96 protein-coding genes, 1 tRNA gene and 1 rRNA gene are annotated in these 112,778 nt (G+C 60.7%); 34 read left to right on the top strand and 64 right to left on the bottom strand.

Going from position 1 to position 112,778, the window contains the following annotated elements:
* Nucleotides 1–115 (bottom strand): 16S ribosomal RNA (locus ACY65G_RS06105); the annotation flags it as partial.
* Between the two features lie 522 nt (nt 116–637).
* Here ACY65G_RS06105 and ACY65G_RS06100 point away from each other — a divergent pair.
* The 3 genes from ACY65G_RS06100 (at nt 638) to ACY65G_RS06090 (ending at nt 3,760) form a co-directional block, all read left to right on the top strand.
* Complete coding sequence (locus ACY65G_RS06100) at nt 638–2,014, top strand: sensor histidine kinase (RefSeq protein WP_464996459.1); 1,377 nt, start codon at nt 638–640, stop codon at nt 2,012–2,014.
* A gap of 77 nt (nt 2,015–2,091) precedes the next feature.
* Nucleotides 2,092–2,853: a LytR/AlgR family response regulator transcription factor gene (locus ACY65G_RS06095; RefSeq protein WP_464996458.1), complete on the top strand. Its 762-nt coding sequence runs from the start codon at nt 2,092–2,094 to the stop codon at nt 2,851–2,853.
* Between the two features lie 100 nt (nt 2,854–2,953).
* Entirely contained in the window at nt 2,954–3,760 is an 807-nt protein-coding gene (locus ACY65G_RS06090; RefSeq protein ID WP_464996457.1) for a sensor histidine kinase, read from the top strand.
* 105 nt (nt 3,761–3,865) lie between these two features.
* Here the strand turns inward: ACY65G_RS06090 and ACY65G_RS06085 are convergent, their stop codons facing one another.
* The 3 genes from ACY65G_RS06085 to ACY65G_RS06075 form a co-directional block, all read right to left on the bottom strand.
* Entirely contained in the window at nt 3,866–4,951 is a 1,086-nt protein-coding gene (locus ACY65G_RS06085) for a porin (RefSeq protein WP_464996456.1), read from the bottom strand.
* Between the two features lie 130 nt (nt 4,952–5,081).
* Nucleotides 5,082–5,729, bottom strand: coding sequence for a class I SAM-dependent methyltransferase (locus tag ACY65G_RS06080; protein WP_464996455.1), 648 nt, complete (start codon nt 5,727–5,729; stop codon nt 5,082–5,084).
* On the bottom strand, nt 5,726–6,667 hold the full coding sequence (locus ACY65G_RS06075) for a CysB family HTH-type transcriptional regulator (protein ID WP_464996454.1): 942 nt from the start codon (nt 6,665–6,667) through the stop codon (nt 5,726–5,728). Before ACY65G_RS06075 ends, ACY65G_RS06080 begins: the two co-directional genes overlap by 4 nt.
* 193 nt (nt 6,668–6,860) lie before the next feature.
* On the opposite strand from ACY65G_RS06075, the gene ACY65G_RS06070 reads away from it, so the two are divergent.
* From ACY65G_RS06070 to ACY65G_RS06035, 8 genes are all read left to right on the top strand, one after another.
* Nucleotides 6,861–8,552: a nitrite/sulfite reductase gene (locus ACY65G_RS06070; RefSeq protein WP_464996453.1), complete on the top strand. Its 1,692-nt coding sequence runs from the start codon at nt 6,861–6,863 to the stop codon at nt 8,550–8,552.
* Nucleotides 8,545–9,099 carry a DUF934 domain-containing protein gene (locus ACY65G_RS06065; RefSeq protein ID WP_464996452.1) on the top strand — a complete coding sequence of 185 codons (555 nt, stop codon included), beginning with the start codon at nt 8,545–8,547 and terminating at the stop codon, nt 9,097–9,099. The genes ACY65G_RS06070 and ACY65G_RS06065 overlap by 8 nt, the downstream gene beginning before the upstream one ends.
* A gap of 19 nt (nt 9,100–9,118) precedes the next feature.
* Nucleotides 9,119–9,835, top strand: a complete 717-nt coding sequence (locus ACY65G_RS06060; protein ID WP_464996451.1) for a phosphoadenylyl-sulfate reductase — start codon at nt 9,119–9,121, stop codon at nt 9,833–9,835.
* Nucleotides 9,836–9,865: 30 nt separating this feature from the next.
* Complete coding sequence (cysD, locus tag ACY65G_RS06055) at nt 9,866–10,807, top strand: sulfate adenylyltransferase subunit CysD (RefSeq protein ID WP_464996450.1); 942 nt, start codon at nt 9,866–9,868, stop codon at nt 10,805–10,807.
* On the top strand, nt 10,807–12,138 hold the full coding sequence (locus ACY65G_RS06050) for a sulfate adenylyltransferase subunit 1 (RefSeq protein ID WP_464996449.1): 1,332 nt from the start codon (nt 10,807–10,809) through the stop codon (nt 12,136–12,138). Before cysD ends, ACY65G_RS06050 begins: the two co-directional genes overlap by 1 nt.
* 70 nt (nt 12,139–12,208) lie before the next feature.
* Nucleotides 12,209–12,928 carry a uroporphyrinogen-III C-methyltransferase gene (gene cobA, locus ACY65G_RS06045; RefSeq protein WP_464996448.1) on the top strand — a complete coding sequence of 240 codons (720 nt, stop codon included), beginning with the start codon at nt 12,209–12,211 and terminating at the stop codon, nt 12,926–12,928.
* 101 nt (nt 12,929–13,029) lie between these two features.
* The gene (locus tag ACY65G_RS06040; RefSeq protein ID WP_464996447.1) at nt 13,030–13,521 is read left to right on the top strand and encodes a DUF6328 family protein; all 492 of its coding nucleotides are present in this window, start codon (nt 13,030–13,032) and stop codon (nt 13,519–13,521) included.
* Between the two features lie 95 nt (nt 13,522–13,616).
* Nucleotides 13,617–14,363 (top strand): hypothetical protein, encoded by a 747-nt coding sequence (locus ACY65G_RS06035; protein ID WP_464996446.1) that lies wholly within the window; start codon nt 13,617–13,619, stop codon nt 14,361–14,363.
* Nucleotides 14,364–14,472: 109 nt separating this feature from the next.
* On the opposite strand, the gene ACY65G_RS06030 is transcribed toward ACY65G_RS06035, so the two are convergent.
* The 4 genes from ACY65G_RS06030 to lptF are packed head-to-tail and all read right to left on the bottom strand — an operon-like array spanning nt 14,473 to nt 17,879.
* Entirely contained in the window at nt 14,473–15,228 is a 756-nt protein-coding gene (locus ACY65G_RS06030) for a carbon-nitrogen hydrolase family protein (protein ID WP_464996445.1), read from the bottom strand.
* On the bottom strand, nt 15,218–15,598 hold the full coding sequence (locus tag ACY65G_RS06025; protein WP_464996444.1) for a sirohydrochlorin chelatase: 381 nt from the start codon (nt 15,596–15,598) through the stop codon (nt 15,218–15,220). The genes ACY65G_RS06030 and ACY65G_RS06025 overlap by 11 nt, the downstream gene beginning before the upstream one ends.
* A 2-nt stretch (nt 15,599–15,600) precedes the next feature.
* Complete coding sequence (gene lptG, locus ACY65G_RS06020; protein WP_464996443.1) at nt 15,601–16,764, bottom strand: LPS export ABC transporter permease LptG; 1,164 nt, start codon at nt 16,762–16,764, stop codon at nt 15,601–15,603.
* Nucleotides 16,761–17,879, bottom strand: coding sequence for an LPS export ABC transporter permease LptF (gene lptF / locus ACY65G_RS06015; RefSeq protein WP_464996442.1), 1,119 nt, complete (start codon nt 17,877–17,879; stop codon nt 16,761–16,763). Before lptF ends, lptG begins: the two co-directional genes overlap by 4 nt.
* 187 nt (nt 17,880–18,066) lie before the next feature.
* Here lptF and ACY65G_RS06010 point away from each other — a divergent pair, with 187 nt between their 5' ends.
* Nucleotides 18,067–19,560, top strand: a complete 1,494-nt coding sequence (locus tag ACY65G_RS06010; RefSeq protein ID WP_464996441.1) for a leucyl aminopeptidase — start codon at nt 18,067–18,069, stop codon at nt 19,558–19,560.
* A gap of 186 nt (nt 19,561–19,746) precedes the next feature.
* Here ACY65G_RS06010 and ACY65G_RS06005 read toward each other — a convergent pair whose 3' ends face one another.
* Together ACY65G_RS06005 and ACY65G_RS06000 are read right to left on the bottom strand one after the other, a co-directional pair.
* A complete protein-coding gene (locus ACY65G_RS06005; protein WP_464996440.1) occupies nt 19,747–20,304 on the bottom strand; it encodes a hypothetical protein in 558 nt (185 codons plus the stop codon).
* A gap of 109 nt (nt 20,305–20,413) precedes the next feature.
* The gene (locus tag ACY65G_RS06000; RefSeq protein ID WP_464996439.1) at nt 20,414–20,797 is read right to left on the bottom strand and encodes a hypothetical protein; all 384 of its coding nucleotides are present in this window, start codon (nt 20,795–20,797) and stop codon (nt 20,414–20,416) included.
* 412 nt (nt 20,798–21,209) lie between these two features.
* On the opposite strand from ACY65G_RS06000, the gene ACY65G_RS05995 reads away from it, so the two are divergent.
* Nucleotides 21,210–21,974, top strand: coding sequence for an exodeoxyribonuclease III (locus ACY65G_RS05995; protein WP_464996438.1), 765 nt, complete (start codon nt 21,210–21,212; stop codon nt 21,972–21,974).
* Nucleotides 21,975–21,977: 3 nt separating this feature from the next.
* Here the strand turns inward: ACY65G_RS05995 and ACY65G_RS05990 are convergent, their stop codons facing one another.
* From ACY65G_RS05990 to prpB, 5 genes are all read right to left on the bottom strand, one after another.
* Nucleotides 21,978–24,890, bottom strand: coding sequence for an EAL domain-containing protein (locus ACY65G_RS05990; RefSeq protein ID WP_464996437.1), 2,913 nt, complete (start codon nt 24,888–24,890; stop codon nt 21,978–21,980).
* Nucleotides 24,891–25,047: 157 nt separating this feature from the next.
* Entirely contained in the window at nt 25,048–26,235 is a 1,188-nt protein-coding gene (gene prpF / locus ACY65G_RS05985; RefSeq protein WP_464996478.1) for a 2-methylaconitate cis-trans isomerase PrpF, read from the bottom strand.
* Nucleotides 26,235–28,859 carry a Fe/S-dependent 2-methylisocitrate dehydratase AcnD gene (acnD, locus tag ACY65G_RS05980; RefSeq protein WP_464996477.1) on the bottom strand — a complete coding sequence of 875 codons (2,625 nt, stop codon included), beginning with the start codon at nt 28,857–28,859 and terminating at the stop codon, nt 26,235–26,237. The genes prpF and acnD overlap by 1 nt, the downstream gene beginning before the upstream one ends.
* A gap of 21 nt (nt 28,860–28,880) precedes the next feature.
* Nucleotides 28,881–30,026: a bifunctional 2-methylcitrate synthase/citrate synthase gene (gene prpC / locus ACY65G_RS05975; RefSeq protein WP_464996436.1), complete on the bottom strand. Its 1,146-nt coding sequence runs from the start codon at nt 30,024–30,026 to the stop codon at nt 28,881–28,883.
* Between the two features lie 12 nt (nt 30,027–30,038).
* The gene (gene prpB / locus ACY65G_RS05970) at nt 30,039–30,938 is read right to left on the bottom strand and encodes a methylisocitrate lyase (RefSeq protein WP_464996435.1); all 900 of its coding nucleotides are present in this window, start codon (nt 30,936–30,938) and stop codon (nt 30,039–30,041) included.
* Nucleotides 30,939–31,105: 167 nt separating this feature from the next.
* Between prpB and prpR the strand changes: the two genes are divergently transcribed.
* The 4 genes from prpR (at nt 31,106) to ACY65G_RS05950 (ending at nt 35,487) form a co-directional block, all read left to right on the top strand.
* Nucleotides 31,106–32,719 carry a propionate catabolism operon regulatory protein PrpR gene (gene prpR, locus ACY65G_RS05965; protein WP_464996434.1) on the top strand — a complete coding sequence of 538 codons (1,614 nt, stop codon included), beginning with the start codon at nt 31,106–31,108 and terminating at the stop codon, nt 32,717–32,719.
* A gap of 115 nt (nt 32,720–32,834) precedes the next feature.
* On the top strand, nt 32,835–33,704 hold the full coding sequence (locus ACY65G_RS05960) for an alpha/beta fold hydrolase (RefSeq protein WP_464996433.1): 870 nt from the start codon (nt 32,835–32,837) through the stop codon (nt 33,702–33,704).
* A complete protein-coding gene (locus ACY65G_RS05955) occupies nt 33,701–34,762 on the top strand; it encodes a sensor histidine kinase (protein ID WP_464996432.1) in 1,062 nt (353 codons plus the stop codon). The genes ACY65G_RS05960 and ACY65G_RS05955 overlap by 4 nt, the downstream gene beginning before the upstream one ends.
* The gene (locus ACY65G_RS05950) at nt 34,759–35,487 is read left to right on the top strand and encodes a LytR/AlgR family response regulator transcription factor (protein ID WP_464996431.1); all 729 of its coding nucleotides are present in this window, start codon (nt 34,759–34,761) and stop codon (nt 35,485–35,487) included. The genes ACY65G_RS05955 and ACY65G_RS05950 overlap by 4 nt, the downstream gene beginning before the upstream one ends.
* A 12-nt stretch (nt 35,488–35,499) precedes the next feature.
* On the opposite strand, the gene ACY65G_RS05945 is transcribed toward ACY65G_RS05950, so the two are convergent.
* Nucleotides 35,500–38,868 carry a S41 family peptidase gene (locus ACY65G_RS05945; RefSeq protein WP_464996430.1) on the bottom strand — a complete coding sequence of 1,123 codons (3,369 nt, stop codon included), beginning with the start codon at nt 38,866–38,868 and terminating at the stop codon, nt 35,500–35,502.
* A gap of 196 nt (nt 38,869–39,064) precedes the next feature.
* Here ACY65G_RS05945 and ACY65G_RS05940 point away from each other — a divergent pair, with 196 nt between their 5' ends.
* Both ACY65G_RS05940 and ACY65G_RS05935 read left to right on the top strand, forming a co-directional pair.
* Nucleotides 39,065–39,868: an NF038132 family protein gene (locus ACY65G_RS05940; protein ID WP_464996429.1), complete on the top strand. Its 804-nt coding sequence runs from the start codon at nt 39,065–39,067 to the stop codon at nt 39,866–39,868.
* 148 nt (nt 39,869–40,016) lie between these two features.
* Nucleotides 40,017–40,706, top strand: a complete 690-nt coding sequence (locus tag ACY65G_RS05935) for a PEP-CTERM sorting domain-containing protein (RefSeq protein ID WP_464996428.1) — start codon at nt 40,017–40,019, stop codon at nt 40,704–40,706.
* A 67-nt stretch (nt 40,707–40,773) separates the two neighbouring features.
* Here ACY65G_RS05935 and clpA read toward each other — a convergent pair whose 3' ends face one another.
* Both clpA and clpS read right to left on the bottom strand, forming a co-directional pair.
* Nucleotides 40,774–43,074 carry an ATP-dependent Clp protease ATP-binding subunit ClpA gene (gene clpA / locus ACY65G_RS05930; protein ID WP_464996427.1) on the bottom strand — a complete coding sequence of 767 codons (2,301 nt, stop codon included), beginning with the start codon at nt 43,072–43,074 and terminating at the stop codon, nt 40,774–40,776.
* Nucleotides 43,071–43,373 carry an ATP-dependent Clp protease adapter ClpS gene (gene clpS, locus ACY65G_RS05925; RefSeq protein WP_130185626.1) on the bottom strand — a complete coding sequence of 101 codons (303 nt, stop codon included), beginning with the start codon at nt 43,371–43,373 and terminating at the stop codon, nt 43,071–43,073. The genes clpA and clpS overlap by 4 nt, the downstream gene beginning before the upstream one ends.
* Before the next feature lie 328 nt (nt 43,374–43,701).
* Here clpS and cspE point away from each other — a divergent pair, with 328 nt between their 5' ends.
* Complete coding sequence (cspE, locus tag ACY65G_RS05920; RefSeq protein WP_107141363.1) at nt 43,702–43,905, top strand: transcription antiterminator/RNA stability regulator CspE; 204 nt, start codon at nt 43,702–43,704, stop codon at nt 43,903–43,905.
* Nucleotides 43,906–44,972: 1,067 nt separating this feature from the next.
* Here cspE and ACY65G_RS05915 read toward each other — a convergent pair.
* A complete protein-coding gene (locus tag ACY65G_RS05915; RefSeq protein WP_464996476.1) occupies nt 44,973–45,308 on the bottom strand; it encodes a helix-turn-helix domain-containing protein in 336 nt (111 codons plus the stop codon).
* A gap of 149 nt (nt 45,309–45,457) precedes the next feature.
* Between ACY65G_RS05915 and ACY65G_RS05910 the strand changes: the two genes are divergently transcribed.
* On the top strand, nt 45,458–45,967 hold the full coding sequence (locus ACY65G_RS05910; protein ID WP_464996426.1) for a hypothetical protein: 510 nt from the start codon (nt 45,458–45,460) through the stop codon (nt 45,965–45,967).
* Nucleotides 45,968–46,015: 48 nt separating this feature from the next.
* Nucleotides 46,016–46,237, top strand: a complete 222-nt coding sequence (locus ACY65G_RS05905) for a hypothetical protein (RefSeq protein WP_464996425.1) — start codon at nt 46,016–46,018, stop codon at nt 46,235–46,237.
* Nucleotides 46,238–46,324: 87 nt separating this feature from the next.
* Here the strand turns inward: ACY65G_RS05905 and ACY65G_RS05900 are convergent, their stop codons facing one another.
* Both ACY65G_RS05900 and ACY65G_RS05895 read right to left on the bottom strand, forming a co-directional pair.
* A complete protein-coding gene (locus ACY65G_RS05900; RefSeq protein WP_464996424.1) occupies nt 46,325–47,404 on the bottom strand; it encodes a phage/plasmid replication protein, II/X family in 1,080 nt (359 codons plus the stop codon).
* Between the two features lie 72 nt (nt 47,405–47,476).
* A complete protein-coding gene (locus tag ACY65G_RS05895; RefSeq protein WP_464996423.1) occupies nt 47,477–47,674 on the bottom strand; it encodes a helix-turn-helix transcriptional regulator in 198 nt (65 codons plus the stop codon).
* Nucleotides 47,675–47,952: 278 nt separating this feature from the next.
* Between ACY65G_RS05895 and ACY65G_RS05890 the strand changes: the two genes are divergently transcribed.
* From ACY65G_RS05890 to ACY65G_RS05870, 5 genes are all read left to right on the top strand, one after another.
* Nucleotides 47,953–48,792 (top strand): hypothetical protein, encoded by an 840-nt coding sequence (locus tag ACY65G_RS05890; RefSeq protein WP_464996422.1) that lies wholly within the window; start codon nt 47,953–47,955, stop codon nt 48,790–48,792.
* A gap of 106 nt (nt 48,793–48,898) precedes the next feature.
* On the top strand, nt 48,899–50,716 hold the full coding sequence (locus ACY65G_RS05885; protein WP_464996421.1) for a hypothetical protein: 1,818 nt from the start codon (nt 48,899–48,901) through the stop codon (nt 50,714–50,716).
* Between the two features lie 136 nt (nt 50,717–50,852).
* The gene (locus tag ACY65G_RS05880) at nt 50,853–51,980 is read left to right on the top strand and encodes a PP2C family protein-serine/threonine phosphatase (RefSeq protein WP_464996420.1); all 1,128 of its coding nucleotides are present in this window, start codon (nt 50,853–50,855) and stop codon (nt 51,978–51,980) included.
* A 59-nt stretch (nt 51,981–52,039) separates the two neighbouring features.
* Nucleotides 52,040–53,044, top strand: coding sequence for a serine/threonine-protein kinase (locus ACY65G_RS05875; protein ID WP_464996419.1), 1,005 nt, complete (start codon nt 52,040–52,042; stop codon nt 53,042–53,044).
* Nucleotides 53,041–54,111 (top strand): protein kinase domain-containing protein, encoded by a 1,071-nt coding sequence (locus tag ACY65G_RS05870; RefSeq protein ID WP_464996418.1) that lies wholly within the window; start codon nt 53,041–53,043, stop codon nt 54,109–54,111. The genes ACY65G_RS05875 and ACY65G_RS05870 overlap by 4 nt, the downstream gene beginning before the upstream one ends.
* A gap of 133 nt (nt 54,112–54,244) precedes the next feature.
* On the opposite strand, the gene ACY65G_RS05865 is transcribed toward ACY65G_RS05870, so the two are convergent.
* Nucleotides 54,245–55,456, bottom strand: coding sequence for a tyrosine-type recombinase/integrase (locus ACY65G_RS05865; RefSeq protein WP_464996417.1), 1,212 nt, complete (start codon nt 55,454–55,456; stop codon nt 54,245–54,247).
* Nucleotides 55,457–55,629: 173 nt separating this feature from the next.
* A complete protein-coding gene (icd, locus tag ACY65G_RS05860; protein WP_464996416.1) occupies nt 55,630–56,883 on the bottom strand; it encodes an NADP-dependent isocitrate dehydrogenase in 1,254 nt (417 codons plus the stop codon).
* A 137-nt stretch (nt 56,884–57,020) separates the two neighbouring features.
* On the opposite strand from icd, the gene ACY65G_RS05855 reads away from it, so the two are divergent.
* The 3 genes from ACY65G_RS05855 (at nt 57,021) to ACY65G_RS05845 (ending at nt 58,381) form a co-directional block, all read left to right on the top strand.
* Complete coding sequence (locus tag ACY65G_RS05855; RefSeq protein WP_464996415.1) at nt 57,021–57,578, top strand: pseudouridine synthase; 558 nt, start codon at nt 57,021–57,023, stop codon at nt 57,576–57,578.
* 97 nt (nt 57,579–57,675) lie between these two features.
* Nucleotides 57,676–57,876, top strand: a complete 201-nt coding sequence (locus ACY65G_RS05850; protein WP_464996414.1) for a hypothetical protein — start codon at nt 57,676–57,678, stop codon at nt 57,874–57,876.
* A gap of 67 nt (nt 57,877–57,943) precedes the next feature.
* Entirely contained in the window at nt 57,944–58,381 is a 438-nt protein-coding gene (locus ACY65G_RS05845) for a DUF192 domain-containing protein (RefSeq protein ID WP_464996413.1), read from the top strand.
* A gap of 140 nt (nt 58,382–58,521) precedes the next feature.
* Here ACY65G_RS05845 and rpsT read toward each other — a convergent pair whose 3' ends face one another.
* Nucleotides 58,522–58,788, bottom strand: coding sequence for a 30S ribosomal protein S20 (rpsT, locus tag ACY65G_RS05840; protein ID WP_130185630.1), 267 nt, complete (start codon nt 58,786–58,788; stop codon nt 58,522–58,524).
* 269 nt (nt 58,789–59,057) lie between these two features.
* Here rpsT and murJ point away from each other — a divergent pair, with 269 nt between their 5' ends.
* Complete coding sequence (gene murJ, locus ACY65G_RS05835) at nt 59,058–60,608, top strand: murein biosynthesis integral membrane protein MurJ (protein WP_464996412.1); 1,551 nt, start codon at nt 59,058–59,060, stop codon at nt 60,606–60,608.
* Between the two features lie 68 nt (nt 60,609–60,676).
* Here murJ and ACY65G_RS05830 read toward each other — a convergent pair whose 3' ends face one another.
* From ACY65G_RS05830 to gspG, 12 genes are all read right to left on the bottom strand, one after another.
* On the bottom strand, nt 60,677–61,150 hold the full coding sequence (locus ACY65G_RS05830; protein ID WP_464996411.1) for an FxDxF family PEP-CTERM protein: 474 nt from the start codon (nt 61,148–61,150) through the stop codon (nt 60,677–60,679).
* 267 nt (nt 61,151–61,417) lie between these two features.
* Nucleotides 61,418–62,260: a type II secretion system protein gene (locus ACY65G_RS05825; RefSeq protein WP_464996410.1), complete on the bottom strand. Its 843-nt coding sequence runs from the start codon at nt 62,258–62,260 to the stop codon at nt 61,418–61,420.
* Complete coding sequence (locus tag ACY65G_RS05820; RefSeq protein WP_464996409.1) at nt 62,226–62,606, bottom strand: type II secretion system protein; 381 nt, start codon at nt 62,604–62,606, stop codon at nt 62,226–62,228. Before ACY65G_RS05820 ends, ACY65G_RS05825 begins: the two co-directional genes overlap by 35 nt.
* A 25-nt stretch (nt 62,607–62,631) precedes the next feature.
* On the bottom strand, nt 62,632–63,117 hold the full coding sequence (locus tag ACY65G_RS05815; RefSeq protein ID WP_464996408.1) for a type II secretion system protein: 486 nt from the start codon (nt 63,115–63,117) through the stop codon (nt 62,632–62,634).
* Nucleotides 63,117–65,171, bottom strand: coding sequence for a secretin N-terminal domain-containing protein (locus ACY65G_RS05810; RefSeq protein ID WP_464996407.1), 2,055 nt, complete (start codon nt 65,169–65,171; stop codon nt 63,117–63,119). The genes ACY65G_RS05815 and ACY65G_RS05810 overlap by 1 nt, the downstream gene beginning before the upstream one ends.
* On the bottom strand, nt 65,168–65,704 hold the full coding sequence (locus ACY65G_RS05805; protein ID WP_464996475.1) for a hypothetical protein: 537 nt from the start codon (nt 65,702–65,704) through the stop codon (nt 65,168–65,170). The genes ACY65G_RS05810 and ACY65G_RS05805 overlap by 4 nt, the downstream gene beginning before the upstream one ends.
* Nucleotides 65,705–65,721: 17 nt before the next feature.
* Nucleotides 65,722–66,285 (bottom strand): hypothetical protein, encoded by a 564-nt coding sequence (locus tag ACY65G_RS05800; protein ID WP_464996406.1) that lies wholly within the window; start codon nt 66,283–66,285, stop codon nt 65,722–65,724.
* On the bottom strand, nt 66,282–66,818 hold the full coding sequence (locus ACY65G_RS05795; protein ID WP_464996474.1) for a hypothetical protein: 537 nt from the start codon (nt 66,816–66,818) through the stop codon (nt 66,282–66,284). Before ACY65G_RS05795 ends, ACY65G_RS05800 begins: the two co-directional genes overlap by 4 nt.
* A gap of 5 nt (nt 66,819–66,823) precedes the next feature.
* A complete protein-coding gene (locus tag ACY65G_RS05790; protein ID WP_464996405.1) occupies nt 66,824–67,633 on the bottom strand; it encodes a hypothetical protein in 810 nt (269 codons plus the stop codon).
* Nucleotides 67,626–69,332, bottom strand: a complete 1,707-nt coding sequence (locus tag ACY65G_RS05785) for a GspE/PulE family protein (protein ID WP_464996404.1) — start codon at nt 69,330–69,332, stop codon at nt 67,626–67,628. The genes ACY65G_RS05790 and ACY65G_RS05785 overlap by 8 nt, the downstream gene beginning before the upstream one ends.
* A complete protein-coding gene (locus ACY65G_RS05780; RefSeq protein WP_464996403.1) occupies nt 69,329–70,513 on the bottom strand; it encodes a type II secretion system F family protein in 1,185 nt (394 codons plus the stop codon). Before ACY65G_RS05780 ends, ACY65G_RS05785 begins: the two co-directional genes overlap by 4 nt.
* A gap of 21 nt (nt 70,514–70,534) precedes the next feature.
* Entirely contained in the window at nt 70,535–70,960 is a 426-nt protein-coding gene (gene gspG / locus ACY65G_RS05775; protein WP_464996402.1) for a type II secretion system major pseudopilin GspG, read from the bottom strand.
* Between the two features lie 1,000 nt (nt 70,961–71,960).
* Between gspG and ACY65G_RS05770 the strand changes: the two genes are divergently transcribed.
* On the top strand, nt 71,961–73,259 hold the full coding sequence (locus tag ACY65G_RS05770) for an acyltransferase family protein (RefSeq protein ID WP_464996401.1): 1,299 nt from the start codon (nt 71,961–71,963) through the stop codon (nt 73,257–73,259).
* A gap of 395 nt (nt 73,260–73,654) precedes the next feature.
* Here ACY65G_RS05770 and wecB read toward each other — a convergent pair whose 3' ends face one another.
* The 13 genes from wecB to ACY65G_RS05705 all read right to left on the bottom strand — a co-directional run bounded on the left by wecB (nt 73,655) and on the right by ACY65G_RS05705 (nt 90,684).
* Nucleotides 73,655–74,749, bottom strand: coding sequence for a non-hydrolyzing UDP-N-acetylglucosamine 2-epimerase (gene wecB, locus ACY65G_RS05765; protein WP_464996400.1), 1,095 nt, complete (start codon nt 74,747–74,749; stop codon nt 73,655–73,657).
* Between the two features lie 178 nt (nt 74,750–74,927).
* Complete coding sequence (locus ACY65G_RS05760) at nt 74,928–75,578, bottom strand: NF038129 family PEP-CTERM protein (protein WP_464996399.1); 651 nt, start codon at nt 75,576–75,578, stop codon at nt 74,928–74,930.
* A gap of 9 nt (nt 75,579–75,587) precedes the next feature.
* The gene (locus ACY65G_RS05755; RefSeq protein WP_464996398.1) at nt 75,588–78,581 is read right to left on the bottom strand and encodes an ExeM/NucH family extracellular endonuclease; all 2,994 of its coding nucleotides are present in this window, start codon (nt 78,579–78,581) and stop codon (nt 75,588–75,590) included.
* Nucleotides 78,582–78,730: 149 nt separating this feature from the next.
* Entirely contained in the window at nt 78,731–79,753 is a 1,023-nt protein-coding gene (locus tag ACY65G_RS05750; RefSeq protein ID WP_464996397.1) for a TIGR03790 family protein, read from the bottom strand.
* A gap of 138 nt (nt 79,754–79,891) precedes the next feature.
* Entirely contained in the window at nt 79,892–81,310 is a 1,419-nt protein-coding gene (locus ACY65G_RS05745; RefSeq protein ID WP_464996396.1) for a mannose-1-phosphate guanylyltransferase/mannose-6-phosphate isomerase, read from the bottom strand.
* Nucleotides 81,307–82,473 carry a sugar phosphate nucleotidyltransferase gene (locus ACY65G_RS05740; protein ID WP_464996395.1) on the bottom strand — a complete coding sequence of 389 codons (1,167 nt, stop codon included), beginning with the start codon at nt 82,471–82,473 and terminating at the stop codon, nt 81,307–81,309. The genes ACY65G_RS05745 and ACY65G_RS05740 overlap by 4 nt, the downstream gene beginning before the upstream one ends.
* An 18-nt stretch (nt 82,474–82,491) precedes the next feature.
* Nucleotides 82,492–83,490: a UDP-glucose 4-epimerase GalE gene (gene galE, locus ACY65G_RS05735; protein ID WP_464996394.1), complete on the bottom strand. Its 999-nt coding sequence runs from the start codon at nt 83,488–83,490 to the stop codon at nt 82,492–82,494.
* Complete coding sequence (locus ACY65G_RS05730) at nt 83,491–84,744, bottom strand: glycosyltransferase family 4 protein (RefSeq protein ID WP_464996393.1); 1,254 nt, start codon at nt 84,742–84,744, stop codon at nt 83,491–83,493.
* A complete protein-coding gene (locus tag ACY65G_RS05725) occupies nt 84,728–86,038 on the bottom strand; it encodes a nucleotide sugar dehydrogenase (protein ID WP_464996392.1) in 1,311 nt (436 codons plus the stop codon). Before ACY65G_RS05725 ends, ACY65G_RS05730 begins: the two co-directional genes overlap by 17 nt.
* 11 nt (nt 86,039–86,049) lie before the next feature.
* Nucleotides 86,050–88,065, bottom strand: a complete 2,016-nt coding sequence (locus tag ACY65G_RS05720) for a heparinase II/III family protein (protein WP_464996391.1) — start codon at nt 88,063–88,065, stop codon at nt 86,050–86,052.
* A complete protein-coding gene (locus ACY65G_RS05715; protein ID WP_464996390.1) occupies nt 88,065–89,165 on the bottom strand; it encodes a glycosyltransferase family 4 protein in 1,101 nt (366 codons plus the stop codon). The genes ACY65G_RS05720 and ACY65G_RS05715 overlap by 1 nt, the downstream gene beginning before the upstream one ends.
* Nucleotides 89,162–90,274 carry an acyltransferase family protein gene (locus ACY65G_RS05710; RefSeq protein ID WP_464996389.1) on the bottom strand — a complete coding sequence of 371 codons (1,113 nt, stop codon included), beginning with the start codon at nt 90,272–90,274 and terminating at the stop codon, nt 89,162–89,164. The genes ACY65G_RS05715 and ACY65G_RS05710 overlap by 4 nt, the downstream gene beginning before the upstream one ends.
* Nucleotides 90,271–90,684: a serine O-acetyltransferase gene (locus ACY65G_RS05705; protein ID WP_464996388.1), complete on the bottom strand. Its 414-nt coding sequence runs from the start codon at nt 90,682–90,684 to the stop codon at nt 90,271–90,273. Before ACY65G_RS05705 ends, ACY65G_RS05710 begins: the two co-directional genes overlap by 4 nt.
* 249 nt (nt 90,685–90,933) lie before the next feature.
* Here ACY65G_RS05705 and ACY65G_RS05700 point away from each other — a divergent pair, with 249 nt between their 5' ends.
* Nucleotides 90,934–92,085: a glycosyltransferase gene (locus ACY65G_RS05700; RefSeq protein ID WP_464996387.1), complete on the top strand. Its 1,152-nt coding sequence runs from the start codon at nt 90,934–90,936 to the stop codon at nt 92,083–92,085.
* Nucleotides 92,086–92,188: 103 nt separating this feature from the next.
* Here ACY65G_RS05700 and ACY65G_RS05695 read toward each other — a convergent pair whose 3' ends face one another.
* From ACY65G_RS05695 to ACY65G_RS05630, 14 genes are all read right to left on the bottom strand, one after another.
* Nucleotides 92,189–94,423, bottom strand: coding sequence for a heparinase II/III domain-containing protein (locus ACY65G_RS05695; RefSeq protein WP_464996386.1), 2,235 nt, complete (start codon nt 94,421–94,423; stop codon nt 92,189–92,191).
* Between the two features lie 292 nt (nt 94,424–94,715).
* Nucleotides 94,716–95,663 carry a beta-1,6-N-acetylglucosaminyltransferase gene (locus ACY65G_RS05690; protein WP_464996385.1) on the bottom strand — a complete coding sequence of 316 codons (948 nt, stop codon included), beginning with the start codon at nt 95,661–95,663 and terminating at the stop codon, nt 94,716–94,718.
* Between the two features lie 24 nt (nt 95,664–95,687).
* Nucleotides 95,688–97,247 carry a polysaccharide biosynthesis protein gene (locus tag ACY65G_RS05685; protein WP_464996384.1) on the bottom strand — a complete coding sequence of 520 codons (1,560 nt, stop codon included), beginning with the start codon at nt 97,245–97,247 and terminating at the stop codon, nt 95,688–95,690.
* Nucleotides 97,244–98,833: a hypothetical protein gene (locus ACY65G_RS05680; protein ID WP_464996383.1), complete on the bottom strand. Its 1,590-nt coding sequence runs from the start codon at nt 98,831–98,833 to the stop codon at nt 97,244–97,246. Before ACY65G_RS05680 ends, ACY65G_RS05685 begins: the two co-directional genes overlap by 4 nt.
* Nucleotides 98,834–98,847: 14 nt before the next feature.
* Nucleotides 98,848–99,528 (bottom strand): exosortase-associated protein EpsI, B-type, encoded by a 681-nt coding sequence (gene epsI / locus ACY65G_RS05675; protein WP_464996382.1) that lies wholly within the window; start codon nt 99,526–99,528, stop codon nt 98,848–98,850.
* Complete coding sequence (gene xrtB, locus ACY65G_RS05670; RefSeq protein WP_464996381.1) at nt 99,525–100,442, bottom strand: exosortase B; 918 nt, start codon at nt 100,440–100,442, stop codon at nt 99,525–99,527. The genes epsI and xrtB overlap by 4 nt, the downstream gene beginning before the upstream one ends.
* Nucleotides 100,442–101,314: a chain length determinant protein tyrosine kinase EpsG gene (gene epsG, locus ACY65G_RS05665; RefSeq protein ID WP_464996380.1), complete on the bottom strand. Its 873-nt coding sequence runs from the start codon at nt 101,312–101,314 to the stop codon at nt 100,442–100,444. The genes xrtB and epsG overlap by 1 nt, the downstream gene beginning before the upstream one ends.
* A 12-nt stretch (nt 101,315–101,326) precedes the next feature.
* Nucleotides 101,327–102,730 carry a chain length determinant protein EpsF gene (epsF, locus tag ACY65G_RS05660; RefSeq protein ID WP_464996379.1) on the bottom strand — a complete coding sequence of 468 codons (1,404 nt, stop codon included), beginning with the start codon at nt 102,728–102,730 and terminating at the stop codon, nt 101,327–101,329.
* Between the two features lie 35 nt (nt 102,731–102,765).
* A complete protein-coding gene (epsE, locus tag ACY65G_RS05655) occupies nt 102,766–103,557 on the bottom strand; it encodes a polysaccharide export protein EpsE (RefSeq protein ID WP_464996378.1) in 792 nt (263 codons plus the stop codon).
* Nucleotides 103,558–103,586: 29 nt separating this feature from the next.
* Nucleotides 103,587–104,582: an EpsD family peptidyl-prolyl cis-trans isomerase gene (locus tag ACY65G_RS05650; protein ID WP_464996377.1), complete on the bottom strand. Its 996-nt coding sequence runs from the start codon at nt 104,580–104,582 to the stop codon at nt 103,587–103,589.
* A 195-nt stretch (nt 104,583–104,777) separates the two neighbouring features.
* Nucleotides 104,778–106,160 (bottom strand): undecaprenyl-phosphate glucose phosphotransferase, encoded by a 1,383-nt coding sequence (locus ACY65G_RS05645; protein WP_464996376.1) that lies wholly within the window; start codon nt 106,158–106,160, stop codon nt 104,778–104,780.
* Nucleotides 106,161–106,177: 17 nt separating this feature from the next.
* Entirely contained in the window at nt 106,178–107,389 is a 1,212-nt protein-coding gene (gene epsL, locus ACY65G_RS05640; RefSeq protein WP_464996473.1) for an XrtB/PEP-CTERM-associated polysaccharide biosynthesis outer membrane protein EpsL, read from the bottom strand.
* Nucleotides 107,390–107,413: 24 nt separating this feature from the next.
* Nucleotides 107,414–108,154 carry a CAAX prenyl protease-related protein gene (locus ACY65G_RS05635; protein ID WP_464996375.1) on the bottom strand — a complete coding sequence of 247 codons (741 nt, stop codon included), beginning with the start codon at nt 108,152–108,154 and terminating at the stop codon, nt 107,414–107,416.
* A gap of 112 nt (nt 108,155–108,266) precedes the next feature.
* On the bottom strand, nt 108,267–110,174 hold the full coding sequence (locus ACY65G_RS05630) for an ATP-binding cassette domain-containing protein (protein WP_464996374.1): 1,908 nt from the start codon (nt 110,172–110,174) through the stop codon (nt 108,267–108,269).
* 99 nt (nt 110,175–110,273) lie between these two features.
* On the opposite strand from ACY65G_RS05630, the gene ACY65G_RS05625 reads away from it, so the two are divergent.
* Nucleotides 110,274–110,348 (top strand) — tRNA-Arg (locus ACY65G_RS05625).
* 99 nt (nt 110,349–110,447) lie between these two features.
* Here ACY65G_RS05625 and ACY65G_RS05620 read toward each other — a convergent pair.
* Entirely contained in the window at nt 110,448–111,740 is a 1,293-nt protein-coding gene (locus tag ACY65G_RS05620) for an acyltransferase family protein (RefSeq protein WP_464996373.1), read from the bottom strand.
* Nucleotides 111,741–112,778 lie beyond the last annotated feature (1,038 nt).

Below are 112,778 nucleotides of genomic sequence, written 5' to 3'. Positions count from 1 at the left end.
ATTACTCACCCGTTCGCCACTCGTCAGCGGAGCAAGCTCCCTGTTACCGTTCGACTTGCATGTGTAAAGCATGCCGCCAGCGTTCAATCTGAGCCAGGATCAAACTCTTCAGTTTAATCTCTGTTTTATGTCGTTTCCGACATGGTCACTCACTCAAATAACTGACGAATCATCCGAAGATGATTACGTTATTACTTGTGTAAGCGTTTGCTGCTATATTTTGAGCATTCCGGACCGAAATCCGGAGGCACATCGCATCAAACGCCCACACTTATCGACTGTTGATTGTTAAAGAATTCTGCCCTTGAAGGCCTTGCCGCTTTGTTGACAAATCGTTGTGTTTGTCAGCAGCAGAGAAGCGAGATTATCGGGTATTTCGTGCGATTCATCAAGCTTCTTTTTTGCCTCGCTTCAACTTGCTTGCTTCACTTTCGTGTCAGCGCGTTGCTGCGAGGGACAGAACTATAGCAATCCCGCTGCTGCCGCGCAAGTACTTTCTTGCACCTCCGACCATCCAGCCCTTTTTCATTCCAGGCCCGCGATTGCGCAGCCTGTCGCACGCCTCTCGCCCTGGTGGACAGTTTTGCGTAACGTTATCTACACTTGCTCCCATATATATAGAGAACGAAGGCCGTCGATGTTCCCCACGCCAAAAACACAAGAAACCGTGAAGACCGTACTGGCCTCGCTGCACAAAGGCTTCGACCAGACCGCGACCTGGGTCACGCAATTATCCTGGTGGAAGTTTTTCCTGTTTGCCGCGCTGGCACTGATCGCCGCCTCGATCCTTCAGGATGAACTGTTTTCGCCGAATATGGATGAAGACGTAGCCATCCGTTCACACAAGCGCCCCAGTGACGGCAGCGCTACCAGCATCGTCATCGATGACAGCGGCATTCACTTCAATCCACGCGGCGGCAAGTTGCGCAATCCGGCGCCTGCCGAGCCAGTGGGGCCTCCCGATGCCAGCGAATTGCCGGATGCGCCCGCACCACCCGATGCGCCGGATGCGCCAGATGTACCGGATGCCCCTCCCGTGGCGCCAGCGGCTCCGGCAGCGCCTGCGGCACCCGCCGCACCGGCTGCGCCCATGGGCAAAACCAGGACCGCGCCCGTCGTCACCAATCTTCCCGGCGAGGAGGTCCACATCGAGTTGCCGCCACAGATCGGCGAGGAACTGTCCAATGCGCTCGAAGAAGCCGTCGACAACGCGGCCGAGGAAAAAGTATCGCGCTATCACGAACAGGCATCGACGTGGTTCCAGAGCTTTGTCTTCCTGCTGGTACTCACCTTGTTCGGCATGAAAGCGCTGATGGGTGGGAAAAGGCGTGCCGAAGCGGAAACCCAGAGCGCCAATGCGGCCGCCGAGCGCGCTGCCATGCAGCGCCAGCTCTCCGAGGCCAAGATGCAGATGATGCAGGCGCAGGTCGAGCCGCACTTCCTGTTCAACACGCTGGCCTCTGTCGAACACCTGATCGAGACCGATCCGCCGCGCGCCTCGGCCATGCAACGCAGCCTGATCAAATATCTGCGTGCGGTACTGCCCCAGATGCGCGACAACACGCTGATTACCAATCTCGGCCGCGAGGCGGACATGGTGCTGGCTTACCTGGCGTTGTTGAAGATGCGCATGGAAGAACGCCTGACGATCGACTTCGACATTCCCGACGGCTTGCGCAGTGCGGCGTTCCCGCCAATGATGCTGCAATCGATGGTGGAAAACGCCATCAAGCATGGTCTCGAAGGCAAGGCGGAGGGCGGCACGCTGAAGGTGCGGGCCGACGTGGCGCACAGCAAGCTGCGCGTGATCGTCGCCGACGACGGGCTCGGTTTCGGCGCCAAGCCCAGCGACGGCACGGGCCTGGGCTTGATGACGATTCGCGAGCGGCTCAAACTGTTGCACGGCGATGCGGGCCAGCTGCGCATCGAGCCGAACCGGCCGAGCGGCGTGATCGCGACAATCGAAGTGCCCTACCAGTTGTCGGATGTGGCCCGCAAAGGTGCGGCTCAATAAAGCTGGATCAATGAAGGCATTGCATGGGGCACCGATTCATTGAATAATTGACACCCCTGCCCTCACTCCTGCGAATCATGCCTACCGCGATTTTAGCCGACGATGAACGTTTGATGCGCGACCAGCTGCGCATGCGCCTTGGCCAGGTGTGGCCGGATCTGGAGATCGTGGGCGAGGCGAAGAACGGCGACGAAGCAATCGAACTCGTCGACGAACTGAAGCCTGACTTCACCTTCCTCGACATCCGGATGCCTGGCAAGACAGGCATGGAAGCAGCCGCCGCCATCGGCAACAAGAGCCATGTCGTATTCGTGACCGCCTACGATGCCTACGCGGTGGAAGCGTTCGAGCGCGGCGCCGTCGATTACGTGCTCAAGCCGCCCGAGCCGGAGCGGCTGAAAATCACGGCCGACCGCCTGAGAGACCGGCTGAACAAGCCGGCTGGGGACGTCAACGCCAGCGTGACAGCGATGCTGTCGCAGCTTGCCGAAAAAATCACCGCGCCAAAACCCAAGTTCCTGCAGTGGATACAAGCCAGTATCGGCCAGGATTTGCGCATGATTCCCGTCGAGGAAATCCTGTTTTTCCGTTCCGACGAAAAATACACCTGCGTGCAGACCGACAAGTTCGAAGCCCTGATCCGCAAACCCGTGCGCGACCTGGCCGATGAACTGGACCCTGCGCTGTTCTGGCAAATCCACCGCGCCACCCTGGTGAATGTGAACGCGATCGAAGGCGTGACGCGCGATATCCGCGGCCGCCACCTGGTAATGATCAAGGGACGGCCCGAGAAGCTGGAAGTAAGCCGCAGCTTCCTGCACCTGTTCAAGCAAATGTAATTTCATCTGCGCAACTGCGCTACATCAATCGTCCCGAACCCGGCTGTATTAGGGTTTTCAAGCGGCTGCCCGCTTTCAGCCGAAGGGAGATCAGATGTCCATGTCACGACCATTGCTGATGGCGGCGCTGCTTATCGCCGTGCGTCTTGCCTGGCGGCTCGATGCGAGGCCTGCCACGTTCGCCGCGCAGCGCGAGGCCGACGCACGCGCCCGGATGGCCGACGCACGCGCCCGGATGGCCGGGCGCCGCGCCACCGACTATGCGCTGGAGAATATCCGGGAAGAGGAACGCACCCATATCGCGCGCGAGCTGCACGACGACCTGGGCCAGTTGCTGGCCACGCTGCGCGTGGACATGAGCTTGCTGATGCAGCGACCGGTCAGCGACCAGGCGACGCGTGACCTGCTCGCCGGCATGGACGGGCGGCTGCTGTCGGCGATCACGTCGCTCCGGCGCATCGCCAGCAACCTGCGCCCGCATGCGCTCGATGAAGGTGGCTTGTATTTCGCGCTGCAATCGCTGCGGCACGAATTCGAGGAACGCCAAGGTGTGGCCTGCGAACTCGTCGCCCGTGAAGACGAACTGATGCTGAACGACCGCTACAGCACCGCGATCTTCCGTATCGTGCAGGAGTCGCTCACGAATATCGCGCGGCATGCGCAGGCCGGCCACGTGCGCATCGCCTTGCGTCGGCAGTGCAACACGCTATTCCTGATCATCGAGGACGACGGCCGTGGCATTGCCCAGACGGACATGGAAAAACCGTCGTCATTCGGCCTGCTCGGCATGCACGAACGCGTGTGGGCGATCCGCGGCGATATCTCGATCACCGGCAGCCATCGCGGCACCAGGATTGCGATCCATCTCCCCATGCCGGAGGAAGCCGGTGCACAAGCCTGCCGATGATTTACCCGCGTGCCGGAACGCCCGCGGCTTTCTCCCGGATCGCTCGCCACAAAAAAAACGCCCGGTTCGTACCGGGCGTCTTGCCGTACTCCAAGGATCAGGACGTCAGAAAGTGTGACGGATACCCAGGTTGAAGCCGGTGTCGCCGCTGCCTGCCTCGTTGTTGTTACCCACGGTATAGCCTGCGCCGTTCTTGTTGTCGATCTTCGCGTAAGCAACGTAGGCGCTGGTGCGCTTCGACAGGTCGTGCGAGTAGCCAACGGCCCACTGGCGCGCATCCTGGTTGTTGGCGGTCTTGTCGTTCTTGTTCATCCACGAAGCCATGATCCGGCCGGAACCGACCGGCACCTGCACGCCCAGCAGCGCATCGTCCGCTTCGAGCGAAGCGCGCGGCGCCACGGCGTAGCCGAAGGCATTGGCGACCGGGATCGGCGAGCTGTTCAGGCCCTTGTCGCGCTCGAAGGCGGCGAATACCTTGACGACCTTGAAGTCATAGTTCACGGCCAGCAGCGTGTTCTTGCCGTTTTCACGGTCGGCGGCCGGCGTGGTACCCGAGGCGGCCACGTCGTTATTGCGGTTGTTGTACACCAGGCTGGCGTTCAGCGGACCTTGCGAGTAGTTGAAGCCGATCGAGAACAGACGGCCTGCTTCGCTGTCGCCGGACTGCTCGCCCAGCGCGTACATGCCTTCGATCGAGAAGCCGGACCATTTCGGCGTCGTGTACACGATTGCGTTCGACACGCGGGTGTTCACGCCACCGGCCGGGAACAGGTTCTTGGCGCTGCCGGCATAGCCTGCGCCGAACGGATCGGCGACTTTCGACAGTGCGTTATACAGCGGGTTGTACTGACGGCCCAGCGTCAGCGTACCCAGCGTCTTGCTGGACAGGCCCACGAAGGCCTGGCGATTGAACAGCGTGCCCGAGCTGTCGACCGTGCCATCGTCCAGCTTGTAGCCCGATTCCAGCGTGAAGATCGCCGACAGACCGTTGCCCAGGTCTTCGGTACCGCGGAAGCCAATGCGCGACTGGCTGCCAATACCGCTCGTCACCTTGGTGACATCGCCATTCGCACCACCGGTCTCGCGAACGATACCTGCATCGACGATACCGTAGATGGTCACGTTGGACTGGGCGGATGCGGTGGCGGCGAAGCTGCCGGCGATAAGTGCGGCCAGGGTAAGTTTTTTCACTTTGATGTTCTCTTGTTGAAGTTGGTCGGCTGTGAGACCGCTGTGGATCTGACGCGGCGTATGATGCCTTCCAAATACTTCAACAATATGACATCGCCAACTTGTTACCAAAACGAAACAGGCATTGCCTTTATTTCAGCCGGGCTGTCAGCAGCCAGTAATGCGCCAGCCGGTGGATACGGATGTCCTTCGTGGCCGTCGCCAGTTTCTTGCGCAGGAAGCTGTCGGTCGGGAAGTTCTTGATGACTTCCAGCCGCTCGCCGGATGCCAGGAGGCGGAACTGGTAAGTGTTTCCTTCCAGATCGGTGCGTGCGATGACCGTGCTGCTACCATCGACATAGACGCTATCGAGCAGCACCAGCAGCACGTCCTTGCCCAGCTTTGCACGCAGCTGCGCGAGGAAACGCTCCTGCTCTTCCCGCTTCACGTGCGACCACCAGAAACCGGCGAACACGGCCGTGTACTGGCCTGGCGACAGCGGCAGGTCCCAGGCATCGGCCTGCGCGAATGTCACGTTGTCCGCCTGCTGGCGCGAGCGCGCCAGGGCCAGCACTTCCTCGTTGACGTCCGTCGCATGCACCGAGGCAGCGGCCGGCGCGATCACGCGTGTCCAGTAGCCGGTGCCGCAAGCCAGTTCGAGTACCTTGTGCCCGCGCAGCAGCTCGGCTACCTTGCCGCGCATCGCAGCCAGGTCGGCCTGCCGCTCCGGCTTGTCGTAGGCATCTTCGATGGCGGCCGCGTTCAGCGCGTAAAACTGTTTCAGTGTGACTTGATTCATAATTCGTAGTTTTCGTGCTCGCCCCGCATCGCCTGCTCGACGAGTTTGCGGTTCAGCGTGGGGGCCAATAATTCGATGAACGTATAAATATAGGAGCGCAAGTAAGCGCCCTGCTTCACCGCCACCCGCGACACGTTCATGCCGAACAGGTGACCGACCGAGATGGCGCGCAGGCTGCGATCCCGCTCGGCGTCGAAGGCCATGCCGGCAATGATGCCGATCCCCATGCCAAGTTCCACGTAGGTCTTGATGACGTCGGCATCGATCGCTTCGAGCAGCACGTCCGGCTTCAGGCCGCGCAGCGAGAATGCATGGTCGATCTTGCTGCGGCCGGCAAATGCGCCATCGTAGGTGATGACCGGATACGAGGCAATGTCTTCCAGCGTGACGGATTTACCCTTGAGCAACGGATGCTCGGGCGGCACCACGAGCACGTGCTCCCATTGATAGCAAGGCAACGTGATCAGGCCATCCACGCCGGCAATCGATTCGGTGGCGATCGCCAGGTCGGCCTGGTCCCGTTGCACCATCTCGGCGATCTGGCGAGGATTTCCCTGCAATAAAGACAGGCGCACCTTGGGGAACTTCAGCATGAATGCCTGCACCACCTTCGGCAGCGTGTAGCGGGCCTGCGTGTGCGTGGTGGCGATCGTGAAGCTGCCACTGTCCTGTGCCGCATATTCCTTGCCGATCCGCTTCAGGCTGTCGATTTCCTGCATGATCAGCTCGACCGACTGCAGCACCAGGCGGCCGGGTTCGGTCAACCCGCGAATCCGTTTGCCGTGGCGGGTGAAGATATCCACGCCCAACTCTTCTTCGAGCTCGATGATGGCCTTGGAAACGCCGGGCTGCGACGTAAACAGCGCCTTGGCGGCATCGGTCAGGTTGTAGTTCTGGCGGACGGCTTCCCGTACGAAGCGAAGTTGATGAAGATTCATGTAGTTCCCGGCGGTAAGTCCGCTATTTTACGCTGAAGCTTATACCCCCTACGCATATAAGCAAATAAAGACTAAGTAGTTTGGAATAAAGCGTGAGTTTATTACGATAACGCCTATCTTGGGGACAACCTGTCGGGAGAGCCCGTCGGCGAGCCCGCCGGTAAGCTCCATGCTTTGCGATTATAGGAACGCTATGTACCAATACGATCAATACGACCATCTCATCGTGCGAGAACGCATCGCGCAGTACCGCGACCAGGTGCAGCGCCGGCTGTCCGGTGAGCTGGCCGAAGAAGAATTCCTGCCGCTGCGCCTGCAGAACGGCCTGTACATGCAGCGTCATGCGTACATGCTGCGGATCGCCGTGCCCTACGGCCTGCTGTCGTCCGCGCAGATGCGCATGTTTGCCCATATCGCCCGCAAGTACGACCGCGGCTATGGCCACTTCACCACGCGCCAGAACATCCAGTTCAACTGGATCGAGCTGGAACAGACCCCGGATATCCTGGCCGACCTCGCCTCCGTCGAGATGCACGCGATCCAGACGTCGGGCAACTGCATCCGCAACGTGACCTCGGACGAATTCGCCGGCGTGGCCGCCGACGAGATCATCGATCCGCGCCCGTATGCAGAAGTGCTGCGCCAGTGGTCCACGTTCCACCCCGAGTTCATCGCCCTGCCCCGCAAGTTCAAGGTGGCGATCAATGGTGCCGTGGAAGACCGCGCCGCGATCGCGATCCACGACATCGGCCTGACCGTGGTGAAGAACGAAGCCGGCGAGATCGGCTTCAAGGTGATGGTCGGCGGCGGCATGGGCCGCACCCCGATCATCGGCACCACGATCCGCGAGTTCCTGCCGCGCGAACACCTGCTGACGTACACGGAAGCGATCATGCGCGTGTATAACCAGTACGGCCGCCGCGACAACAAGTACAAGGCGCGCATCAAGATCCTGCTGAAGGCGATCGGCGCCGAGGAATTCACGCGCCAGGTCGAAGAGGAATGGACTGACCTGAAAGGCACCGAGGAAACGCTGACGCTCGAAGAAATGGAGCGCGTGATCGCCTACTTCCAGCCGCACCCCTACGAGCAGCTGGAAGCGATCGATCCGCGTGCCGGCCACGAAGACAATAAAGCCTTTGCCAACTGGCTGAACCGCAACGTCAAGCCGCACAAGCAGGCTGGCTATGCCGCCGTGATCCTGTCGCTGAAGAAAACCGGCGTGCCGCCGGGCGACGCCACCGCGGAACAGATGGACTTCATGGCCGACCTGGCCGACCGCTACAGCTTCGGCGAACTGCGCGTGACGCACGAGCAGAACATCGTGCTGGCGGACGTGAAGCAATCGCAGCTGTTCGACCTGTGGAAGGAAATCAAGGCGCATGGCCTGGCCACGCCGAACATCGGCCTGCTGACGGACATCATCTGCTGCCCGGGCGGCGACTTCTGCTCGCTGGCCAACGCGAAATCGATCCCGATCTCGGCCGCCATCGCGGAACGCTTCGACCACCTCGATTTCCTGCACGACATCGGCGACATCGAACTGAACATCAGCGGCTGCATCAACGCCTGCGGCCACCACCACGTGGGCAATATCGGCGTGCTGGGCGTCGACAAGGATGGCAGCGAATGGTATCAGGTGTCGATCGGCGGTGCGCAGGGCAACGCGACCGCGATCGGCAAGATCATCGGCCCGTCGTTCTCCGCGCACCAGATGCCGGAAGTGATCGACCGCCTGCTGCAGGTTTACCTGCGCGAACGCACGCCGGACGAGAAATTCGTCGACACCGTGCAGCGCCTGGGCATCGCCCCGTTCAAGGAACATGTTTATGCAACGCCCATCAACGAACCGGGCCGCCTGGTAGGAGAAGACGAATATGCCTGATCAAAAAATCATCAAGGGTCAAGAGATCGTCACGGACGACTGGACCGTACTGCGCCTCGAAGAAGGCCAGGAGCCGGCCACCGTGGAAGTGGCCGCCGGCAAGGTCATCGTGCCTTTGACGGTGTGGCAGGCGCAGAAGGAAACGCTGGCCGCCCGCCCTGACATCGGCGTGTGGCTGCAGTCCGACGAACGCCCCGAGGAACTGAAGGGCGAGCTGGACAAGTTCAGCGTGATCGCCGTGAACTTCCCGAAGTTCACCGATGGCCGCGGCTACTCGATCGCCTACAACCTGCGCATGCGCCTCGGCTATACCGGCGAGCTGCGCGCGATCGGCGACGTGCTGCGCGACCAGCTGTTCCAGATGAAGCGCACCGGCTTCGATGCGTATGCGCCGCGCCCGGACCGCAGCATCGAGGATGCGCTGAAAGGCCTGACCGTGTTTTCCGAAACCTACCAGGCCTCGGTGGACGACAAGTTGCCGCTGTTCCGCCGCCATCCCCGCACGGCCGGCGCACGCGAGCACAACGACGTCGGCGCGGGCATCTGAGCCGGTCAAAGGAAACCACATGAGCAAGCTCGATTCTCTCGTCGCGTCCACCAGGCAGACCCTGGAACTGATCGCACGCGAGTACACGCCAGCCGTGTTCGCATCCAGCCTCGCCGCCGAGGACATGGTGCTGACGGACCTGATTTTGAAAGCGAAGCTGCCGATCGGCATCTTCTCGCTGGAAACGGGCCGCCTGCACAAGGAAACGCTGGCAATGCTGGACCGCGTGAAGGACCACTACGGCTACGACATCGCGCTGTACCGCCCGCAGCCGGAAGCGGTGGAACAGTACGTGGCGCAGAACGGCCTGAATGCTTTCTATGACAGCGTGGACATGCGCAAGGAATGCTGCCGCATCCGCAAGGTCGAGCCGCTCGGCCGGGCGCTGGCCGGCAACAAGGCCTGGATCACGGGCCAGCGCCGCGCGCAGTCGAACACCCGGGGCTCGCTGCAGGTGCACGAGGACGATCCCGGCCACCTGATGGACAAGTTCAATCCGCTGGCCGACTGGTCCGAGGAAGACGTGTGGGAATACCTGCGCGCCAACGACGTGCCGACCAATGCGCTGCACGACCAGGGTTTCCCGTCGATCGGCTGCGAACCGTGCACCCGCGCGGTCCAGCCGGGCGAGGATGTCCGTGCGGGCCGCTGGTGGTGGGAAAACCCCGAATCGAAGGAATGCGGGCTGCACGTCGTCGACGGCAAGCTCATTCGAATCAAATCCGTGGCGGCATAAACATACGCTGGCCACAACAAGAGAAAACAAATGAACGCACTGGCAGAAAATCAGATCACCGGGCTGGAGGACGTGAACTCGCGTCACCTGGACGCCCTCGAATCGGAAGCGATCCACATCCTGCGCGAAGTGGCCGCGGAATGCGCCAATCCCGCGCTGCTGTTCTCCGGCGGCAAAGATTCGGTTGTCCTGCTGCGCCTGGCCGAAAAGGCTTTCCGCCCGGGTAAATTCCCGTTCCCGCTGGTGCACGTGGATACCGGCCACAACTTCCCGGAAGTAATCGAGTTCCGCGACCGCCGCGTGGCCGAACTGGGCGAACGCCTGATCGTGGGCTCCGTCGAAGAATCGATCCGCAAAGGCACCGTGCGCCTGCGTAACCCGGCAACGGATTCGCGCAATGCCGCGCAAGCCGTCACGCTGCTGGAAACGATCGCCGAACACGGCTTCGACGCCTGCATCGGCGGCGCTCGCCGCGACGAGGAAAAGGCCCGTGCCAAGGAACGCATCTTCTCGTTCCGCGACGAATTCGGCCAGTGGGATCCGAAGGCGCAGCGCCCGGAACTGTGGGACCTGTATAACACCCGCGTGCACCCGGGCGAGAACATGCGCGTGTTCCCGATCTCGAACTGGACGGAGCTGGACGTGTGGCAGTACATCGCCCGCGAAAAGCTGACCCTGCCATCGATCTACTTCGCGCACGAACGCCAGGTCATTCCACGCAACGGCCTGCTGGTGCCGCTGACGGACATCACGCCGCCGCGCGAAGGCGAAACGGTGGAAACGCAGGTGGTGCGCTTCCGCACCGTGGGCGACATCTCGTGCACCTGCCCCGTGTCGTCCGATGCGGCCGATGTCGATGCGATCATCGCCGAGACGGCCGTCACGCAGGTCACTGAACGGGGCGCGACGCGGATGGACGACCAGACCTCCGAAGCCTCGATGGAAAAACGCAAGAAAGCCGGATACTTCTGATGAACGCCATGACCAAAGAACAAATTAGCCAATCGCCGGACGCTGCATCGTCCCTGCTGCGCTTCATCACCGCCGGTTCCGTCGACGATGGCAAGAGCACCCTGATCGGCCGCCTGCTGTTCGACAGCAAGGGCATCTTCGCCGACCAGCTGGCCGCCGTTTCGCGCGCCAAGCACAAGCGCACCGTGGGCGACACGATCGACCTGTCGCTGCTGACGGACGGCCTGGAAGCGGAGCGCGAACAGGGCATCACGATCGACGTGGCCTACCGTTATTTCGCCACGCCGAAGCGCAAGTTCATCATCGCCGACACGCCGGGCCACGAGCAGTACACCCGCAACATGGTGACGGGCGCCTCGACCGCCGATGCCGTCATCATCCTGGTCGACGTATCGAAAGTGAAGCTGCGCGAAGATGGCGGCGTGGATTTGCTGATTCAGACCAAGCGCCACTCGACGATCGCGCACCTGCTGCAGATCGAGCACGTGGTGGTGGCCGTCAACAAGATGGACCTGGTGAACTACGACCAGGAAGTGTACGACCGCATCGTCAAGGCCTACGCCGAATTCGCACAGACGCTGGGCCTGAAGGACATCACGGCGATCCCGCTGTCGGCGCTCACCGGCGACAACGTGGTCGAGAAGAGCGCCAGCATGGCCTGGTACGGAGGCCCGACCCTGATCGAGCTGCTCGAATCGCTGTCCGTGTACGACGAATCGCACGCGTCGCCGTTCCGCTTCCCGGTGCAGCTGGTAGCCCGCCACAATGGCCACGAAGCCAACGACTTCCGCGGCTACATGGGCCGCATCGAAGCCGGCAAGGTGTCCGTCGGCGACAAGCTGGTGGTGCAGCCTTCCGGCCATACCGCCACGGTGAGGGAGATCGTGACGTTCGACGGCGCGCTGGAAACGGCCACCGCCGGCCAGTCGGTGACGATCGTGCTGAACGAATACGTGGATGTGTCGCGCGGCGACGTGCTGGCATCCGCCGACCAGCCGGCCACGCTGCTCAAGCAGGTGAACGCCGACGTGTGCTGGCTGTCCGAAGAGCCACTGGACCTGCGCCGCAAGTACTGGCTCAAGCACGGTACCAAGCAGACCGCCGCGAAGATCACAAAGATCGACTCGATCCTTGACATCAACACGCAGCAGCGTCACGATGCCGAGGCGCTGAAGCTGAACGACGTGGCCCGTATCGGCCTGACCGTGCAGCAGCCGCTGGCCGCCGATGCCTATGCCGACATCCGCGCGACGGGCGCCTTCATCCTGATCGATGAAGTCACGCACCAGACCGTGGCGGCGGGCATGATCCGGCTTCAGGATCAGCCTTGATTCGCGCGCCACGGCGAGCAAGCAGCCTATAAAAGATCCTCACCTTCACCAGCCAGCACGGGAGTCCGGTTTGCCAGCAGTCGGAAAAGTTTATTTGGTGGGCGCCGGTCCCGGCGCCGCGGACCTGATCACGGTGCGCGGTGCCCGGCTGCTGGCCGAAGCCGAAGTGGTGCTGTACGACGCGCTGGTTACCCCGGAAATGCTGGCGCTGTGCCCGCAGGCCGACCTGGTGTCGGTCGGCAAGCGCGCCGGCCAGCGTTCGGCGGCACAGGAATTCATCAACCAGCAACTGATCGAGAGCGCACGCAAGTATGCACGCGTGGTGCGCCTGAAGGGTGGCGACCCGATGCTGTTCGGCCGCGCCGACGAGGAATTGACGGCGCTGGAAGCGGAAGGCATCGAGGTCGAAGTGGTGCCCGGCATTACCACGGCCGTCGCCGCAGCGGCGGCGGCCAAGCAACCATTGACGAAACGGGGCGTGGCCCGCAGCGTGGCCTTCTTCACGTCGAGCACGGCGCCGGACCAGGACGACCTGTCCGGCATTCCGTCCACCGACACGCTGGTGCAGTACATGGGCGGCCGCGAAGCCATCGCCACCGCCCAGCGCCTGCTGCAGCAGGGCCGCCGGCCCGATACGCCGGTGCTGGTGCTGGAAAACGTGAGCCGCCCCGACCAGCGCATCGAGCGCATTACGCTGGACAAGCTGGCGCACGGCCTCGGCTCGCCGCACGGCCCCGTGCTGGTCATGGTGGGCGAGGCCATGGAAGCCCGGCCGCTGCAGTCACGCTGATACCGCTACCGCACTGCGCGATCGCGCTGCTTTCACATTACGGCTGGGTAGCGGGCGCCCTGCCCGCGGGGTTCTCCTTATAATGGGAAAAAGCCCATGATATGAAAGTCGACCCCAAACAACCCAACAAGGGCGATGTCCCCGACGACGCCGACCTGCCCGAAGACGGCGACTTTTCCGATATGCTGAGCGAGATGCGCATCGTGTTGCCCGGTGCGCAAACGCTGGCCGCCTTCCTGATCATCCTGCCGTTCAACGGCGGGTTCCGGAATATCGTTCAGTCGGAAAAATACGTGTTCCTCGCCACGCTGTTCTTTGCGCTCTCGAGCCTGATCCTGCTGTCGGGCCCTGCCGTGCAACATCGCGTGATGCGGCCGTTGATGAACCGCGAACGCTTCAAGCGGTATGCGACGCGGCAGATCGTGGCCGGCTCGGTCGCCCTCGGCATCGCCCTCGTTCTGGGCACCAATCTCGTGGTCTCCGAAGTATTCGGCCACCGGATCGGCCTGGGCGTGGCCGCCGCGATCGGCATCATCGTCAGCTCGGTCTGGTGGCTGCTGCCGCTCTGGCTCAAGAGCAAGAAGCGCGTCTAGCGCAAGTTCGGCTTGCAAGCGGCTTGCATGCCGCTTGTACTGGGCTGCGCACCGCACTGCTAGAATACCGCCTTTTGCACAGATCGGGAGGCAGCATGGGACAGGCACACGACGTACTGGAGCGGGCGCGCGCAGCGCGGCTGGAGGGCCGGTACGAGGACGCGCTGCGCGACCACCTGTGGTTCCACGAGAATGCGCTGGCCGTCGAGCCGGGCCTGGCCGGCGTGCGCCTGTCCTTCGCGCTGCGCGACTGGATCTACCTTGCCGAGCAGTTTCCGCTGGCGCGCCGCGCGCTACAGGGCCTGCGCGACCGCGATACGGCCCGCATGCTGACCGGCGGCGAATCGCGCGACCTGTTCCGCGACATCGTCGCCATCAACAGCGCACTGGGCGAAGAGCGGGCCACGCAGGACCTGTTCGTGCGCCTCGATATCCAGTCGCCCGAACTGGCGGCGCAGTGTGCCGATTTCGCGCTGCCGGCCCTCGTGGCCGCCGAGGATTTCATGCTGGCGCGGCGTTACCTGGGCGACCCGGCCGCGCGCGTGCAGGCGCTGGCCGCCAACCTGAACGCATACACGGAAGAACTGGTGAAGACAGGCGGCACGTCGTCCGCCCCCGCCCTGCTGTCGTTCGTGCTGAACTACGCGAAGGAAGTGCGCCTCGTGGTCGAAGTGCTGCGGCGCCAGGATGAAGACATGCTCGCCGAACAGGTGTCGCGGGCGGCGCTGGACGAGTTGAAATCCGATGCGCTGCGCGATGCGGTCGAGCGCGAATTCGAAACGCCGGGTGCGACGATCAAGGCCATGGTGGCGCATGCCCGGGCCAATGTGACCGAGCATTGATGAAGCGGGTGCGGCACGCCCGAAGGAGCTGATCAGCTGATCGAGCCAGTCGCGCTCGGCCACCTCGCTGCCATGCACCGGGCGTCGCCGCCGGCCCACGGCAATCATGTCAACGGGCCAGGTCGATGGCCCTTGCATGCCACTCGCCGCGATGGCGCCGCGCCAGCAGCAGGCATTCGCCGGCGCCGGCCGCGGCGATCACGATATTCCCGTTCTCATCCCACAAGGCGCTGCGCCCGGCGCATTGCCAGCCGCCGGTCGGGCCGCCATGGTTCGCCATCGCCACCGGCATCCGGTGTTCCCTGGCATGACCGCGCAGCAGGCCGGCATCGTGTTCATACCCGTTTTCCGATACCAGCACACTGGCCGCATACAGATGCGCGCCGCCACGCGCCGCCGCGGCCGGGTGTCCCGCATGCGCGATCTCGGCGCAGACGGCCAGCGCCACGTGTGCGCCATCCAGTTGCAAGCCCGTGCCGCCATCGCCTGCCTCAAAGGCCGCGTCCTCGCCCGGATGCAGGTGCTGCTTCGTGTACACCTTCACGGTGCCATCCGGCAGGAAGGACAGCGCGGCAATGCGCGGCAGGCCGGCCGTCGTCAACGGTGCCCCGGTAACGAGCACGATGCCATGCCGCACGGCTGCTTCGCGCAGCGGCGCCAATTGCGCATCGCCGGCAGCCAGTGCAAGCGTTGCGGCCAACGCCGGCTCGTAGCCCGTCAACGACAGTTCGGGGAACAGCACGAGGCGCGCGCCATCGTCCGCCGCGGCTTGCGCGAGCGCGACGTGGCGCGCGACGTTTGCGTCAATGTCGCCCTTGGCGACGACCGTCTGGGCAATCGCAAAAGGGCCGATATCAACGGTCATCGGCCAGCGCGCCGACACAGTAGTCGGCAATCGCCTGCAACACGGCGGGATTCTCGCCAGCTGCCTCGGCGACGCTTACCGCCAGTTGCGGATGCTCGGTGCGCAACTGCTCGATCATCACCGGCAGGTCACGCAGCACGTGGCCTCCCTGCCCCAGGAATACCGGCACCACGGTCAGGTCGGTGATGCCTTGCGCCACCAGTTCAGTGGCCCGTTCGGGCAAGCGCGGCGACATCAGCTCCAGGAAGGCCAGCGACACATCGGCATCGGGCTGGCGCGCGGCCACCAGGTCGCGCAGCCGCTCGAATGGCGCAGCCCAGCTGGCGGCTCGGGCGCCGTGGGCAAACAGGATCAATGCGCGTTTTGTCATATCTAGTGTCGTTCCACCCAGTAAAGTGCCCCCACAGCGAGGGCCAGGAAGATCAGGCTCGGCATCACCGCGACCACGTACGCCGGCAGCGTGGACAACGCGCCCACATGCGAGAACAGCGTGTTCACGAGCAGGAAGCTCACACCGATCATGATGCCCATGAAGATCTTCAGGCTCACGCCACCGCTGCGCGTGTGCAGGTAGCCGAACGGCAGCGCCAGCGCCATCAGCACGAAGATCGCCAGCGGATCGATCAGTTTTTTCCAGAACGCGATCTTGAAGCGCTCCGTCTGCTGGCGGTTTTCCTGCAGGTGCCGGGTGTACACGGCCAGTTCATTGGCAGACATACGCTCCGGATCGGAAGCGGCCACGGAAAGGATCTTCGGCGTGATCTCGGAAACGAGATCCTTGCTCGCATGCTTTCTGGTTTCGATCGCGCTGGTCTCCTGCGCGAAATTGTTTTGCGACGTGGCTTCGCCCTTCAGCAATGCGGGATTCGTGAAGTGGTTTTCCGTCACGTCCTGCAGGCGCCACACGTTGTTGCCCTGGTAGGTGCCGCTTTTCGCCACCGTCAGCGTGCGCAGCCGATAACTGTTGTCGAATTCATAGAGCTTCACGTCCACCAGGCTGCTGTCCGGGCGGACCTGGCGCACGTTGAAGAAGCGCGACCCCTGCACGGTGCCGGTCAGGCCTTCGCTCTTGACGATGTCCTTCGTCCACAGGCCGGAACGAAATTCCGACGACACCGTGGTGCCGCGGCCCGTCAGGTGCAGGCGCTCGGCCATCAGCGCCGTGCGCGGGGCAATCAGCTCGCCGAAGATGAAGGTGATGACGACGAAGAGGATGCCGGTCTTGAACAGCATCCAGCCCGCCATGCGCGTCGACATGCCGGCGGCGCGCATGATCGTGAACTCGGACGACGATGCGAACTGCGCCATCGTGTAGATCGTGCCGATCAGGGCGGCGACCGGCATCACTTCGTACACGTGCTGCGGGATCATCACCATCACATACAGCAGCGCATCCTTCAGTGAGTAGCCATTGCGGCCCACGGACGACAGTTCGTTGGTCAGGTCCATGAAGGCGGTGAGGCCCAGGAATGCCAGCAGCACCATCACGACGGCCTTCGTGATGGAGACGGCGAAGTAGCGTTGCAGGACACTCATGGCGCCCCCTTGCCGCGCTTGCGTGCCGAGAGCAATGCCCGTGGATGCCAGCGGCTGTTCACGTTCAGGCGCCACAGGAACAGCATCACCACCGTCAGCAGCGCCGCCACGTGCAGTGGCCACCAGCCCATCATGAAGGTGAACCTGCCCTGCTCGACGCCCTTCCTGAACAATTCGGTCAGGTTGTAATACGTGAAGAAGATCAGGATCGCGATGATCAGGTTCGTCGAACTGCCGGCACGGGGATTGACGAAGCCGAGCGGAATCGCGAGCAGCATCAGCACCAGGCAGGTGATCGGCGCGGATATGCGCCACAACAGTTCGGCCCGGGCCTGGTTGGTCGGGATCTTGACCAGCGTCGTCGTCGGCACCGCATTCATCTTCTGGATCGTTTCGAGCTTGGTAGCCTGCTGCGCCACGCGCATCTTGTAGCTGTCGAATTCCATCGTCTGGAAGTCGGCCTGGCCAGGCTCGCCCTGGTAGCGGCGGCCATTCTTCAGCACCAGATAGCGCTGGCCGTTATCGCCCGTCTCGATCACGCCTTCCTTGGCCACGATGACCGAGGTGCCGCGCGCATCGATCTGGTTGACGAAGACGTTCTGCACCGACGACGTTTCGCCGGAGGTGCCTTCGACGAAGAAGATGCGGTTGGTGGAGCCCGATTCCTTGAACTGGCCGGGCGAAACCTTCTGCAGGTCTTCGCGCTTGGCGAAGCGCTCCACGTATTCCGCATACTGCTGCTTGGCCCACGGGCCGGCGTAGAACGCCAGCACCGCGGTGACGACGATGATCGGGGCACCGAATGTGAGCACGGGCCGGATCCACGCCGTGAGGCTCTGGCCGGAAGCGAACCACACCACCATTTCGGAATCGCGGTAGGTACGCGTGACCACCAGCAGCACGGCGATGAAGCTCGTCAGCGCCAGGATCAGTGGCAGGTAGTTCAGCGACGTGAACGCGATCAGCGCGATGACGTCGGACGATGCGACCTTGCCGCCGGCGGCCTGGCCGAGGATCCTGATCAGGGTCCACGTGAGGATGATGGTGAACAGCACCGTGAAGGTAGCCCCGGCGGAGCTGAGCAGCTCACGCCTGAGGGCGCGTTGAAAAATCATTCGAAGCTTATAATTCGATAAGTGAGGTTATGTGACCGGCTCATTCGGCGGCTCGTTCGGGCAGCCAATGTGCGGCTGATGCAGCCGGCTCATGCCGCCGGATCACGTAACTGGGTTAAGCTACCGCGCCTTGGCGTTCGTCCACGAGACGAACGGACAAACAAACGCGCACCTACGGAGAACAAAAATGGACTTTAGCATAAAAGCATTCGACACCAAGAACACCATCGCGTCGGCCAAGACCGGCTGTGTCGCAGTGGGCGTATTCGAAAACAGGAAGCTTTCGCAGGCCGCCCAGGCACTCGACACCGCCGGGCACATCACCCAGGCGCTGAAGTCCGGCGACATCACCGGCAAGCCCGGCTCCACGCTGCTGCTGCGCGGCCTGGCCGGCGTGACGGCCGAGCGCGTGCTGCTGGTTGGCCTGGGCAATGCGGACGGCGTGACCGAAAAAGCCTTCACGAGCGGCGTGCAGGCCGCGCTGAAGGTGTTTGCCACGCTGGGCGCGGCGGACGCCATTATCGCACTGCCGCTGGCCGAACTGAAAGAGCGCGACGTGAACTGGGCGATCCGCGCCGTGGTGGTTGCCGCGCGCGACAGCATCTATCGCACCGACACGCAGAAGTCGAAGAAGGACCCGGCTCCCGCCGGCGTGAAGAAGATCGCACTGGCCCTGCCGAACAGCGCAGGTACCAAGCTGGCGCTGGCGCAGGCGATCGCCGTGGCGAACGGCATGCAGCTGACGAAAGACCTGGCCAACCTGTCGGCCAACGTCTGCACGCCGACCTACCTGGCCGAGACGGCGAAGAGCCTGGGCAAGGAATACAAGTTCAACGTGGAGGTCCTGGAGCGCAAGCAGCTCGAGGCACTGAAGATGGGCAGCTTCCTGTCCGTGACGAACGGCAGCGAGCAGCCGCCGAAGTTCATCGTCATGAAGCACATGGGCGGCAAGCCCAAGGATGCGCCGGTGGTGCTGGTCGGCAAGGGCATCACGTTCGACACGGGCGGCATCTCGATCAAGCCGGGCCCCGGCATGGACGAGATGAAATACGACATGGGTGGCGCCGCTTCGGTGCTGGGCACGTTCCGCGCGATCGGCGAGATGAACCTGAAGCTGAACGTGATCGGCATCGTGCCGGCCTGCGAGAACATGCCTTCCGGCCGCGCCACGAAGCCGGGCGACATCGTCACGTCGATGAACGGCCTGACGATCGAAGTGCTGAACACGGACGCCGAAGGCCGCCTGATCCTGTGCGATGCGCTGACCTATGCCGAGCGCTTCAACCCGGCCGCCGTGATCGACGTGGCCACGCTGACCGGTGCCTGCATCGTGGCCCTGGGCCACCACCACAGCGGCCTGTTCACGCGCGACGACGACGAACACAATGCGCTGGCCGAGGAAATCGCCGCGGCCGGCCGTGCCACGGGCGACACCGTGTGGCGCCTGCCGATCGGCGAGCAGTACAACGACCAGCTGAAGTCGAACTTCGCCGACCTGGCCAACATCGGCTCGCCGGGCGGCGCTTCGTGCACCGCCGCCGCCTTCCTGGAGAACTTCACCCGCAAGTATCCGTGGGCCCACGTGGACATCGCAGGCACCGCCTGGAAATCCGGTGCCGCCAAGGGTGCGACGGGCCGGCCGGTGCCGCTGCTGACGAATTTCCTGATCAACAGGGTCTGAAGCCACAGCCGGGCTTGAAGCAACAGCGAGCCCGATAACCTGCACTGCACCATGAACGCCGCCCGGGTCGACCCTGGCGGCGTTCTTGTTTCAACTGGCACATGCGTGCCAGGCCCTCGCCGCACGTCATCGAGCGACGTCGCTGCCGGACATGCCTCGCCACTGTGGACATCGCGTGTCCAGACGTCAGTAAATAGTCGATCCGCCAGGCGGCTGCGGAGGTTGCGGCGGTGGCGCGGGTGGCTTGGGGTCCGGTTTCGGCTCCGGTTTCGGCGGTGGCGCGGGCGGCGGCGGGGGTGGCGGGGCGACACGCTTGAGCAGCACTGTCAAGGTGCCGGGATAGTCGAAGCCGGCGCCGGTCTGGCGGTCGACGAACTGGCCAGTGCCGGCCGTGAGCAGGATATTGCCCCAGCGCGAGCTATTCTGCTTGGGGCTGATCTGGTCGTAGACATACACGTCGTTGAGCCGGCAATCGACGGCCAGCGGCTGCGTGCTTTTCCGGATGCGGACGCGGCCGGGCGACGTGACGAACCACCGACCCGTGTCATTGCTCAACACGCAGCCGATCCCGGCCACCTGTTGGTGGTCGAGCACGGTTTGCACCATCACATACTGTTCGGTCGATTCGGTCAGCGTGGCACAGCCCGCCAGTGCCGCGACAAGCGTGGCACCGGGCAGTAACCTGCCAGCCAATGCTGCTGGCGCCGACGCCAGCACCATGCGCAGGCGCGCGTGCGATGGCAACCATGGAGGTTGCCATGAAAACGGCTGATCTGGCCCGGCCGGGACCGTTCCGGCACAGTGCTTGCGCACCCTGCCGGTCAACGTGGTCTGCCGGGTTGGCATCGCGCAGTCAGTCGCCGCTCTTGCCGGCCTGCTGCTTCTGCTTCAGCCCCTGGATGACATGCATGATGTCGTCCATTGCCGTGTTGTCCTTGCTTTTCAGTGCCGAGAAAGCATCCAGCACTTCGTTCAGCACCTGGTTGCGCACCTCGGCTTCATCCGAAGCAATCACTTGCGGACGGGTTGCAGTGGCGGTTGCGGTGCGGGCGCTGCCCTTGTCGACAGATTCCTTGGCCGCCTTGCGACCGCCGGGAGTCTTGCCGTGTTCCAGCGCTGCTTGCCAGATCAGCCAGCGGCGCTGCGTTTCATACACCAGATATTCTTCTGGCTTGTCTTCGCGGCGACGGACGATGTGCCCGTCCTTCTGAGCCCATGTTTCGAATGCAGATCGCATTTTCTTCCTTTACAAATGCTTTGCACGTTTTAACCAAAGTTTCTCGATAGTACCATTCATTGACGCAAGACAACACTAAAGATGCAGCAATTTGCAGTGTCAAAGCGCCAAAAAAGCTTGTCTGACCAAGCCGGGCAGAAGCCGTTCGTTGATGAACAAACTGCAGTATATTGCCCTTCTACGGCTTCGCTAAGCGAATTTTAGTACTATTTTGATAACTGTGAAGCAAAAACAGCAATAATTTTTAAAATGGTCGCATTTTGCATCGAAGTTGCGTCTGAGAGTAGTCTTATTGTCTTCAATTGCTGACGCAGCGCAATTGAACTTCCGTACATTGTATTAGGTTTTTGCAACTCGTGGAGTACTCATTGCGGTAATATGCCGCCCAAAATGAATCACCGCAAGGAATACTATGCAACTCGCCACGTGGAACGTCAATTCCCTGAATGTCCGTTTGCCTCATCTGTTGCAATGGCTGGCAGAAAATCCGGTCGACATAATCTGTATACAGGAAACAAAGCTTACCGATGAAAAATTCCCGATCGCCGCAATCGAGGCGGCGGGCTATGCAGTGGAGTTTTCCGGACAAAAGACTTATAACGGCGTGGCCATCCTGTCGCGCCTGCCGATGACCGATATCGTCCGCAACAATCCGCTGTATCCGGACGAGCAGCAGCGTATCCTCGCGGCGACCATCGGCGGCATGCGCGTCGTTTGCGCCTACGTGCCGAATGGCCAGGCCGTCGATTCCGACAAATATGCCTACAAGCTGGGCTGGATGGCGGCGTTGCGCGACTGGCTGGCCGAGGAACTGGCGCGTAATCCCGACCTTGCCGTGCTGGGCGACTACAACGTGGCGCCGGAAGACCGCGACGTGCACGATCCCGCCGCATGGGAAGGCGAAGTCCATGTATCGCCGCGGGAACGTGCGGCGTTCCAGGCATTGCTCGATGTGGGCCTGGCCGATGCCTACCGGCTTTTCACGCAACCGGAAAAGGCATACAGCTGGTGGGATTACCGGATGCTGCGCTTCCAGAAGAACCAGGGCCTGAGGATCGACCACATCCTGCTGTCGGCGCCGCTGGCGGCGCGCTGCACCGGCTGCACGATCGACCGCGCGCCGCGCAAATGGAAACAGCCCTCCGATCACACGCCGGTGATCGCCACACTGGACTGAACCTCAGTCCAGGCGTTCCAGCAGGTTGCCCGCATTCGTGCGCGGCACCGGCTGCGAGAACAGGTAGCCCTGGGCAAACTGGCAGCCCTGCTGCTGCAGCAGCGCATAATGCCCTTCCGTTTCGACGCCTTCCGCGACCACCGACAGCTGCAGGCTGTCCGACAAGGCGATGATCGCCGCCACGATCGCCCTGTCCTCGGCGCTCTTTTCGAGATCCTTGATGAATGCGCGGTCGATCTTGATCTTCTTCACCGGGAAGCGCTTCAGGTAGGCCAGGCTGGAGTAGCCGGTACCGAAGTCGTCGATCGACAGGCGGATGCCCATCGCATTGATCTGGCCGAGGATGTCGAGGGTCTGCTCGCCGTGCTGCATCAGCGCCGTTTCCGTGATCTCGAATTCCAGCAACGCCGGGTCGATGCCCGTTTCATCGAGGATGCGGCGGATCGCCGGCACCAGGCCCTTGTGCATGAACTGGCGTGGCGACAGGTTGACGGCGAGCGGCACCGGCTGCAGGCCCTGCCGCTTCCATTCCATGCTCTGCTCGCACGCACGGCGGATGACCCATTCGCCGACCGGCACGATCAGGCCATTTTCCTCCAGGATGGGAATGAACTTGTCGGGCCCCACCAGCCCGCTGCCCGGGCGGCGCCAGCGCAGCAGCACTTCCAGCGAATGCAGGCGGCGCGAGCCGATGTCGATGATCGGCTGGAAATGCAGTTCGAACTGCTCCTGCGCCAGAGCGCTGCGCAGGCTGCTCTCGAGCTCGAAGAACGTCGCGGCCGAATTCATCTTCTGCGTGAAGAACTGGTAATTGTTGCGGCCGGACGCCTTGGCGTGGTACATCGCCGCGTCGGCATGGCGCATCAACGTTTCCACGTCCTGCCCGTCGTCCGGGCAGATGCAGATGCCGATCGACGGCGTGATATGCAGCGTATGGCCGTCGAGGGGGAACGGCAGCGCCAGCGCGTCGATGATCTTTTCGGCCACGTTGGCCGCTTCCTCGCTGTCGCGGATATGCGGCGCGAGCACCACGAATTCGTCGCCTCCCAGCCGCGCCACCGTATCGCTGGCGCGCACCGCCCGGCATAGCCGGCCCGCCACTTCCTTCAGCAGGGCGTCGCCGGTCAGGTGGCCCAGCGAATCGTTGATCGTCTTGAACCGGTCCAGGTCGAGGAACATCACGGCCAGCGAGCGCCCGGTGCGCTGCGCATTGAGCACGGCGCGTTCCACGCGGTCGGCCAGCAGTGCGCGGTTCGGCAAGCCGGTCAGGCTGTCGTGGTACGCCATGTGGTGCACCCTGGCCTCGGCCTGCCGGCGCTCGACGATCTCGCCCTGCAGCATCGTGTTCGCGCCAGCCAGTTCGGCGGTGCGCTCCAGCACGCGGATCTCCAGTTCGTCGCGGGCACGGCGTACCGAATCCGCGGCCTGGCGCAGCGATTCCTCGGCGGCCTTGTGCTCGGTGCGGTCCTCGGCGATCCAGATCGTGCCCTGTTCCGGCGCATTCGGATTCACCACGTAGGCGATCAGCTGGGCCCAGAACGTGCTGCCATCCTTGCGGCGCAGTTCGATCTCGGTCTGGAAGGGCCGGGCGGCGGCCAGCAGCGGACCGGCCTGCGCGCTGAGCGCCTCGTACGCGGCCGGCGCGGGATAGAGCGCCTCGCATGCCATGCCGATCGCCTCGTCGCTGTCATAGCGGAACATCTCGGCGAAGCCGCGATTGTGGCGCGTGATGGTGCGTTCGCGCGTGAACAGAATGCTGATCGACGCATTGTTCATCAATGCCTCGATCTCCATCTGGTTCTGCCGCGATAGCGTCACGTCTTCCAGGATCCAGATCGTGCCGCCGTCGTTGTGTTCCTGGTCCACGGCCTTGGCCCGCACGCGGCACCAGAACAGCGAACCATCCTTGCGCTGGAAGCGAAATTGATTCTTTTCGAACGGCCTGCCATGGGCAAGCACGGGCCCGGCCTCGGCGCCGAACTCGCGGTACACCTGCTCGGACGGGAACACCGCCCCCGCATGCATGCCGATCATCTCGTCCGGCGCGTACCCGAACATCGCGGCAATGCGCGGATTGCAGCGCAACATGCGCTGGTTCTTCGTGAACAGGATGCCAACCGATGCGTTGTCGAGGATCGCGTTCTGTTCCAGCAGGATCTTGCGGGTGGCTTCGCTGGCGGCGCGCTGTTCGCTGATATCCTCGACGATCCACACCATGCCCGCCTGCCTGTCGGAAGGGTCGACCGCGCGGCCATGCGCGCGGCACCAGAACAGCGAGCCGTCGCCCCGCTTCATCGGCGTGTCCAGCGTGACCGACCGCCCCTCCTGCAGGACAGGCATCCATTGTGCGCGCATCGCGTCGAACTGCTGCACGTCCGGGTACAGCATCAGGCTCTGCCTGCCTTCCATCTCGTGGCGGGCATAGCCGAACATTTCGGCGGCTCGCATATTGCATTCCTGGATATGGTCGTGCTTGCTGAAGATGATGCCGACCGCGGCGTTCTCCAGGATCGCGCGCTGCTCCAGCAATGCCTTGCGCAGCGCCTGCTGGTCGCGCTGGACGGCGCCGATGTCGTGGAACACGATGGTGGCGCCGCGTCGCCCCAGCGCGGCGGGAAACGGTTTGGCGGTGACCTGCACGGCCACGTACCGGCCCGCGGCGGCGATCACGCAGCTGTCCCACGTGGCGGTATCGCCACCAGCCAGCGCCGCGTCGAGTGCCGCACTGCTGTCGTCGCGTAAATGCCGTGCGATCAGGTCCGCCATGGCCGCTCCACGCGGATCGCGCGCCAGCAGCGCATCGAATTCCGCATTGGACGCCACCACGATGCCGCTGCCGTCGCAGGCGCAGGCGGGCATGCCGATCAGCTGTAGTGCGTCGGTAACGGGGTCGGCAATGGCGGGGACATCGTTCATGGCATTCACACGCAAGAATAGCTGCCTTACAGCAACTCGGCTTCAAATCATAAACCAGCCGTCCCGCAATAGCCATGCACAATGCAAGAAGCCCGGTGGTGCCGGGCTTCGATACAACAGATGGCGACCGCGATTGCCTTAACGGCAAAAGCCGCCGTTATTGTTGAAGTGGAACGCGCACATGCCCTTCCATCAACACGCGCGCACTGCGGCTCATGACCGCCTTTGTCACGTGCCACTGGCCGTTCGCTTCGGCCGCCTCGGCGCCCACGCGCAGCGTGCCGGATGGATGGCCGAACCGTACCGCCATGCGCACGCCGCCGCCGGCGGCGAGGTTGACGAGCGTGCCAGGGATCGCGGCGGCCGTGCCGATCGCCACGGCAGCGGTGCCCATCATCGCGTGGTGCAGCTTGCCCATCGACAGCGCGCGCACCAGCAGGTCGATCTCTTCGGCATGCACGGTCTTGCCCGACGATGCGACGTAGCTGGCCGGTGGCGCGACGAATGCCACCTTCGGCGTGTGCTGCCGCCTTGCCGCCTCGTCCACATGCGCGACAAGGCCCATGCGCACCGCGCCGTGGGCGCGGATCGCCTCGAACATCGCCAGCGCCTTCGCGTCGCCATTGATGGCTTCCTGCAGCTCGCTGCCCGTGTAGCCGATGCTGGCCGCGTCGACAAAGATCGTGGGGATGCCGGCATTGATCATCGTCGCCCGCAGCAGGCCAACACCGGGCACGTCGAGATCGTCGACCACCCGGCCGGTCGGGAACATCGCGCCGCCGCCGCCCTCCTCGTCGGCCGCCGGGTCCATGAATTCCAGCTGCACTTCGGCAGCCGGGAATGTCACCCCGTCGAGCTCGAAGCCCCCGGTCTCCTGCACCGCGCCATCGGTGACCGGCACATGCGCGATGATCGTCTTGCCGATATTGGCTTGCCAGATGCGCACCACGGCCAGGCCGTTGCGCGGCACGCGGGCAGGGTCGACCATGCCGTTGGCGATGGCGAACGGGCCGACGGCGGCCGACAGGTTGCCGCAATTGCCGCTCCAGTCGACGAACGGCTTGTCGATGGACACCTGGCCGAACAGGTAATCGACGTCGTGCCCGGGTCGCGTGCTTTTCGACAGCAGCACCGTCTTGCTGGTGCTCGACGTGGCGCCGCCCATGCCGTCGATCTGCTTGCCGTACGGGTCGGGGCTGCCGATCACGCGCAGCAGCAGCGCATCGCGCGCCGGCCCCGGCACGCGCGCCGCCTCCGGCAAGTCTTCCACCTTGAAGAATATGCCCTTGCTGGTGCCGCCGCGCATGTAGGTCGCGGCAATCCTCGTTTGCGGTGGATGCGCCATCATGCTGCCTCGCTGTCGACGGACACGCTGGTCGACGCCAGGAAATCCTGCGCGAAGCGCTGCAGCACGCCGCCCGCCTCGTAGATCGCCACCTCCTCGGCCGTGTCGAGCCGGCACAGCACCGGTACCGTGACGCTTTCGCCCGCCTTTTCCCCCTTCGTGCGGTGGATGACCAGCGTCAGCGTGGCGAGCGGCCTGGGCTCGCCCACCACGTCGAACGTTTCGGTGCCGTCGATGCCCAGCGTGAGCCGGGTGATGCCGCCCGTGAATTCGAGCGGCAGCACGCCCATGCCCACCAGGTTGGTGCGATGGATGCGCTCGAAGCCTTCGGCCACGATCGCTTCCACGCCCGCCAGCCGCACGCCTTTCGCGGCCCAGTCGCGCGACGAGCCTTGCCCGTAGTCGGCACCGGCGATCACGATCAGCGGCTGCCGGCGTTCCATGTAGGTCTCGATCGCTTCCCACATGCGCGTGACCGTGCCTTCCGGCTCGATGCGCGCCAGCGAACCCGCTTTCACCTGGCCTTCGACCACGGCCATCTCGTTCCTGAGGGTAGGATTGGCGAACGTGGCGCGCTGCGCGGTCAGGTGGTCGCCGCGGTGCGTCGCATACGAATTGAAGTCCTCTTCCGGCAAGCCCATCTTTGCCAGGTATTCGCCGGCCGCGCTGTCCAGCATGATCGCGTTCGACGGCGACAGGTGGTCCGTCGTGATGTTGTCGCCCAGGACAGCCAGCGGCCGCATGCCGGTCAGCGTGCGTTCGCCGGCCAGCGCCCCTTCCCAGTACGGCGGGCGGCGGATGTACGTGCTTTGCGGCCGCCAGTCGTACAGCGGGCTGACGCTGCCGCCCGCCGCTTCCTGCCGTTCGAACATGGGAATGTAGACCTTGCGGAAGTGCTCCGGCTTCACGCTGGCCGCCACGATCGCGTCGATCTCTTCGTCACTTGGCCACAGGTCCTGCAACGTGATTGCCCTGCCCTGCGCATCATGGCCCAGCACATCCTTTTCGATGTCGAAGCGGATCGTGCCGGCAATCGCGTAGGCCACCACCAGCGGCGGCGAAGCCAGGAAGGCCTGCTTCGCGTAAGGGTGGATGCGGCCGTCGAAGTTGCGGTTGCCGGACAGGACCGCCGTCGCATACAGGTCGCGTTCGACGATCTCCTGCTGGATGACCGGGTCGAGCGCGCCGGACATCCCATTGCACGACGTGCAGGCATAGGCAACGACGCCGAAGCCCAGCTGTTCCAGCTCGGGCAGCAGCCCGGCTTCTTCCAGGTACAGCGTGACGGCCTTCGATCCCGGCGCCAGCGAGCTCTTGACCCAGGGCTTGCGGAGCAGGCCGTATCGGTTGGCGTTCCGGGCCAGCAGGCCGGCGGCGATCATGTTGCGCGGATTGTTCGTGTTGGTGCAGCTGGTGATCGCGGCGATGATCACCGCGCCATCCGGCATGCGGCCCGGCTCGTTCTCGACGACGCCGGCGATGCCGCGGGCGGCCAGTTCGGACGTCGGCACGCGTTTGTGGGGGTTCGACGGGCCGGCGATGTTGCGCACCACCGTGCCCAGGTCGAAGTGCAGCACGCGTTCGTATCGGGCGTTCACGAGGCTGTCGGCCCACAGGCCCGCGTGCCGCGCATACAGTTCGACCAGCGCCACCTGGTCATCCTCGCGGCCGGTGAGGCGCAGGTACTTGATCGTTTGCTCGTCGATCGAGAACATCGCGGCGGTGGCACCGAATTCCGGCGCCATGTTGGCGATGGTGGCGCGGTCGCCCAGCGTCAACGCGGCCGTGCCCTCGCCATGGAACTCGAGCCAGGCCGACACCACTTTTTCCTTGCGCAGGAATTCGGTCAGCGCCAGCACGATGTCGGTGGCGGTAATGCCCGGCCGTGGCCGCCCCGTCAGCTCGACGCCGACGATGTCCGGCAGGCGCATCCACGATGCGCGGCCCAGCATCACCGTTTCCGCTTCCAGCCCGCCGACGCCGACCGCGATGACGCCCAGCGCATCGACCATCGGCGTGTGCGAATCCGTGCCGACCAGCGTGTCCGGATACGCGACGCCATCTTGCACCTGCACCACCGGCGACATGCGCTCCAGGTTGATCTGGTGCAGGATGCCGTTCCCCGGCGGGATCACGTCGACGTTGCGAAATGCCCGCTTGGTCCATTCGATGAAATGAAACCGGTCTTCGTTGCGGCGATCCTCGATGGCGCGGTTCTTGGCAAAGGCATCGGGATCGAAGCCGCCGCATTCGACCGCCAGCGAATGGTCCACCACCAGCTGCGTGGGCACCACGGGATTGACGAGCGCCGGATCGCCGCCCTGCTCCGCGATGGCGTCGCGCAGCCCGGCCAGGTCGACCAGCGCGGTCTGGCCCAGGATGTCGTGGCACACGACGCGTGCGGGAAACCACGGAAAGTCCAGGTCGCGCCTGCGGTACACGAGCTGCTGCAGGGACGCGGTCAGCTGCGTGGCGTCGCAGCGGCGGCACAGGTTCTCGGCCAGCACGCGCGACGTGTAGGGCAGCTTGTCATAAGCCCCCGCTTCGATCGATTCGACGGCGGCACGCGCATCGAAGTAATCCAGGGTCGTACCGGGAAGATTCTTCCGGTACGCGGTGTTCATTGGCGTAGTCACTTTGTTTCCTTACTTGCGATCCGAGATGGGCACGAACGACAGGTCTTCAGGCCCCACGTAGTTCGCGCTCGGGCGGATGATCTTGTTGTCGATGCGCTGCTCGATGATGTGGGCGGCCCAGCCGGAGGTGCGGGAGATCACGAACAGCGGCGTGAACATCGCCGTCGGCACGCCCATCATGTGATACGACACCGCCGAGAACCAGTCCAGGTTCGGGAACATGTTCTTCACTTCCCACATCACCGACTCGAGGCGCTCGGCGATATCGAACATCTTCATCGAACCGGCTTCCCTGGACAGCTCGCGCGCCACTTCCTTGATCACCTTGTTGCGCGGGTCCGATACCGTGTAGACGGGGTGGCCGAAGCCGATCACTACTTCCTTGTTGCCCACGCGCGCGCGGATGTCGCTTTCCGCTTCGTCGGCATTCTCGTAGCGTTTCTGGATATCGAGCGCCACCTCGTTGGCGCCGCCATGCTTCGGCCCGCGCAGCGCGCCGATCGCGCCGGTGATGGCCGAGTAGATGTCCGACCCGGTACCGGCAACCACGCGCGCCGTGAACGTGGACGCGTTGAATTCATGCTCGGCATACAGGATCAGCGACGTGTGCATCGCCTTCACCCAGGAATCCGACGGCTTTTCGCCATGCAGCAGGTGCAGGAAGTGGCCGCCGATGGAATCGTCGTCGGTTTCCACGTCGATGCGGCGGCCGGCATGGCTGTAGTGGTACCAGTACAGCAGGATCGAGCCGAACGAGGCCATCAGGCGGTCGGCGATGTCGCGCGCACCCGCCAGGTTGTGGTCTTCCTTCTCCGGCAGCACGCAGCCGAGCACGGAGGCGCCCGTGCGCATCACGTCCATCGGATGGGCGCCCGCCGGCAGCGCTTCCAGCGCCAGCTTGACGGCCTGCGGCAGTCCGCGCAGCGATTTCAGCTTGGCTTTATAGCCCTTCAGTTCACCGGCGGTGGGCAGCTTGCCGTGCACCAGCAGGTAGGCGATTTCCTCGAATTCGCAGGTATCGGCAACGTCCAGGATGTCGTAGCCGCGGTAATGCAGGTCGTTGCCCGTCTTGCCGACGGAGCACAGTGCCGTATTGCCGGCGGTGACGCCGGACAGTGCGACGGATTTTTTTGGCTTGAAAGTCGTTTCGGTCATTGCTGGTCTCCTTTATTTTTTCTGTGCCGCATTCTGGGCTGCAAACAATGCGTCGAGCTTCTGTTCGAATACGTGGTAGCCGATGCTGTCGTAGAGTTCCTCGCGCGTCTGCATCGTGTCCAGCACGTTCTGCTGCGTACCGTCGCGACGGATGGCGCCGTACACGTTCTCGGCGGCGCGGTTCGCGGCGCGGAACGCGGAGAGCGGGTACAGCACGATGTCCACGTCGACACTCTTCAACTGCTCCAGCGTGAACAGCGGCGTGGAACCATATTCGGTGATGTTGGCCAGCACCGGCACCTTGACGGCGTCGGCGAAGCGCTTGTACATCGACAGTTCCGTCAGTGCTTCGGCAAAGATCATGTCGGCGCCGGCTTCCACGCAGGCCACCGCACGTTCGATGGCGGCGTCGAAGCCTTCGACGGCCAGCGCATCGGTGCGCGCCATGATGACGAAGTCGTCGTCGGTGCGGGCATCGACGGCGGCCTTCACGCGGTCCACCATTTCACCCTGGCTGACGATCTCCTTGCCCGGCCGGTGGCCGCAGCGCTTGGCGCCCACCTGGTCCTCGATGTGTACGGCGGCGGCGCCGAACTTGATCATCGACTTCACGGTACGGGCCACGTTGAAGGCCGAGGCGCCGAAGCCGGTGTCGATATCGACCAGCAGCGGCAGGTCGCAGACGTCGGTGATGCGGCGTACGTCGGTCAGCACGTCGTCCAGGCTCGAGATGCCGAGGTCGGGCAAGCCCAGCGAACCGGCCGCGACCCCGCCGCCGGAAAGATAGATGGCGCGGAAACCGGCCCGTTTCGCCAGCAACGCATGGTTGGCATTGATCGCGCCGACGACCTGCAGTGGCGACTCTTCCCGGACGGCCTGGCGGAATGCTGCTCCAGCGGACTGAACACTCATGATGACCTTTCAAATGGCGTGATGGATGCCAACCTGAATCGCAAGGTGCGTGCCAGGCGGTTCCGGATGACCGAAAGCACGTCGAATCAATGACTTGGAACAAGTACGCATTGCACAAAGACGTTTCATTTGAAACGCGTGAAACATCATTGAACTATAATTGAAACATGACCTACCTCTCTTCCGGCGACCAGGACAAGCCCATTATCTGGACGGTTTCGATGTCGCGCCTTTCCGATCTCTTCCGCGACATTACGCCGGAATACGATGCACTGGCCACCATTGAACCGATCAACCTCGGATTCGACGACGCGGTGCGCCATATCCGCGAAAGGTTGGCCACGGAACGCTGCGATGCGGTGATCTCGGCCGGTTCCAACGCCGCTTACCTGAAGGGCCGCTTGCCGGTGCCGCTCGTGGTGGCCAAGGCCAGCGGCAGCGACATGATGCGTGCGCTGGCACGCGCGCGCCGTGTGTCGGCGCGGATCGCCGTCATCACCCACCAGCAACCGATGCCGGAGCTGGCCGAATTCGCCGCCACGTTCGGCTTCGACGTGGCGCAGCGCACGTATGTCACCAGGGAAGATGCGCTGGGCCACGTGCGGGAGCTGAAGGCGGCCGGTATCGAAGCGATCGTCGGTGCGGGCCTGATCACCGACCTGGCCGAAGATGCAGGGCTGACCGGGGTATTCGTTTACTCGTCGGCGTCCATCCGGCAGGCGTTCGACGATGCGCTCGAGATTGCCCGGCTGGCGCAACTGGAAACGGGCGGTGCACGGCGCCGCGGCCGCGGCGGCGCCGTGCAGGATACGCTGCGTGCCCGGCATGGCCTGGCCGACCTGCGCGGCGAATCGCCGGCGATGGAACGGGTGCGCCAGGCGGTGGTGCTGTATGCGCGCTCGAACGCCACGGTGCTGATCGAGGGCGAGACGGGCAGCGGCAAGGAACTGGCCGCGCAGGCGATCCACCGCGCCGCGCCGCACGGCAGGGTCGATGAACTGCGCCGCCCTTTCCTCGCCGTCAACTGCGGGGCGATCGCCGAATCGCTGCTGGAAGCGGAACTGTTCGGGCATGAGGAAGGCGCGTTCACGGGGGCGCGGCGTGGCGGCCGTGCCGGCCTGTTCGAAGCGGCCAGCGGCGGCACGCTGTTCCTCGACGAGATCGGCGAAATGCCGCTGGTGCTGCAAACGCGCCTGCTGCGCGTGCTGGAAGAACGCGAGGTGGTGCGCGTGGGGGGCACGCGGCCGGTGCCAGTGGACGTGCGGATCGTCAGCGCCACGCACTGCGACCTGGCGCAGCGCGTGCGCGACGGCCGGTTCCGTGCCGACCTGTACTACCGCCTGGCGGTACTGCGGCTGGCGCTGCCGCCACTGCGCGAGCGCACGGACGACATCGTGCCGCTGGCCGAATGGTTGCTGCGCAACGCGCTGGCCGTGCTGGGTGCGCGTGCGCATCCCAACCTGCAAGCCGAGCTGCAGGCGTGCGCGCCGCTGCTGGCGCGGCATGCGTGGCCCGGCAACGTGCGCGAGCTGCGCAACCTGTGCGAACGGCTCGCGCTGTTCCTGGCTGCGGAACCGCTGCAGGCACTGACGCCGGCCTTCGTGCTTGCCGTGGGCCCCGAGCTGGCCGCCGGCGCCAACGGCACGGCGCCATTGCCGGCGGCGGAACGCGCCGCCGATGTGCTGCGCCGCTTCGACGGCAGCCGCGACGCGGCCGCGGCCTATCTCGGCATCAGCCGCACCACGCTGTGGCGGCGCCTGCGCGAGGAAGCAAACGGCTGAACCGCTTTTCATCTTTCCGTCATCGGCGCCATTCATCCTCCTTTTACGCCGTTCGTCATGCCGCCGTTCCGGCAGCGCGCACGCGATGCGACGATGCGTTTCAAGGAGGAACACCATGAAACGTCACCTGTTTGCCGCGGCTGCTGCCGCAATGCTTTCCGCTTCCCTGTTCGCCGCACTGCCCGCCCAGGCTGCCAAAGCTTTCAAAACCGACGTATCGGGTACCGGGCCGGCCATCATCCTGATCCCGGGCCTCGCCTCGTCCGGCGAGGTATGGCAAGGCACGGCGAAACACCTGTGCGGGCCGCGCCAGTGCCATGTGCTGACACTGGCGGGCTTCGCCGGCCAGCCGGCCATCGACGGCGAGCTGCTGCCGCAGGTCGAACGCCAGCTTGCCGAGTATATTGCCACCAACAAGCTTGGCAAAGCGGTCATCATCGGCCACAGCCTGGGTGGCTTCGTGGCGATGCGTTTCGCCGCGGCGCACCCGGACATGATCGCCAAGCTCGTGATCGTCGATTCGCTGCCGGCAATGGGCGCGATACAGGTGCCGAACGTCACTGCCGACCAGCTCAAGCAGATGGCGGCCATGACACGTGACCGGATGCTGGCCGCAGACGATGCAACTTTCAGCGCCAGCCAGCGCCGCACGGTAATGACAATGGCGACCAGGCCGGAAGACATCGACCGCATCGTCGGCTGGGGCCAGCGCTCCGACCGCAAGGCGGTAGCCGGTGCCATGGCCGAATTGATCGCAGAGGACCTGCGCGATGACGTGGCCCGCATCCAGGCGCCCACGCTGGTGCTGGGCACCTGGGTCGCCTACAGGGAGTTCGCGCCCCGCGACGCGATCGAGCAGGTGTACAAGGCGCAGTATGGAAAGCTGCCCGGCGTGAAGGTGGAGATTGCCGACAGCGCCCGCCACTTCATCATGTACGACGACCCGGCCTGGATGTATGATCGCATCGACCGATTCCTGGAGTGAGCCTGCCCGCCGTGACTTCGCCATCGACCGCACCGCACTTGCCCCGCCTTCCCTTGCTTGCGCGCCTCAACTGGTACTGGCTCTGCCAGGGGTCCGGCTGGCTGCTGGTGGCGGTGCTGCAGGCAGCCACGTACGCCGGCAGCAGGAACCTGGCGCCGGTCGTGGCATGGACGCTGCTGTCCGCGCTGTGCGTGTCGGACCTGTGGCATCGGTTCATCAAGGCGCGCGGGTGGGCCGCGCGCGGTATCGACTGGCGCCTGCTGGCCGGCTCGATAGTCGTGCTGGGTCCCGCGATGACCTCCAGCGTGGCCATCGCCATTCACCTGATGATGCGCCCAATCGACAATCTCGCCTGGTTGCCCATGGCCCTGCTATGGTGGGCCGTGACTTTCATGGCATGGAACCTGTGCTACGTGATGGCGTTGTCGCTGCGCCGGGCCAACCGGCTCGAGGCGGAAGCGCTGCGCCTGGCGTTGCATGCCAAGGATGTCGAGCTGCGCGCCTTGCAGGCCCAGGTCAACCCGCACTTCTTCTTCAACAGCCTGAACAGCATGCGGGCGCTGATCTACGAAGAGCCGGAAGCGGCGGCGCGGATGATCGACCAGTTGTCCGGCCTGATGCGCTACGCGCTGCAATCCGGCCACGCCCCGACGGTGCCGCTGGCGGCGGAACTGGAGACGGTGGTTGCCTACCTGGCGATCGAGAAGATCCGCTTCGAGGAAAGGCTGCGCGTGAACATCGACATCGAACCGGGACTGGAGAACGTGATGATCCCGCCGATGTCGCTGCAGACGCTGGTCGAGAACGCCGTGAAGTATGGCGTGGAACTGAGTGCGGCAGGCAGCGACATCCGCATCCGCGCATGGCGCGCCGAGGCGGGTACGGTGATCGAGGTTGCCAACGCCGGTGCGATCCGCCGGCTCGGCCATTCCACGCAGGTGGGGCTGGCGAATGCGCGCAAGCGGCTTGAACTGGCAGTGGGTACGGGTGCCAGCCTGGCACTGGACGAACGCGATGGCTGGGTGCGCGCCACGCTGCAGCTGCCGGCGGCCGCGTGACGCCGTCGCCCATGCGCGTGCTGATCGTCGACGACGAGCGCCTTGCCCGCGCCGAGCTGCGGCGGCTGCTGGCCGCGCATGCCGACATCGAGATCGTCGGTGAAGCGGCCAATGCGGAGCAGGCGATCATGCAGGTGCAGGCCTTGCAGCCGGACCTGTTGCTGCTCGACGTGCAGATGCCGGGCGCCAGCGGCTTCGACCTGCTGCAGGCACTCGACACGGCACCGGAAGTGATCTTCACGACCGCGTTCGACCAGTATGCGCTGCAGGCCTTCGAAGTGAACGCGCTGGATTACCTGCAGAAGCCGATCCAGGCGGCGCGGCTGGCAGGCGCCCTGCAGCGGGCCGCGCTGCGGCTCGCCATGGGGAATTCGCCGCCGCCGGCCGGCATGCCGGCGGCGCCCCGCAAGCTGTTCATCCGCGACGGCGAACGCTGCTGGTTCGTGGCGCTCGACAGCATCCGGCTGTTCGAGTCCGAAGGCAATTACACGCGTGTGTATGTCGACGACGCGCGGCCGCTGATGCTGCGCTCCCTCACCCAGCTGGAAGAACGGCTGGACCCGGAACGCTTCCTGCGCGCCAGCCGCCGGCACATCGTCAACCTGGCGTTCGTCGAACGAATGACGGCCAACGAGGCCGGCGGACTGGACCTGCTGCTGCCGGGCGGGATGAGCGTGGAAGTGTCGCGGCGGCGGGCCGCGCAGATGCGCGGCCTCGGCCTGTAGGCCCGGCGAGCGTCAGTAATTCAGCGCGGGAATCGCCTGCGGGCTGTACGGCTTCACGGGCGCTTCCCTGACCTTCTTCTGCAGCATCTCGATCGCCACTTCCAGCTGGCGGTCGCGGCCCGTGAACGTGGCATGCGGCAGGTTGTCCACTTCCACGTCGGGAATCACGCCCACGCCCTCGATCAGCCATTGCCCCTTGTCGCTGTCGAACTGGCCCAGCTCGGCCACGCGCACCATGCCGTTGTCGGCCAGCCGGTTGCGGTCGCTGAGCCAGACGCCGGCGCCCGCCGTACGCTTGCCCACGATCGGGCCGAGGCCGAGTGCCTTGACGCCGGCGGCAAAGGTTTCGCCATCCGAGTAAGTCAGTTCGTCGACCAGCACCACGAGGTGGCCGCGGAACGTGTTCTGCATGTTCGGCGACGCCTGCCCGCTCGGGTTGGTCCAGAACGCCCATGCCTTGCGCAGCAGCTTCTCGATGATCCAGCTGTCGATGTTGCCGCCACGGTTGCGGCGCACGTCGATGACCAGGCCGTCGCGGTCGACGTTCGCATAGAAATCCCGCGCGAACGCGGCGATGTCGTCCTGCCCCATCGCCCGCAGGTGCAGGTAACCGATGCGGCCCGCCGACACCTCGGCCACCTGGCGGGCGCGGCCCTGCTCCCAGTCGCTGTACTGCAGCGCGTCTTCCTTCGCGGCCGGCACCGGCACGGCGATGGCGGCGCGCGCCTTGCCCGCCTTTGCGTCGCCCTTCGGCTGTATGTTCAGCAGCACCTGGCGGCCGGCCTGGTTCAGCAGCAGGTCGGCGATGTTGCGCGCTTCCAGCACGCTCTTGCCGTTGACGGCCGTGATGACGTCGCCCTCCTTCACGTCGACGTCCGGCTGCGCCAGCGGCGCGCGACCGGCCGGCAGCTCGTCCTCGGTGCGGTACACGCGGTCGACCCGGTAGCCATTCTCCACGCGCGTGAACACGGCGCCCAGGCCGGACGGCGTGCCCTCCGGCGCGGCCTTGCGGATATCGCCGGGCTGCACCTGCGAGTGCAGTGCGCCCACTTCGGCCACCATCATGCCGAGGATGTCGTTCAGTTCCGCGCGGTCGGTCACGCGCTCGACCAGCGGCGCGTACTTGTCGCGCACCGCCATCCAGTTCACGCCGCGCATCTTCACGTCGTACAGGAAATCGCGGTGCATGCGCCATGCGTCGTTGAACATCTGCTTCCACTCCTGCACGGGGTTCGAGACGATGCTCCAGTCCTCGACGCGGACGCGCGCCTTGCTGATATCCGCCGGCTGTTTGGCGCCGGCATCGACGATGATCATCTCGCCCGCGCCGGCCGGCGACAGCGTGCGGTAGTACACGTGCTTGCGGTCCGGCGCCAGGTCGAATTCGCGCACGTTCGGCGCGAAGGTATCGGGCTTGGGTTCGGTGCGCGCAATGGCCAGCGTCTTCAGCGCCGGCTTGTTGTCGGCGCCATCGGCATCGAGGAAGTACAGGCGCTTGTCGTCCACCGCCAGCCGGCGGTAGTTACCGGCGGCGAGCGGCACTTCGAACAGGCGTTGCGACAGTCCCTTGAAGACGATCGCCGGCAATGCCGGCTTGACGGGCTTCACGGGCTCCTTCGCCGCCTTGCCGTCCTTCGCCTGCGCCAGCTTGTCGACCGCGTTCTCGACGGCTTTCTCGACAGCCTTCTCGGCCGCTTTTTCTTCCACTGTTTCGGCGGGCGGCGGGGCGGACTTCGACAGCTCGTCGTCCGGCTTGAACGGGAAGCGGTTGCCGGGCTGCAGCGCCAGCGCATAGATGCCCACGCGCTTGTCGAACACGGGCCCCATGTTGCGGTCGCCCCATGGCGAACCGTTGGACAGCTTGAAATTGCGGGCCGACAGGAAGTACAACCACTGGCCGTCCGGCGAGAATGCCGGGTCGGCCGACGTGTAGCGGTCGCTGGTCACGAAGGCCAGCTCGGTCGATGCCAGGTTGTACAGGCCGATCTGGTCGCGCAACTGGGTGCTGGCGCTGCGCACGAACGCGATGTTGCGGCTGTCCGGCGACCACACCACGTCGTCGTGCTGGTCGATGCCGGCCTTGCCTGCGTCGTCGACCAGCGTCTGCTTGCGCGTGGCCAGTTCCAGCAGCCAGCAGCGGCCCTTCTTGTCGGTATGCGCGATCCATTTGCCATCGGGCGACGGGTACAGCGCCCAGCGATGATTGTTGCCGTCGCGGGTCAGTTGCTCGCCGTGCCCGGAGCCATCCGCGGCAAAGCGCCAGATCTCGTTCTCGCCGGTGGTGTCGACGATCGCGTAGATCCATTTCTCGTCGGCCGAGAACACCGCGTCGCGGGCCCTGGCGCCTTGCGGGATCGCGATTTCCACGCGGCGCTGGCTGCCCGTGCCGGCGATCGTCACGCGACCGCGCGCGGTCAGGACGACCCGCTCCTCCTTCGCGGCCAGCTGCACGTTCGTCAGCGCTTCGAGCGGCGAACGGATCAGGCGCGTGCGCTGCTGGTTGAAGTCCGAAACGAGGCTGACCGGCAGTTGCCGTGTCTCGCCGCGCGCCAGGTCGAACAGGTGCAGGTCGGCACCCTGCTGGTAGACGATGCGGCCGTCGCCCAGTGCGGCGTTGCGCACATCCCAGTCCTTGTGCGACGTGACCTGGCGCACGTCGCCGCCGTCCGCTTGCGCCGACCACAGGTTGTCCGTGCCGCCGCGATCGCTGGTGAAGTAGAGCCTGCCCTGCCACCACATCGGCCGCTTGTCGTTGCCGCTGCTGTCCGGAAAGACACGCCGCGCTTCCGCGCCGCCATCGAGGTCGAAACGCCACAGCTGGGCGTGGGCGCCGCCACGGTAATGCCGCACGTTATCGCCGGTCATGACCAGGCCGAGCCGGGTGAAGTACAGCGTCTTGCCGGCATCGTCGAGCACGGCGTCGTTCGCATCCGCCACGGGGAACACGCGGCGCTCCAGCGTGGCCGGCTGGACGGCCGCCACGATGCGGTGCGCACCCGGCCCTACCGAGCGGAACGTGCTGACCAGGACTTCGCCCTGCGCCGTCCAACCCAGCACGAGGACGCCGCCGTTCTCGAACGTCAGCCGTTTCGGCAAGCCGCCGGCAAGCGGCATCACGTAGGCATCCTGCGCGCCTTCATAGCTGCCGGCAAACGCCACCCATTGGCCGTCCGGCGAAATGGCGGCATGCGTTTCGGCGGCGGCATGCGTGGTCAGGCGCTGTGCCGGCCCGCCGGCGAGCCTGGTTTTCCAGAGGTCGCCCTCGGCAGTGAACACCACGGCATCGCCGCGGACGGCCGGGTAGCGCAGGTAGGGGTTGGCGGCAACGGAAGCAGCGATGGCGCACAGGGCGGCGGCAAGAATCGTTCGGGGGAATGGCATTGGACGTGTCGAAAGAGGGCAGCGCAGATTCTGGCACAGATTTCGCCGCGGAAATCGCCGCCATGACGGCACTGTCGAAACATCTTACAGCTCGTCGTGTTCGACAGGCGCTGTCGCCTGATAAAACAATGGCTTGCAAGATACGGCATGCAAAATGCTGCTCTCCTGATCCACGTCAAAACCATGGGAGTCCGTCATGATCAGCGATAATTCTTGCAAGTTCGTGCTTGCCGCGATGTTCCTCGCCGGTAGCGGGGCGGCACGCGCCCAGGTATTCGATGGCGGGCTACCGGCCGGCTGGGAATGCGTAGGCAATTGCGGCACCGCCGCTGCGGACGGGGCGATCGAGCTGGCACCAGCCGGCGGCAGCCGCTATGGCTGGGTATCGAATGCGAACGGCAATGCCGATGTGCTGCTGCCGGGCGTTAGCGTGCCTGCCGACTCGGCGGATGGCAGCACCCTGCGTTCGCACATCTTCAGCGCCCAGGTTGGACAGGTCCTGACTTTTTCGTTCAACTACGTGTCGACGGACGGCAGCGATTTCACCGACTACGCCTGGGCTCGGCTCCTCACCGCGCAGGGCAGCGCAGCGGACGTGCTCGTGACAGCCCGCACATCGCCGGGGGGCGATGCCGTGCCGGGCTTCGGCATGCCATCGGCGCAGGCCGGGATCATGCCGCCATTCGCAGGCATGGGCGGCGGCCCGCTCGCATGGAGCCCGCTGGGCGAGGATTCGGGATCGTGCTACGCGCAGCCCTGCGGACAGACCGGGTGGATCGACGCCACGTACACCTTCAGCGTGGCAGGCCAGTTCATCCTTGAATTCGGCGTGGTGAACTGGTACGACGAGTCCGCCGACAGCGGCCTGGCCTTCGATGCCATCGCGCTCGATGGCGTGCCGCTGGCGCCGGTTCCCGAACCAGGTCGCCCCGGCATGCTGGCCGCGGGGGCGCTGGTGGTCGCCTTCGCCGCAAGGATGGTTCGGCGGCGCGGCCATTGAGGCGCGCGCGGGCGCGCGTACCTAGCACAACCGTTCATCGTTGGCAGAGGCCGACGCACGGCATGCAAAAGTGTAAATGTCATTGATGGGCTTGCTGGGCGGCTTCTACGATGATTCCCATACCCACCCACCCCGAGGAGAATCGCCCATGAAGCGCACGCCCCCTGTCATGCTTGCCCGCCTTGCCGCCGCCGCCCTGCTGGCCGCCGCTGCCGCCCTGCCCGCCCGCGCCGACTCCGTGACCGAAATCGCCCAGCTGCAGGGCTGGGTCAACAGCAATGGCGGCAGCAACGAAGCCACCCCGCTCGGCAATACCTACACGGGCAACGACACCGGCCTGCGCTTCAACAGCTGGGCGGCCTTCTTCATCCCGGCCGGCACGACGTGGGCATCGGCTACGTTGTCGCTGTCGCCGTCCGTGTACGGCGACGCGCCGCCAAGCGTGATCGGCCTGTTCGACTTCGATGGCGGCCTGCAGCCGTTGCTGAACACGTTCCATCCGGGCACGGACGTATTTGCCGACCTGGGCGGCGGCACCCAGTATGCCGCCGCCACGCTGCACGACAGCGTCGTCGACATCACGCTGAACGGCGCGGCGCTGGCTGACATCAATGCGGTGGGCGGATCGTATTTCGTGATCGGCTTCACGAACCAGACCCTGAACGCGGTGCCGGTCGAAGCCGGTGACCAGGGCATCTACCTGGGCGGCATCCGCGCCGAGCCCTACCTGGAGCTGACGCTGTCGACCGTGCCGGCCGTGCCGGAACCGGGAACGTATGCGATGCTGCTGGCGGGCCTGGCGGTGGCCGGCGTGGCCGCACGGCGGCGGCGCATGTAATCCCCGGATCAATACACCGGCGTAAAAAAACCCGCTCTCGCGAGCGGGTTTTTTTTGCGGCAGAGGTTTATTCCACTTCGACCGTTTCCGGCGGCGGCAGCGGAGCCGCATCCGGTTCCGGGAAGTCCAGCTTGATCTGGTCCTTCTCGTCCAGGTCCACCGTGACCCTGCCGCCGGCGACGAGGCGGCCGAACAGCAGCTCGTCGGCCAGCGCCTTGCGGATCATGTCCTGGATCAGGCGGGACATCGGCCGGGCGCCCATCAGCGGATCGAAGCCCTTCTTCGCCAGGAACTTGCGCAGGTGCTCCGTGAAGATCGCTTCCACTTTCTTCTCGTGCAGCTGCTCTTCCAGCTGCATCAGGAACTTGTCCACCACGCGCAGGATGATTTCCTCGTCCAGCGCGCGGAAGCTGATGATCGCATCGATCCGGTTGCGGAATTCCGGCGTGAACATCCGCTTCAGGTCGGCCATTTCGTCGCCGGTTTCCTTGGTGTTCGTGAAACCGATCGGCGCACGCTGCAGCGCTTCCGCGCCCGCGTTGGTCGTCATGATGATGATCACGTTGCGGAAGTCGGCCTTGCGGCCGTTGTTGTCCGTCAGCGTGCCATGGTCCATCACCTGCAGCAGGATGTTGAAGATGTCCGGATGCGCCTTTTCGATCTCGTCGAGCAGCAGCACGGCATGCGGCTTCTTCGTGATCGCTTCGGTCAGCAGGCCGCCCTGGTCGAAACCGACATAGCCCGGCGGCGCACCGATCAGGCGCGACACCGCATGGCGCTCCATGTACTCGGACATGTCGAAGCGGATCAGCTCGATGCCGAGGATGAAGGCCAGCTGCTTGGCCACTTCGGTCTTGCCGACACCGGTCGGACCGGAGAACAGGAAGGAACCGATGGGCTTGTCCTGCTTGCCCAGGCCGGCACGCGACATCTTGATGGCCGAGGCCAGCGCCTCGATGGCCGGGTCTTGCCCGAACACCGTGTTGCGCAGATCGCGGTCGATCGTCTGCAGCTTGCTGCGGTCGTCCTGGTTGACCGTTTGCGGCGGGATCCGCGCGATCTTCGAGATGATCTCTTCGATCTCCGTCTTGCCGATGGTTTTCTTCTGCTTCGACTTCGGCAGGATGCGCTGGGCGGCGCCGGCTTCGTCGATCACGTCGATGGCCTTGTCGGGCAGGTGGCGGTCGTTGATGAAGCGGGCCGCCAGTTCGGCCGCGGTCGACAGCGCCGACGACGAATACTTCACGCCATGGTGCTCCTCGAAGCGCGACTTCAGGCCGCGCAGGATCTGCACGGTCTGCTCGACGGTCGGCTCGTTCACGTCCACCTTCTGGAACCGGCGCGACAGCGCATGATCCTTCTCGAACACGCCACGGAATTCCGTGAACGTGGTCGCGCCGACGCATTTGAGCTGGCCATTCGCCAGTGCGGGCTTCAGCAGGTTCGATGCATCCAGCGTGCCGCCCGATGCGGACCCCGCGCCGATGATCGTGTGGATCTCGTCGATGAACAGGATGCCGTTCGGATTATCCTTCAGCTGCTTCAGCACGGCCTTCAGGCGCTGCTCGAAGTCGCCACGGTATTTCGTGCCGGCCAGCAGCGCGCCCATGTCCAGCGAATACACGACGGCGTTCGACAGGATTTCCGGCACCTCGCCCTGCGTGATGCGGTACGCGAGGCCCTCGGCGATCGCGGTCTTGCCCACGCCGGCCTCGCCCACCAGCAGCGGGTTGTTCTTGCGGCGGCGGCACAGGATCTGGATCACGCGGTCCACTTCCTCTTCGCGGCCGATCAGCGGATCGATCTTGCCTTCCGCGGCGGACTTGTTGAGGTTCTGGGTAAACTGGTCGAGCGGGCTTTCCTTGGCCTGCCCCTCGACCTGCGCGCCTTCCTCGACGCCTTCGGACGCCTTGGCCGCTTCGCCGGACTGGTCCTTGCGTACGCCATGCGAAATGAAGTTGACGACGTCCAGGCGCGTCACGCCCTGCTGGTGCAGGTAATAAACAGCGTGCGAGTCCTTTTCGCCGAAGATGGCCACCAGCACATTCGCGCCCGTGACTTCCTTCTTGCCGTTCGAAGCGGACTGCACGTGCATGATGGCGCGCTGGATCACGCGCTGGAAGCCGAGGGTAGGTTGCGTGTCGACCTCGCCGGTTCCTGGCACGGTGGGGGTGTTGTCGCCGATGAAGTTGGTGAGCGTCTTGCGCAGGTCTTCGATATTGACCGCGCAGGCACGCAACACTTCGGCCGCCGAAGGATTGTCCAGCAGCGCCAGCAACAAATGCTCAACCGTGATGAATTCATGCCGTGCCTGCCGAGCCTCGACAAACGCCATGTGCAAACTTACTTCCAATTCCTGCGCAATCATACTTCCTCCATCACGCACTGCAGGGGATGGCCTGCCTTGCGCGCATGCGTTAAAACGAACTCCACCTTGGTTGATGCAATATCTTTTGAGAACACGCCGCACACGCCTTTACCGTAGCGGTGCACACTCAGCATAATTTGCGTAGCCGTTTCCCGATCCTTGTTGAAATATTCCTGGATGATCGCGACCACGAATTCCATCGGGGTGTAGTCGTCGTTCAACAACGCCACCTGGTACATGGGGGGCGGCTTCAGCGTCTGCCGCTCCAGGACGGTCTCGGTGTCATGCTTGGTTGCCATACGCTTATATTCTAATGCTTTCGTGGTCCGTGCAACGCCCGTTTAGCTGGGCGTTTCCATTTGTCCTCAATCTTACGCGCTTTCCCAACTGTGCGCAGATGGCGGCCCACAGCGCAAAATCAAGTCCTTCCGTGATTTCTCCTGTTGCAAAAATCTTACTATTGCCCTGACAAAGCGCTTGACACAGAAAATTGTTCCGCCAACAATGACATATCGACTGGTGCAGAAATGTACATGTTGGTAAGAAGTGAGTTGTCGAGGAGGGGGCAGGAAGCTTCTTGCTTTTATAGCTCGTGTGATTCGTTAATATTTGAAAGTTCTTTTTATTATGGCAACTGGTACCGTTAAGTGGTTCAATGACTCCAAAGGTTTCGGCTTCATCACCCCTGATGATGGTGGCGAAGATCTGTTCGCGCACTTCTCCGCAATCAACATGAACGGCTTCAAGACCCTGAAAGAAGGTCAAAAGGTGCAGTTCGAAGTCACGCAAGGCCCTAAAGGCAAGCAAGCTTCCAACATCCAGGCTAGCTGATCAGCTTCCTCGACGAAAAAACCCCGCCATGGCGGGGTTTTTTTTTGCCCGGGAATTTTGATGGCCGCCTTGGCAAGCCCTGGCGTCATATCGCCGCCGATAAAACACCCGCGCCTGGCGCGGGTGTGCAGCGGCCCGGCGGACCGTTACATATTCGATCAATATATGTAAACAAAACTCAACTTATTGATTTTTAATAACTTTCATTATCTCAACAACGCTACGCCCCTCACAAAAACCCTCAAAAACCTCTGACTGCTTCCCTTTTCGCATTTTAGACACAACTTGCCGAAACGTATCGCTGTTCTCGGCGGGTTTAGTGTCTTCTGCAGGAAAATTTCCTTGCACCAATATTGTTGTTATGATAATATTTAATTTATTACATCATTTTTGCGCGAAGAATGCAGAAATTAACTATTGTGCAAAGACTCTTGCCCGGCATTTCAAGCGGTGCCGTTAGCACTGCGACCGGAGCCAGTATTCACGCGCGCCAGGGACAATTGGACGGCGCATGCGGCATCTACTGCGCCGCGATGAGTTTGACCCTCCTAGGGCATCTCAGCCGCCCTGCTGAGCTAATCGGCAAGCGACGCACGAAAGCAGTAGCGGCGCTATGGGATGCGAGTGTACCTCGATTTTTCGAAGGAACGACCGCAGAAGAGTTGGCAAACATCATAGGCTCAACTGGAGCCGATCTTGGCGTTACTTGGGAGGTAGGTGAGAACGGCGCCTTGGTGACGAGTGTTACGGAGGGTGTGCTGGAAGGACGCCTACCCCTTGTAGGCTGGCAGAGCCGAAATCGACGGTTCGATCATTGGATCTTGGCTGTAGGCATAGAGGTGGAGAAACGGTGTGGAGCCGTAAAGCCGACAGCCTTGCTTTGCCTAGATCCTAATGAGGAAGCACCCAACCTCTCCGCTTATAACTCGCGGATCGAACTTGCCGGCAAGCAGGCGGGGAAGGATTCGAGGTTCCAAAAGTATGTGACTGCGGGAGCGATGATGGACGTCGCCTTAAACGAGGTTGTGTGGGTCTCAAAACGCCGTAGATCCTGCCCCTAACGCCCTTCAACGCAACCGCGACTTGGCCGGCTTGAGGCTTGGCTTAGCCTTGTTAGCTCGCGCGGCCTCCTCCGGCCGCGAGTTGACCTGGACAGACGCGAACAAGTCGGACAGGTTTACATCCAACGCATAACACAAGCTGGCTAGGGTCATCAATGATGGGTTCGCGATCCCCCTTTCGATCGCCGATATGAACGTCCGGTCTACCTCCGCCTCGAAAGCAAGCACCTCTTGCGACTTCTCAGCGCTGATGCGTATAGCCTTCAGGCTCTTCCCTAGAGCGGCACACACTTTATTTCGCTTTTTGTCGGATTGGTCGGCTGACGTCATGCCTTGCATCATGCCTTTTTGACGTGCGGGCAACGACGGTGTAAAGACTGCGATTATTTGTAGTGTATACTCTACAAAATGAATGCCTTTGAGCAATTAAACGCAGGCCTAAGAAGCCGCTTCGTGAAGTGCTAAATTGACAACAATAAGGATGCATTGGTATGCGAAGAATTTTTTTTGCCGTTATTTCGGCTAGCGCCGCTTCATGCTATGGCGCAGGGGTAGAACAGGCAGCTCAAGTGGAGCGGCAAGCGGCAACGTTTTATGTGGAAAATTGCAGAGCGAACATTGAAGGCGTGCTCCGCGCGGAGAGCTTCTACGACGGTAAAGACGTCCATAGCATTGTGTCGAGCTTCGACAACCGCTCGCTCGTGGAAGAGTTCCTGAACAGCCTCAATCGGCATAAATCCATGGACGACTCGTCAGATTCGGTCGTCCAGAGGCGGCAAGCGCAACTTGCAAATGCGTTAAGCAACACTGATCTGGCGATGAAATGCAGTCAGGTTGGAGGCATGTACAACGTGTATCTGACGATGGGAGAAGCTCAGGAGAACATTGGCAAGTATAAGGCTCAGCAGGCCGCGGCCAAGGCGAAGGCGGCGCACGAGAATGAGCCAGTCACAGTGGATTACAGCGTTGCAGCGGCAGGGCTTGGGCAGTCTGGACGGTAAGCGCGCCCGGCCAAGGGTACAGTGCGCAAACTGACTTTGGGACAGTACTTGAAGTGGGAAGAAGATAGCAGCAGCAAATGGAAAGGTCAGCTTTGGAACGCTATGGGCACTAGAAACAAAAATATTGCCTACAAACAATGTCTGGAAGCGGTGCGCCAGGAGTGGATAACGTCTTTCGGCTATCCAGACGCGGTATTACGCTCCAACCTCTTCGTGGACGGGCTGGTAGGCCTGGACAAGGTGCTACGCATCGTTTGCTCACCAGGCTAACCGTAAGGCGTCCCAGGGGCGCTGACGTCCCTGGGACGATTCTTGCCAGCCTCCCCTTGAGACTGAGGAATCCAGACACCGCCAAGCTCAGGAGATGGAAATAGCCCTTTGATCCGGTTTCCAGAAAAATTTCGACTCGTTCACTAGCCAATCAGGCGCAGCAATAGCATTGCTCCTAGAGAACAATCCAGACATCTCAACAGATGGGAGATCAATTGGTCGTCGCTGGGAACCTATATCAATTCCAGTCTTTCCCTTAATGCTAGAGACGTGTTTTGCCACCGTCGTCCGGCTCGCGAACTGATCTCGTACATCCACTCCGCTCAACCAAAGGCGGTAGACATTGCTCTCCTTTATGGTCAATATTGCCAGTTCGTCGTCCGTTAGGAGCGGGCGCAGCGCCCCTCCCCAGTTGTATTTCGCAAGCAAGGCAAAGTAGAGCGATTCGACATCCAGGCCGTTCCAGGCGTGCACCCGGTCCAGTTCTTGCCTTCGAAGCAGCTGGGAGAACAGCTTAAGTTCCACACGCAACGAGTCCTTGGCCTCTTTCAATAGCTTGGCCCTCGTGCTGCCTGCTGAGTGCGTGCCAAACCTCTTCTCCAGCTCTGCCTGCTTGTCATATAGCGACAGCATGTGATACTTGGAGCGCCGTTTAGCTGTCCACCCTAGCGAAAGGATTCCAACCCCGTCTCTGTGCTTCCCAGTGCGGTTAGCGTTGTCTATCTCATCAATGACTTGCTCCACTTGTCCTGGCGGACACCTGAAGTTCGCTGTCAGGTGAACTTCCAGCAACTGAACAGCGCCTCGACGCCACTTAGCAAGGTCCTCTGGTAGAAGATTGATCGCAAGGAGTTCAGTGAAAAGTTCGAAGATCGCCACAGTGTAGTCGAGCAGCGACGAATGCCCCGTCCAGTTATGCCGTTGCAGTACCAGCGGGGGACAACATTCGATCTGCAGCAACGTTGCACCTCCATCGGCGCGGAGGCCTCTGGAATGAAGTTGTACTGAACCGTACTGGTCTCCGAGTGATGCGGCTTCACGGGAAGAGCCAACAGGCCGTAGGATGCCTTCACCATCAAACTTGTACCATGTCTGACCAATAGGCTGATGGAAGCAGGGCCCAATGACCTTGAGCTTGTCGATATGAACGATGTGGATGTGTTTCATAGTTGGGACGGAGAGTGTGTGTTCAACAACTGAACAAAGGTGATCTTGTATACGCGTCGCGCTGCGGCAGAGTTACGACTGTTGACCACGTCCAGTGCTTGCTAGCCCCCTACGCGAGAGCCACTCATCTATCGCTGCTTCGTCATAACCAACCGCTTTAAGGGACAGTTGGATGCGGACTGGGAAGTCCCCTAAGCGCTCTAAGCGCCATACAGTAGTGCGGGATAGGCCAACCTTCGCGAAGACTTCTGCTGGGCGTATGATGTTCATATTTCGTATCTCGATGACATTGATGTTCAGAGCTGCAGTTCACAGCTCGCCGTATGCTCAGTCCCTATCGAATCAGGACCAGGACCGTTGCCACATCCTTTACCGGCTTTTTTCACCACCCTCAACATCGCACAAAAAAAACTCGTAACTATTTGTTTTTACATGAATTTTTTTTGTTAATGGAGATAGTGTTACGCGACATTCCCTTAGAGGTGCTCATCTCTTCAATAAACTTTTTCGACTTAACTTTCTGTTTTTAAAGGACTTTTAACACTGTGATGGAAGATAGTGAGTATGCAGCGGCCGCAGAAGCGAAGAAGGAAGAGGTAAGAGCCAAGCGAAAGTTGGTACGCTTACGGACTGACGTTCAGCAGGCGCGCATTCATTGGGAAAATTTCTTCCAGCAACACGCGGTGCGAACAGAGATGCTTTGGGATAACTGGCGGCAGAAAGATGCCCGAGAACTATATTTACTGCACAGAAACACACCCGAAGTCGCAGCGGAAATTTGTCGATTTCAAGCCGACTTGGCGGCGTTGGCATATCGAATTAGCCGAATCCCTAATCTATCAAGAACAGAGCGCGAAAAATTGTGGTTGCCTGAATTTTTTGCAAATACGGAGAAATTCATTGCCAAAACGTATCATTCTAGCTCTGCAACTGAGGCTAGCCATTTTACCGCTGAGACGAAGCTGAGAAAGCTTAACACGCCGATACCATCTGATGACGGGCGTTATGTCATTGCTCGTCCACCAGTGATAGATAGATATCTTCAAAGCTATACGGGAGGCGAGATACGGACCGTGCGAATGAATTTGCCATTGTGGGCAGTATGGACGTCAAACGTTAAGCCGCTTCCCAAAATTCTTTACATGGAAGAATCGGGAGGTAAACGCAAACTCCCAAAGAAACAGCCTACGCGAATTACCGAGAAAAACTTACGGCAGCGAACATACTTGCAAGGTGAACGCGTGGAAATCTTAGTAGAGAACAATCGAACAATGATCTTTTTTCTTAGTGCTCCTAGATTGGACGACAGCGATGACTACATTCTCGACCTTAGACGACATACAGCACTAAAAATCCCTCGTAAAAAAATACCTCCTCGTGCAAAGTAGAGATATCGAGGAAATTAGTCCTGTCTGCCTGGCATACGGTAGCATAGCGACACACCCCGCCCCATGACGTGAACGCCCTGTTAATTGTGTCCTTGTGCCCATATATATGAAGAATCCTTCGTTTAATTCAACAGTATTGGTCTGCGATGATCCTGAGATGGCTGCTCAGTTATCAGTAGCTCTCTCATTGAAGGGCACCTACCTAGCTCTTCTGGACAGTCCGCGGCTGGCACGCAGTGACGCGAATGCAGAAGTGATTCGTAGAACCAATGCCATTAACGCAACTAAGGCAGATAAGGTTATCTTAGCAGGTTGCTCCGATGCTGTTATTAACAGTTTTAAAAGCCGGACTCCTTCGTTAGTTATTAAGCCTGTAGAAGAACTTTGCGAAGCAACCTTGACGCACGCCGGGATCCGATTAAAGAAAGGGGAGCCAATCAAAGCGAATCCTGCATGCATTGGGCCAAGTCTATTGCTCGCTCTACGAGCGAAGCTTCAGCTCGAATTCGACGACGAAATATCACCAGTACGCTATGTCCCCTCCTCTGCAACGCATTTAGTAGTGTGTGAGGAAGATAATCGTCTAACACAAGTGATCGCTGCCAACTATGCGTTTGCTATGCGCGCAGGCCTACAGTTAATCCCCTCCCTTACTGAGGCATTTTCTCGAGAAGTCAACGAGCGATTCTACAGCGCATCAAGTGATCAGGATGGATCTACCACAAGAAAACTTGAGAACTTGTCCCGGCATTTACTTGAACACCTTAAGGATTTGAATCTTAAAGGTGTGCAGTCCATCACCTTCATTACAAGTGGCGTGCCTTGGGGTTTTGCTTTACAGGATCTGCCAACAACACACTTATTTGTATATCCCGATTTGGGAATCTCTATCATCCATGGAATTGCCGCATCAATCAATGAGGGCAGGCCTCTTCGTCTAATCTGCATGATCGATCCAGGCCAGGTGCAGTCACATGAGGTCGTTCGATCCGGCACATCCCTTATCAAACGTGGACCACTCATAATGGCCTTCCGAAACAAAGCGGCCAATATTAGATCCGTGTCCCACATGCTTGATCTGGTTCCTTACGATTTACTCTTCATCGCAACTCATTGTGGCGATATAAAAGGTCATCGCGAGACGCACATTTTCTCAGATTCAACTGGAAAGGAGCGAACGCTTGTTCTCGACATAGCGATGCAGGTGAACCCTGAACCGCGTCACGGCAAATACGAGGTTAAAGCGTACGAACGCTTTGTCTCGATTGATGGTGTTCCATGGGAAGCGAAAGAAGAGCGCATGAGTATAGCAGGGAATGCATTGAGGGATTTCTATTCAAAGCGGCTAGGAGAACGAACACCAGCCTTCCGCAAGCCAATTAATCGAATAATCGGCTCGGCAGCCCTCGCAATGTCAGATGGGAACCTGCTTGCTACGCCAACCAATGCCGGAGCAAACAGTTTTCCGATAGTCTTCAATAATGCTTGCGTCTCATGGCATGAGCTGGCTAATCGTTTTATGTTTGGTGGCGCGCGTGCTTATATAGGGAGTCTAATTGAGGTCTCTGACTCTGAAGCGCAAGAAGTTGCCATGGGGGTCTTAGATAAGTATTTTGGACGGCCTCTAGCTCACGCACTTTGGAGTGCCCAAAAGGAGGTGTCAGGAGGTAGCATTCGGCGCCCGTATGTTATGGTGGGAGTGCATTTTCAACGCTTACGTAGCACTATGGTGCCGCCTCATCAACATATTTTACAAAAGCTTAGGCAAGCCTACCATTACTGGAGCAGATATCTATCAAGCATCCCGGTACAAAATGCGAACGCTCGCCTAGAAATCGAAGACAAAATAGACTTCATAAAGCAATGCATCGAAGAGCAGATTTCTGGGAAGTCAACCAGTCACCCGTCTGCGACCGTCCGTTGACGCTGGATTACCACAACGAATTTATTGCCTTCTATACATTCTTCGGAGCAATGTAGTATAGTGCCCCTACGTAGGCTGACCGGCCCCTAGATTGGGTTAATATAGCTAGATGAAAGCTTACCGAAAGAGCAGGATTATGATTTCAGAAAAATTACAGATGCAGTCGCAGTTGTCGAATTGGCTGCTTCGGCGAACACCGACGGGAGGTGTTCGTCGTGTCGTTCCGCTCGCAGCAGCTATCGCAAGCGACCTAGGCAATGTCCGTGTAGACAACCAGGATCGTGCGATTATAGCTCGTGGGCGCGACAACCAAGGGAGAGACTTTGCGGCAATTGTTGTCGCAGATGGTATCGGTGGAATGAAGGATGGCGCGGTGGCTGCCTCCATAGCGGTTGCTGCATTCATTGCAACGTTAGCTGATCATGCATTGCGCGGTGACAATGAGGGCGTCCATTGGATAAGGCAAGCCATGCATGAGGCCGACAAGGCCGTTTTCGAGCACGCACGAGGAAGCGGTGGCTCAACTCTAGTGGCATTTGTAATTCGCCCAGGTTTTAATGCTCATTGGGCAAGTGTAGGGGATAGTCGAGTTTACTGCTCATCTGGAAATAGTCTAATTCAAATCTCTAAAGACGATACGATTGCAGGCCAGCTAGGCCGAGAAGCGGCGCACCAGAATTCGAGGCTCCTCCAATTTATTGGCATGGGTTCAGAGTTGGAACCTCATGTCGAAGAGCTTGCATATAGCCAGGCCGAATCAATACTTTTGACAACTGACGGCATTCATTATTTATCAACCGCATCAAATTGGCTTGCACAGATTGTAAAAAATTCTCCTGATCCTGGAACAAGCGTTAAGAGGTTAGCAGAATTAGCGAAATGGTGTGGTGGGCCTGATAACGCTACAGTAGCAATGGTATCTCTTTCGACGAATTGGGATGACGAGTATCGTCCTACATACCCTTGTCTAGAGATTTGGGATGCATTTGGCGAGCTACAGATCATCCAGAGCCGAGCCGAATCCAGCGCTCAGTCGTCACGTCGCCGTTATATGCCGGTCAGTGAAAAGAAAATTCTAACCCGCGTTGATACTGTAGGTGAAGCAAGAAAAAATGCGAAATACTCTCCTCCTGAACCGATAGTCTCGCCTACAAAGACCATTCGCAAGCCAAAGAATTCGCCAAAGAAGCGCAGCAAGAATTCTCGTGAACAACTTGAGGATGATGTCCCTCAGCTTTCCATGACATTTCCTACTAAAATCTAATAGCTATGACAATTATTGCAGACCGCTATCTTGTCACTGGAGCCTCTCTTGTTGGAGGGATGGCAGAAGTATTGCCATGCCAAGACACGATACTTGAACGTCCCGTCGCCATAAAGATAATGCCAGGCAGCGTTAATCGGCGCCGTGTACGTGACGAGCTGACGGCTTTGTTAAAAATGCGTTCAAAACATGTGGTCCAGGTATATGACGTACTCAAATGGCAGGAAAATGATCTAGCAATAGTGCAGGAATTCATAGATGGAAACGATCTTTTTGATCCAAATTTAGCCCCAAAGAATACTACTGATTACTTGAAGTTGGTTTGGCAGATTGCGTCGGGAATTGCTGACATACACACATTAGATGTCATTCATCGCGACATTAAACCGAACAATATGAAAGTCGATCGCGAAGGAGTTGTCAAGATTTTCGACTTTGGGTTAGCTCGTGACGAAGGCCCCGAAGCCGCAACTCAAGTTTTTGTCGGCACGCGCGGTTTTGCTGCGCCAGAGTTATATCCCCAAGGTGCGCAATTCACCGCTGCGGTGGATACTTATGCATTCGGGGCAACCGCTCTTTATCTTGCATTGCAGGATTTACCAGCAGACTTGAAGCGTCAGCCTCCACTTGCCGCGACTCAAAACTATTTTGAATTTTTACCCTTCCCGTTGGAAGCCGAGGTACGCAATATCTTACATGCATGTCTCGATCATGATGTGACTAAGCGGCCACGAATGCAGCAAGTAAGGTCAGTTCTTGCGAAGCATCTTTTATTCGACCGTCATAAAGCGCTGATCGTTTTTCAAGGGGCTGCATCATATTTGGATGCATCTAACAGAGCTGTGACATTGACATTGCCCAATATGGGAAGCGTCGAGATTCGCTATAACGGCTTCGATTTTCGCGTGCATAGCGTTAGTGGAGACGTGTATATAAATAATGCTCGGTGCGCAGTTAATTATGCTTTACCTGGCGCATGCGTGGTTACTTTAGGGGCACCTGAGTATCAAGCTCAGCGAAGATATATAACTTTCGACTTATCACATCCGGAGATTGTACTGTGAGCGGCCCACTAAAAGCTGGCGATCTGATTGGCGGACGCTATGAAATTCAGAAATATTTATCAGAAGGCGGGATGCAATTCGTATATGTAGCGCATGATCAGTTAACTTCGCGCATGGTTGCATTAAAGACACCTAAAAACCGTTCGGCTCAAAAGCGCTTTCGCCGTAGTGCTGTTGTTGCCGCCAAGGTTAATCATCCGAACGTAGCCAAAACGCTTGATTATGTTCGGTCTGCTGATGATCGTTATTTGATTGAAGAGCTGATTGAGGGAGAAGACTTAAGGGCCGCGTTACTTCAAAATACGGCGTTCTTAGACCCCTATTTGGCGGCAAAGGTATTTCACCATTTAGCAAAAGGGGTAGCCGCTGCTCACCATGCCGGAGTTATTCACCGGGATCTAAAGCCTACCAACATTATGGTGGTGGGAGGCTATTCGTTAACTGAGCTGAAGGTTACTGACTTTGGCATCGCAAAAATGGCGGAAGAAGAGCTAAAGGAAGCAATTGAGGGAGGCGAGCAAAGCATGACTACCTCTCAAACTGCAATAGGCGCATTGCCGTATATGGCACCAGAGGCCATAGAGGATCCTGCATCGGTAGGGTCCGCCGCTGACATATGGTCGGTTGGTGCAATGATGTTTCATCTTATCTGCGGAATTCATCCCTTTGGCCAAGGCTTAAAAGCAGTTCCCAAAATCATATCAGCGAACGTAGCTGATATTCCGCAGTTCGTTACTGCCAAGGCTCAATTCAAACCTTTAGCAGCTGAATTGCTTGAAATAGCGCTTTCTTGCTTGAAAAAGGACCCTGCCGATCGACCATCTGCGGATCAGATCGTATCGCGATGCAGCAATTTATGTTACACCTCGTCGGCGCGGTCCATAGGCGTCGTGAGTAGGTATCTCTACAATGCGTTTGGATTTATTGGCACCCCTTACGGAGACGTGTTTTTCCATAACGAATGTGTCTATGGAGCTATTCCAGCCGTCGGCGAAACGGTTATTTACTCAAGCTACAACGGCGGAGGAGCCCCCAGAGCGCTGCCGGTCCAGAAAGTGAATGTATAACTATTTATATCCTGTATGGAGTAGTTACTGACGAAAGCCTGCATGATGCCGGGGAGGCGGCTCAAGCCGCCACTTCGATGTAAAATAGGCGTTAGAGAACATTAATTTCGCGGCTATTACAGCCAAATTTATCTTATTTCGCTGCAGCAGCAAGCACGTCGATTCGATCAGCCAGAAACTGCAGAGCATCACGACGCTGCGGCTCTAGCTCGTGGTGCTGATAGGATGCAGTTACTTGATTTTTTTCTTGGTGCGCGAGAAGCAACTCAACGACGTCACGGCTAACCCCGTGTTCGCGCAGTAAAGTGGCGGCGGTTCCGCGAGTTCCATGCGGCGAAAAGTCTGGGACGCCGAAATCTAAGCGCTTGAATAAATGGTTAAGGGTTGCATCTGCAAGCGGAATGAGGACACTTTGAACCGAATGGAATGCGTATTCCTGCTTCCCGGTGACAGCGTAGAGCAACCGCAACAACTCAACCGCCTGACGCGATAGAAATACTCGATGAGGGCGACGAGATTTCATCCTCTCAGCAGGAATATCCCACCGCCGCTCATCAAGATCGAATTCCACCCATTTTGCCCTCAAAACCTCGACTTTCCTGCACATGCTATATGTCAACAGTTTCGCCGCAGCTAAGGTGATGAAATGTGCACGCTGCATATTGAGAGAGCGCCAGAAGCGACCAAGCTCTTTTTCGTTCAAGTGACGATGATGAACTACTGTCGGGAGCTCTATGACGCCTCTGAACGGCAATGCAGGATTCGCCTCAACAATTAGCTTCTGTATCGCATAATCAAAGATAGCCTGGATAGTCATGCGAACTTTTTCGGCAGTCACAGGAGTATTGCGGCGTTGCTCGATGATTTCAAGTATATCCTTGGGTTTGATGTCAGCGAGGCGTCTTTCACCAATTTCCGGCCAAACAAAGCGCGTCAGAAATGATCGAACCTGCTTCTGATACGTAGGAGATTTCTTTCCCATCTTTTCGATCAGCCATGTCTCAGAGAAGACGCGGAATATATCGGGCGCGTCGACTTCACTAGCGCGGAACTTCTTAGTATGCTTTTCCTCTTGCTTGTGCTGCGCAGGACTAATGCCTTGAGCGAGCAAAGCGCGGTATTCACGATGCATCTCCCTGGCTGTTGCAACGCCGATTTCCGGGTAAGGTCCAATCGTCACCTCAGTACGCTTTCCATTGAAACCGTACTGATACCGCCAAGTCTTCGTGCCAGTTGTCGAAATCTCAACAAATAACCCCCCGCCGTCACTTATCTTCTGCACCTTGCTCTTGGGCCTAGCATTGTTGATAGCGGTTGCCGTCAGCTTATAGTTAGTGACTCTCATCTTACCCTCGTTTTCATTGTCGATTGAGGGGAAACTAATCAATCACCCTCACCTTTACCCTCACTATCTGAGGGTTGCAATGATAGCTCATGGAACAATTTGAAACAAAAAAAAGCCCCGTTCTCCTATGAGAACGAGGCAAATGTAACCTCGAGAAATTGTCTAAAACGTCGTTACATGTTCTCGATCATCACTTCGCCAAAGCCGGAGCACGATACCTGCGTGGCCCCTTCCATCAGCCGGGCGAAGTCGTAAGTGACGCGCTTGCTGGTAATGGCTTTTTCCATCGATGCAATAATCAGGTCGGCCGCCTCGGTCCAGCCCATATGGCGCAGCATCATCTCGGCGGACAGGATCAGTGAACCCGGGTTGACGTAATCCTTGCCGGCATACTTGGGTGCCGTGCCGTGCGTGGCTTCGAACATCGCCACCGAATCGGACATATTGGCGCCCGGCGCGATACCGATGCCGCCTACCTGGGCGGCCAGCGCGTCGGAAATATAGTCGCCGTTCAGGTTCAACGTGGCGATCACGCTGTATTCGGCCGGGCGCAGCAGGATCTGCTGCAGGAAGGCGTCGGCAATCGAATCCTTGACGATGATGTCCTTGCCCGTTTTCGGGTTCTTCACCTTGCACCACGGGCCGCCATCGATCAGCTCGCCACCGAATTCCTTTTGGGCCAGCGCATAGGCCCAGTCACGGAAGCCACCTTCGGTGTACTTCATGATGTTGCCCTTGTGGACGATCGTGACGGAGGACTTGTCATTGTCGATCGCGTACTGGATCGCCTTGCGCATCAGCCGCTCGGTGCCTTCCCGCGACACCGGCTTGATGCCGAGGCCGGAGGTTTCCGGGAAGCGGATCTTGCGCACGCCCAGTTCCTCCTGTAGGAATTTGATCAGCTTTTTCGCCCCTTCCGAGCCTTCGGCATATTCGATGCCGGCATAGATGTCCTCCGAGTTTTCGCGGAAGATGACCATGTCCGTCTTGTGCGGCTCCTTGACGGGCGACGGCACGCCGGCGAACCAGCGCACGGGGCGCAGGCAGACGTACAGGTCCAGCTCCTGGCGCAACGCCACATTCAGCGAACGGATGCCGCCGCCCACCGGCGTCGTCAACGGTCCCTTGATCGACACCACGTAATCCCTGACTGCCGCCAGCGTTTCCTCGGGCAGCCAGACATCGGGCCCGTAAATATTGGTGGATTTCTCGCCCGCATAGATTTCCATCCAGCTGATGCGCCGCTCGCCGCCGTAGGCTTTGGCCACGGCCGCATCGACCACCTTCAGCATCACGGGCGTGATGTCGACGCCGGTACCGTCGCCCTCGATGAACGGAATGATCGGCTGGCTTGGCACAGTCAGCGAATAATCCGCGTTGACGGTAATCTTCTCGCCGTCGACCGGCACTTTGATATGTTGGTACATCGAGTTCTCCGAAGTGAAGCGACGCTGGCGGCGCCATGACCTGTATTTCACGCGTGTCTTCTATAAGATAAAAGACAACGGACGATTATGCATCAGTATTTTACTGGCTGCCATCCTTTAGTCGGTACAATCCCGCAATGCTGATCTTACTTAACAAGCCATTCGAAGTATTGTGCCAGTTTTCCCCGCAACCGGAGCGCCGGACGCTGGCTGACTGCGTGCCCGTGCCGGGCGTTTACCCGACCGGGCGCCTCGACGCCGACAGCGAAGGATTGTTGCTGCTCACGGACGACGGCAAGCTGCAGCATGCGATCGCCCACCCGGACCGCAAGGAACCCAAGACCTACCTGGTGCAGGTGGACGGGATCGCCGATGCCGCCGCGCTGGCGCGGCTGCAGGCGCCGCTCGACCTGGGCGATTTCGTGACGAAACCCTGCCGCGCCGTGCGCATTGCCGAGCCGGAGTGGCTGTGGCCGCGCAACCCGCCGATCCGCGCGCGGGCGGACAAGCCTACCTCGTGGCTGGCGATCACTCTGCAGGAAGGAAAGAACCGGCAAGTGCGGCGCATGACAGCCGCCGTCGGCCTGCCCACGCTGCGCCTCGTGCGCAGCGCGATCGGCGCGGTATCGCTCGCCACGCATCCGCTGATGCCGGGCGAGTGGATCGAGATCGACCCTGCCGCATTGCGGGCCTGAAGGCACGCTTAAGAACCCCTTAGGCGTGCCAAACGATGCCGGCAGCCCGGATATCATTGCGCCGTGGGATGTTCCCACTAGCCAAAGGAAAACCATCATGTCGAAAATTTTCGCCGCGCTGGCAGTCACGCTGTTCGCCACCGCCGCTTTCGCCACACCAGCTCCCGTGCATCACGCCGCGCCGACCAAGACCCATGCACATGCCCATGCCGCGCAACCCCAGCACGTCAAGCACAAGAAACATGTGCGGCCCATCCAGCACCACGCGAAGACACACAAGCGTTCACACGTTGGCTGACTCCTGACAGTCATTGCATGCCGCGGGCCCCGTGCCCGCTCGCTATCCACCCACTCCCGCCCGACCGATGAAGACTGCCCTTGCCCTTGTTTTGCTTTGCGCTACTGCCGCTGCCTCCGCCCAGGATGCGCGCTTCGGCACCATCACGCTGACCGCTGGCATGCACCTGATCAAGGCCGAGGTGGCGGCAACCGACGCACAGCGCGCACAGGGGCTGATGCACCGCGAATCGATGCCGGTCAACGCCGGGATGGTGTTTGTGTTCGATGCGCCGGCCACCCAGTGCATGTGGATGAAGAACACGCTGCTGCCGCTGTCGGTCGCTTTCATCGATGCCGAGGGCAGGATCGTCAACATCCGCGACATGCAACCGCAAACCCTGGACAGTCACTGCTCGACCAAAGGCGTGCCGGTGAAGTACGCGCTCGAAATGAACCGCGGCTGGTTCCAGCAAAAGCACATCAAGCCGGGCATGAAGATCGGTAACCTGCCGCCGCAACGCTAGCGAAGCGCTGATTATTGCTGAGTATTTCTAATTATTGCCGGTGGAACGGCGTCACCGCGCAAGCGAAAAACCCGCGATGGCAATGCCATGCGGGTTTTAAGTGTGCACCTGTCTGGCGGCCATTGCCGCCGCACGCGAACTTAGGCGGCCAGTGCCTTCAGGGCAGCTGCCAGGCGGCTCTTGTGGCGAGCGGCCTTGTTCTTGTGGATGATTTTCTTGTCGGCGATCGAGTCGATGGTCGACACGGACGACTGGAAGATCTGCGTTGCGGCAGCCTTGTCGCCGGCCTGGATAGCCTTGCGAACAGCTTTGATCGCGGTACGCAGGGTCGAACGCTGTGCCGAGTTGTGCGCGTTTTGCTTGACTGCTTGACGAGCGCGTTTGCGCGCTTGTGCGGTATTTGCCATGGAATTTCCTAAATCGTTGTCAAAGTTCGTTTGCAAACAACAGCGTTTGCCAAACCGGTGCGTTCAGTCTGACCACGCAGGCCAACGCAGAGCTGGTCAACATCGATGTCTGCGTCACTGAATTCTGTACAGCCTTAAATTATAACGACCTTTTGATGCCGGAGCAATTCAAAAAGTGGGAATCTTGCCGAAATCTTGCCAGAACCACACACGCCAGGCTTCAGAAGATTGTAAGACTTGCATCGTAGTGGCAGCTATAATCTCGGCCCATGAACCTGCTCAGAACCCTTGCTGCCGTCTCCAGCATGACCATGCTGTCGCGCGTTACGGGCCTGCTGCGCGAAAGCCTGTTCGCCCGGGCTTTCGGCGCCGGCGCCTATACCGATGCCTTCAACGTGGCCTTCCGCATCCCCAACCTGCTGCGCCGCCTGTTTGCCGAAGGCGCGTTTTCCCAGGCCTTCGTGCCCATCCTTGCCGAATACAAGGACCGCGAAGGATTCGAAGCGAGCAAGACCCTGTCCGACCATGTCGCCAACTGCCTGGTGTGGGCCACGCTGCTCGTCAGCGCCGCGGGCATCGTTGGGGCCCCTCTCCTGCTGGCCGTGATCGCGGGAGGACTGAAGCAGGATGGCGGCGCATTCGATGCCGCCGTCTGGATGACCCGGCTGATGTTCCCCTATATCGCCTGCATGTCGTTCGTGGCGATGGCGGGCGGCATCCTGAACACGTGGCGCCAGTTCAAGATCCCCGCATTCACGCCAGTGCTGCTGAACCTGTCGATGATCTCGGGCGCGTTGTTCCTTGCGCCTCACCTGGAACAGCCTGTTTATGCGCAGGCCATCGCCGTGTTCGTGGGCGGCTTGCTCCAGGTCGCAATCCAGGTGCCGGCCCTGATCAAGATCGGCATGCTGCCCCGCCTGTCCATCAATCCGCTCGCCGGGCTGGGCGATGCGGGCGTGCGCCGCGTGCTGAAAAAGATGGGGCCGGCCGTATTCGCCGTGGCCGCTGCCCAGATCAGCCTGATGATCAACACGGCCATTGCTTCGCACCTGCGCGAAGGCAGCATTTCCTGGCTTACCTATGCCGACCGGCTGATGGAATTTCCGACCGCCCTGCTGGGCGTGGCCCTGGGCACGATCCTGCTGCCCAGCCTTTCCAAGGCCAATGTGGACGGCGACCCCCAGGAATACTCCGCATTGCTGGACTGGGGGCTGCGCCTGACGCTGCTGCTGGCGATTCCGGCCGCCGTCGGCCTCGCCATGCTGGCCCTGCCGCTGGTCGCCACGCTGTTCCACTACGGCCACTTCAGTGACGAAGCGGCGCGCATGTCGGCCCGGCCGCTGATTGCCTATGCGGTCGGACTGACCGGCATCATTCTCGTCAAGACCCTGGCGCCGGCGTTCTACGCCAAGCAGGATATCCGCACGCCCGTCAGGATCGCGGTGGGCGTACTGATCGCCACGCAGCTGATGAACCTGGTGTTCGTGCCGTTTCTCGAGGTGGCCGGCCTGGCGCTGTCGATCGGCCTCGGTGCCTGCGTCAATGCGACCCTGCTGTTTACCGGGTTGCGCAAGCGCGACATCTACCGGCCACTGCCCGGCTGGGGCAAGTTTTTCCTGAAGCTCGTCGTCGCCGTCACGCTGATGGGTGCGGTCGCATGGTTCGGCAGCCAGCAGTTCGACTGGCTGGGCCTGCGCGAGACGCCCCTCCTGCGCGCCGGTGCCCTGTTCCTCGTGATCGGCGCCTGCGGTACCGTGTATTTCGGCGCCTTGCTTGCCCTTGGATTCCGCGTGCGCGATTTCAAGCGCACGGGCAAGTAGCCCTGAACTTCATCGGACGAAAAAAACCCGCTGCCTAGGCAGCGGGTTTTTTTATGCATGAAACCGAATTAAGCCTGCTTGGACTTGCGACGGGCCAGGAAGCCCATGATGCCCAGGCCGCCCAGCAGCATGCCGTAGGTGGTTGGTTCCGGTACAGCGGAAGTCACGGTGACTTCGCCACTGTACTTCGCGCCGGCCAACGCGGTGCCGTACAGGTTCAGCACGAACGGGCCTTGGTCGGTCACTTCCACTTCGAAGAATTTAGCCTTGCTACCGAAGATTTCACCGGTGGTACCGTTCAGGTTGCTATTGGCGCCGAAGGTCACGTTCTGGCCGCTGATCGATACCAGGATGTTGTAGAAGCCAGCTTCCAGGCCGTTGAACGTGATCACATCGTGACCGCCGTACAGTGCGCCATTGACAGCGTTCGAGGTGTTGAAGAAGTTATCGGCACCAACGTTCAACGTGACGGTCTGGTTATCTGCGAATGCGCTCATCGAAGCGACAGCCAGTACGGATGCTACGGCGAATTTGAGTTTCATGAAATTATCCTTGTGAGAGTAGTAGTAGTACGTCGCTGGTCAGTACATTGCTGAACTGCTGAAATAGATCATAACATAATGGCACTAAAAAATAACACAATGAAATTGTAAATTTTTCAGTGCAAGTATTATTTTCGCAACATTCATTGCAACTTCGGCTACTGTACAGGAGATTCCGTCCCAGTGCATTTCTTTTCGTAACTAATTGTTATCAGGAAAAATCATGTGCAGACCTACAACAACACGGGATGGTTGCGCGTAGAGGCGTTACGAATCGGTTTTGGCTGGCGCCTGGTCCGGCCGTGCCGGGGATTCGTCTGGGGTGTCCGTTGGAGCTTCAGCCGGCGATACAGGCTCGGCCGGCTCTGGCTCGGTGGATTCAGGGGGTTCGGCAGGGTCAGCCGGTTCGGCAGGTGGCTCGGCAGGAGGAGCATCCACCGGATCAACCGGCTCCGCTGGCTTCTGGGGCGTTTCCACGACTGGCGTAGGGCGACCCGATACCGGAGCAGGCGTGGGCGTGCCTGCCGGTGCAGGCGTGGGCGTGGGCGTGCCTCCCGGACCAGGCGCAGGCTGGCCAGGCTGGCCTGGCTTGACCTGCCCCGGCGGCAGCGGTTCCTGGCCATCGAATGTGAAGACCCATTCCGAAATCTTTTGCTTGCCGTTGAACGCCTGGAATCGCGACGGGAAATTGCTGATCTTGATCGGCCTGGCCGTGGAGAGGCTGTAGATGCCGAGGATGCCGCGATTGTCGGCCAGGTAGCGAATGCCCCATTCCGCCTTGCCGGTCAGCGGATCGACGAAGATCTTGCGCAGATGGCGGCGCGTGCCGGGGAAACGCGGATCCTTCAGCAATTCCTTCAACGTGGGCGGCTGCGGAGGCTGGCCGGCCGGGGTGACGGCGGCATAGCTCTTCAGCGCATTACTGAACTGTTCGCCGATGTGCAGCAGGTCGCGCTCGGCCTGCGCGCGCTGCATCGTGACGCCGACGCGCACGGTCGTGGCGGCAACCAGCCCGATGATGGCGACCAGGATGATGAGCCCCACATAGGTGAAGCCGCCGGCCGCGTGCGGCCGTTCACCACTCCGAATATGGCTTGCCGCTGCGGTCATTGCCCGGTGCTCCGCTCTTGATGTCGGCGATGCCGCCCTGCGCCGGGTCTTCCGGCGGCAGCAGCTGCCAGCTGTCGGCGGTTTCCGTGATGGGGTCGACCGGCAACGCGCGCAGGTATTTTTTCTCGACCAGTTGTTCCAGCGATTCCGGATAGCGGCCCGTGTCTCCGTAAAACTGGTCGATGACCATGCGCGTAGTGCGCAGGTTATCGGCGAGGATCGTTTCCTTTGTCTTGTCGACGCTGGGGAAATAGCGGGGCACGGCCAGTGTCAGCAGCAGCGCCACGATGCCCAGCACCACCAGCAATTCGATCAGCGTGAACCCCTTGGGCAGCTTGTTTACCATGTGCCTGCCATTGACGACCATTTGTTTACCATTTTCGATAGGGAATGCCGTTCAGTCCCACCCTGTCGGAAGTCGAATACACGTCATAGACGTCCTCGCCTTCGCGCGGCTCCTCGGGCTCGCTGGCGTAACTGCGCTTGCCCCAGGTCTGCGCAGCCGATTGCTCGCTGTCGGTCGAGAACGGGTCGCGCGGCACGCGGCGCAGGAAAAAGATCTTGCCCCGCTTCGGATCGCGCAAATCCGGCACGCCATCGGCCAGCATCTGCAGGTTTTTCGGATAGCCGGTGCCGCCGGTGGTCTTCTCGATCCGCCCGTCATCGTAAGCCTGCTTGTAGTCGTCGAGCGCCTTGCGGATCTGGTACAGCGCCGTGCGCAGTTCGCCCTCGTTGCGGCGTTGCACCGTTACCTGCGCCGTGGGGATCACGAGCGCCGCCAGCAGGCCGAGGATGGCCACGGTGACGAGCAGCTCGATCAGCGTGAAGCCGTGCCGCCGGCGGAGCGGACCGTTCATCACTGGTTCTGCGCGGGGGACGGCGCGGTGGTGGCCGGTGGCGGCACGGTGGTCGATGGCGGCGGCGTGACCGGCAACACCTGTACCGGCTGCTGCGTCACGCTCGATGCCGGGCCCGGCTGCGACGTCGACAACGGCACGCCGGCTGGCGTGCCCGACTCCTGTGGCGTGCCTTGCGGCGCTGGCGCACCGTTCGCGGGCGCCCCGGTTGCCGGCGTGCCCGGTACGGGCGCGCCACGCTGCGGCAGCATCACCGGCGTGCGCACGGACAATTCCGGCTTGCGGCGGAAGTTGGCTTCCGTGCCGGCGGAGAATTCGGTGGCCTCGGCGGGCGGCCGCTGCAGGTTGCGCACCAGGCGCGGCGTAATCGACAGCACGATTTCCGTTTTCTGGGAATCGTCCGACTGCGTGCCGAACAGCCTGCCAACGATCGGCAGGTCGCCCAGGCCCGGCACCCGGTTGCCGCCCGTGCGTTCCTCGTTGTTGATCAGGCCGGCCAGCACCTGGTTTTCGCCATCCTTCAGTTGCAGCATCGTGGAAGCCTGGCGGGTACCGATCCGGTAGGCCGTGGTACCCGATGCCGTGGTGATCGAGCTCACCAGGTTCGACACCTCGAGCGAGATGCGGATTCCGACCTCGTTGTTCAGGTAGATCGTGGGTTCGGCGTTCAATGTAAGGCCCACGTCGACATAGCTGACGCTTTCCTGCGCGAAGCCGGCGGTACCGGGCGACACGGTGGTGGTAATGACGGGCACCTTGTCGCCGATCAGGATCTTGGCCTTTTCCTTGTTGCGCACGCGAATGCGCGGGTTGGCCAGCAGGTTCGAGTCCGCAGCCTCGCGGTTCGCCGTGGCGGAAGCGCTGATGCCGCTGATGCCGAGCGTGCGGCGGTTCAGGTTATCCAGATCGCTCAGCGTGAGCGTCGAGCCTCCGCTCGATATCAGCGGCGTCAGCGATACAGTGGTGGGCCATGCCACGCCCAGTTCGAGCAGGCTGCTGCGCTTGACTTCGAGGATCTCCACTTCGAGCATGACCTCCGGCTCGGCCATGTCCTGCACCGCCACGATCTTCTCCGCCAGCCGGATCGCATCGGCGTTGTCGCGCATGATCACGAGGTTCAGCTTTTCGTCGGCCACCACGTCGCGCGATTTCAGGATCGTCTTGAGCGTGTTGGCAACCAGCTTGGCTTCGGCGTTGGCGAGGAAGAAGGTCTTGACGACGGTTTCCTGGTATTCCTTCAGCTTGGCCGCGATATTCGGATAGACGAGGATCGTGTTCGCATCCATCACCTGCTGTTCCAGCTGGTTCGTCATCAGCAGGTAGTACACGGCCGATTCGACGGTGCTGTTCCTCAGCATGATGGTGGTGCGTGTATCGGCCTTCACATCCTTGTCGAAGACGAAATTGAGCCCGGAACGCCGCGAGATCACGTCGAACACCTGTTTCAGCGGCGCTTCGCGGAACTCGATCGTGATCGGCTGCTTGTAGGCCTTCGCGAGCGCGGTTTCGCCGCCGTTCGGCGGATTCTTGTCGGCGATCTCGCGTTGCAGCGCCTTCGCGCGCGGCTGGTCCGGCTTCTCGGCCAGCACCGCCTCGAGCTTGGCCATGGCGCCGTCGAATTCCTTTTTCTCGACCAGCGCGGCGGCATCGGCCAGCAGCCTGTCATGGCGTTCGGCCATGTCGAACGAACGCAGTGCCATGCGCGCCCGTTCATTCTGCGGATTGAGCGCCAGCACGCGCTGGATATTCTGCAGCGCCAGCTCGCGCTGGCCCTCGGTCGTCTGCCGCTCGGCCTGGTCCATGTAGCGCATGATCGCGCGGTCGCGCGCCTGCAGGTACGTCGCGCGGTATTGCGCGTTGCCGGGATCCTGCGCGATCGCTTCCTGCAGCTTCAGCAGGCCCGCTTCCACTTGGTCCTTTTCAACGAGCGCGGTACCGTCGCGATAGGCCATCTGCCCGGCGCACCCCGCCAATGCCAGGGCCATCGCGGACAGCGCCAGCACCCGGCGCACCCGGCCACCACGTATCCAGCCTCCATGAGCGTGCTTGTTCAATCCATGACTCCAATATTTAGCTGTTGCACCTGATTCAGGGGCAGGTAGGTCACCGTCAATGTCGGCGGCACGATCGTGTCGACGCGGTACATGCCGTCGATCACGGTGCCCACCCGTGCGATATAGGTGCGGTCGGGACGACCCAGGTAGACTTCCCAGGCGCCATCGGCCACGCCCTTGCCCAGTACCGTGAACGGCAGCGGCGGCGCGGTGGGCGCGGGCGGCGGCGGCGGCGGGCCACGCGGCTCTTCGGGCGGCGGTGGCGGCGGGTTGAAGTTCTGGCCGGCGAACACGCCGTCGCCGCCCTTGAACGCGCCCTCCCCCGTCGCGCCGATCAGCTCCGCGCGCGGCACCAGCCGGAGGATCGTGCCACTTGCCGGCGGCGAGGTGGCCTCGCGTGCCGCGGCGCGCGGCGCGCGGACCTGCTGCGCAGCCGGCACCTGCGCGCGCTCGACCGGCTCGGCCACGTCGTTCTCGGGTGCGTTGTCGCCGAATACCGCAAGGCCTGCCGCGATCGCCAGGGCCGCCCCCATCAACACGTGCCGCGACTTCACGGCGCCTCCTTCAGGAACAGCGTGATGCGCAACCGCGCCTCCACGACGGGATCGGCGATCGTATCGCGCCGGAAGCTCACTTCGTCGAGCGAAGCGAATGGCACCGCGGCCAGCGCCTCGAGCGCGAACTGCCAGATGTTGCGGTAAGTACCCTTCACGGGCAGCGCGACCTGGTACGTGGTCACGCCGCTGGCCTTGTCGAACGCGAACTTGTATTCGCCCTGGTTGAGTGCCAGGTTCGACTTGCCGGCCAGGTCGAACAGTGTCTTGACCTGTTGCTCGGCATGGCGCTTCTCGCCCACGGTCGCGTAGAACAGCGAGAGGTTTTCATTGGCCGTTGGCGGCAGGGGTGCCTCGACCAGGGCCCCGGCCGTGGGGAGCGGGCGGGCCAATTCCTCCTGCAATGCGGCCCGTTGCGGCAGCAGCCATGCCCACGTTGCCAGGCCGGCCACCAGCAGCGCGACCGCCAGGCAGGCCGCCCCGCCGGCGCGCATCACGAACAGGCGCAGCGCCAGCATGAGCGGCGCCAGCCGGATCTCCTTCATTGCGCCCTCCTTCATTGCGCCCTCCACTGCACTTCGACCTGGAAGCGGATCGGATGGTTCGGATCCTGTTCGCCGATTTCATGGCGCACCAGCGCCGCGCCGGTAAAGAAATCCTGCTGCTTCAGCACCTGTACATAGCCCACCATGTCGTCGCTGTTGCGCGCCTCGGCCGTGATCTTCAGCACCTGCTTCTTCGGATCGGGATCGAGCGCCAGGAGCGCGATATTGGCCGGCGTGGCATTGCCGATCGCATCCTCGAGCGCGCGCCACGGCACGTTCAGGCGCAGGATCGCCGCGTTGACGGCGCTGGCCTGCGCTTCCGGAATCGCCACCTCGGCCACGCGCGCCGGCCGCTTCGACAGCGCGGCCTGGCTGGCCCGCAACCGCTCGACCTGCTGTTCGCGCGCAGCGCGCTGCTCCGCCATCTGCGTGGCGAACCAGGTGCCGCCGGCGCACAGCGCGATGCCCGCCAGCCCGGCCGCCAGCAGCGCCGGATGCAGCCGGTACAGCGCGCGCCGCCAGGTTGCCTGGGCAAAGTCGATCTGCATGGGTTTCACGGTGCGCTCCCGGAAAAGGCCAGGCGGCCGGCGGCGGACAGGTCGTCGCCCTGCCCCACATCGAGCCGCGTGGCGGTTACGTGCCCGGCACCGGCCGGCGTGTCCAGCGCCGCGGGCAGCACACCGCACAATTGCAGCTGCGCCGGCACGTCGAGGCCCAGCAGCAGGGCCTCGCGGCCCACCATCTGCGTCAGCCAGTAATGGTCGGCTCCCGGCGGCACCTGCAGTGCGCGCACGGCGCGCAGCTGCCGGCCCTCGATGGCGGCCACGGTGAGCAGGCCGTCGTGCAGCTGGCCGAACCACGCACCGGGACGGATCGCGCGGCACCAGCGGTTCCACGCGGTGACGAAATGCGGCACCACCTGCACCACGTGCAGCCTGCTTTCCAGCGCCACGGCGTCGACCAGTGCCAGCAGCGTGCGCGGCACGGCGGCGGCGAAGAACGGTTCCGTGGAATGCCAGTCCGCCGTGACGTGCCAGGCGGCGGGGCCTTCGCCATACAGCGCATGGAAGCGCAGCGCAGCGGCGGCCTCCATGTCGGCCAGCCGCGCCGCGCCAGGCGGCGGTGCCACCTGCCACAAGCGGCAAAGTTCGTCCGCCAGTACCACCGTAACCGGCCAGCCGGCCACGTCCTGCCCGGCGAGCAGCGCCCGCAATGCTCCGCCCAGCGCTTCGCTGCCGGGGCCCGGCACCGGCTGCTCGGCCAGGACCGTCACCTTGTCGTGACGCCAGCGCGAGGCGGCCAGCAGGCTGACGGCCTCCGTCGCCACGCCGAGGCGCAATACCTGTCCGATCGCCCTACGCATGCAAGGTCACCCGCTTGATCTCGGCAAGCGTGGTGCCGCCGCGCTTGACCAGTTCGAGCGCCGCGTGGCGCAGGCTGCGCGTGCCATTCGCATACGCGGCCTGCTTGACCTGGCGGATCGGCCGCTTCTCGACGATCAGTTCGCGTATCTCGTCGTTCAGCGTGAGGATCTCGGCGATCGAACGCCGGCCCTTGTAGCCGGTGCCGCGGCAGTCGCCGCAGCCTTTGCCGGCCTTGAACTGGTAATCGAACACGTCGGCGCGGGACAGGCCGACGCTGGCCAGCTCGTCGTCGTCCGGCGTGTAGTCGGCCGCGCAGTGCGGGCAGTTGATGCGCACCAGCCGCTGTGCCCAGATGCCGTTCAGCGCCGATACGAACGCATACGGATCGATGCCCATGTGCGTGAAGCGGCCGAACACGTCGAACACGTTATTGGCGTGCACGGTCGTCAGCACCAGGTGGCCCGTGAGTGCCGACTGCACGGCGATTTCCGCCGTTTCGCGGTCGCGGATCTCGCCGACCATGATCTTGTCCGGGTCATGGCGCAGGATCGAGCGCAGGCCCTTGGCGAACGTCAGCCCCTTCTTCTCGTTGACGGGAATCTGCAGGATGCCGGGCAACTGGTACTCGACCGGGTCTTCGATCGTGATGATCTTTTCGCGGCCGTTGTGGATCTCGGTCAGCGCCGCATACAGCGTGGTCGTCTTGCCGGAACCGGTTGGCCCCGTGACCAGCAGCATGCCATAGGCTTCCTGCGCCAGCGTGCGCAGCGTGGCCAGCGACGGCGCATCGAAGCCCAGCGATTCCAGCGACAGCGAACCATATGCTTCGATCATCGCACGCTTGTCGAGCACCCGGATGACGGCATCCTCGCCGTGGATGCTGGGCATGATGGAAACGCGCAGGTCGATCTCGCGCCCGGCGGATTCGACGCGGAAGCTGCCGTCCTGCGGCACGCGCCGCTCGGCGATGTCCAGTTCGGCCAGCACCTTCAGGCGCGAGATGATCTGCTCGGCGACATCGATGCCGCCCACGGCCGTTGCATGGTCGAGCACGCCGTCTACCCGGTACTTCACGGCCAGGCCGCCCGCCGTGCTTTCCAGGTGGATGTCGGAAGCGCCGGCCTTCAACGCATCGTACAGCGTGGAGTTCACCAGCCGCACCGCCGGGCTGGCGGCCTCGGAGACCGAGGCAAACGACAGCACGGCCGCGGTCTTGCCATCGCGCCGGCCATTCTCGGTACCGGGCAGCAGGGAATCGGTGGCACGCGCACCCTCTTCCTGTTTCGACAGGTAGGCGGCGATGTCGGACTGCAGTGCGAGACGCACCTGCAGCGGCGCGTGCGGCGTGGCCCGCGCCTGCGCGGACAGCCAGGTTTGCAGGTCGATATCGAATGGATCGGCGATCACGCCGATCACCACGCCTTCGTGCGTGCGCAGCAGCACGCATTTCCTTGCCATCGCCTGCGACAGCGGCAGCAGGTCGAACGCCGGCGAGAATGCCAGCATCTCCACCGTTTCCAGCACGGCAAGGCCGAACGGCAACGCCAGCGCGCGCACCACCAGGCGCGGCTCCATGCCGGTCAGGGTTTCCAGTTCTTCCACCAGCATGCGCTTGGACACGGCCTGGGCGGCACGCGCCCGCGCCAGCAGCGCATGATCGAGCGAGGCGATCGCGCTCTGTAGGGCCGGATTGTTCACGACATTTCTCCGGCAAGGTCAAAAATGGGCATGTACAGCAGTACCACGATGGCACCCACGATCAAACCGATGCCGGCCATCAGCAGCGGTTCGAAGGTGCGCGTGAAACGGTCGATCCAGCGGGTGATTTCTCCGTCGTAGAAGGCGGCCGACTGCGTCAGCATCGGCCCCAGGTCGCCGGTGCGTTCGCCCACCCGCAGCATGCGCAGCGAAATCGGCGTGGTGAGCCCGTTGGCCTCGAACGCGGTGGACAGCGGCAAGCCCGACTCGACGGCGCCTTTCGCCAGCTGCAGGCCGCTTTTCACGTTGGCCGACACCATGCCTTGCACCGTGTCGATCGCCTGCACGATCGTGATGCCGCCTTCGTTGAGCATGCCGAGCGTCAGGTACAGCCGCGACAGCTCATAGATCTTGACCCGTTCGCCAATGGCTGGCAGCCTGGCCAGCAGGCGCACCAGGCCGCCGCCTGCCATCAGCCGGCGTACGCTCACGATGACTGCGGCCAGCACGAGCACGAAGCCGGCCAGCAGCGCACCGGTGTGGGCGCCCGCGAACTGGCCCCAGGACAGCATCACCTGCGACAGCCACGGCAGGTTACGGCCTGCGCCCTGGTACACCTCCGCGAAACGCGGCACCACGTAGCCAATCAGGAACATCGACACGCCACCGCCCACCAGCAACAGGATGGAGGGATAGATGGCGGCCGAGACGATCTTGGCGCGCACGATGTCGATGCGCTGTTGATAGTCGATATAGCGTTCGAGCGAGCGCGGCAGGTCACTGGTGCCTTCGGCGGCACGCACGATGCCCACGTACAGCGGCGGGAACAATTGCGGCTGCTCGGCCAGCACGGTGGAAAAGCGCTGGCCTTCGCGCAGGCCGCCCAGCAGGCGCTCGAGCACGCCACGCGTGGCCGGGCTGGCTTCCTTTTCCAGCAGTGCTTCGAGGGCCTCGACGATGCCAAGGCCGGCCCTGAGCAGCGCCAGCAATTCCTGGCTGAACAGCACCAGCGAGAGAGCCTTGACGCGGCTGGCGCGCAGTGCGCCGCGCACCGGGTGGATGGCACTGACGAACAGGCCTCGCGCCTCGACCTGGCGCCGCGCGTCGGCCTCGTCGCGGCCGTCGACCACGAGGTGGCCGATCACCATTTCCGGCGACAAGGTGCGGACGTCGAACTGCATGGGATCGCTGCCTGGAACGGGTTACTGCGAAATGATGTCGGCGTTGTCGGCGGTACCGCCCGGCTGGCCGTCCTTGCCGAGGGAGGTGATCTCGTAGTCGCCGCGCGTGCCAGGCGCCTTGTACTGGTACGGATGGCCCCATGGGTCGGGCGGCACGCCTTTCTTCAGGTACGGACCGTTCCACTTGGCGCCCGCCGTGGCCGGAGCCGCCAGCAACGCGCCCAGGCCTTCTTCCGTGGTCGGATAGCGGCCGACATCGAGGCGATAGGTATCGAGGGACTTTTCAAAAGCTTCGATCTGCGCCTTCGCGACCGTGACTTCCGACTTGCCCAGCTGCGAGAAATACTTGGGGCCGACATAGGCTGCGAGCAGGCCGATGATGACGATCACCACCAGCAGTTCGAGCAGGGTGAAACCGCGCGCGCTTGCGCGTGCATGGCGGTTCATGATTTGCGACTTGGACTTCGCTGGGTACATCCGAAACAACCTCCGATTGCCGAGTGGACGGTGAAGGCTACCACGTCATTTACGGTTTAGACAATTTATTATTGGTACTTGGCTGCGACTGCTTGCCCCCTCGTCCTGAGGCCGCCAATCATTGACAGGAGATACCGGGCTCGACCTAATGGCATGTTCGTTTCACGCGCCATGCCACTGCCTATGCGCGGTGTGTACTCCGCCAGGCTTCACCGGGATTGCAGATGGATTTTATGGTCGCCAGCCTGCGATCCAGGAGGCTTGCGCACAACGCGGATGCAGGCCGGCGCGCCAGGTGGCCAGCCCGCTTTGGCCAGGTGACCAGCGCCGGCTGTCTCCAGCACAGTACCATGCCCCCCCGGCCACGCCCTGCAAGACCAGGCAAGGCGTGGTGTCCGGCACGGCAACCTGTACGTATGAACCCGCGAGCCTGGCTCCAGGCCGATGCTGGCACGCCTGAAGGCCAGACATGTCGGTACGACAATACACACTATCACGCCATGCAATAAGGCCCGAAGCTGTACATTCGATACTGGATAAGGTTAAAATAACAACTTCGGTCAAGGTGAATTTCCAGTTTGCCAACGACATGGAAGTGTCCGCTGTTGCTTCGATACCGCATCAAATTACCTCTTGTCCAGGCATGAGTGCATCGATATCGATCGGAAATGAATTCAGCTCCAGGCATCGCCGAGACCCGATTCTGTCTGCACGCTGAGATGCTGTGTTCACGGCATGCTTGGCGAAATATGCCCGGCAAGGTTTGTCATCGCAAAAGTCAAGACGATCTTGTAAAAATATTGCAACTTTACTTTCCAATCCATCAACCGCCTGATTGGCGACTTGATCAGTCGCCGCATGCAATCGACAACCTGTTTCGAACGGCACTGGCCCTACTCGTAATGCAGGCATTCCATAGCCGTAGCTTAGTCGCATCATTATCGAGCCACCCATTTGAAGCAAGAGTGAAATGAAAACAAATAATCTGGAATCGGGGGCCGCTGAGCCTGAATACGCCGCCGTTACGGCCAAACAAAAAGGATTCTGGGCGCTGAACTGGCTGCGCTTTATCCTGGCAGTCTATCTGGTCCTCTTCCACACTCTGCGGATCTATTACCCATCGATCGAGAACAGCTGGACCGCGGACGTACTTGGCTTGGGCAATATGGCGACCAGTGTCTTCTTCGTCCTGTCCGGATTTCTTCTCACATATGCGTATGTCGTGACGAAAGATGGCCGTAAAATCAACAAGCGGAATTTTCTGCTCGCCCGGTTCTCCACGCTTTATCCCTTGCACATCGCCGGACTGCTGCTGGCAATCGGTCCTGTCGCGGTCACGCTGTTCGCACGTAATGGGATTACTGTCAGTATCGATACAGTGGGCGAGATGACCCGCGTGCTCGCGCAGTGGGAAGTCGCACTTGCCCTGGTAATGTGCTTTACTTTGCTGAATGCATGGAATCCGTTTTATATGGTCTTCAACGGACCGTCATGGTCCCTGTCCGCGCTGGGTTTTTACTACGTACTGTTTCCTGCTCTTGCGTTGAAGGTCTATCGATTGAAATCGACCAGGATGGCGATCGTGCTGCTTGGCGTGGCGTTTGTCCTGCCTGGGGCAATTGCCGATCTTCTCCATCGAACGGATGTCTTCACCGATGGACTGTTGCACAGGAATCCCCTGATCCGCCTGCCGTTATTCGTGGCGGGTATGGTGTTGTGCGTAAGGTTCGCACGCAGTCCGGCTGCCAGCAGGTCAGGACATTGGATCGTGTCATGGACTCTGGTCATCGCCACGATCGCGATCGGCATCATCATGACTCACCAGAACCAGCATCTGCACATCATGCGAAATGGCTTGTATTTCCCAGCCAGCCTTGCACTCATCTGGCTATGCGCATGCATGAAACCGACGCGCCACGAACGGCTGCGCTATTGGGGTGACCGATTGGGTGCGGCATCCTTACCGCTGTTCCTGCTGCACATTCCGCTGTTCGCCCTGTTTCGCAAGGCCGAGCAGGTATTCCAGGTGTGGTCGGCAAGCCCTGGCGGCTTTACCCAGGTGCTCGCCATGGCGCGACAAGCAGAACAGTCCCTCCTGTTCTATCCGCTGTATCTGGTACTTCTCGTGATTGTCTGCGTGATGGTCCAGGAGCGCTTTGTAACGCGCGTGCAAAAAGCCATCCGCAACCGCTATTCCGACCGGGGCAATACGGGGGGCGAGGCCGGGACAGCGAACGTTCCCGTTCGCGCGCAGGTCAGTGGCACCTGAAGAAGCCGGAAAGCCGGTACTTCGGTAGAGCCGATGAACTGGCGCGCACACGGGGAATCGGTATGGAACTGATTGCCGGGCTCACCGGCGGATGAAACGGATATGACCAGTCAGGCTGCCTTCGGTGGAAGGCAGCCTGACTGGTCCATAAACTTCCCTGCGGTGCAACGCACGAATGTTTCGGCGCTGCCTTTGACAGCGGAAGTGATTCGACGATGTTCGCGCCATCGCTCACACGAGCCGGCAGCGTATCCCACGCACGTTCGCAGGCTGCCGCACCGTCGCGGTTGCATATCACTTCTTGTTTCGCGCTGACTCTGCGCGGATCCCTGGTTGAAGGCTCGTGGCGGGGCGCCACGGGCAGGCGAATGCCGCCTGAGAAAGGCCAGGGTCGTTCAGACCAAAAACTGGTCCAGCACGGCCACGATGCGATGCGCAGCCTGCCCATCCCATAAATGGGGCCGCCGGCCTTGCTTGCCTTCGCCGCGCAATACCTTGCGCGCCTCGTCGACAATACGCACCGGATCAGTGCCGACCAGCGAATTGGTGCCTTCTTCGACAGTCACGGGACGTTCGGTATTTTCGCGGATCGTCAGGCATGGTACACCCAGGGCGGTGGTTTCCTCCTGCAGGCCGCCACTATCGGTCAGCACGACCGCAGCGTCTTTCCACAGGTCGAGGAACGCCATGTAGGCCTGCGGTCCCACGAGGGTCACATTCGGCCCAAGGTCGATACCGAACCGCTCCAGGTTCCCTCGGGTACGGGGATGAACGGGGAAGATCAGCGGCACTTCGCTGGCGATCTCCGTCAGTGCCGATCCGATCCGCCCCAGCATCGCCGCATCGTCGACATTGCTCGGCCGGTGCAGCGTAACAACGCCATAGCGCCGGCCAGCGAACTCACGCTTCAATGGCTGGGGTTCAAAGCCACCCTCCACCAGCTTGCCGGCCTGGTACAGCACGTTGTCGACCATGACGTGGCCGACATAATGCACACTTGATTCAGCCTTGCCCTCGCGCCGCAAATGTTCCACGGCGCTTGGCTCGGTTGCAAAGAACCAGTCGCTGATACTGTCGGTGACCAGGCGGTTGATTTCCTCGGGCATCGTCATGTCGCCGCTGCGCAGGCCGGCTTCCACATGCGCCACGGGAATGTTGAGTTTTTTCGCGACGATCGAGCAAGCCAGCGTGGAGTTCACGTCGCCCACCACCAGCACCGCGTCGGGCCGCTGCTCCAGGCACAGCTTCTCGAAACCCAGCATGATCTTGGCAGTCTGGTCGGCATGGCTGCCGCCACCTGCGCCCATGAACACATCCGGCGCGGGAATGCCCAGTTCTTCGAAGAACACATCGTTCATCTCGCGGTCGTAATGCTGGCCCGTGTGGATGATCCGGTAGGCCAACCGGGAGTGGCCCTCCATGGCACGCACGATCGGCGCGATCTTCATGAAGTTAGGCCGTGCACCGGCCACGAGATAGACAGTTTTCATTCAGCGCTCTCCTGCTTCGGATTTGTTATTTTAGCAAATCGGCAAGTATCTGGCACTGATTGCTTGGATGTGGCATAGCCGACGGACGCAGGTGTGATTCCTGCCGGGCAAGCGATGAATCCCGCCGGGCGCAAGGACCTCGGCGGGAAACCAGGTCGGCCCAGGACCGACCTGCGGATCAGGCAGCGCTGGGGCGACGCCGGCGGGCTGCGGCACCGGTGACGAGCATGCTGCCGATGGCAAGCATCAGCCACGACGATGGCTCGGGCACCGCGGAGATCGCTGCGACATCCGAGTAGCTCGCAGCATCGAACGACCCGCTGCCACCCGGCGTGGTGGCAGGTGCCCACGCGATGTCGACCAGCCTGCCGTCAGTGGCGGATGACGCTCCCAGCGTCGCCGTGACATCGGTGTCGTAGGCCCATACCCCGAACACCGACCCATATGCGCCGCCGGACAGGTCCACATTGTCACCCGCGAAGGTGACGTTAAAGCTCAGTACCTGGCCGTAACCCACGGCATGGAACAGGCTGTTGAAGGTTTCGCCGTTGCCGATCACGTAGCCGGACGCCAGCGAGCCCGACACCTGGCTCGTGGCGTCCACTGCCGCATCCGCATCGAACCCCTGGAAACCGCTCAGCGTCACGGTGGTTGCGGGCGACACGCCCGGATTGGCCGGGTTGTACTGGAAGTCGAGCCAGCCGGCAGCACCGAACATCGTGGTATCGATGCTGACGGCGAACGTGGTATCGGCCAGAGCCGCACTGCTGCCGAAGGCCAGGGCCAGCGCGGTCGCGACGGTACGTAATTTCAGAATATTCGCAAGCATGGGTTTTCCTTAGAAGTTACCGCTGTAGATCTTGGCCGTGTAGGTGGCATTCACCTTGGCCGGGTTGCGCAGCGTGAGCGGCAGCGTGACCGATGCTCCCGGCGCCAGGCCGCCTTCGACGCGCAGGTATGGCGCACCGTCGTGCGTGCCGGCCGCGTTGACGACCGTGACCCCCGCCGGCAAGCCATCGAGTTGCAGGGCCAATGGACCAGCCAGCGCGGCGGACGACCGGTTGACCAGCGTGATCGAGCCGGTGAACAGTTGCGTGACGCGGTTGAAGCCCAGGCCCGTGGCATTGACCTGCACGCTGGCCGTGACGTCGCTGTACGCCGCTTGCAGCGCCAGGCTGATGACGACCGGATCGTGGTCGGAAGCGCGATACGGCTGCGCGTCGTACAGGTCCTGCGGCTTGCCGTCGGTGTTGTAGTCGATGACTTGCGGCTCGTCGGCGTTCGCATGCCATTCAGCGGCGCCGACAACCTGCGGGCTCAGCGAAGCACTGGCCAGTGCGTGATCCAGGTAACCGGCCTGGTGGCCGAATACGTAGGAGTACGGCAGCTCCACCGGGCGCACGAAGCGTTCGAGCTGGTTCACGTAGCCCTTTGCCGTGATGGCGGCGATCGGGTCTTCCATGCCGTAGGCATTGAAGTCGCCGATCAGCAGCACGTCGTTGTCGCCGGCGGCGGCCTGCACCTGGGGCACGAACGTGCCCACCAGTTGCTGCGCCTGGGCAACGCGGGTCGCGTTCCAGCAGCTCTGGCCATCGCCGTTATCCGCCTCGGCACCCGAGCCCCCCGGGCAGCTGCCCTTCGACTTCAGGTGATTGACGACGACCGAGAATTTTCCGCCGTTCGTGGCGCGGAACGTTTGCGCCATCGGCGGGCGGTTGTTGACGCTGTTCGCATCGGCCAGCGCACCGCCGACCAGCGTGACTGCTGCCGGTTTGTAGATCATCGCCACGCGGATCGCATCCGTGCCCGTGGCGGCCGGCTTCGGCACCACCGCGTACACCGGCGAACCGTAGGCGGCGTTCAGGCTGTCCACCAGCAGGCCGACGGCCGTGTCGCCGTTGTTCTGGATTTCCATCAGGCCGACTACGTCGGCATCAACGCTCTTCAGCTGGTTGACGATCTTGTCGCGCTGGCGCACGTATTCGGCCAGGTTGTCGGCACCGCGGCAGTTGCCGCGCGAGGTCGAGGAACCCACCGTGCAGCCCTGGTTGGTCTGGCCCGTGGCCGTCGCGCCGTCGGTGAACGTCGTGAAGAAGTTCAGCACGTTGGCGCTGGCCACCTTCACGTTCCCGGCCGCCAGGCCCGGGGCGCCGTTGCGCGGGTTGTCGCGGGTGATGGCCGGGGCCACGGTCGGCTGCAGCTTGAAGCCTGCGCCGCCCCCGCCCAGTGCGCCGTAGTCGACGACACCGGTCAGGTCATGCACCAGGTCGCCCGCGCGCACGGTGCGGCCTTCGCCGATGTAGGGAATCGTCGCCGGCGTGGTGAAGAGGCCGTCATCCAGCACGATCAGGTTGGCCGCATTGGCCGCCGCCAGCGCGGTCGCTTCGGCGCTGCGTGGTGCAAAGCGGTTGGTCGGGATTTCCAGGCGGCCGGAAGACAGCGACAGTTCGCCGCGGGCCCCCACGTACTCGGTCTGCGAGATCGTCAGCGGGCTCGTGAAGCGCACCAGCATGCCTTCCACCTGGTCCAGGCGGGCGTTCGGCAGTGCGATATTGGTCGGCGCCACGCTGTGGCCCGACGACAGGACCGGTGCAAACGTCACATCGGTCATTTCCGTATAGGAGCGGTTGGCGCCGTTCGGCGTGTATTCGGTGATCTTGCCGGTGATGCGCACGCGCTGGCCGACGGCCACGCCTTCTGCGGCCGCGGCATTGTAGACATACAGCCCGTCGGACGTGGCCGGATCGCCGTCGCCGCTCGCATCCTGCAAGAAGAAGCCGCCATCGACCTTCGCGGTGACGATACCTTCAGTGGTCTGCACGCTGTTCGCATGCGGGCTGGTAGCGCCGCTGCCCTGGATCTGCGGGATCGTGTGCGTGACGGCTGCCAGCGTGCGCACCGCAACGTTGACCGTGCAACTGGCATCCTGCGCGTCGTCATTGGCGAAGCGGATCGTGACCGGGTAATCGCCCAGCGGCACGTTGGCGGCCACGTCGAGGCGGCCGGCCGCGCTGCTGCCTTCGGCGTTTGCGGCGTCGAAAGCCAGCGTGATGCCCGGTACCGCGGCGGACGTGATCGACGCGGCGTTGACGATACTGTCGGCATCGCTGGCTCGCAGTTGCGTGGTGCCGGCATAGCCGTGGGCGATGCCGAGGCTGGCCGGGCACTGCAGCACGATCGGCTTGTCGACTGGCACATTGCACGAGTGGGCCGGCGCAGCGGCGTTGCGCGGCGTCGGCGCGGCCACGGTGAAGTCCGCGCCGTTGTTGTCAGTGTCGGTACAGCCTGCTTCGTTGCGCAGCACGGCGGTGGCATTGCCCGTGCCGCCGGCGGGCGCTGTTCCCTCGAAATGGCCGGCATTGCCCCAGCCTACCAGGTCGACCAGCGCGCCGCCGCTCGGCGTGGCCCCGGCCAGCGCGGTGGTGGCGCTGACCAGCGCCACTTTACCGCTGCTGCCGCTCATCGGGATCGTGCCGGTCGTATCGGGGTCGAGGGCAACGGTACCGCCGCTGCCGGTGGCTTGCTGGACCAGGTGGTACCTGCCGGGTTCGATCGTGACCACGGGCAGCCGCGTCACCTGCCAGCTGCCGCCGCCGGCGCTGGCGTATTGCACACTCCAGTCTGTCAATGTGACCGCCGCATCGCTCCGGTTGAACAGTTCGATGAAATCGGACTTCAGCGTGGCGCCGCTGTTGCCGCCGCCGCCATAGACTTGGCTGATGACGATGTCGGAAGCGGCAAAGGCCGGTGCGGCAAGCGACGCGGCCAGGGCAGCAGCCAGGGCCGCCGCCAGTACGGTCTTGCGGCCCGGGATCGGAGCGTGTGGTGTCATGTTATTCCTGCATATTGAAAGAGTGAATCGAATATTGCAAAAATGCATATTATCTAAACGATATGACTCCTTCATGACAGTGCGCCGATGCCCTGGAACGGCTGGTATCGCACGCAGGGAACAGAAACCGCGTATGGCCGGGAGGCCAGTCAGCGACGGTAAGGGGAGGCCAGAGGCTCGCCGATAAAGACGCCTTGTGCAGGCCAGGCTACGCTGCGCCAGTATGCCTCGATCGCCGTGCTGCCACCGAGGTACTGCCGAAGGAGCACGGTGGGGTTCGGGAATTTCTGCCAGAAGTTGCATGGTTCGGTCACGGTGCCGTAGCTAGCCGTGGCACCTGCCTGCAACCAGCGAAGACTGCTCATCTGGGCATTGCCGAGCAGATCGCCACCCACGGACGTGAGATGATCGGCCAGCGCGCCCGGCAGGAACTGCAGTGTATCGAGCTTGTCCACGCGGGCCTTGCCAGTCTGGTAGAACATGATATCGCTCTTGTTTTCCAGTGAATCGTCGCGCAGCGTGTGGATCGTCAGCTTGCGCTGGGGGATCGCTCCCGCCTTGGGAAAGAAAGGTGCGCGGCTATTGCGTGCCTGCTCGCTGGTGACGAGATAGTAAGCGCCCGCGTTGGGAACGCGAAAGCCGCTCGCCTTGCCGCGGTCGATCAGGGCCCTGCCCTCTTCTACCGACTCGGTCGGCATCAGCATCGCCAGCCGCATGCCCTGTTGGACCGCGCCCGGCAGCGCAGACGCGTTGAAGTAGGGACTCGGCTTGCCGGGCGCGCAGGTCTTGGCGCACTGTTCGGCATCGAACCCGAGCGTATAGGCGGCCGTGATGCCGTTGCATTCGACTGCATAGGGCGCCGTCCATACCATCAGCACTGCCTGCACATCCGGTTTCAGGCGGCTGTCGATTTCCGCCTTGAGGCTGGCGAATTGTTCCGCGCTTAGCCTGCGCGGTTTTCCCGGAATACGCACGTGGACGACATTCGCTTCGGGTATGCCACGCGCGGTGCGGTAATACTCGCCTAACGCCACGCTGTTGGGTTCCTCGTCATTGATGACGATGGCCAATTGGGCAGGACCGAGCGCGGGTGCGGCCATGGCGGCAGGTGCGGCCAGCAAAACCGGCAAGGCAAGGGCAAGTCGCACGATGGCTTGGCTCCAGATAGACATGGAAATGAAAAAACGGAAGCCGCAGCTTCCGTTTTGATTATAACGCGTGGGCCGGGGCACGGCGGCAAACTGCAGTGCCGGCTCGCGGGCGTACCTGCGCGAGCAGTTCGCCCTCGCAGCAGCCCGACGCTTTCTCACTCAGGTACGCTGGTAGACGTCCTCGAACCTGACGATATCATCCTCGCCCAGGTAGCTTCCAGACTGTACCTCGATGAGGTGCAGCGGCAGCTTGCCCGGATTTTCCAAACGGTGGTTCATGCCGATCGGAATATAGGTCGATTCGTTCTCCGTCAACAGTTCCACCTTGTCGCCGCACGTCACCTTGGCCGTGCCGGAAACAACGATCCAGTGTTCGGCGCGGTGGTGGTGCATCTGCAGCGACAGCTTGCCGCCCGGATTGACCGTGATGCGCTTGACCTGGAAGCGTTCGCCGATGTCGATGCCTTCGTAGCATCCCCAAGGACGGTAGACCTTTGTGTGGTGCAGGTGCTCGGTGCGGTCCTGGCATTTCAGGTGATCGACCACCTGCTTGACGCGCTGTACCTGGGACTTGTGCGCGACCAGCACGGCGTCGTTGGTTTCAACGACCACCACGTCGTCGAGGCCGATCACGGCCACGCAGCGGCTTTCCGCGCGCACCAGCGAATTTTTCACGCCATCCAGGTAAACGTCGCCACGGCAAACGTTACCGTTCTCGTCCTGCTGCTGCACTTCCCACAGCGCGGACCAGGAGCCGACGTCATTCCATCCGATCGATGCCGGCACGACGACGGCGTGACGCGTATGCTCCATCACCGCGTAGTCGATCGAGTCGGACGGGCTGGCTGCGAATGCTTCCTCGTCCAGGCGGCAGAAGTCGAGATCGCGATAGCCTTTCGATACCGCTTCGGCCGTCGCGTTGGCAATCCCGGGCTGGAACTGCTGCAGTTCCTTCAGGTAGCCGTCGGCACGGAACAGGAACATGCCGCTGTTCCAGAAATAATTACCCGCCTTGACGAATTCTTCCGCCGTGGCGCTGTCGGGCTTCTCGACGAAGCGGTCGACCTTGAAGCAGTTGTCGCCCACCGGCAATGGTTCGCCGCTCTTGATGTAGCCGTATCCCGTCTCCGGTGCCGTGGGTACGATACCGAACGTGGCCAATGCACCATGCTCGACCAGCGTGGCGGCGCGCACGATCGCTGCGTAGAACGCCTCGGTGTCGCTGATCACATGATCCGCAGGCAGTACCAGCATGACTGCCTGGTCATCGATCGCCTTCAGGTAATGCGCTGCCGCTGCCACGGCCGGTGCCGTATTACGGCCTTCAGGCTCCAGCAGGATGCCGAGCGGCTTGACGTTGATTTCACGCAATTGCTCAGCAACCAGGAACCGGTGCTCGTTGCCGCACACGATCAACGGTTGCATCAGTTCAGCGCGACCGTTCAGGCGCAGCGCCGTGTCCTGCAGCATCGTCTTGTCGGCAACCACCGGCAGCAACTGTTTCGGCAGCGCCGCACGCGATAATGGCCACAGGCGGGTGCCGGCGCCACCGGACAGGATGACGGGATAAATTTTCATGCTTTTTTCTGTTCTAAATGAGGTAGGTCTGGTTCGTTTTCCCGGCGGCGGGCGGCGCGGCGGTCGCGTGCGTTGGCCCACTCATCGGATTCATATTGCGAAACGTGCTTCATTTCGCCAGCGCGGTCGACACTATAGTCTTTAAAGACAATCAATTCGTCGAGCGTAACATCCGGTAACACGCGCGTATATTCAAACAGCACACTGCGAACGACCTTTGCGCCGGAGCAGATATGACTGCCGTGGCCGATCCACGTCGGGCCGACGATGTGAGCACCGGCATCGACCTTCACGCCCGAGCCGATGTACACGGGCCCTTCGATCTTCGTACCGTCGCTCCAGTCGATGTTCGTGTTCAAGCCGACCCACAGGCCTTCATCGACCTGGATACCGGGTACCGCCATGTTGGCGACTTCGCCCAGCAACACACCTTGCAGCACTTCCCAGTAATCCTTCACGCTGCCGATATCGATCCAGTTGAACTTGCGCGTCTGGTTGTAGAACGGCAGCCCCTTCTCGGCCAGCAGCGGGAACAGCTCGGAACCGATATCGAAGGCGCGGTCCGTCGGGATCAGGTCGATCACTTCCGGTTCGAAGATGTAGATGCCGGTACTGGCGCAATTCGATTTCGCATGCGCCGGATCCGGTTTTTCCTGGAATTCGCGGATGCGGCCATCCTCGTCGCTGACGACGACGCCGTAGCTCGACACCTTGTCCCATGGGACTTCCCGCGTGATGACGGTCGCCAGTGCACCTTTGCGGCGGTGCTCGAACAGTGCCGATTTCAGGTCAAGGTCGATCAGCGCATCGCCGCACAGGACGATCGTGGTTTCATCGAAGAACCCGCCGAATTCCTGGATTTTCTTGATGCCGCCGGCGGAACCAAGCGGCTCCGGCACCACTTCGCCATCGTCGTTGGTATATCCCTCGAACGAGTAACCGATCTGCACGCCGAACTGGTGGCCTTCGCCGAAATACTCTTCGATCTTTTCGTGCAGATAGCTAACGTTGACCATGATTTCCGTGATGCCATAGCGGGCCAGGTGTTCGACCAGATATGCCATCACAGGCTTGCCGAGGATCGGAATCATCGGTTTCGGTAATTCGTACGTCAACGGCCGCACGCGCGTGCCTTTGCCGGCCGCGAGGATCATTGCTTTCATGTGAAGCCCCCTGGAAAATTATTTCGATGAAGATTGCCAGCGCCACGTGTCATCACACATGCGGGCAATGTCGAACTGTGCTTTCCAGCCAAGCTCGCGCTCGGCCTTCGCCGTATCTGCGTAGCAGGCGGCAATATCTCCTGGTCGTCGATCGACGATCTTGTATGGAACCTGCCGGCCGCTTGCAGCTTCAAACGCGCGTACCATTTCGAGCACGCTGTTGCCGCGGCCGGTCCCCAGATTGTAGGTATATACGCCCGAACCTGTCGCCAGCTTGTCGAGGGTCTTGACGTGCCCGATCGCCAGGTCGACCACGTGGATATAATCGCGCACGCCGGTGCCGTCCGGCGTCGGATAATCGCCGCCAAACACGGCCAGCGATTCACGCTTGCCATGCGCCACCTGCGCCACGTAAGGCATCAGGTTGTTCGGGATGCCGCTCGGCTCTTCGCCGATCAGGCCGCTCTCATGTGCGCCCACCGGGTTGAAGTAGCGCAGCAGGGCGATGCGCCAGCTGTCGTCCGACTTGTGCAGGTCGCGCAGGATTTCCTCGATCATCAGCTTGCTGCGGCCATAGGGATTGGTTGCCGACAGCGGGAAGTCCTCGGTGATCGGCACCGTGGCCGGGTCGCCATACACGGTGGCCGACGAGCTGAACACGATCGACTTGACATTGAACTTTGCCATCGTTTCCAGCAGCGCGACGCTGCCGGAAACGTTGTTGTCGTAGTAGCGCAAGGGTTGCGCGACCGATTCGCCGACCGCCTTCAGACCCGCGAAGTGGATCACCGAATCGAACTGCCGGGTCGCGAACGCGCGTTCGAGCGCAGCGCGGTCGCGGATATCCGCTTCGATGAATTCAAAAGGCTTGCCGGTGATGCGCTGCACGCGCTCCTGTACGGCACGATCGGCATTGGCCAGGTTGTCGACCACGACGACTTCATGGCCGGCTTTCACCAGTTCGACGACGGTATGCGACCCGATGTAGCCCATGCCGCCGGTAACGAGAATGTTCATTCAGCTTCCTTTGTATGAGGGGGGAACCGCGCCGGGCAGCGGAGCATTGGCCGAATACAGCCGCTCATACGCCGCCAGCAGCTTGGGCGCTTCATATTGCCATTCCAATTCATTGACCACGCGGTGGCGGCCATATTCCCCCATGCGCGCGCGGCGCTCGGGGTCATCCAGCAGTTCGGCGATCTTCCTTGCCATGTCAACCGGATCGTTCTTGTTCGCATACAGCGATGCTTCCTGCGCCGACACCTTGCCTTCGACCAGGTCGAACTGCACGATCGGCTTGCCAAGTGCCATGTACTCCATGATCTTGTTCATCGTGGACTTGTCGTTCATGTCGTTCGCCACGTCCGGATTCACGCATACGTCCGCCGTGTTCAGCATTTCCAGCAGGTCCTGGTCGGGCACCCGGCCGGTGAACGTCACGTAGTCGGCGATCCCCATCTTCGCGGCCAGCGCCTTCATCTGGTCGAGTGACGTACCGCCTCCGACGAGGCCGAAATGCACATCCCTGCGGCCCAGGTCGACGATCAGATGGCGTGCGGCTTCGAGCAGCAGGTCGATGCCTTCCTGCGCGCCCATCACGCCGACGTAGCCGACCAGGTAGCGCTTGCCCTTCTTCAGCGCTTCGACAGGCGGCAGCACGCGCAGGCGGTCCAGTTTCGGGCCGCTGCGCACGACATAGCAGCGATCCGGATCCATGCCGCCACGCTCGATCGCGATGCGCTTGTACGATTCGTTGGTGGCAATCGACACGTCGGACGTCTTGAACGACCAGCGCTCGAACAGCACCATCAATTTGTAGAAGAAGTCACGGCGCCCGAACTTTGCTTCATACAGTTCCGGGTTGATGTCATGGTGATCGAACAGGAACTTCTTGCCCATGGTGAGCTTGAAGAAACCACCGATCAGGAACAGCAGGTCGGGTGGATTGCATGCGTGGATCACGTCGAAACCGCGCTGGAACAGCACCTTCCATGCCAGGCGGAAGGTATGGAACAGTGCGGCCGAATACTCGATCGCATAGCCCTTCGCGCCCTCCGCTTCCAGAGGCAGCTTGTAGCGGTAGATGTGGATGCCATCGACCTCCTCGTACCGGCCCTCGTAACCTTTGCCCGTTGGACAAATAATCGATACCTCGTACCCGTTCGCATGCAGCGTGGTCGCTTCCTGCCATACACGCCGGTCGAAAGGCGATGGCAGGTTTTCGACCAGGATCAGGACGCGACGCTGTTTGCCCTTACCAGCAAATCCCATCGTACTGGCCTCCGCTCTGCTCCTTGCTGATGCGCACGAGGTCGACGATCGTCTGGCCATCTTTCAGCATGCCTGGCACCTGCTTGAACTCGGTGGCACCGTTACCGATCACCACCGTGTCGGCGAATGCCAGCACTTCTTCCATCGAATTCACCATCAGCTTTGAAATGTGCGGGATGTGGTTCAGGATGTAGTCCTGGTTGGCGCCGGTCAGGGCAGCCAGATTGACGTTCTTGTCGTACAGCTTCAGCTCGTAGCCTTTGCCCAGCAGCGTCTCGATCACGTCGACGAGCGGCGATTCGCGCAAGTCGTCGGTGCCGGCCTTGAACGAGAAACCAAGGATGCCGATCTTGCGCGTGCCCTTGTCGACGATCATCTTGACACCCTTCTCCACCTGCTTGCGGTTCGATGGCAGGATCGAATCGAGCAGCGGCAGTTCCAGGTCCAGCGAACGGGCCTTGTAGGTCAGCGCGCGCACATCTTTCGGCAGGCACGAGCCGCCGAAAGCAAAGCCCGGCTTCATGTAGTAAGGCGACAGGTTCAGCTTGGTGTCCTGGCAGAAGATCTCCATCACCTTATGGCCGTCGATACCGACTGCCTTGCAGATGTTGCCGATTTCATTGGCAAACGCAACCTTCACGGCGTGCCACGTATTGTCCGTGTACTTGACCATTTCAGCCGTAGCGACATCGGTACGCACCAGCGGCGCATCCATGTTTTCGTACAACTTGACGAGCATCGCGCCAGCGCGTTCATCCGACTCGCCGATGACCGTCTTGGGCGGATGGTAGTAATCGTAGACAGCCGTGCCTTCACGCAGGAATTCCGGGTTGTTGCAGACGCCGAAGTCAACACCCGCCTTCTTGCCGGAAGCCTGTTCCAGCGAGGGGATCACGACGGAAGTCATCGAGCCCGGCAGCATGGTGCTGCGTGCGACGACCACGTGGAAGCCTTCCTTGTCCCTGATCGCCGAACCGATCTGTTCGCAAACCTTGCGCACGTGCGACAGATCCAGGTTGCCGTTCAGCTGCGAAGGCGTGCCCACGCAGATCAGCGACATCTCACTGTTCAGCACAGCATCGCGTACGTCGGTCGTGGCACGCAACTGGCCATCCTTGACGGTCTTGGCGATCATTTCGCCAATGTCTTTCTCGATGATCGGCGTGGTGCCTTTGTTGATCAGGTCGACTTTCGTCTGGTTCGGATCGACGCCGATCACTTGGTGTCCGTCGGTTGCCAGACAGCCGGCAGAAACCGCCCCCACGTAGCCCAGGCCAAAGATGCTGATTTTCAAGATACTGCTCCTTAAATGTTTGAGTTACTGCTTGCGATATCGCTTGCGACGCTAAGCGTGATCCGGGTTTCAATGGTGGTCGTGCCGCGGATTCTGCCCCGCCAGACGGCGGTCGTGATCGCCGCTTTTTCATCGAAGCGACGCGATATCCAGCCACCGATCGGCGCCTCGCTGCAGCGCAACAATTCTGGCTCGGCCATGTCACCGAACAAGCACTGCATGCGCAGTCCGCTATGCTGGCTGTTCACAACGACATCCGCGCCCTCTGTCTCCACCTGGCAGCTTTCTGCGAAGTGCCAGTGCAAGGCGATATCGTGTTCGCCCCGGCATTCTAATATATCTTTTACAACAAGAGCGTTACAATTTGCATCAAATTGTAGTTTGCGGCGGTGCAATACAGGATCCGCCAGACGGCGATAACCGTCTTGCTCGCCCTCGAATACCTGCTCCGGCCCTGATGGCGAATGGACCAATGCCTTGGCATTGGCCTTGCGCAGCCACATGAAGTTGCCGCCGATTTCAGATTGATCCTGCCCATCCACCTGTACCGTGTTGTGGGCGGCCGTACTGCGGAAGTAATCCCGCCAGATTTTCTGCGTGTGATAGGCATAGGTGCCCGGATCGATCAGCAACTCGTCGCCGCCGGCCGACAGGGTGAATGCCAGTGCATCCGCGTGGCCATGCGCGGCGATCGACAGATAGCCGAGTGGAGCACAGTCGATCACGATGCGAACTTCATCGGTCGCACCGAAGTTTTTCCCCAGCAAATAGTAGCCACCTTCCGGGAATGCCAGGACGGGCTGCTCGGGCGCATTGGCGAGCGCATTCCAGCGCGCCACGCCGGCAGCACCGAACAGCCAGCGGTTCTTGTCATCGAGGTGGCCGGCCTTGCTCTTCAAATCGCCACGATTGAACAGCAGCGCGCAACTGGCCAGCAGCGAGCGGTAGGGGCTCCATCCATCCTCATAGGACAGCCGCACCATCTGCGCGTCATCGGCATCGCCCGTCATCGGCACATTTCCCGACACGTCCATGAGTGCGGCAACGAATTCGGCCAGCTTTTCGAGACGTTCCAGATACGCCGCCGAGAAGCCTGCGCCATTCGCGGCACCGATGTGATGGCACAGCAACATCATGTCCATGACTTCGTGCTGGTAATAGATGGCCTGTTCCTTGTTGACACCGTCTGCCGTATTCTGCTTCAGCGCCTCGGCTTCGAGACCACGGCGCGCCAGCGCTTCCCAGCGCGAGCTTTCGGGCCAACATGGCCACTGCACGCTCGCCACGAACAGGCCCATATATTCGCCGAACAGGTGATTATTGGCGGACGAATGATGCGAGAAATAGCCGCGAATGAAGTGGCAATGCTGGTAGATGTTATCGAGCCAGCGGCGCTGGAAGCGAGTGCCCTCCTCGCCCTTGAACAATGCACTGTCGGTACCACCCAGCAATTGCCAGGCAAATGCCCAATTCACCAGCCGGACGGCCAGTTCAAGCGAGCTGGTCCAGTGCACACCGAGCGGGTACGGGCACTGGTCGAACCACGATTCGAGCAACACACGTGCCCCCGCGGCATAACGCTGGTCGCCGGTGGCACGCCATGCCAGCGCCAGAGTGACCAGCTCCAGGTGGCGGCTGGGCTCCCACAGGTATTTAATGTCCCCGACGACGGATTCGCGGCGATAGTCGATCGACTTGCCTAGCTTCATCGGTGCCACCGTACCGGTCTTCGGATCGCGGTTCCACTGCGGGGGGAAACCCAGGTTCAGCCCGCGCATCGCGAATACATTCCACCGTCCCGCCAGGATCGCGTTCGCCGCCGCGCGCAGCGCGGTGACATCGAGCCCCTCCGTTGTGTCGCAAACAAAAGCGGCACCGGTTTTCTGCAGCGACGTCATGCGCGGCGCGGAAACCAGGCCCAGGCCGAATTTACTGGCTTTTTTTTGCGCTATTTGTTGCACCCGCCACAGCACTTCAGCCGGGCTCATCAGGCTAACCCGGCGCATTTTCCACGACAATGAACTCATTACTTCTCCGAAAACTGTCTAACCTGCAGGGCCGGCACGGCGCGTGCGATCCCGAGTTCGGCATAGATGGCCTCGATCCTCGGCAGGATCGCCTCGACGGAAAACGTCGTCTGGATCTTGCGGCGGGCCGCTTGCCCCATGCGTTCCGCCAACGCATCGTCCTGCAACAGCACGTCGAGCCGGGCGCGCAATGCCTCGGTATCGCCAGGCTGGACCAGGAAACCTTCCACGCCATCCGTCACCGCCTCGGGAATTCCGCCGACCGGGGTGGTCACGACAGGCAGGCCAGCCGCCATCGCTTCGAGTACGCTCATCGGCAAACCCTCGTTATACGACGGCAAAGCATAGACACGTGCCGTGGCCAGTTCGCGGTTCTTGGCATCGCCAACGACCCAGCCCAACAGGTTCACATGTTTTGAAATGCCAAGCTTGGCTGCGCGGTCGGCAGCCTGCTCGAGGTCGCCATCGCCTCCCAGCCGAACCTGAAGTGCCGGCACGGCGGCGGCCAGTGGCACGGTCGCATCGAGCAGGTCGTAGCTGCCTTTCGGTTTGCCGATCCTGCCCAGCATCAGAACCGTCGGGGCTGCCTGGCGCAGCACGCGTGCTTCGGCCGGCACCTGGACAGGGTTATAGATCGCGACGATATTCCGGTTGCTACTGATGGTCTGCGCCCATGCCTTCCAGGTGTCGGACAACACGATGACGCGAGAAGCATTATCAAAGACGTAACGAATCGCAGCCTTGCCGCGATCAGAACACTGATCGTAGAAGTGATGGAAGGCGCCGCTGTGCAGGTGAACAATCGTCTTACGCCCAGTCAAGTGCGCAAGCACAAAGAATGGCAGCTTGCGCCAGAAACTGGCGCGGGAAGACACATGGATATGTACCAGACTCATCTGCGAGGTGACCGCGAGCCAGATGAATGTCGCCAGCGCTTGCAGCGAAATGCGCAGCTTTGCAAACTTGCCGCCATCGCAATGGGTTGCGATATATCGGATGTCATATGCGTCAAACAATCCGGCAGCGCGGTAAACATTCACGACCGACGAAATGCCGCCCATGGTGTCGAAGCGAGTGCCTACCATGACGATTTTTTTCATGCCTGTTCTTTCTCGACAATAGGGGTGGTTTTAGAAACGGAGCCACCATGGAGACGCTTGCGCATGCGAGCGAAAGGAATCTCGACTGCGCGATACACGAGGTAGGAAAACGCGATGGTCAATATGATGGCAATCGTGCCCCGCAAAATTTCGGGCTGCCCGGGCAGTGTGCGACGTGATACGGATATCCACAGAAGGTGGCTGAGGTAGAACGTGTAGGAAATGGCACCGAGAAAGCGCGCCGGCGCCGTATTGAGCAGGCGGAAAACCGGCCACTCGGGATGGCGGACGGCGAGCCAGAACAGCGGGAACAGGCCAACGCCTTGCATCGTGTAGCGCAGCGTGTCCCGGAAACCGTCGTCACGTACCAGGAAACTCATGGCCAGCAGCAGCAGTCCGCCACCCAGGAAAAGCAGCTTGCCGGCTTTCGACGAAAACGGATCGCGGTCCATGGCCGGATTCATCCAGACACCCATGATGCAGCCGAAGAGAATACTGTCAAAGCGGGTATCGGTTGCCAGGTAGGTGCGATCACTAGGCGCGTTCAGGAAGAAGATCAGCACGCACCGCCAGGCCAATACGATGCCGCAAATCAGCAGAAAGATAGCTGCTGTACGGTTGCCCGACCCGCGCCGGGATATCCAGACGAAAAGCAGCGGGAACAAGAGATAGAAATGCTCTTCTACGGCAAGAGACCAATAAGTGCCCGTCGTTGCCAGCAGTTCCGCGCCATTGTGGCCGATCAAAAAATAGTTACTGTATTGCAGCAGCAGCGACATAACGCCGCCGACACTGGTATATCCGGGAAACTGCATCGCGTCGGTGATCACGAAGATAACCGCTAGTACCAGGTACAGTGGCGGCAGTATCCGGTAAGCCCGACGCAGATAGAACGAGCGAAAATCGAGCCGTCCGGTTTCCGCGAGCTCACGTCGCATCAATGTCGTAATCAGGTAGCCGCTCAGGAAGAAGAACACAGTCACGCCGAAAGCGCCGGGAATATAGCGGCCGGCGCCGGCATGGCTCAGGAACACGGTCAGGGCGGCGGCTGCGCGGATCCCATCCAGGGAGGGCAGGTAAAAAGGCTGTGCGTTTGCGTGGCCACTCATGATTTCTCCTTGACCACGGCAGGCACGCCGACCGCGACCGCGCCAGCAGGCACGCTGCGCAGGACCACGGCGTTGGCGCCGATACGGGCATTGCGCCCAACGACGACGGGGCCCAGCACGCAAGCGCCAGCGCCGATTTCGACACCGTCTTCGATGACAGGGACGTCGTGATGGCCTGCCCGTCCGCCAATGGTGACATTCTGGGCAATCTTGACATCGTTCCCGATTTTTGCACGGGCATGGACAATGGTCCCAAGACCACTATAGGCGAAGCGGACCCGGGCCCCAACGGTTGCGCCTGGCGGGAGGACAACGGCAAAGAAAATTCGGTTCAGACCATACAGCAGGCGAGGCAGCACCGGGATGCCGCAACGATGCATCCAGGCGGCAAGCCGAAAAATTTTAATCATCTACAATCCAAAAGCAAAATCTCCGGCCGGATGGCCGATTCAGCGCAAAGGCTACTTTTTTCATAACAAAATGTCAACTGCAATTTCAACGGGATCACTTCAAGACTCCCGGATTTTGTCATATAATCAACGCTCTAGCAACTCTGCCAAGGTCTGGCAGCACCAAACACAAAGCCGATGAGTATAAACTCCAAGCACGCACGGGTATTGCAATTTGTTCCCGAACCCCTTCCTTCCTACCGCGCTGACGTGTCCACCCTGTTCGGCAAGTATCTGCCCCGGTTCGGCGTCCGTTGCGATCTGGTAGGCAAGGCTGGCAATGCAAATGAGGCTTCGCCGCATGATTTTGCGTCGGTGACCCAGCCACCGCGCAGGGGCGGACGACTACGGCAGGAAAGCGACTTCATGGCACTGTGCCTGCGTCGGGCATGGCAAGTTCGGCGCGAGGACGTCGATGTCATACAAGTGCGTGACATGGTCAGTATCGGCTTTGCCATCATGCTGATCGCGCGACTGCGCGGCATTCCATTTGCATACTGGGCCTCTTTCCTCATGTGCGACGGCCGGATCGAACGCAGCAAGGCCGAACTTGCCAAGGGCTTCCGGCTTCATTACCTGCTCACGCTGTGCAAGGGCCTGGTCGAGAAGTTCATGTTCTACAAGGTAGTGCTGCGTCATGCCGACCATGTATTCGTGCAGAGCGAAGCGATGAAAGCCCACATGGTTGCTCATGGCATCCCATCGGAACGCCTGTCGGCCGTGCCGATGGGCATCGATACCGAATTGCTGCGTCCCGATGCCATCACGCCAAGGCGCCTGCCCGGATGGGAGGGGATCCCTGTCGTTGCATACCTCGGCACACTCGACCGTTCCCGGGAAATCAACATCGTCATCGACGCGCTGGTGGCGCTGCGCAAAGACGTACCTTCAGCCCAACTGTTGCTGATTGGCAGCTCCCCAACCCCGGGTGACCACGACGAGTGGCGCGCCTACGCAAAGTCCTGCGGCCTGGAGGATGCCATTGCGATTACGGGGTGGCTTCCGGCAGCAGAAGCGCAATCGCTGCTGGTCGGCGCTGACGTGTCAATATCCTATATTCCCCGCAATAAGCTGTTCGATGTAAGTTCGCCGACCAAGCTGCTCGAGTATCTCGCGCTAGGATTGCCCGCCGTGGGAAACGATAGCCCTGACCAGCATTTCGTCCTGAATGCGAGTGCGGCTGGCTGGCTGACAGAGAGTTCGGCGGACGACATGGCCCGTGCAATGCGTGATGTTCTGCTGGACGTGCCATCGGCTCGAGTGCGCGCCGGCCTGGGCCGTGCATTCATCGAAAAGCACCGCAGCTATCGGATACTTGCGGAATCACTGGCGAAGCGCTACCAGCAACTCATGGTCGGCTGACGGCATGATCGCGACTTCGCCGTGCGATGACGTCCTGCATTGCAAGTCAGGGAGAAAACAAAAAGGCCACTGCTGGGCAGTGGCCTTCTCTTGCCAAGAAAAATCAGCTCTTGGGCAGCGTCAGTGATTGGGTGCCAACATTCAGGACACGCCCATTTGACGTTGTAGTGAGGGTAATTGCAGGGTTGCGGCATCCAACATCGAGCACGACGATAAACTCAGCGACGCTGGATTTGCCGGTCTTGGTGAGCGAAACGTGATATTCGGTGCGACCTGCCAACTGCGGAGTGCCGGTGGGACGTTCGATGTGATACCCGGCGTTAACCGGCCGGACACAGACGGTCTGCCCTTGATTGGTAATTTGCAAGGCCCCCGAGGATTGTTCGATGACCGGTGCGAACGCATGGAAATTCCATTCGAACGTACGCGACGTAGGCGATTGAAGCTTGTCATAAATCACGACCGCATCCGTCGTGCGCAAGTACCACAGCTTGCGGACCGCCGAACTCAGCGCGCCGCCATAAGCCTTTGTCGCATCGCCTTCGACAAAATCCAGTTGCGCCGTCTGAGTGAAAGCCGTCAGCTTGCCGTTGTTGTTCAGCTGGGCGGCATTGTCCACATTCGTGAGCTGGCCAACGCCACCGTCGAACGTGATCCCGTTGTGTGCCCTGGTGCTGCGATAGTAGCCCTTCCACAGTGGCGAGCCGTAATAATCGTAATGCCCCCCCTCACCCAGCAACGGAACCCCGCCCTTGAACAAAGCAAATGTATTCTGGTCACCATGGCTGTGATTGTATGAACCATAAGGGCTGGACTTGAAGTACACGGACGTGCGGTTCATGTCGCGCATGCTGCTGTGCATAGCAGCCCAGCCGATACTCGGGAACACGGCTGACGGTGTACCTGGTGCACCGGGCAATACGGTCGAGGATGGCAATGGATAGGGCGCCTTCAGCAACGTCAGTGCGTCATGCTGCCCTTCCAGCGAATTGGCATACCATGCCGCGCCCGGATCGGCGAAGTTTGTTGCATACCCCTTCATCGTCGACTGGTAGGGCACAACTTCGTGACCATCCCCGAACACATGGCTTTTCTGACCCGGCGGGACAAAGAACATGAAGAACCGCAGGAAGCCGAACGCCCACGGCTTCTCATAGATGTTGATGCCAGTAGCGTTGAGCACCGGCTGCCAGACCGTCGAGTACAGGCCTAACGCGTATTCAGCATAGGCCGTACCATTTGCAAAGCCGCCCTCCGGGCCACTCCATGGGCTCAGTGAGCTGATATAGGAACGCAGCGAGAAGTCGAACCATTTCTCCGCTTCTTCCACATCACCCAGCGCCAGCACGGCGATCTCGGCCAATCCTGCCGTATTGCTGATACCGTGGGAATCGAAAGGATACTCGTCGTTACGAGCATTGTCCCGTGCCAAGTCATCGTATATCTGATTTCCGTAAGCACGGATCGATGCCATCCATTTTGCACGGCGCGAAGCGTCCAGTGCCGGTCCCAGCGTGTCGGCAGCACGGCTCAGTGCCGAGGCGATCGCGAACGGCGCTTGGTCCTGCTGGGCATAACTGGTAGCGCCGTAAGGATTCATTGCTGCCAGCTCATCGCCACGACGCAATGCTTCAGTCAAGTATTTCGGAGTACCAACCAAGTGATACAGCAGTGCCGCCGATTCGAGCTGCCGCTTGCGCGAGTTGAGCTGCTTGCGGACGTCCGCCTGCTGAGCAGCCTGTGCGGGGGTGACTACGGTGGCCGTGTTCAACGTCCATTTCGCATCGGTGATCAGCGGCAGGTTCGGGATATACCAATCAACCTCTTTCTGCAGAGTAGTGATTGCAGAGCCGCGTTCAGCTATCAGGTCGGCAGGCCAGGCGGCATACTTGGGCATTGCAGTGGACAAGCCGCGCGGCCGTGCCTTGGCAATGACCTTTGCACGCAAGCGCGCGTTCTCAGGCACGAGGAACTGGGTGGAGCGGGTTGCGATAGTGAAGAAGCGGTCACTCGACCATTCGACGCGGGTCGATGGACGCACACGCCAGGAATACTGGCCAACCGGCAGTGGCGCGGTTGGCAGGAACCAGTTGCGTGTCGACGTGTATGTCGCGACGACGCTGGTTCCCTGCCGGACCTCGACGACGTATGAAGGAGGATTGCTTGAATGACGCGCCCACGAAAAAGTCGGCGGATTCTGATGCTGTGTCTGATAATCAGTCGGCAAAGGCTTAATTACCAGTGGCGACGATGACTGAGCCCAGTCAGCTTGGGCATGTCCCACCCACCCAGCAAGTGACATCAACAGCACAGTACGCGTATATTGACTTAATTTCATGAATGCCTCAAAACACGAAGGTTAGACTGACCGTTCCGGTACATGATAGCACCGCGGTAGATTCGACCACGCCCATTATACAGTATTGCCGCAGGAAAACACTCGATCTGAAAAACAATCTCATCTCATACGACAACCAAACTGATCAGGCGCTATCAATGCCAAATTCACATCGTCTTACTTAGCATGCATGTTTGAATTGTAATCAATAATTCAACCAGACTTATTTTACAAGAACTTACTAAAGACACATCGATTAAACCGGTATTAAATGGCAATGGCCTTATATTCATCAGCCATTACTATAAGTAACCTCATCACGTGGTTGTCGGTATGAGTCGATCTGCTCAAGCACCCGGGCTGAGCGCACTGCGTCGAACTTGCGGGCAAAGTACTTGGCGGACGATCTCATCTGCTCATAGTCGCCTTCATCAAGGATGGCAGGGTCTTCCCGCTCGGGATTCCAGTCGATGTAATGGAGAGATGCCTTGTTCTCGTTCTTCATTTCGCCAGGGCGTCGCGAACCGTCGATTTCATAAAGATTCAATGATGCAGCGTGGGAGGAATTAAGTACGATGGTCTGAAAAAATATCTCGTCGCAGCAGCTGACTGAACGAAAGAAATCCAGATACTTCGAGTTATTATTATCTTCAACGAAGCCGATAATATATTCAGCAATCTCGCGAGTGATACACCACGATGTGGACCCACGATATGGCTGCATGTTCGGAATAAATTGGCGATCTGGAAGCCGCGCGCTGACTTCTTTTACAAGACGGTTCGCAACACGTTTCAGAAACCGTGTCGGAATTTTCGCGTAAATATCGTAATAACAATAATTACGTACCTTCGAGACGAAATCCGCCCCCTCGGAAAGAGGGTAGAAATTCATATAGCTACGTGTTGGCTTTTCAGCCAGCAACGACAGCAATTCGTTATGCGGGCGCAACGGATAATCTCTCCCGCTTAAAAAGATGAAATAATCATGCTGGCCGCTTCTTGCCGCAAACGTCAATAACTTCAGCATTGATTCGACTTGCGAAAAACCGCCCCAGTTCACCTTGACAGGGTCGCCGACAAATCCTACCGGGATGTTGGCAACTGCGGCACGAAAAGGGGCGCTGTCGAACTTTGCGTCGATATGCGCATAAATCGAGACATTGTCGGCATGGATGGCGCGCGCCAGGCGCCCGAACAACTCGGGCTGATCGTGCGCCAGGATCATGTATGCGATGCGCATTTGAACTTACCTCTCAAATATGAATTACTTTTTTCCTGCACCGACCAGCTTCAAAAGCTTTGCCAGGCGCGGCGAAATCGCATTGATGGCAGCAGCCTCGGTAACGCTGACTAAATTACGCGTACGCAACACTGCAACAAAGCAAACCACGATCGCTACCGTAGCCACGATGGCACCGACCGGATTTGTACCGATCAGCCAGACAACGGCACGCCCCACTCCCGCGCTGACGAGCACCGGAAGCCACAACTGCCATATCCAGCCCAATCCCATGCCTTCTTGCAAGACGGTCTCGCGAGTCATCCAGCGTAACCAGGCATACACAATGAAATATGGCAAGGCACTGGCGACGATCAAAAGCCCCGGGTTGCGCGAGAAGGCTGCGAGTGCAAGCAAGCCATAGCCAAGTATCGAAGTCCAGAACCATACCTTGTTGTGGTGAATGATCCGGCCGACCGGATTGAGCGCGATCCAAAGCGCCTCGCCAATCGTCAATGCAGCCATTTGCAACAACAACAGCGAGGCGATGCCGACCTCGCTCCCATAACGGTTACGGGTGGCGAAATCAATCAGGGGGCCGCCACAGCCGATCAGCACGGCCAGCGCAAGCATGAGAATCACCACGTTCAGCCTGATCAGCAACGAAGCAGTCAGGCGTACCCTGTAAAGATCTTCGGTACGCGCGTAATCGTTGGCAAGAGCAGGCTCGACAATTCCTTTCATCATGAACGCGGGCATGAACTGATATGCACGGTCGGCAATGGTCTGGAAAAATCCGAACGAGGCTGTCACGACGGGCGTGGCCACGGCCCCGACGATCAGTTTCATGACGCCACCCCGGAATGGCAACGTCAGCATATACGTCATCTGGGTGCTGAGGCTTTCCATGATCATGCTGCGCCAGGCGATGTTGAAACGCAACGGCCCGGAAGCCCCGTTGCGTGCCAGTGACCTGATTTCGGCCAGCAGCAGCACGGCAAGTGCCGCGACAAGCAGGAATTCGGTGCCGACGAGGATGGTGCCGATCATCGCTGCGTCGAGTACACCGTAGTACCAGATCGCTATCGCGCTGAGTGCAAAGCGCAGTGTCGTCATGACCAGCAAGAACATGGCCTGGCGGCCCTGGCGACCCAGGCTATTGCAGAACGTGGAAAGCGAATCGCTGAATCCCACCGCGACCGCGTACCAGACATAGTGCCACGGCAGCCGTCGCACCTCATTCGCGATCTGCGCGGGTAGCAATTCCAGCGTCAGCCACCCCAGTATGATCAACAGCGCCGTAATTGCCAGTTGTCTCAGCAACAGCAGCGAACCGAGCAGCAAAGACATCTCGCGCCACCGGCCAGATTCGCGTAGCGGCGGGATGTAGCGATAGACCAGCCGGTCCATGCCGAACATCGTGGCGAAGACGAGGATGCCGTTGGCAGCGGTCAGGATCGTGAACGAAACGTAGTCCGGGACACTGAGGTGGCGGACCAACAGAAACTGGTAGCCCAGCGCAACAACTGCTCCTAGCGATTTCGCTGCGGTAAAGAGTTTTGCCTGAAGTACCAGTCTTGAAGCTTGGTAAGGACTATCCGTCATGCCACTGGTGCCGTCCAGGCCCGCGCGACGGCGGGATGGACTTTTGGTGCACTGGATTGACCGGAGAAACGCACTGCCTGCAGGATCGTACCGGCGACGAATACGAACAGCAGCTGGGTCGCGGGATCGTCCATCAGTGTGCGGTTATAGATGAGCAACGATGTCATCAGGACTAGGATGGCTTGCGCCGCCTCGACCATGGACATCTGTTCCGGCGAACCATCATTCCTGCGCAAGTATTTCCAACCAGCAAGCAACACAAACCCGAACATGGTTATATAGGACACCGTACCGATAACACCCAGGTCCCAAAGGAGCATTGCCACTGCCGTGGGGTCGACGTGCAGCGGGGCAAAACGTGCAGAAAGTTTGCCGGCGCCAAGCCCTGGTCCGGATTTGACCGCGCCAGGCCCGTAGCCAAGCAGCCGGGTACCAACCGTCGATGCCTTGTCCTCGACCCAGATCGCCACCGCGGCCGCACGCCCCACTTCGCCATTTTCGTAATTGATCTCGTTGGGATCGAAGAAGTAGCCACCACTGGCCTCGAGCGCGCCGGAAACGGTGCTCTGGTTCTTGATATCCTTGCTCCAGTACAGGGCGCTGTACGTAGTCCAGATAGCGCCAGCCAGCACCGCGATCACAGCCAGGTAACCTATGAACGAAAACAGGTTGCTCATCATTCGACGGCGCAGTACAAAGCAGAAGGCGATAGGCATCCAGACGAACGCCGCCTTGACTTCACCCAAGAGGATGACAACGATGCTGACGATGCCGATCAGGATCATGCGCTTCGTCGTTATCAGGCCCCTGTCCCATCGGGCCAGGGCGTAGCTCACGATACCGATCATGAATAACACGAGCAGCGCACTGTTTCCGCCGCCACCCATACTGCCGCCGAAGGTTCCCACCACCGCATCGTGTGACGTTGCAAGACGTTTCTTGGCCACGACAAAATGCTGGTACAGCACGACCGGCAACTGCAGGAATGCGACACCTACCAGTATCTGCCACAACCGCATCTGGCGTTCCATGGACCAGCGGAACCACACCAGTGCGAGCAGGATGCCGATCATCGGCCAAGCGCTCTTGATAGCGACGATGAGTTGCGCCGGGCCGGGGCGATTGTAGATCGTGCTGGCCACGAAAATCATGGCATACACCGACAATGCCGCCAGTGCCGCAGTATCCACCGTACCCGTGATGCCGGGTTTCTCGCGGCTCTTTGCAAACTGCCGGTCGAGAACAGCCCGAAGGACGAACAGGACGGCCAGGCCGATCACGACCCATGCCGCCTGGCGATTACCGAGGAACGACGCAACAGACCCCTGCACGATGAAGGTCAGCAGGAACACGATGATGAGCATTCGATAGGAATCCAGCAACAGGAAACCCATAATGCCAAACACCGCGCCTGCGAGCACCATGACCAGGAACGATGATCCGAGGCCGATGACGGCGCCGAGCAGCAAGGCAATGGCGGAAATGCCGAGGAACAGCATGATCCCCAGGGCCATCGAACCGCGCCTGGGAACGGCAGCCGGCTTTCGCGGTGCCGATCCGCGCGCAAATGCAAGGGAAAGCTTCATGAAACTCTAGTCTCTTAGAACACGCCGATCAGCCGATTCCGCGCGTCGGGGCCAACCGCTCCAAGCAGATCTTTGACAAACTGATCTTGGACTTGATATGAATGTGCAGCCTCACGATCGATCGTCGACACGCGGACCAACATACCGTCGGGAATCACGCCGCCCAGGCCATAGCGCAGTTGGGTGAGGCGCGAATCCAGCCCCGACAGTGATATCTTGTTGCCGATCGTAAGCCAGTAGGTAATCGGTTCGTGCCGCTCGCCAGCGACCGCCATCAGGCGACGAACCGGCAATGCTCCGTATTGAGTCGCCAGCTCGCCGGATTTATTGGAGCGCACGTCGAACCCCTGCGCCACGTAGCACACCTCTGGCTTGTGGACACCCAGCCCCTCGCTCTGGTCGCCGCCGTAGGCGATCGACAGCATGATGCGCTCACCGCTGTGGTTCACATAGGTACGGGAAACGGTCTGGTTATACAGCTTGTTGAGCTTTGCTTCCGTTTCGGGGTCGAGCTTCAACGGCACAATGCTCTCGTCGACTGCCCACTCGCCGAAGCGGGTGGGGATCATCTGCTCGAGGCTGAACTTGACATTGTTGTCGGCCATCTTTGCCGTCGGCGTGACGACACGTGTCGTCGCTGCGGCGGAGAGCATCAACGCGCCAAGCACCAGGCTGGTCAAAAGAGTGCGGGTCATGCGGTTTTCCTTACGTCGGCGATGGGAGACACGCCTTCCTTGCGGCGTACGTACCATTGCAGCATCGAATCAGCCCCGATGGTGAGCACGAGCGCAGTAACAAACAGGACCATTCCGGCGAAACCATGCAGGAAGCCCTGCCCTGCCGCATCGCCCATGAAATACGTGATCAGGCACAGCACGGTAACGCGAATCACGTTCGCCGTGAACGAGATCGGGATGATGAGGATGGCCAGTGCCAGGTTGCGGAAAGCCGACGGGTGGCGCACCACGTTCAGGTAGAACAGACCCAGGGACTCCAGCGTGAGCAGGGTTTGCAGGCCTGCGCACGCATCCGCGACCAGCAACTGGTACTGCCCTACCTGCAGGATCACGCCACTACGTGCGATGGGCAGCCCGGCGAAGTAAAGAATGTGTTCCGTGACGTGGGACACCGCCATCTTCATGGGCATGGTCAGCATGCTGACCAATGGGCCTGGTAACGGAATCATGAACATCATGAAGAAGAACGGGAACCACAATACCCGCAGGGCCGCGGGGCCGCGCTTGATCAGCAGCACGCCCATCAGCAGCAGAATACAGGCAAGTATCTCGAACGCCATGATGGACTGCGAACGGCCCAGCGTATAGAGCAGCAAGGCAACGATGGTAAGCAGCCACCCGACGACGCTTTTGTCTGTATAGACCGGCAGCGCCTGGACAGTAGGCCACAGGCGGAAACTCAGCCACAAGGACAGCACCAGAATGATGGGGCCGTGCGCTTGCTCCTCGGTCGTCCAGATGCCCGTAAACAGCGTGTACAGGGTCGGGGCGAAGAGAGCAGCCATCCCTAACAGGATCGGCCACCAGGATGGCAGCGCCGCGCGGAATGAATCCGCCGGCGAAACGGTCCAAGGTAAGGGTTGGGTAGCCATCAGTTGTCTACCATGACAGTTCCGACCAGCGCAGCACCCACCTGGCCAATACGGTCGGCCGCCACGGCAACGTCCTCGTACCGTGTCGTATTACGGCGCAGCACGAGTAGAACACCACCGGTACGGGCAGCAAGCGCCAGGCCATCGGTGCTTTCCACCAGCGGCGGCGCATCGTACAGCACAATATCGAACATGCGTTCCAGCGCCTCGCGGTTGTGCTGGAACGTGTCACGGCCCAGCAGCTCCTGCGGATTGGGCGGCAGAGTACCCGCGGACAACAATGACAGCGAGACGAACGCATCGACCGGCATGATGGTATCGAGCTCGGCGCGGCCAGCCAGTACGTCGGAAAAGCCGCTGCGCTGGTTGAGATTGAAGATTCCCTGTTGTCGCGGTGCGCGCAGGTTCGCATCCACCAGCAGCGTGCGCTCCCCCAACTGGGAGAACACCACGGAGAGGTTCGAAGCCAGATTGGCGCCATCGTCACCCGGCTCCAATGCCAGCACGGTCAGCGATTTCTGCCCTTGGGCAAACCAGCGCAACATCAGTTGGCTGCGCACGGAACGCAGCGCTTCGACTTGCGGCGAGAATGGCTCGTACGCCGCGACGAGCTTCGAAGAAAAGCGCTTGTCGCTCGCATGCAGGTACGGATAATCGAACTGACGCGCCAGCACCTGCTGGATGTCACTTTCAGTAATAAGCCCGAGATGCACGGCGGCTTCGCCGAACCTGATGCCCTTCTCTTTCTGAAGGCGCAATACCGCTTCGGCGTTTTCCGGTGTGATTTTCCCCATGTCCAGCAAGACGCGGCCGATGTTGGAAGCTGTCGACGCTTTCGCCGATGGCGGAATGGAATGGATTGGCAAAGTCATGATAGTCATCTCTTAATTCAGGCTCAGACGGCGCGGCATCAGTTTGCCCAGCACTCCAGCGCGGGCACGTTTGGCGGGACGCCAGTCAACCGTGCCGAGCAATGGAATGCCAAGGCTGTCCAAGTCGCTGTTCATGCGCACGCGGCGATCGAGCAGTTCCAGCAGGATTGCAAAGCCAACACCCAGCATTGTTCCCAACAGGACCGCCAGCAGCGTATTCAGCATGATCCGCGGGCTCGAAGGTTCCAATGGCGCGGTTGCCGGATTCAGCACTATCACATCGGATTGTTCAGCATGCGACTCGATACGCGTTTGCGAGAACCGCTGGGCAGCCGTGTCAAACGCCCGCTGGGCAGTCTCCACGTCCTTGGCGAGCACGTTCAGTTCGTCGCGGGCACGGTTCATCTCCAGTACCTTGGTACGCTGCTCGGCCAGGGCCGTGCGCAGGGATACCTCGCGCTGTTGCAGAACGCTCGCATTGTTACCGACGCTTTGCGACGTCAGGTTGACCTGGCGGCTCAGTTCACGCTGCAGCTTGTCCACCTCGGCCTTCAGGCTCTGGTATTGCGGGTGATTGCGGCCCAGGCGCTGCTCGGCCTCGGCAAGACGTCCTTCGGCAGCATTCAGATTCAGCTTCAGGTTCTGGATCAGCGGATTGGATGCAACGTCCGGTGCCGTGGCACCGCCCGAGTTCGCCATCTGGCGACGCGACTGCGCTTCCATCAGTTGACTCTGCGCACCCACCAGTTGCGCGGACAGTTCGTTCAGGCGGTTCGTTTCAACGTCGAGCCTGTTATCGACGCTGACGATATCGTGATCCTGCTGATATTTCGACAGCCGGCTTTGCGCAGCCTCGACGTTATCACGCAGCGTTTTCATCTGCGCGTCGAAGAAGCTGGATGCGCGTTTCATCGGATCCACTTTCAGCTGGACCGTCACATTCTGGTATTCCTGCGCGTACGCATTGGCTACCGTTGCCGCGAACTCCGGATCCGAACCATTGAAGCTGATGTTGACCACGCTGCTTTCGCGCGATGGCGCAACTTCGAGCTTTTTCATCAGCAAGCCGGCGAGCCAGTCACGCACGGTGCCCCGGCCTTCGGTGGCAGCCATGAATTGCGCATTGACGGCCGGGCTCTCTGCCAGGCGCAGTCGGTCCACGACGCGCAACGCCACGTTCTTACTGCTGATGATATCGAGCTGCGTTGCCATGTAACCAGGCATCAGTTGCCCGGGCAGGGCCAGGCCGGTCAGTGGATCGACCCCCTTGTAGTTCATCACGACCGAACTGGTGGCAGTGTATGTTTTCGGCAGCATCACGCTGACGATCACCGTGGCGATCACGGTCAGCAGGAAGGTGCCGATCAGGACTCGCTTGCGCGCCCGCAGGATCTGCAGTAAGAGGTGGAGATTCATGTTCGAACTTTCATTTCTTTATTGACGACAGCGGTTCAGAACCAGCTCTCCTTGATGTACAGGATGTCATCGTTTTGCAGAAGCTCATCCTTCTTGGCATCGATCATCTGCAGGGCGCCATTTGCGTCACGCCGCTTGATCATCATGCCTCGTTCGGTACCGCGCGGGGTCAGGCCACCGCCAACCGCCAGTGCTTGCAGCACGGTCATCGAGCGCTCGAGGCGGAAGCTTCCCGGGCGCTGCACTTCACCATAGACATAGAAGCGAGGCGAACGTTCTACATAGATGACGTCGTTGGCGGCCAGCTCGATGTCCTTGTTGAGATCACCCTTGCGAACCATTTCGACGACGTCGATGACCTGTTTGGAAACATTGCCATCGCGATTGCGGATCAGGCTCAGCGTATCGCCAGCCTCGGGGCCGAAACCACCTGCGACGGCCAGTACGTCCAACAAGCTGCGCCGTGCATCCAGGGGATAGCGGCCAGGGCGGTTCACTTGGCCGAGTACCGACACCTGCTGGCTCAGAATCGATGTGACAATGATGTTGACCTGGGCGCGCTTGATGAAGCCGCCCTTGTCGAGCGCATCCGCGATCTTGCGTTCGGCAAACGGCACCGTCAGTCCACCGATCTGCACTTGGCCGATCAATGGAAACGTGATATTCCCCGAGTCCGCGATACGCGTTTCGAGACCAAGATCCGGATTGTTATATACCGAGATCTTGACGATATCACCGGCGCCGAGCGTCAACTCGGCAGCCGATGCGAAAGGCAGCGCGAACAAGGACAGGCACGCGAGATACAGCGACAAAAGTAAGCGTTTCATGAGGTTCACTCGTCAATAATAAACTTTGATTATTTCAACCCGGCGACACCGCGGTCGTGCGCGCCTTCGGTGGCGCTGGGCGCGCTGCCAGGACTTGCAGTAGCGGCGGCTCCGGGAGCGGCTTTGTTCGTTGCACCTTCCGCTGGCTTGGCTGGACCACCGGCTTCGGCATTCAGGTACTCGACCTTGGCGCCGGCACGCAAGCGCTTGATCTCGGCATCGGCCGCTTCCTTGTTCTTACGATTCGTCAAGAACTGGGCAATTTGCGGAGCGGCAGCCTCGTACGTCAGCGGAGCATCCTTGATTTCGGCGATCGTCATCAGGAGGCTCCTGTCGCCTTCGCGGATGATGAACAGTTGACCCGGCCTCATGCTCAACAGCTTGCTCGACAATTGAGGTGGCAGGTCGGTGCTTGAACGGGACAGTTGTGCTCGCGCGAACTTCACCTGGTGGTCGGTGAGCCAGGCAGCCACTTCTTCCAGCGACTTGGCACCGTCGATGACTTTCTTGAGTTCATCCGTCACTGCATTAGACGGCAATACCAGTTGGCGCAGGTCGAATTGCTTGCGTTCAGCGAAAAACTGCGGATTCTGGTTGAAATACGCTTCGATTTCCGCGCGCTCAGGTTTGGCCGGCTGGCCGATACGGCGCTGCAGATAGGCTTGGGCAAGCAGGGTCTGCTTGGCACGCTCCATGGATTGTACAACCTTGGGATCGCGATCGAGCTTTTCTTTCGTTGCTTCCGCCACGAGCAGCTGACGGTCGATGAGGGCTTCGAGCAATTGCTTTCGCCCTGCTTCCTGGCTGGCCACCTGCGGGTTGACCCGGCCAAGTTCGTCATTCAGCTGAAGGACCGTGATTTCCTCGCCATTGACACTGGCTAGCGCCTGTCCAGGTTTCTTTTCCGCCTTGTCGCCGCAGGCGCTCAGGGCAATGGCAGCAGCCACGATGCCTGCAACCGGGAGCAGCCGAAACGAGATAGACCGCAGGGTGGCGCACGAGCGCTCGAGTTCGAAATGTTTCAAATTTACTCCTAAATACTTTTTGGACACCGCAATGGCGACAGCATGATCACCATCACGAAACATTTGCAAAAGTTATCACAATAAAACCTCTACAGCAACAAAATCCGCCACTATAGACTGGCACTCGCGCACTTATGGTAGTAATTTTACAATATGCAAGTTTCCGACTCTTAGGGCTGGCTTAGCAGCAATGCATCAGTACGCATTCTGTCGCGCAAATACGACCTTGACTGTTTTGACAATGATCCAGAGATCGAGCCAGAAAGACCAGTTGCGCAAATAATCCAGGTCATAGCGAATCCGCGCTTCCATCTTGTCCAGCGTCTCTGTCTCGCCCCGGAAGCCATTGACCTGGGCCCAGCCGGTAATCCCCGGCTTTGCCTTGTGCCTCAGCATGTATCCCTTGATCAGCTTGCGGTATTGCTCATTGTGAGCAACAGCGTGTGGACGAGGCCCCACGATGCTCATCCGCCCCTGTATCACATTAAGGAATTGTGGGAGTTCGTCAAGCGAGGTCTTGCGCAGGAAGGCTCCCACCTTCGTCAATCGCATGTCGTTCTTGCGTGCCTGGACGACCGCTGCCCCATCTTCGACAACCGTCATCGAGCGGAATTTGTAGACCAGGATTTCTTCACCGTAGAGACCATACCGGCGCTGGCGGAAAATGACCGGGCCGGGCGAACTGAGTTTCACAGCCAGCGCAATGACGAGCATCACCGGCAACAGCATGACCTGGATCACGGTGGCCAGTACGATGTCGCTAACCCGCTTGATGAAGCTGTTGAAGCCCGTGAAAGGCGTCTCGCAGATTGCGATGACCGGCATGCCGCCCACATTATCGAAGCGTGCCTGCATCAGGTCGAACACATAGATATCCGGGAGAAAGTAAACCGACGCGGTCGTGTCTTGCAGGTCGTCAAGCAAACGCCGGATGCGGGGCTGTGCTGAAATCGGCTGACTGACAAAGATCATCTTGATGTTGTTCTTGCGCACATACGCAGCCACGTCGCACATCTTGCCAAGGATCTGATGCTGCAACTCCTCCGGACGGCGGTCCGCCGCACGGTCGTCGAAGAAACCCTTTACCTGCATGAACATGTTGGGATACCGATCGATCGTCCGGGCGAATTTGATGCCCACGTCGTTGGCGCCCACGATCAGCACCGAACGGATCTCATCGGGCCGTCCAGGGATGAGACCGACCTTGCGTACCGCCAGGTGACTGACCAGAATGATGAATGGCGTAGCGATGAACCAGACCAGCATCACCTTCTCGTCGTAATGGTAGGACAGGCCACTCACCGATCCCAAGGCAGCCAGGATGAGTGCTGTGACGACCCACCCTGCAAAAGTGTCGCGCACGAAGGCGAGCATCCGGCCGCTGCGCCATGCGCGATACGGGTCCACATACTGATATACCGCCGAGGAAATGAAAAATGCCAGGATCATCAATACCAGCGAGTAACCCGTAAACGGTTCGCCGAAGAACATGGAGGCGCCGTACAGCGTTCCCATGATGATCAAGGGGTCCAGCACGCGCTGGAAAAAGGCAATCAGTGGAATGTCGTTGATGGTCATTGCTGCTACCGCTAAGATCAGAACTGCAGGGTCGCGTTGACCGCAACCCCTTTTGCTTTGTAATCCGAAGTACCGATTACCCGGTTCCCTGTGCGCCGGTCGGCAAACCCGGTCAAGCTCAACTGCACCGCCCGCAACGGGGCATAGCTCAGGCCGACAGACGTGCCGCGGCTACGGTCGGAAAGGTCGTTGGTATTGGCAGAGCTGGTCAAACGTTCGAAATCGCGTGTTTCCCGACGCACCGACGCGTTTGCCTGCACCTTGGCCGAGATGCTCCATGTTGCCCCCACGCTTACCCCTTTGTTCAGGCTGTTATTCACCACGCTGCTTTCCACGGCGGCAAATTCCCGCCATGCCGAGGCATTGAACTTCAGCTTGCCCGTTGGCGTCCATGTCGCGGAAACCCGGCCGTTGAGGCCGCTGCTGTCGCGAGTCGTGAGCACATCGTGATCGCGGCGCGCATACCCGGCAAGTACTTGTAACTGTGTTACACCACTGAAAAGCCAGGAAATGTTTGCCTTCAATTCGTCCTGGGTATAGTCGTCCTGCAGCAGGATGCCGGAATTGTTGAATCGCGGGTTCGGATAAATACCTTTCAACTGCCGTGCCACCAGACCGACGCGACTACCGCTGGGTGCGAGGTAGTCCATGCCCAACTCGGCCACCGTCTGTTCGCGGTCATTGAAACGCTGCGCGGAAAGCTCGTAGCTATAGCGATATCGGTCGTAACCCGACCGCACCCGCCAGCGCGGATGGAGGCGCCATCCACCGCTGACGTATTCACGACGCTGCGTGCGCAGATTGCGCTGGTCCGAATGGTAATCGGCAAAAGGCGTCAGCGTTTGCTCGTAACTGGCCCCGAGTGTGCCATCGAAATAATTGCCTACGCGCCAAGCAAGCTCGGCATTGAAATCCTTGCCGTTGTAATCGAGCTGGTCGAAATGGTCGAACGTCACGCGCGTAACGGTGGCCGAACCGGTCAGCCGCTGCCGCCCGATGGGACGGTCGAGCTGGAAGCCCGCCCGCGCCTGCGTCATGCGGTCGGAACGCTGCTCAAAGCCAACAGCGTCCTCGGGCAACCGCAGCAAGTTATCATCATAGGTATAACCAACCGCCACGAACGGATGGAATGTCTGGCTGATCTGCGCGTGTGCGCCATTGCCGAGCATGAGCGCGGCGCATGCGATCGGCAGCAAGCGAAATAGTGTGGGCATCGGTACAAGGACCATCAAATTATTACTCAAAATACAATATTACCAGTAAGCCCAATTTCCCGTCACCAAAATCCAGACGCCGAGCAAGCCATTGGTCACTGCGTGCGCCAGGATCGGTGATAACAAATTGCCGCTGCGCATGTACAGCGCGCCGTATGCCACCCCAGCCACGATGCCCGCAAACCAGAGGGTATGTTCGAACCCGAACAGCACTGCCGTGCCAGCAAAGGCAAAAAGCCGAACAGTGCCAGGCTTGACCGTCAGGAATGCGCCGCGCTCGAGCCAGCGCATAAGGAATGAACGCCAGAATAACTCTTCCATCACGGGCACGACCAGTGCCGCGCCCGCAATGCGGCATGCAACCAACAGCCAGTCGATCCGGCCGTCGGCATTCACCGGCGCATACCCTTCGCTGGTGCCGATCTGCATCCATGGAAAATCGAGGTTAACCCACAGAACGAGGACAATCACACCGACAGCGATGGCTTCGATCCAATGCCGTGCGGCGCCAGGCTGCCAGACCAGCTCGGTATAGTGCGAGCGGTAAGCATAGAGCGCCACGACGACGGCAATCACTTTGACAGGATATAACCACAGCAGTTCGGCGCTTTCCCATCCGGCACGCGACAACAGGTCTGCCACCACGATGAATGCCATGTAGATACCGAAAGGAACGATCCTGGGCAGGGAATCCTTGCTGAAGAAGCCATCGCTGCGTTGCGTTCCTGTCGCATCCAAGGCGCCCCTACTCTCTTTAGAAGTCTCCTTCTGGGAATTCATCGAATGCACCTTATGCTGGAAAATCGCCGCCCGGGAAGGGCCATATTTGTGGATTTTACAACAAACTGCTGATCGCCATGCAAATTTCGTGCGTTGAAGTAACAGTCAACGCTCAACCAGTGGAACGCTCCTCCAGCTCCTGCCAGCGTTCCAGGGCTGCCATCAGTTCAGTCTCGATCGCTTCGGCGCGCTCGTGCAACACCCGCGCTTCGGCTGGCGTCTGGCGATAAAATTCCGGATCGGCAAGTTTTTTGCCCAATGTCCCCTGCTCTTCCTCCAGGCTGGCAATACGGCCAGGCAGGCTGTCCAGTTCGCGTTGCTCCTTGAAACTCAGCTTCCTGGATTTCGCCGCCGGTGCGGCGGCAGGCGTTACGTCACTTTTCTGTTGCCGCTGCTCGGTCTTGCCAGGTTGGACGGCTGGAGCCGTGGAGCGCACGCGCTCCCAGTCGCTGTAGCCACCAACATATTCGCGCCATTGGCCCGCACCTTCGGCAACGATTACCTGCGTGACCACATTATCGAGGAACATGCGGTCGTGACTGACGAGAAAGACCGTTCCGGCGTAATCTTCCAGCAGCTCTTCCAGCAGTTCGAGCGTATCGATGTCGAGGTCATTGGTTGGCTCATCGAGCACCAGCACGTTAGCCGGCTTGGCAAACAACCGTGCGAGCAGCAAGCGGTTGCGCTCGCCGCCCGACAGCGTCCGCACCGGTGACCGCGCCCGCTCCGGCGCAAACAGGAAATCGCTCAGGTAACTCATCACGTGCTTGCGCTGGCCGTTGACCTCTACCCATTCGCTGCCCGGCGAAATGGTATCGGCAAGCGTCGCATCCTCATTGAGCTGGGTACGCATCTGGTCGAAATACGCAACCTGCATGCGCGTGCCCAGCTTTACGCTGCCGCTGTCCGGAGTCTCTTCGCCCAGGATCAATTTCAGCAGCGTCGACTTGCCTGCCCCGTTCGGGCCGATCAGGCCGATCTTGTCACCACGCAGGATCGTGGTGGAAAAGCCGTCAACGATCACCTTGTCGCCATACCGCTTGTCGATATCCAGCAATTCAGCAACGATCTTGCCGGAACGCTCGCCGACCGCGACCTCCAGCCTTACCTGGCCTTGCTGGTCGCGTCGCACCGAACGCTGCTCCCGCAACCTTTCCAGGCGGCGCACGCGGCCTTCATTGCGGGTCCGGCGTGCTTCCACGCCCTTGCGTATCCATACCTCTTCCTGTGCGAGCACCTTGTCGAACTTGGCGTTTTCCGTGGCCTCGACCGCCAGCTGCTCGGCCTTCCGGGCCTGATAGGTACTGAAGTTGCCGGGATAAGACGTCAGGATGCCGCGGTCCAGTTCGAGGATGCGAGTGGCCACGTTATCCAGGAAGGCACGGTCGTGCGTGATAAACATCACGCTGCCACGGAAGTCGCGCAACAGGCCTTCCAGCCACTGGATGGACGTGAAATCAAGGTGATTGGTCGGCTCGTCGAGCAGCAGCACGTCGGGATTGGCGACAAGTGCCCGCGCCAGAGCCACGCGTTTCTGCATGCCGCCGGACAGCGTGCCCATCAACGAATCAGGCCCCAGGCTCAGCCGATCCAGCGTCTGCTCGACCTTGTTGTTGATGCCCCAGCCGTCGGCAGCGTCGAGGCGCGCCTGCACTTCCTGCATCCTGGCCATGAGCGCATCGTCGTCGCCCTGGCCGAACTGGCCGATCAGCACTTCGTATTCCTTCAGCAGCGCAGGCAGATCGCCCAGGCCCTGCGCCACCGCATCGAATACAGACATGTCCTCCTCGAACTGTGGCTCCTGCTCCACATACGTGATCCGCAGCCCCTGCTGCATGACCAGCAGGCCGTCGTCGAGTTTCTGCCGGCCGGCGATAATCTTCAGCAATGACGACTTGCCAGTACCGTTGCGTCCGATGAGACCGACGCGCTCGCCGGATTCAAGGGAAAATTCTGCGTGATCGAGAAGCGCGTGGTGGCCGAATGCCAGTTGCGCGGAAGTGAGGGAGATGACTGCCATGACTGGATTCCAATGCGTGAAGCGGGCATTGTACCGACAGCAAGCAGCGATTACTAACATTTGCGTTGCAGTCGGCTATAATTGCGCTCGTTTCGCGTCCTCCCCGTAGCACAATGGATAGTGCACATGCCTCCTAAGCGTGGGATACTGGTTCGATTCCAGTCGGGGGGACCACCCTTTCAAGCGGTCCACCCACCTTTTCCTCCTTGCTGCTGCCTTCCGCCTGTTCTCATGCGGCTTGCCTGCCAGCCCCTGTCCTCTGCTCGATCGGTATCAGTGAAGCGGTGGCGTCCCGACCGAGGGTTCCATCGACGCCCGCAGCGACGCCTTGCGATTGTCCAGGTAGGCCCTGATCCTGAGCTGCAGCGGAATGACAAAACGCTCTTGCACGAGCACGCAGAGCACCGTCAGTGCGACCAGGTACAAGGCATAGTACTCGACCGACTGGTCGATCGTGCGGCCGGTGGCCATGATTGCCGAGAGACTCCAGTCCGGACTTTGAATCAAAGCCCTGACGAACTTTTCCATAGCGCGGAAAAGCGGGAACAGCGGCGCATGGAGAAGGAACATGGGCAATGACGCGGCGCCCAGTCGAGCCCCCCAATAAGTGACCGCCTTGCCAGGATTGCGCTTGGTGCACACGCATAGCCAAATGATCGCCAGGCTTGCTGGATAGTACAGGCCGTTTTTGATCACGTGCAGATGCTTGTCCTGGAATTGCAGGGTGGTCGCGATGATCAAGGTTGCCAGCGTTATTGCCAGCGAAATCATGACTTGGGCAGGAGAGCCCACTGTTTTGGAACGCGAGAACAGCACACAGAGAACCATGCCCGCGATGAACAACGGTAACCGGATGATCGGATTCCGATGCAATACCCCATCAGTCACCACGTCCGTCAGGTGCAGCAGATCGGCGATGGCGCCCGGCAGGAAGAAGACAACACCCAGCAGGAAAAGCGCCAGCATCGGGCTCTTCATCCCATAGATTTTCAGCGCGGCAAAAGGAAATACCAGATAAAAGAACGCCAGGGCCGACAGCGACCAGGATGGCCCATTGAAAAGCAGGTACAGCGGATTCCATGCATTCAGCAATGCGGCATTGATGAAGAAGCCGCCAATCAGTTCACCAGATCCCAGCGCACGGACCGCGGGACCATCCAGCTCGACAGGCACACTGATCGCGCCTCGCGTCAGTACCGCGTGGGCCAGCGGCACGACTGCCAGCAGCAAGGTAGCAATGTGCAATGGATATAAGGTGGAAAAACGTGCGAGCCAGAATTTTTTTCTGTCAACTTGATGCCCGTTCTTGACGATGACATAGGCATAAGTCAACAAAAAGCCGGACAACACAAAGAAAACGCTGGTTGCCATGTTCCCCAGCCCCAATGACGCATGGAACCATGTATCCCTGATCGAACCATAATAATCCTTCAGGGTATGGTAAAGCACTATATACAATGCAAGGATAAAACGAAGCCAGTTTAACGCCCAGAATCCTTTTTCCTTGAAGGAATTCCTGGTTTTTGGGGAACCACTGGTTCCGGGCTCGCTTTTTTCGACAGTCATGTTATAGCAATTAAGGAATGAAAAAGGTACTTACCGTATCGCCCAACGGAATGGCAGGAACGTTGGGGATTGATCAAATAATGGAATAGCTGGCTGTGCAATTTCTTTGCATCCGAATGGCTCGCTATGACGACACGCAAGAATGATTTCGTGCTCGCTTCGGGGAATGCAACAAACGAAAACTGCCGATCTCGCTTGCGATCAGGACAATGGCCAACTGCCATACACTTGGAAGTCCTTGATTTTATTTCAATGTCATGATCGAACACAAGGCGTATCTTCGGATCCGGAAGTTACCGCCCGGCGCTACAGCACACCCGGCATGGCACTCTCAGGCAAACTTCTGCTGCGCAGGTGTCGCAGTTCACGCAGTTGCCGTCTCATCGGCCAGAACAGGCGCGCGAAGTTGCATCACAGCAATACAACTGGAAGATGCTCCTCGTACCGGGTTACCGCTCCAGGGTAGAAACCTTGTTGGGATTGGGCCGACTTTCTGCCCTGACGGCAAGGGAACCCGTTAAAATACGGGCCGCGCCTCCTGTTGAGAAGCGGCGCACCCAGCGCACATGCACATCTAGCATGTGTCGCGTTGACCAACGCCGTTACTCTCCGAGCAAGGCCTGTGTCGGGTCGTCAGATAGCAGGGCTTTTGCGAAATCAATGATGCAAGGATGGGATAGTCAACGTGTCACGACGCTCGGACTCACGCCGTTTCGACACCAGTTTCCGCGCATTTCACCAAGCGAGATGCTGAGTGAAAATTATGTCAATATTGCAACTATAGTTGCGTATTAGAACCAAATTTCGAGCGCAAAACCTCCGCAGAAACTTGCAATTTTGGAAAATCATGGTAAAGTTGCGATCGTGAAGATAAATTGTGCTTGAGTTGCTATCTGTACGGATTGTTGAACAGCTCGAATCCAGGTAACCAAGATTGCCTGTCGGCGCTTGTTCCCGTAAAGGAACGGGTGAAGCCGTGATGAGCATTGCAACCGAAACTGCAGTATGCAACAGCTTTTTCGAGCTTTTTGAGCATGA

This window comes from Pseudoduganella sp. jia 12, assembly GCF_055502675.1.
The sequence above is the reverse complement of the archived record's forward strand: the minus strand, read 5'-3'. Positions and strand labels throughout refer to the sequence as shown.

What these genes read in the sequence shown, in the direction of transcription:
- ACY65G_RS06100 (WP_464996459.1), top strand. Translation starts at nt 638, where the DNA reads ATGTTCCCCACGCCAAAAACACAAGAAACCGTGAAGACCGTACTGGCC.
- ACY65G_RS06095 (WP_464996458.1), top strand. Translation starts at nt 2,092, where the DNA reads ATGCCTACCGCGATTTTAGCCGACGATGAACGTTTGATGCGCGACCAG.
- ACY65G_RS06090 (WP_464996457.1), top strand. Translation starts at nt 2,954, where the DNA reads ATGTCACGACCATTGCTGATGGCGGCGCTGCTTATCGCCGTGCGTCTT.
- ACY65G_RS06080 (WP_464996455.1), bottom strand. Translation starts at nt 5,729, where the DNA reads ATGAATCAAGTCACACTGAAACAGTTTTACGCGCTGAACGCGGCCGCC.
- ACY65G_RS06075 (WP_464996454.1), bottom strand. Translation starts at nt 6,667, where the DNA reads ATGAATCTTCATCAACTTCGCTTCGTACGGGAAGCCGTCCGCCAGAAC.
- ACY65G_RS06070 (WP_464996453.1), top strand. Translation starts at nt 6,861, where the DNA reads ATGTACCAATACGATCAATACGACCATCTCATCGTGCGAGAACGCATC.
- ACY65G_RS06065 (WP_464996452.1), top strand. Translation starts at nt 8,545, where the DNA reads ATGCCTGATCAAAAAATCATCAAGGGTCAAGAGATCGTCACGGACGAC.
- ACY65G_RS06060 (WP_464996451.1), top strand. Translation starts at nt 9,119, where the DNA reads ATGAGCAAGCTCGATTCTCTCGTCGCGTCCACCAGGCAGACCCTGGAA.
- cysD (WP_464996450.1), top strand. Translation starts at nt 9,866, where the DNA reads ATGAACGCACTGGCAGAAAATCAGATCACCGGGCTGGAGGACGTGAAC.
- ACY65G_RS06050 (WP_464996449.1), top strand. Translation starts at nt 10,807, where the DNA reads ATGAACGCCATGACCAAAGAACAAATTAGCCAATCGCCGGACGCTGCA.
- ACY65G_RS06040 (WP_464996447.1), top strand. Translation starts at nt 13,030, where the DNA reads ATGAAAGTCGACCCCAAACAACCCAACAAGGGCGATGTCCCCGACGAC.
- ACY65G_RS06035 (WP_464996446.1), top strand. Translation starts at nt 13,617, where the DNA reads ATGGGACAGGCACACGACGTACTGGAGCGGGCGCGCGCAGCGCGGCTG.
- ACY65G_RS06030 (WP_464996445.1), bottom strand. Translation starts at nt 15,228, where the DNA reads ATGACCGTTGATATCGGCCCTTTTGCGATTGCCCAGACGGTCGTCGCC.
- ACY65G_RS06025 (WP_464996444.1), bottom strand. Translation starts at nt 15,598, where the DNA reads ATGACAAAACGCGCATTGATCCTGTTTGCCCACGGCGCCCGAGCCGCC.
- lptG (WP_464996443.1), bottom strand. Translation starts at nt 16,764, where the DNA reads ATGAGTGTCCTGCAACGCTACTTCGCCGTCTCCATCACGAAGGCCGTC.
- lptF (WP_464996442.1), bottom strand. Translation starts at nt 17,879, where the DNA reads ATGATTTTTCAACGCGCCCTCAGGCGTGAGCTGCTCAGCTCCGCCGGG.
- ACY65G_RS06010 (WP_464996441.1), top strand. Translation starts at nt 18,067, where the DNA reads ATGGACTTTAGCATAAAAGCATTCGACACCAAGAACACCATCGCGTCG.
- ACY65G_RS06000 (WP_464996439.1), bottom strand. Translation starts at nt 20,797, where the DNA reads ATGCGATCTGCATTCGAAACATGGGCTCAGAAGGACGGGCACATCGTC.
- ACY65G_RS05995 (WP_464996438.1), top strand. Translation starts at nt 21,210, where the DNA reads ATGCAACTCGCCACGTGGAACGTCAATTCCCTGAATGTCCGTTTGCCT.
- ACY65G_RS05990 (WP_464996437.1), bottom strand. Translation starts at nt 24,890, where the DNA reads ATGAACGATGTCCCCGCCATTGCCGACCCCGTTACCGACGCACTACAG.
- prpF (WP_464996478.1), bottom strand. Translation starts at nt 26,235, where the DNA reads ATGGCGCATCCACCGCAAACGAGGATTGCCGCGACCTACATGCGCGGC.
- acnD (WP_464996477.1), bottom strand. Translation starts at nt 28,859, where the DNA reads ATGAACACCGCGTACCGGAAGAATCTTCCCGGTACGACCCTGGATTAC.
- prpC (WP_464996436.1), bottom strand. Translation starts at nt 30,026, where the DNA reads ATGACCGAAACGACTTTCAAGCCAAAAAAATCCGTCGCACTGTCCGGC.
- prpB (WP_464996435.1), bottom strand. Translation starts at nt 30,938, where the DNA reads ATGAGTGTTCAGTCCGCTGGAGCAGCATTCCGCCAGGCCGTCCGGGAA.
- prpR (WP_464996434.1), top strand. Translation starts at nt 31,106, where the DNA reads ATGACCTACCTCTCTTCCGGCGACCAGGACAAGCCCATTATCTGGACG.
- ACY65G_RS05960 (WP_464996433.1), top strand. Translation starts at nt 32,835, where the DNA reads ATGAAACGTCACCTGTTTGCCGCGGCTGCTGCCGCAATGCTTTCCGCT.
- ACY65G_RS05945 (WP_464996430.1), bottom strand. Translation starts at nt 38,868, where the DNA reads ATGCCATTCCCCCGAACGATTCTTGCCGCCGCCCTGTGCGCCATCGCT.
- ACY65G_RS05940 (WP_464996429.1), top strand. Translation starts at nt 39,065, where the DNA reads ATGATCAGCGATAATTCTTGCAAGTTCGTGCTTGCCGCGATGTTCCTC.
- ACY65G_RS05935 (WP_464996428.1), top strand. Translation starts at nt 40,017, where the DNA reads ATGAAGCGCACGCCCCCTGTCATGCTTGCCCGCCTTGCCGCCGCCGCC.
- clpA (WP_464996427.1), bottom strand. Translation starts at nt 43,074, where the DNA reads ATGATTGCGCAGGAATTGGAAGTAAGTTTGCACATGGCGTTTGTCGAG.
- clpS (WP_130185626.1), bottom strand. Translation starts at nt 43,373, where the DNA reads ATGGCAACCAAGCATGACACCGAGACCGTCCTGGAGCGGCAGACGCTG.
- cspE (WP_107141363.1), top strand. Translation starts at nt 43,702, where the DNA reads ATGGCAACTGGTACCGTTAAGTGGTTCAATGACTCCAAAGGTTTCGGC.
- ACY65G_RS05915 (WP_464996476.1), bottom strand. Translation starts at nt 45,308, where the DNA reads ATGATGCAAGGCATGACGTCAGCCGACCAATCCGACAAAAAGCGAAAT.
- ACY65G_RS05910 (WP_464996426.1), top strand. Translation starts at nt 45,458, where the DNA reads ATGCGAAGAATTTTTTTTGCCGTTATTTCGGCTAGCGCCGCTTCATGC.
- ACY65G_RS05900 (WP_464996424.1), bottom strand. Translation starts at nt 47,404, where the DNA reads ATGAAACACATCCACATCGTTCATATCGACAAGCTCAAGGTCATTGGG.
- ACY65G_RS05895 (WP_464996423.1), bottom strand. Translation starts at nt 47,674, where the DNA reads ATGAACATCATACGCCCAGCAGAAGTCTTCGCGAAGGTTGGCCTATCC.
- ACY65G_RS05890 (WP_464996422.1), top strand. Translation starts at nt 47,953, where the DNA reads ATGGAAGATAGTGAGTATGCAGCGGCCGCAGAAGCGAAGAAGGAAGAG.
- ACY65G_RS05885 (WP_464996421.1), top strand. Translation starts at nt 48,899, where the DNA reads ATGAAGAATCCTTCGTTTAATTCAACAGTATTGGTCTGCGATGATCCT.
- ACY65G_RS05880 (WP_464996420.1), top strand. Translation starts at nt 50,853, where the DNA reads ATGATTTCAGAAAAATTACAGATGCAGTCGCAGTTGTCGAATTGGCTG.
- ACY65G_RS05875 (WP_464996419.1), top strand. Translation starts at nt 52,040, where the DNA reads ATGGCAGAAGTATTGCCATGCCAAGACACGATACTTGAACGTCCCGTC.
- ACY65G_RS05865 (WP_464996417.1), bottom strand. Translation starts at nt 55,456, where the DNA reads ATGAGAGTCACTAACTATAAGCTGACGGCAACCGCTATCAACAATGCT.
- icd (WP_464996416.1), bottom strand. Translation starts at nt 56,883, where the DNA reads ATGTACCAACATATCAAAGTGCCGGTCGACGGCGAGAAGATTACCGTC.
- ACY65G_RS05855 (WP_464996415.1), top strand. Translation starts at nt 57,021, where the DNA reads ATGCTGATCTTACTTAACAAGCCATTCGAAGTATTGTGCCAGTTTTCC.
- ACY65G_RS05850 (WP_464996414.1), top strand. Translation starts at nt 57,676, where the DNA reads ATGTCGAAAATTTTCGCCGCGCTGGCAGTCACGCTGTTCGCCACCGCC.
- ACY65G_RS05845 (WP_464996413.1), top strand. Translation starts at nt 57,944, where the DNA reads ATGAAGACTGCCCTTGCCCTTGTTTTGCTTTGCGCTACTGCCGCTGCC.
- rpsT (WP_130185630.1), bottom strand. Translation starts at nt 58,788, where the DNA reads ATGGCAAATACCGCACAAGCGCGCAAACGCGCTCGTCAAGCAGTCAAG.
- murJ (WP_464996412.1), top strand. Translation starts at nt 59,058, where the DNA reads ATGAACCTGCTCAGAACCCTTGCTGCCGTCTCCAGCATGACCATGCTG.
- ACY65G_RS05830 (WP_464996411.1), bottom strand. Translation starts at nt 61,150, where the DNA reads ATGAAACTCAAATTCGCCGTAGCATCCGTACTGGCTGTCGCTTCGATG.
- ACY65G_RS05825 (WP_464996410.1), bottom strand. Translation starts at nt 62,260, where the DNA reads ATGACCGCAGCGGCAAGCCATATTCGGAGTGGTGAACGGCCGCACGCG.
- ACY65G_RS05820 (WP_464996409.1), bottom strand. Translation starts at nt 62,606, where the DNA reads ATGGTAAACAAGCTGCCCAAGGGGTTCACGCTGATCGAATTGCTGGTG.
- ACY65G_RS05815 (WP_464996408.1), bottom strand. Translation starts at nt 63,117, where the DNA reads ATGAACGGTCCGCTCCGCCGGCGGCACGGCTTCACGCTGATCGAGCTG.
- ACY65G_RS05805 (WP_464996475.1), bottom strand. Translation starts at nt 65,704, where the DNA reads ATGGGGGCGGCCCTGGCGATCGCGGCAGGCCTTGCGGTATTCGGCGAC.
- ACY65G_RS05800 (WP_464996406.1), bottom strand. Translation starts at nt 66,285, where the DNA reads ATGAAGGAGGGCGCAATGAAGGAGATCCGGCTGGCGCCGCTCATGCTG.
- ACY65G_RS05795 (WP_464996474.1), bottom strand. Translation starts at nt 66,818, where the DNA reads ATGCAGATCGACTTTGCCCAGGCAACCTGGCGGCGCGCGCTGTACCGG.
- ACY65G_RS05790 (WP_464996405.1), bottom strand. Translation starts at nt 67,633, where the DNA reads ATGCGTAGGGCGATCGGACAGGTATTGCGCCTCGGCGTGGCGACGGAG.
- ACY65G_RS05780 (WP_464996403.1), bottom strand. Translation starts at nt 70,513, where the DNA reads ATGCAGTTCGACGTCCGCACCTTGTCGCCGGAAATGGTGATCGGCCAC.
- gspG (WP_464996402.1), bottom strand. Translation starts at nt 70,960, where the DNA reads ATGAACCGCCATGCACGCGCAAGCGCGCGCGGTTTCACCCTGCTCGAA.
- ACY65G_RS05770 (WP_464996401.1), top strand. Translation starts at nt 71,961, where the DNA reads ATGAAAACAAATAATCTGGAATCGGGGGCCGCTGAGCCTGAATACGCC.
- wecB (WP_464996400.1), bottom strand. Translation starts at nt 74,749, where the DNA reads ATGAAAACTGTCTATCTCGTGGCCGGTGCACGGCCTAACTTCATGAAG.
- ACY65G_RS05760 (WP_464996399.1), bottom strand. Translation starts at nt 75,578, where the DNA reads ATGCTTGCGAATATTCTGAAATTACGTACCGTCGCGACCGCGCTGGCC.
- ACY65G_RS05755 (WP_464996398.1), bottom strand. Translation starts at nt 78,581, where the DNA reads ATGACACCACACGCTCCGATCCCGGGCCGCAAGACCGTACTGGCGGCG.
- ACY65G_RS05750 (WP_464996397.1), bottom strand. Translation starts at nt 79,753, where the DNA reads ATGTCTATCTGGAGCCAAGCCATCGTGCGACTTGCCCTTGCCTTGCCG.
- ACY65G_RS05745 (WP_464996396.1), bottom strand. Translation starts at nt 81,310, where the DNA reads ATGAAAATTTATCCCGTCATCCTGTCCGGTGGCGCCGGCACCCGCCTG.
- ACY65G_RS05740 (WP_464996395.1), bottom strand. Translation starts at nt 82,473, where the DNA reads ATGAAAGCAATGATCCTCGCGGCCGGCAAAGGCACGCGCGTGCGGCCG.
- galE (WP_464996394.1), bottom strand. Translation starts at nt 83,490, where the DNA reads ATGAACATTCTCGTTACCGGCGGCATGGGCTACATCGGGTCGCATACC.
- ACY65G_RS05730 (WP_464996393.1), bottom strand. Translation starts at nt 84,744, where the DNA reads ATGGGATTTGCTGGTAAGGGCAAACAGCGTCGCGTCCTGATCCTGGTC.
- ACY65G_RS05720 (WP_464996391.1), bottom strand. Translation starts at nt 88,065, where the DNA reads ATGAGTTCATTGTCGTGGAAAATGCGCCGGGTTAGCCTGATGAGCCCG.
- ACY65G_RS05715 (WP_464996390.1), bottom strand. Translation starts at nt 89,165, where the DNA reads ATGAAAAAAATCGTCATGGTAGGCACTCGCTTCGACACCATGGGCGGC.
- ACY65G_RS05710 (WP_464996389.1), bottom strand. Translation starts at nt 90,274, where the DNA reads ATGAGTGGCCACGCAAACGCACAGCCTTTTTACCTGCCCTCCCTGGAT.
- ACY65G_RS05705 (WP_464996388.1), bottom strand. Translation starts at nt 90,684, where the DNA reads ATGATTAAAATTTTTCGGCTTGCCGCCTGGATGCATCGTTGCGGCATC.
- ACY65G_RS05695 (WP_464996386.1), bottom strand. Translation starts at nt 94,423, where the DNA reads ATGAAATTAAGTCAATATACGCGTACTGTGCTGTTGATGTCACTTGCT.
- ACY65G_RS05690 (WP_464996385.1), bottom strand. Translation starts at nt 95,663, where the DNA reads ATGCGCATCGCATACATGATCCTGGCGCACGATCAGCCCGAGTTGTTC.
- ACY65G_RS05685 (WP_464996384.1), bottom strand. Translation starts at nt 97,247, where the DNA reads ATGACGGATAGTCCTTACCAAGCTTCAAGACTGGTACTTCAGGCAAAA.
- ACY65G_RS05680 (WP_464996383.1), bottom strand. Translation starts at nt 98,833, where the DNA reads ATGAAGCTTTCCCTTGCATTTGCGCGCGGATCGGCACCGCGAAAGCCG.
- epsI (WP_464996382.1), bottom strand. Translation starts at nt 99,528, where the DNA reads ATGACCCGCACTCTTTTGACCAGCCTGGTGCTTGGCGCGTTGATGCTC.
- xrtB (WP_464996381.1), bottom strand. Translation starts at nt 100,442, where the DNA reads ATGGCTACCCAACCCTTACCTTGGACCGTTTCGCCGGCGGATTCATTC.
- epsG (WP_464996380.1), bottom strand. Translation starts at nt 101,314, where the DNA reads ATGACTTTGCCAATCCATTCCATTCCGCCATCGGCGAAAGCGTCGACA.
- epsF (WP_464996379.1), bottom strand. Translation starts at nt 102,730, where the DNA reads ATGAATCTCCACCTCTTACTGCAGATCCTGCGGGCGCGCAAGCGAGTC.
- epsE (WP_464996378.1), bottom strand. Translation starts at nt 103,557, where the DNA reads ATGAAACGCTTACTTTTGTCGCTGTATCTCGCGTGCCTGTCCTTGTTC.
- ACY65G_RS05645 (WP_464996376.1), bottom strand. Translation starts at nt 106,160, where the DNA reads ATGACCATCAACGACATTCCACTGATTGCCTTTTTCCAGCGCGTGCTG.
- epsL (WP_464996473.1), bottom strand. Translation starts at nt 107,389, where the DNA reads ATGGTCCTTGTACCGATGCCCACACTATTTCGCTTGCTGCCGATCGCA.
- ACY65G_RS05635 (WP_464996375.1), bottom strand. Translation starts at nt 108,154, where the DNA reads ATGAATTCCCAGAAGGAGACTTCTAAAGAGAGTAGGGGCGCCTTGGAT.
- ACY65G_RS05630 (WP_464996374.1), bottom strand. Translation starts at nt 110,174, where the DNA reads ATGGCAGTCATCTCCCTCACTTCCGCGCAACTGGCATTCGGCCACCAC.
- ACY65G_RS05620 (WP_464996373.1), bottom strand. Translation starts at nt 111,740, where the DNA reads ATGACTGTCGAAAAAAGCGAGCCCGGAACCAGTGGTTCCCCAAAAACC.